This window comes from Trichormus sp. NMC-1 (assembly GCF_001858025.1).
GTDB lineage: Bacteria > Cyanobacteriota > Cyanobacteriia > Cyanobacteriales > Nostocaceae > Anabaena.
Window position 1 is genome coordinate 1,498,494 of sequence record NZ_LZQD01000001.1, and the last position, 82,097, is coordinate 1,580,590.

The following is an 82,097-nucleotide window of genomic DNA, read 5'->3' on the forward strand; positions in this document are numbered from 1 at the left end:
TGTGTTGTTGCAAAAATTTGCACATTTAATTCACTAGCTAATCTGTAAAGAATACTCCAAAAAGCAGCTTGGTTAGAGTGATGAATACCATTTTCTATTTCATCAATTAGCAAAATACTATTTTCATTATTCACAATTCTTAAAATGATATCGGCGATGCGATTAATTGCATCACCAAACAAGGACAAAGGTAATCTACTTTCACCTTCTCTCTTAACATAAAGATTTGGTTCACCGATACTAAAGCTCTCTACACCAATAATGGAAGAATCAATAGCCTGAAAAGCTCTTAGAAGCTCATTGTCTCTCTCATTCAAACGAGCTTTGTCAAACTCTTCGGTCAATTCTCGACTAGAAACTCTCAAAAAAGAGGGGATAAAAAAAGCATTTTTTATATCAGGAACTTTGATATCTCTGGCTATTACACCCTTAGCACTGGAAATGATTAATGTTTCAAAATCATCTCCATTATTAATCCTGGTTTTCAGGTGCATCACAGATAATACAGACTCACTTCCTGAAAAAAGACTGATTATTTTCTCGTTATCATTATCATCATCCTGTTGATAGGTATCTTCTAAATCTTTCACAGATTCATCAACAAATACTTCAACTTTTTTAGAAGAACCACTTTCAAGAGTAGCGTCAATCTCTAGTGTACTATTCTTATTTTGTTGAAAAAAGAAGTTGTTCCAGGTTCTTTCAGGCAAAGCTCTACTTAACTTTGATGATTCTCTTCTTACTTGTCGCAACAAAAAAATAGTATCTGGTCTTGGTGTACTATTGAGGAATAATGCTTCTAATAATGCAGTTTTACCAACATTATTTTTTCCGCTAATTAAATTAATTTTCTCAAAACCTAATACTTTTAAATTCTGGAAACATCTAAAATTTTTAATCTCAATATTCTTAATCACTGTCACCTCCAGATACAAACTTACTCACTTACATTACCTTATATCTTTCACCACCCAGATAGTTATCAACAAAATGGACGTATCAAGAAAAGCTTTTCGGTAATTTATTGCTTTCTGAAGAGTTTGTTGCCAGAGTTGTACCGTAATCGACTCTTCCTCTGGCGTAAATTGGTTTATAAAAATTAGGTATTGATCCAAATGCTGTTTAGAGGATGTTTTAAAAGTATTTTTGGTAACATCAAAAGTCTCAGAACCTAACCCCCAACCCCTTCCCTACCAGGGAAGGGGAGTAAGAATCAAAGCCTCTCTCCCTGTGGGGGAGAGGTTTGGAGAGGGGTTTAGAGTATAATTTGCAACTTTTCAAACATCCTCTTAAGGATCTTCTGGAAATACCCATTTTGGTGGTTCTGTCATTTTTTTCCGCAGTCGTTCTTCAGCCATTTCTAGCATTTTGTCTAAAGAAGTCTCTTCGATAAATTTTGAAGTTGCTTCTCTAAACTCAGTATTAGGACATTTATCGCCTAAAACGCACCCGTTGACGCAGGCTTCAGCGCAGTTAATTGTCTGCTCCACAGTGAACTCCTCTCTACATTCGGGCGTTTTACCCTTCAAATAAATTTTACTATTATTGGTAATAGGTTATTAACTAAACCTAGTCCAAGTTGAGAACTGTAGTTTTTTAAAAGGGAACAGGGAACAGGGAACAGGGAAGAGGGAAGAGTATAGAATTTGAGAATAAAACCCGATTAAAAAAACTATGGGTTTCAAAATAGACGCGGTTTAATATTACTATCTAACTGCTATGGGGGTTTAGTATTGTGTTTTCCCCATACTTCTGAACCCTCAAAACTCCTATGTCAGAATTGTTGGCTAATACTGGAACGATCGCTGCTATAGCTACTGCTGTTGTCCCTCAACAAGGTAGTGTGGGGATTGTGCGGGTTTCTGGTGATCATGCGATAGCGATCGCACAAACTCTATTTTCTGCACCTGGAAAACAAGTTTGGTCAAGTCACCGCATTCTCTATGGTTACATCCGTCAACCCCAAACTAAGCAAGTTGTTGATGAAGCTTTATTGCTGATTATGAAAGCACCCCGTTCTTTTACTCGTGAAGATGTGGTGGAATTTCATTGTCACGGGGGAATTATGGCGGTACAACAAGTATTGCAACTATGTTTAGAAAATGGTGCAAGATTAGCGCAACCGGGAGAATTTACATTAAGAGCGTTTTTAAATGGACGTTTAGATTTAACCCAAGCTGAAAGTATTGCAGATTTAGTTGGTGCGAAATCTCCCCAAGCAGCACAAACGGCTTTAGCTGGTTTACAGGGAAAATTAGCTCAACCAATTAGAAATTTACGCGCTCAATGTTTGGATATTTTAGCGGAAATTGAAGCGCGGATTGATTTTGAGGAGGATTTACCACCTTTAGATGAGCAAAGAATTATTTCCGAGATTGATCAAGTTACGTTGGAAATTACCAAGTTATTAGCGACAAAAGATAAAGGTGAATTATTGCGAACTGGGTTAAAAGTAGCGATAGTTGGTCGTCCCAATGTGGGAAAATCGAGTTTATTGAATGCATGGAGTCAGAGCGATCGCGCTATCGTCACAGATTTACCCGGTACAACCCGTGATGTGGTGGAATCTCAGCTAGTTGTGGGGGGGATTCCTATCCAGGTTTTAGATACAGCAGGGATTCGGGAGACAGTAGATCAGGTAGAAAAAATAGGAGTAGAGCGATCGCGTCGTGCTGCGAGTGCTGCTGATTTAGTATTATTGACTATAGATGCTTCCGCAGGTTGGACAGATGCAGATCAAGAAATTTATGAACAAGTAAAACACCGTCCGGTGATTTTGGTAATTAATAAAATTGATCTTTTAGGAAACAATCATGTAGAGACGTTGCATGCAACGTCTCTACAATTGAAATATCCCCAAATAATTAACCAAGTTGTAAAAACAGCAGCAGCGCAAAATCAAGGAATTGATGGTTTAGAAATAGCGATTTTAGAAATAGTTCAAGCAGGAAAAGTGCAAGCTGCTGATATGGATTTAGCGATTAATCAAAGACAAGCCGCAGCTTTAACAAAAGCGAAAATTGATTTAGAACAAGTGCAAAGAACAATTATCGAACAGTTACCTTTAGATTTTTGGACAATTGATTTAAGAGGAGCGATTTATGCGTTGGGAGAAATTACTGGGGAAGAGGTGACAGAATCAGTTTTAGATCGGATTTTTAGTAGGTTCTGTATTGGGAAATAAGTCAACGATTTGAGTTTCCATCCCCTTGCGGGGAAGTGGTTTTGGAAAGCGGTTTTTCTTTTTTGCTAGATGTTGAAGAACAAAAAGTTTCCATCCCCTTGCGGGGGAGGGGGTTGGGGGTGGGGTTCTTGTATCTCACTCAACCGAGAACCGCTATATAACTGGTGATCAAATCCCAGTTTTTATCCTGTAAATCCTTTAATCCTGGAAATCCTGATTCAGACAATTAAACCTTATCCTTTACTGGTGTGGCAATACCACGCTTTAGCAAACCCGCTTCTAGTTCCTGAATAAATCGCAAATCTTCCACTAATAAAGGTTTTTCATCTTTCAATAATGGTTTTTTTTCTAAAAAAGTAAACGCTTGACGGAATTGAATAGGACTAGCTTTAATTGGTGAATCAAAATGACAAGAAATAATTTGCTCAAAATCCCAACTTGCAACTTTATCAGCCCAGTCTAATACTTGTTTTGGTGCTTGGGGAAGAATGAGAATTTGTAAAATCGGTGCTACAAAAGGGCGACCATTTCCCGACAACGCATCAAAAGACTGTTGCCAGTTATTTTGCCAGCGAAAAGGAAATAAACCAAAGTAAGCTTTAGGAGAATGATCTGGAGCTTTTTTAGCATCTTTCCATATTTCTCTGATTCCCATAATTTCTAAAGCACTGGGACGAAAATAAATTGCAAACAAAGATATTTTCTGCCATCCTTGACGACGATTTTTTTGATTATCTTCTATAATTTCTTGTCCATGTTCTCTAGCGTGAAATAATAAAGGATATGGTTCTAATTGTAAGATTTCTGGTGGTTCTTCTTTGACTGAAATTATAGTATCTGTTAATAAAAGAGTGCGCGATGGTTTGTGAAATAATGCCACTTCCACAAAAGCGCCTTTTCCTAAATTTATATCTAAAATTTTATATTCAAATTCATCACCAAAAGGATTTTGATGAATATTTTCCGTTAGTTCTAAAGTTCGTTTTTGGGGAAAGCCAAGCCAACTCAGTGGTAAATTAAATGGGAAACTCCACTGGTGAGGTGCAACATAAACTACAGCTTGGGGAAATTTTCTCGCAAAGGGGCCAACAAAGATTTTATGCTCTAAACCAGAACTGGTAGGCAAAATGATATATTTAACTTCACCGTGCTTTGCTACCAACTCTTGAATCAAACGAATACATTCTCCTGTGGGTGCGACAGGTGCATAAACTAAAAGACCACCTGCTTGCAGCTTGATGACGGTCATCCGAATTGGTACAATGGTGTACAGAATGCCTTGTAACTGGTCAAATGTCCAAACGCTATCCTTGACTATTTCCCGTCGAACTGTTCGTCGCTTACCGTAGGGATAAAGTGGTAGTGCAGGCCAAAAAGGCCATGACCAATCTTGCTGATTTATGCTTTCCTGGGCGTTCATTGTTTTTTAATCAAATGTGTCTTTCCCATTTCTACAGAAATCCTAAATCATTTCTGAAAAATTTTCAGTTGTCTAAGAGGATGTTTGAAAAGTTGCAAATTATACTCTAAACCCCTCTCCAAACCTCTCCCCCACAGGGAGAGAGGCTTTGATTCTTACTCCCCTTCCCTGGTAGGGAAGGGGTTGGGGGTTAGGTTCTGAGACTTTTGATGTTACCAAAAATACTTTTAAAACATCCTCTTACACTGGCAAGGGAGTAGTAACGCTGATTTAGTGCAGAAGGCTAAGTTTTTAATTTTTAATTTCATTCTGCGGTACTAGCATCTAGTATCTATGTAGTGTAAAAATATTCCTACCTCAATAGGCTCAAAACAAGAATTATGACTATGCATTCTAATTTGCAACGTGCGTTTGCTAACCGCAGTGTTCTGAAAGTGATTAGCGGTTTGAATAATTTCAACGCCCAAAGTGTTGCTGCTACTGTGAAAGCGGCTGAATTTGGTGGTGCAACTTTTGTTGATATTGCTGCTGATGCAGCTTTGGTGAAATTAGCTAAAAGTTTAACAAGTTTACCAGTTTGTGTTTCAGCAGTTGAACCTGAAAAATTTGTTCAAGCAGTAGCTGCTGGTGCTGATTTGATTGAAATCGGTAATTTCGATTCTTTTTACGCTCAAGGTCGTAGATTTGAAGCTGAGGAAGTTTTAGCCCTAACTCGCCAAACCCGCGCCTTGTTACCCGAAATTACCCTATCTGTTACCGTTCCTCACATCCTGGAATTAGACCAACAGGTACAACTAGCTGAGGAATTGGTAAAAGCTGGTGCTGATATCATCCAAACCGAAGGCGGTACTAGCAGTCAACCCTCTCACGGTGGTACTTTGGGATTAATTGAAAAAGCTGCTCCTACTTTGGCGGCAGCTTATGAAATTTCCCGTGTAGTTTCTGTTCCTGTATTGTGTGCTTCTGGCATTTCTAATGTGACTGCACCTTTAGCGATCGCATCTGGTGCGGCTGGTGTTGGTGTCGGTTCTGCTATTAACCAACTCAATAGCGATATTGCTATGATTGCCGCAGTTCGTGGCTTGGTGGAAGCTCTAGCAACCGCAAACGTTCGTACATTTGCATAGATTTTTATAGGAGTCAGGAGTCAGGAGTCAGGAGTCAGGAGTCAGGAGAAAGAATTAATTGGTTTCACCCTGCTCCCTGCTCCCTGCTCCCTGCTCCCTGCCTCCTTTCCTTCTAGCTTAAACAATCTTTCAAAGCATAAATCACCTGATCTTGCTGTTCTTGTCTCAGTTCTGGGAACATGGGCAGAGAGATGACTTCATGACAGGCTTGCTCAGATATTGGCAATTGTCCGGGCTGATAGCCTAAATTTTGATAAACTGGCTGTAAATGTAAAGGACGGGGATAGTAAAGCATGGAGCTTACTCCTTTATCTTGTAATTGACTCCGTACCCAGTCCCGATATTTCGCACTTGCACCATTTCTTCCCTCACCAGAAATACGAATGGTGTATTGATTCCAGACTCCTACTCCTCCTAGTAATTCTTGGGGTGCGACGATACCGGGAATCTGACTGAGGAATTGATAATAATAAGCTGCGATTTGTTGTCGTTGTTTGTTCCAAGTATCTAAATAGCGCAGTTTGATTTGCAGAATTACAGCTTGGATAGAGTCTAATCGGCTATTCACACCGATTTCTTCGTGAATATATCTTTCTTTACTGCCATGTTCCCGTAATACTCTCAACTTGGCTGCGATCGCACTATCATTAGTTGTAATTGCGCCACCATCACCACAACCACCCAGATTCTTGGTTGGGTAGAAACTAAAACAGCCAATGTGTCCAATGCTGCCAACTTTTTGTTCATCCCAAGTTGCACCTGTGGCTTGCGCGCAATCTTCAATTACTGCTAAATTGTGAGCTTGTGCGATCGCCATTAATCCTGTCATATCCACAGGTAGTCCGAACAAGTGAACCGGCAGAATAGCCTTGGTTTTGGGTGTAATTGCGGCTGCAACTTGTTCTACATCTAAATTAAACGTAGTTGCATCAATATCCACAAACACCGGTTTTGCACCCACAGCACTGATGACTTCCGTCGTCGCAAAAAAGGTGAAAGGTGTGGTAATAACTTCATCACCTGCACCAATTTCTAGAACCCGTAGCGCCAGATAAAGCGCATCAGTACCAGAATTACAAGCTACACATTCACTTACACCATGATAAGCAGCAAACTGGCGCTCAAAGCCTTCAACTACTGGCCCACCAATATAACGCCCAGAAGTCAGAACTTCTAACACAGCAGTACTCACTTCTGCCTGAATGGTGGCATATTGCTGCTTGATATCAAAGGCAGGGATGGAATTTACACTTTGGATCATAAGTTTTTATTTTAATGCAGATACAAAAGATACACTTTTACGGGCGCTGTTAGCTAATTAAATTTTTCCCAAAAATCTGAAAAGCGCGATCGCTCAAAATACTCATTTGTTCAGGGTTTTTACGGAATTTACCGGAAGATTAAGTGATAGAACCTCTCAAATTTGTTCAATATTCAAAATAACTGCTATAGCAGGTGACAGGGAACAGGTGACAGGTGACAGTGCTAGAAGCCTTTTAGTGTCTAAGTTTTAGGATTAGTTGATGTCCTAACCGCCTTGTCCGTTGCTATAACTGCCATGATAAATACAGACGATTTAGAATTTTGAATAGTTCTTGTGTAGGCTGTTGTAAGCAAACAATCCCCGGAAGTAGAGAAACCATGCCGGATTTGATCAAATTGGATATTGTGGATTTAGCTTTAGCTGTAGCATTAATAGCGATCGCTATTGGTTTATCTGCCTGGGAAAAGTTAGGACTAGAGTTAAACTTAGCTTTAGCCACCGGTAGAACCATCCTACAACTCATCGTTTTAGGATACGTTTTAGACTTCATCTTTGCTATTAACAACGTTTGGGCTGTTTTGGGGATTTTAACAATCATGCTGACAATTACGGCGATTGTCGCACGAAATCGCATCAGCCAAAAAATTCCTCTGGTACTCCCTTTAGTCTGGGGAGCAATTTTCGTCAGCACAGCCTTAACATTGCTTTACACAAACTTTTTGATTATCCAACCAGACAGATGGTACGAGCCACGTTATATCATTCCCTTAGCAGGTATTTTGCTTGGTAATGGTATGAATGCCGCAGCAGTAGCAGGGGAAAGGCTTGTGAGTGCTATTAACCAATTTCCCACGGAAATAGAAACACATTTAAGTTTAGGCGCTACTCCCCAGCAAGCAATTAGTCTTTACCGCAAAGATGCAATTAGAGCCGCATTGCTTCCTACCTTGAATCAAATGATGCTCATAGGTATGGTAACAATACCAACTTTCACCAGTGGACAATTATTAGCTGGAGTCACAGCTTTGGAGGCTGTATCTTATGAAATTGTGATTATGTTTATGGTTATTGTCGCAAATTTACTGACGACAATTTTAGTGACTAAAGGTTTATGTCGTCAATTTTTTAATGATGCTATGCAGTTGGTGAGGTAATACCAAGTTGCGTTCAAACATCAAAAATTCCCTTGAAAATTTGATTAGATGTAAATTAGACATCGGGTATTGGGTAGACTAAATAATAATAAGCACGTTGTACGCACTCGTAACGTGATTTATATCAACTAGTTGTCTTTAACCTCTACCTAATCGCATGGACTCTGATAAAAAATCCCTCAGTGAACGTGACATTTGTACCAAATACATCACCCCTGCCATAGTCCAAACAGCCGGCTGGGATTTACACACCCAAATCCGTGAAGAAGTCACCTTTACCGCAGGACGGGTTTATGTAAGAGGTAAATTAGTCACAAGAGGAGAAAGTAAACGCGCTGATTATATTCTTTCTTACAAACCTAATCTAAAAATTGCTGTTATTGAAGCCAAAGATAATAACCACAGTGTAGGAAGTGGAATGCAGCAAGCACTCAAATATGCAGAAATGTTAGATATACCTTTTGTTTATAGTTCCAATGGTGACGCATTTTTGGAACATGATAACACTGTGACATCAGGAATGATAACAAGAGAAATTCCTTTAGATAAATTTCCCACACCGGCAGAATTATGGCAACGTTACTGTAAATGGCGAAATATTGATGATGAATTACAGCCCATTGTGACTCAAAGTTATTATGATGATGGCAGTGGTAAATCACCCCGTTATTATCAACAGATTGCCATTAATAGAACTGTAGAAGCCATTGCTAAAGGTGAAAACAGGATATTATTAGTTATGGCTACTGGCACGGGTAAAACCTTCACAGCCTTTCAAATTATTTGGCGGTTATGGAAATCTAAAACCAAGACGAGAATCTTATTTTTAGCAGATAGAAATATTCTCATAGACCAAACTAAAACCAACGACTTTAAACCTTTTGGTTCTGCTATGACGAAAATAACTAAACGTCAAGTAGATAAATCCTATGAAATTTATTTAGCCCTATATCAAGGTGTATCAGGAACAGAAGAAGCGAAAAATATTTATAAACAATTCTCTAGGGGATTTTTTGATTTAATTGTCATTGATGAATGTCATCGCGGTAGCGCGGCTGATGATTCCGCATGGCGAGAAATTTTAGAATACTTTTCTGCGGCTACTCAAATCGGTTTAACAGCTACACCCAAGGAAACTAAAGAGGTTTCTAACATAGATTATTTTGGCGAACCAATTTATATTTATTCTCTCAAACAAGGGATAGAAGATGGATTTTTAGCTCCTTATAAAGTTGTCAGAATTGATATTGATAAAGATTTAGAAGGCTGGCAACCAGCACCAGGAGAATTAGATAAATATTATCAATTAATTGAAGATAAACTTTACACCCACAAAGATATTAACCGCACATTGGTATTAGAAAATCGAGATATCTTAGTTGCTAAAAAGATTACCGAATTTCTCAAAGCTACCAACCGATTTGATAAAACTATTGTTTTCTGTGAAGATATAGATCACGCCGAAAGAATGCGCTGTGCCTTAATTAATGAAAATAGTGATTTAGTTTCCCAAAATCGTAAATATATTATGCGAATTACGGGAGATGATGAACAGGGAAAAGCGGAATTAGATAATTTTATTTTACCAGAAAGTTCCTATCCAGTCATTGTGACAACTTCTAAATTAATGACTACAGGAATAGATGCCCAAACCTGTAAATTAATTGTTTTAGATAAAAACATTGGTTCAATGACAGAGTTTAAACAAATTATTGGGAGAGGGACAAGAATTAATGAAGAATTTGATAAAACATATTTCACAATTATAGATTTTAAAAAGGCGACTAAAAAGTTTGATGACCCAGATTTTGATGGTGAACCTGTACAAATATATGAACCAAAAACAGGGGAGTCTCCCGTACCTCCAGATGATGATGATGGTAGTACAGATAATGGAAATAATATTGATGATTTACCTGAAAAATCAGGACAAAAGCGAGTTAAATTTGTACCTGTAGATGTGGATGTTAATATAATTTCTGAAAGGACACTTTATCGTAGTAAAGATGGTAAATTAATCACCGAATCTATTAAAGACTATACTCGGAAAACTGTCCAACAAGAATTTACGACTTTAGATAAATTTCTGCGTCGTTGGAATGCAGCAGAACAGAAACAAGCTATTATTCAAGAATTGAATGAACAGGGAATTTTATTAGAAGCATTAGCACAGGAAGTTGGCAAAGATTTTGACCCTTTTGATTTAATTTGTCATGTAGCTTTTGACCAACCTGCATTAAGTCGTAAAGAACGGGCTAAAAAGGTACGTCAGCGTGATTATTTTCATAAATATAGTGAAAAAGCCCGTGCGGTTATAGATGGACTTTTAGATAAATATGCAGATGAGGGGATTGAAAATATTGAAAATATAAATGATTTAAGAGTGCAACCGTTTGATAAGATAGGTACGCCTATAGAAATTGTCAATTTATTTGGTAATAAACAAAAGTATTTAGAAGCATTACAGGAGTTAAAAAATCAACTTTATATGGCATCATAATTCTGTCAGAATCAGGATGTCCAGGATTTCAGGATTTACAGGATAAAACAGGAATTTTATCTTCCATACTCTGTATTTCTCGTTTCCATACTCTGTATGGGAATGAATTTTAAAGGCTCTGCCTTTAATTGTATCAGAGGTAGAACCTTTTGATAGCATTCCCAGTCTCTAACTGGGAACGAGATATAACGAACCACAGAGGCACAGAGTTCACAGAGAAATAAGAGTTCCTTGTTCCCATACTCTGTATGGGAATGAATTTTAAAGGCTCTGCCTTCAATGATACTAGAGGTAGAACCTCTTGATAGCATTCCCAGTCTCTGACTGGGAACGAGATAACGAGATAACTGGGAACGAGATAATAAATAAAACAAAAAAATAGTCGGTTTTAACCGACTTTAGCTTTGAGACAGGGAATTTATTCCCTGGCTGTCTGGGAACGAAACCCAACATAAACAACCTGTTGAAATGTTGGGTTTCACTTCGTTCTACCCAACCTACGTGTATAATACAAAAACTCTATCTTTATCAACAAATGTCAATCAGTACCACAATTAAAACTATTCAAGATATTATGCGTAAAGACGCGGGTGTGGATGGTGATGCCCAGCGTATTAGTCAATTAGTATGGATGATTTTTCTGAAGATTTTTGACGACAGAGAAGCCGAATATGAACTGTTAGATGATAATTACCATTCTCCCATTCCAGAGGCTTTAAGGTGGCGCAATTGGGCTACAGACTCCGAAGGAATGACGGGGGATACTTTACTTGATTTTGTGGATAATGTTTTATTCAAAACTTTAAAAGACGAGAATACCTATCAAGATAAAAACCCTCGCGGGTTTGTGATTAAGGCTGTGTTTGAGGATGCCTATAATTATATGAAAAATGGCACTCTTATCCGGCAAGTAATTAATAAATTAAACGAAATTGATTTTAATAGTTCTCAAGATAGGCATTTATTTGGCGATATTTATGAACAAATTCTCCGGGATTTACAAAGCGCGGGTAATGCGGGGGAATATTACACTCCCCGCGCTGTAACTCAGTTTATGGTGGATATGATAGATCCTAAATTGGGTGAAAGAATTTTAGACCCGGCTTGCGGTACGGGAGGTTTTTTAACTTGCGCTTTGGAACATATTAAAAATAAATATGTAAAAACTTCAGATGATAGCGAAAAATTACATAAATTAATTAGAGGTGTGGAGAAAAAACCCCTGCCTCATTTATTATGTATGACTAATATGTTATTGCATGGTGTGGAAGTGCCGGCGATAAGTCATGATAATACTTTATCTCGACCTTTGCGAGATTATAAACCTAGTGATAGGGTAAACGTAATTATTACTAATCCGCCTTTTGGTGGTATGGAAGAAGATGGAATTGAGTCTGGTTTTCCGGCTACTTTCCGCACTAAAGAAACGGCTGATTTATTTTTATTATTGATTAGTCATTTATTGCAAGATGGGGGACGGGGTGGTATTGTTTTACCAGATGGAACTTTATTTGGTGAAGGTGTGAAAACCCGCATTAAAGAAAAGTTGTTAGAGGAGTGTAATTTACATACTATTGTCCGTTTACCGAATGGGGTTTTTAGTCCTTATACTGGCATTAAAACTAATTTATTATTCTTTACTAAAGGTCAACCAACTCAAGAGATTTGGTATTATGAACACCCCTATCCACCGGGTTATAAGTCCTACTCGAAAACTAAGCCGATTAGAATTGAAGAATTTGCACCGGAGAAGGCTTGGTGGGAGAATAGAGAAGAATCTGAATTTGCTTGGAAAGTTCCTATCCAGGTGATTAAGGATAATGGATATAATTTAGATATTAAAAATCCGCACACGGTTGATTTTGAACATCGAGATGTAGCGGAAATGTTGGAAGAATATGCGAGTCTTTTAGATGATTTGGGTGAAACTCGCAATAGTTTAAAACAGGAATTGATGACGGCTTTAGGGGGTGAATTTGTATGAAGTTAGAAACGTTTTTTGAGCATTTTGATTTGTTGGCTGAAGCGCCTAATGGTGTGCAGAAGTTACGAGAATTGATTTTAGATTTAGCGGTGAGGGGTAAGTTAGTTTCGCAAGATGCAAATGATGAACCTGCGGCGGTTTTGTTGGAAAGGATTAAGAAAGAAAAGGAAAAGTTAGTTAAGGAAGGAAAATTTCAAATAACGAAGAATACTTTAACTAAAGTTGATTATGATCATTTACCATTTTCAATACCAGATAACTGGGAATGGTCTTATTTAGATGATATTGCTATTATTGCAAGAGGCGGTTCTCCTAGACCAATAAAGTTATTTTTAACAGAAGATTCATCAGGAATAAATTGGATAAAAATAGGTGACACAGATAAAAAATCTATGTTTATTACTCATACAAAAGAGAAGATTATTAGGGAAGGACTAACGAAAACTCGAATGGTATTTCCTAACGATTTAATCCTTTCTAATTCAATGAGTTATGGTCATCCCTTTATCCTAAAAATACAAGGATGTATTCATGACGGATGGTTACTGATTCGTACACCTGAAAATCTTGTTTATAAAGAGTTTCTTTATTATATGTTTTTATCGGATTATACCAAAAAAGTATTTAGTGAAGCAGCCGCCGGTGGAGTCGTTCAAAATCTTAATGCAGACAAAGTGAGGTCTTTATTATTTCCATTTCCCCCACTTAATGAACAAAAACGCATAGTTACCAAAGTAGATGAATTAATGAAACTATGCGACGAATTAGAAGCACGTCAAAAAAAGAAACGGGAAACCCGCATATTAATAAATAATGCAGCATTAAACAAACTCCTCACTGCTGACACACCAGAGACTTTCACCAAAAATTGGCAACGCATTGGCGATAATTTTGACATTCTCTACAGTGCGCCAGAAAATATTGGTAAATTGCGTCAAGCTATTCTCCAACTCGCTGTTATGGGTAAGCTAGTACCGCAAGATGCAAATGATGAACCTGCGGCGGTTTTGTTGGAGAGAATTAAGAAAGAAAAGGAACGATTAATTAAGGAAGGGAAGATTAAAAAAGAGAAATCATTAACTGAAATTAAAAATGATGAAATACCTTATGATTTACCTAAAGGGTGGGAGTGGGAAAGGGTAACTAATCTTTGTAAATATATAGTAGATTGTTTACATAGCACTCCTGAATTTATTACTGATGGTAAACTTTGTATTGATACAACCTGTTTAAACCAGGGCGAAATTCTATTTCATAAAATTAGAAAAGTTTCTGAAGAAACATTTTTGGAAAGAATTAGAAGGCTTCAACCCCTAGCTGGCGATATCTTATTTTCAAGAGAAGGAACTATAGGATTATCTATAATTGTTCCAGAGGGATTAGAAATATGTTTAGGCCAAAGAATGATGATGTTTAGAACTTTCCGTTGGCTTATACCTGAATATTTTAGATATGTTTTAATTTCCAAAATGTTTGTTAATCAATGGGAAAAAAAATTGATAGGGACAGCAGCCCGTCATATAAATATTGGTGATATCAAGAAAATGATAATACCTTTTCCACCTGTTAATGAACAAAAACGCATTGTTTCCAAAGTAGATAAATTAATGAAACTATGTGATGAACTAGAAACCAAACTAACACAAACTCAAACAGAGAGCGAAAAAATCATCAATGCTGCTGTCAAACAATTATTAACGGTGTAGTTTGTCTGAATCAGGATATCCAGGATTTAAGGATTTACAGGATAAAAATAGGAGTTTCATTACAATTAACTGTTATCTGAGATTCAGAATAGAATAAGATATATACAGCAAATTCTCATCCTCCCACCCCAGAAACCACCATGACACAAATTACCCTTTCCGAACTCCCCCAAACCGTGCAAACCTTAATTAACCAAGCTAAAAAAACAGGTGAACCCCTAACCATCACAGAAAATGGTATTCCCTTGGCTATCATTTCTCCTATTAAGAAAAAATCCCTTCTGCAAACACTTTCCACCCTTGAACCACTAGACGAAGATTTTGCAGATGTAGATGCAGAACTATTACCTTTAGATGATATCGAGTTTTAACCATGAGTTATTTATATTTATTAGATACAAACATCCTTTCTGAACTCATCAAAAATCCCAGAGGTGTAATATTTTCCAAAATTCAAGAAGTAGGAGAAGATAAAATTTGTACAAGTATTATTGTAGCTTGTGAGTCAAGATTTGGAGCGCGAAAGAAAAATTCCCCAAAACTGATAGAAAAACTAGAAGTAATTTTGGATAGCATAGAAATACTACCCCTTATTCATCCTATTGAGGAATATTACGCAGAAATTCGTACTTATTTAGAACAACAAGGAACACCCATAGGTAGTAATGATTTATTAATTGCTGCCCATGCAATAAGTTTAAATCTAACCGTAATTACAAACAATGTCCGTGAGTTTTCCCGTGTTCCTAATTTGAAGGTTGAAAACTGGCTAAACACCAATTAAAAAAGATACTGAGTTATTTGATCAACTGCTAAAAGTAGAGACTAAAAATCACCACATATGCTCTACTTCTGCGGCCAACGCCAGTTATACCGATTCCATTCATAGATACCTTGAATCTCATACTCAGTGCCATTAAAAAACCGAATCAGACAACTAGTAAAGACTTCATCACCATCGCTAATTTCATCAACCTTAATCACCATACAGGGAAACCATTCCCGCTCATAGGAATCATCCTCTGGTATCCATTCCCACAGTGCATTAGACACTTCAATGCGATCGCCTATTCTTAACTGTAGCGCTTCTTCAAAATAGGAATATTTATCAAAATGGTATGATTCCACCCGATTCAACCACTGTAAACCATAGCGATCGCGGATAAATTGCACTTTTCCCGAATCTTGTCCCAAAAGCCAGTCGTTCAGCAATTGCACCTTCCAAGTGCGGTTTTGTTTTTCCTCTGCTTTGACAAACTGTAAAAACGCTTCTAACTCCTCTGATGTCAGTTCGTCCAAAGGATTGGCAGCATCTGATACCCTAGAAGTTGAATCTCTCTGAATTTGCTCAACTAGTTGTAGTAATATTTGTTTTTGTATATCAGTGAGAGGACAGCGGGCTGCATCACAACGGCTAAAAGCTGTTTGCAAGGCTGCTTCAATCTCATCTGGATTCATAGGGCAATAAGTCTCAGAACCTAACCCCCAACCCCTTCCCTACCAGGGAAGGGGAGTAAGAATCAAAGCCTCGCAATAGCCAAGTTTCTTCATGCCCTACCTATCTATACCTATCTATTGAGATAAAGAGTATAATTTGCAACTTTTCAAACATCCTCTTAAATTCAACTCTTCAATTCTCTAGCAGTAGAATTTAGGGCAAGCCAGGTTAATTAAAAGTTGCGTATAATTTTAATAAAATTACGGTGTCTTCTATGCGATCGCGCTCACTCACGCTTATCTTGATTTCTGCCGTTATCGGGTTCCTTTCGTGGGTGTTTACTCCTCCGGCTGTAGCACTTACACAGATTAGACTATTTGATATTTCCTCTCATGATTGTCCCCCAGAACTAGCAAAAGGTGCTGTTATTAGTAGCGGTTCAGCAGCAGCTAATTGCTTTCTCGTCACTGGTAAAGCGGAAAATGGCACTTATAAAACAGTTTACGATGCAGATATCTTTGGACGCATTTATGATGCCAACAACGACCCCATATTACAAAATCGTACCCGTTTAGGTTCTATTCCCGAAGTACCTCCAGGCATCAGTGATTTTGAATTAAGAATTTCTGTACCTGCAAATCAGCCCACTCCATTGAAGTTGAAGCAGTTTAAAGCCACTGGTTTTAGCGGACAAGTTAGGCGTTAATAATTAGATAAAAGAAATCTGGGCTAGTTAACCCAGACTTAAAAGCTTTTTAATGTAGAATCAACTGCAAATTTTAGGTTAGAGTATTCCAAGTAAAAAAATGCTCAATTTGTAGACAACCTGTTTAAACCAGGGCGAAATTCTATTTCATAAAATTAGAAAAGTTTCTGAAGAAACATTTTTGGAAAGAATTAGAAGGCTTCAACCCCTAGCTGGCGATATCTTATTTTCAAGAGATACGATCGCTTGCAATCCACTACCTAAAACTTGCAGCAGTAGGATTGCTACCATTGGAGAAAAATCCATCCCACCCAAAGGGGGAATAACTGAACGGAACAGATTTAGATAAGGATCAGTAATTTGGCTCAAAGCTGCAAATGGTTGGTTATACCAATTGATTTGCGGGAACCAAGTTAATAAAACTCGAATAATTAGCAAAGAGCTATAAAAGGTAACGAAGGTTGCCAGCGTGTTAAATAGTAAATACATAGATTCGTTGGTTTCCTGCGAATTGTCAAATGAGGTCTTATGATTGATTTTAATTGAGTCGATGTCGTAGTAACACTTTACAGAATTCAAAATCCAAGATTCAAAATCCAAAAAGCTGATTTAACAAGCGTTTCCAGGATTCAAAATAGTTATTTGATTTCCGCCATACTGTCTTAGAGGATGTTTGAAAAGTTTTTAATGTATAAATCAACCCCTCTCCAAACCTCTCCCCGACACGGGAAGAGGCTTTGAAATCCCCATTCCAGTAACAAAAGTTTTTCCTTTTCCCTCTCCTTGTAGGAGAGGGTTAGGGAGAGGTAGGGAAGGGGGGTTAGGTTTCTCTTGATTATCGGTTTCATCTAATACTTTTCAAACAACCTCTTAATCGTTGAAAATCACAGCCACATCTAGCATAGCTGATGCGTTCACTACGTAACAAAAGTTGTTCAAGAGTCTTGGGAAAGACTACGCGGATTTACTGCTTGCCCTGAACTACCATTGACATTTCCTAACTGGTTACGTACATCATCAATTGTGGCATTGAGTTGGGCAATTTTATCTTCTAGCGATCGCCGTGCTGTTTCCATTTCTAAACCTTCATTGGCTGCGGCTCTCATCTGCCGTCTTTTGGCTGTGACTTTATTTCCTTCGATGGTGCCATCCGAGAGTCCTATCTCGTCTTCTGCTGCCAACTGAGCTTCCCTTCGAGATGCCAGCACTGCACCCAGAATCCCACCCACTACGCCACCAACTAAAGTCCCAACTAAAAAACCACTAGCAAAACCATCTCGCTGACTCATATCTTTACCGCCTTCAAGAAACCTGCAACTTCCAAAGTATTTAAGCTATTGTCTGCCTCTAGCCGCATCCTACTAGCTGTTAGTCCCAAAAATGCGATCGCCTGCATCTCCCAATCCTGGTACGATATACCCTTTCTCATTCACTAGTTCATCAATAGTAGCGCTGTAAACGGTTAAGCCAGGATAAGCACCACTTAATTGTCGCAAAGCTGGTGGTGCAGCTACCACACATACAATCCGCGTCAATGCTGGATCAACTCCTCTCTGTGTTAATTCTGCCATTGCCGTCATTATAGACGCTCCCGTTGCCAACATGGGATCGGTAATTAACACCCTTGTTTCGGGGTCGAATTTCTCTGGCAATTTATTCAGATAACAAGAAACTTCTAGTGTTTCCTCATTTCGCACCAAACCCAAATGGTAAATTTTTGCCAAAGGCAGTAACGTCTGCGCTCCCTCCAGTAAGCCTAACCCAGCCCGGAGAATCGGCACAACAGCCACAGGTACTAAAGGATCAATTAAAGTTGCTGGACAAGGAGCCAACGGACTCTCCACAGTTGTTTCTAGCGTCGGTAACCAATCTCGCGCCGCTTCATAAGTTAGCCATCTTCCTAACTCAGTAATCGCAGAACGAAATAATACTGAAGGCGTAGCCGCATCACGGGCAACTGCCAGCCAGTGCTTGATTAAAGGATGGGGTGGGACATAAACAAGCAATTGTTGCGTCATAGCCAGAAATAGGCAGCCTGTCATTATATAGGAACTGAAACATCATCATCATACTCTTTACCGTGTGTGGCTGATCCCAAATTAGGATTGGCAATAGCCAAGTTTCTTCATGCCCTACCTATCTATACCTATCTATTGAGATAATTTTTCATTAATAGTTGACATATATTCTCAATCAAGGCTACACTATTGGAAAGTGTTCTCCTCTCTTTAAAGGATCGGCAGACGGGATAGCCAGCAGCAGCAGGTTTGTCCCTCTTTTTTTTGATTATTTTTAGGCAGTAAAATTTTTATTGCGTATTATCTAATAAGCGGATTCCTTTGTTATAAGCTACATCATAGCCCCCTCATCGCTTGCTCTTAGGGGGTTGGGGGTGGGGTTCTTGTAACTCATGACACTGAGAAGTGCTGTATTACGAATTATGAATTACGAATTATTTGATGTTATTGTCATTGGTGCTGGTATTGGGGGTTTAGTAACAGCCACCCAGTTAGCCTCCAAAGGAGCAAAAGTCTTAGTCCTAGAAAGTTATCTGATACCTGGTGGTAGCGCTGGCTATTTTCAACGTCAAGAATACACATTTGATGTGGGCGCATCAATGATTTTTGGTTTGGGAGATAAAGGTACAACTAACCTACTTACCCGCGCCTTAGCAGCTGTGAATGTCAGCATAGAATCAATAGCAGATCCTGTGCAGATTCATTATCATCTACCTAACGGGTTAGATATTAAAGTTGATAAAAATTATGAAAAATTTTTGCAAAATCTGACTGCTTATTTTCCTCATGAAGAAAAAGGAATTCGTGGTTTCTATAAGGAATGTCAAAAAGTCTTTAATTACCTAAATAGCTTTGAATTGCTTTCATTAGAAGAACCAGGTTATCTACTGCGGGTATTTTTCCAACAGCCTTTAGCTTGTCTGGGCTTGGCTAAGTATTTACCCCGAAATGTCGGAGATATTGCCAAACGCTACATTAAAGATCCGCTGTTATTGAAATTTATTGATATTGAGTGTTATTGCTGGTCAGTAGTTCCAGCCGCAATGACACCTATGATTAATGCAGGAATGGTTTTTTCTGACAGGCACTATGGTGGAGTGAACTATCCTCAAGGTGGAGTAGGAAAAATTGCCCAAAAATTGGTTGAAGGTTTAGAAAAATCTGGAGGTAAAATTCAATACCAAGCCAGAGTGACAAAAATCCTGACTGAACAGGGAAAAGCTGTAGGTGTCCAATTAGCTAATGGTAAAGTTTATCATGCTAAAAAAATAGTATCTAATACTACGCGCTGGGACACTTTTGAAAAACTACTGCCCGCAGATAAAATGCCAAATAATGAGAAAAGTTGGCAACAAAGATATCAAAAATCTCCAAGTTTTTTAAGTTTGCATATAGGGGTAAAAGCGTCTGTTTTACCTGCCAGAACCGAGTGTCATCATATTTTGCTGGAAAATTGGGAGAAAATGGAGTTAGCGGGAGGGACTATTTTCGTTTCTATTCCCACCTTGCTTGATCCAAATTTAGCGCCAAGAGGATACCACATTATCCATGCTTTTACACCACACTGGATTGCCGATTGGCAGGGACTCTCACCAAGTGAGTATGAAGAAAAGAAAGAACAAGCAGCAGGAGCAATTATTGAACGACTAGAAAAGATTTTTCCCGGATTAGATGCTGGATTAGATTATTTAGAAGTAGGAACACCGCTGACTCATCGTCGCTTTTTAGGCCGCACAGATGGTACTTATGGCCCCATACCTAAACGTAAATTGTGGGGGTTGTTGGGAATGCCTTTTAATCGTACCGCTATTCCTGGTCTGTATTGTGTGGGGGATAGCACCTTTCCTGGACAGGGTTTAAATGCAGTGGCTTTTTCTGGGTTTGCTTGCGCTCATCGCATTGCTGTTGATTTGGGTCTGTAATCAAAATATAGCAAATATTTGATTTTTGAAATATACGTAGGGTGGACATTGCCAGCCCTACTCTATTACAAATTACGAATTACGTATCCCTAGCGGGACCGAAGGAAATATTACGAATTATTTTAACTTTACTAGCTGCCTTTGTGGCTTTTTCCCTCGCTTCTTTTTCATCAACACCTTTTGCTAAAGCCACGCCCATACGTCGATAAGGATGAGCAGAGGGTTTACCAAATAGTTTAATATCTACATCTTTTTCTGCTAAAGCATCAGCCACACCAGTAAAAGCAATAGAATCAGATTTTTCGGAAGCTAAAATTACTGCACTTGCCGAAAATCCTAACTGCTCAATGTGGGGAATTGGTAAACCTAAAATTGCCCGCAGATGTAATTCAAATTCATTCAAATTTTGGGAAATTAATGTCACCATACCTGTATCATGGGGTCTGGGGGAAAGTTCAGAAAAAATTACTTCATCTTTAGTGATAAAAAATTCAACACCAAAAATTCCTGCACCTCCCAAAGCATCAGTAACTTTTTTAGCGATTTCTTGAGATGCTAATATTTTATCTTCAGAAATATTTGCTGGTTGCCAAGATTCTTGATAATCCCCTCTTTCTTGGCGGTGTCCAATGGGAGAACAGAAAATTGTCGGTGCTTCCCATTGTTTAATTGTTAGTAAAGTAATCTCAATTTCAAAGTTGATAAATTCTTCGACAATCACTTTTTGGCTGTCACCACGAGAATTATAAATAGCATAATTCCAAGCTTTCTCAACTTCTGTTTGATCCTGTACTACAGATTGACCTTTTCCAGATGATGACATCACAGGTTTGACAACATTGGGAAAGCCAATTTCTTCAGAAATAGCAACTAATTCTTCTAAAGTTACGGCATAACCATATTTAGCAGTTCTAATTCCTAGTTTTTGATGTGCCAATTCCCTAATTCGATCACGATTCATTGTGTAATTAGTTGCCGCTGCTGTAGGAATAACCGTAATTCCTCTTTGCTCAAATTCCTGTAATTTTTCAGTTCTAATTGCTTCGATTTCGGGAATAATAAAATCCGGCTGATGTTTACTAACCACCGCTTCTAAATCATCCGCATTGAGCATAGAAATAACTTCTGCACAGTCTGCAACTTGCATAGCAGGAGCATTTGCATAACGGTCAACTGCAATTACATAATTACCCAAGCGTTGAGCAGCAATTACAAATTCTTTGCCTAGTTCTCCTGAACCTAGCAGCATCAATTTTTGGGGAAGCTTTAGTGAAGGTGTCATGAATTTCTCTGTGTGATTTCCATCTATAATCTTAATTATCATTATTTGATAGTACAGCAGTCTTATTTGATTAGCAAACACCTAGAGACTCAGATCCCCGACTTCTTCAAGAAGTCGGGGATCTTGATCTTTATTTTCATTGTTCATAACTCGTTTAGGATTGCTATATGTTAGCTTTTTTATTACAAATTATAACCGCCGATAAACACTTGTACCGACGTTTATAATTTGCTAATATTTGATTTTTAATCTTGCATCATTACCTTCCTGCTAATAATGCTTTTGTCGCTGACTCACCTAACACTCTAACTTTTCTTGTTAATTGGAAGTTTAACAACGCTAGAACGGTAAAATCAGCTAGTAATGCCATGAAAATTGTTCCTGTTCCAGCGTATTCTATAGCTGACCAAGGAAAGGTAGAAAACAGCCACAGAGTAGGACTATCGGAAGCATATATACTTAGAGATTGGAGAATTATAGGTGGTAAAAACATCACCACAGCTACAGTACCAATTGCCCAAATATGACGCTTGGAATTTTTCATCAACAACATTAATTGAGCAATGGTAGCGCAAATCATCATTAAACTAATAGACAAAGCTAAAGCTAATAATGCTTTAAGTTTTCCAAAATCGCTATTGTTAAAATCTTCCGGTGCGAGTGAAATCCAAACTATTAAAGGTATGGCAGCAATGGCTAAATTAATTGCTATTGCCATTATTGCCGGGCTTTTTTCACCAGAAAACAAATCTTGCCATAAAGATTCGTTTTTATGATCTTGGTGTCGATATCTTGCCCAATCTTGTACAGTTTGGCGATGAGGTGAAAGAATGGCAATGAAAACTACAACTATTGCTAGATTGAGAAATGCCACTAAACCGATAAAATCTCTATCTCGGTTACTTGTAATGTCTTGCATGGATAACCCTACAAACATTAACTGAGAAAAAGCAATAAACAAATAACTTTGTCCCTTGCTTAAGATAGTAGTATTTGGGTTTCTAAAGCAACGTTTCATTGCTTGCCAAATACCGTAAGTGCAAATTCCGTAATTGAGTAAATGAATGCCAACTAAGCTAACTACATTTTCACCTATTGGAAAATAGAAAAATTGTAGGTTTTCTAGGAGTGGAATTCCCTTGAAACGGAATAAATTAGGAAACAAATAATTGGTAATATCCCAAGGGCTGAAAAATCTTAACCAAGCAAGAGGATTATTGATATCTCTGTAAGATGATGCTATCCCCATTGTCATAAATAAGAACAGGAGAACTGCACCGCTACCTAACCAAGGTTGAAAGCTGCTAAACCAGCGACTAACTAACCCAAACAAGAGTGCAGCACTGTAAAAGAAAATGCCACTACCAGCAAGAATGGCATAGTAACTGAAAATATAACTTGAGGCAATCTGAGCAGAATGTCCAGCCCAGAAGTGTAGAGGAATTGCTGTCAGAATAAACAGATAAATTAAACTTGGAACTCCTAGCATTTTTCCAGTCAAAATACTTGTTTCTGACTGCGGACTAAGGCGAATAAAGTTCAGTGTACCACGTTGTTCTTCTTTGGCTAAGTCGTTAATGAGTAGATAGGTTCCAGCGACTAATAAGGTAAAAACAAAAATCACACTAAATGTTAGAAAGAAGTATTCCCAATGATCTCTCCACCACAATTGCCAGTCAATTTGATCTGGAGGACAAAAATTCTTAGATAATTGACTGTGCAAGTTATTTAGCTCTGTTTGAACTTTCTGAATCTGTGTTTCTAATTTGGGAATTATGCTATTGTCTGATAGTGTGATTTGTCGATAGTTATCTATTTTTTGTTGAAGTAAGTTTTGTTGATTATAAAGTTGTTGTTCTTGGTTTTGATATCCTTGTCTCAAAGTACAATAATTCTCCCTGAGAGAGTATTTATCATCGGGGATTTCTCGTAACTGAAACAAAAAAACTACTAATTGCAATAGTAAAGATGAGGCAACAGTGATGATCACATTAAAAGGCTTTAGTCGTCCTTTCAGTTCTCGGAATAGTTGCGGATTCCATTCACCAACTCTGTCTATGAAATTTAGTAACATAATCAAAATCTCTAAGCATTGTGAATTTTGAATTGCCTATGATGCTTGTTTATGACCTAATTTAAGGAAAATAGTTTCTAGGTCTTCTTGAGTGCAGTGAAAATCAGTTAAGGGAATGCCTGTACTCACAAGCGATCGCAATAAATCAGCGCAATCTTCTTCTTTACCAGAAAAATTCACCCGCACACTATTTTTGCTAGGTATCACCTCCCACTCTTCCACCAAAGGATGATTTTTGAGTTCACGCACCAATATATCTATGTTGCCCAAAGTTGAGACTAAAATCTGCTGTCGAGCCAGACGTTGATAAAGTTGTTGCAGTGAGGCACTTTCTACTAGAAAGCCTAGTTCCATGATGCCCACGGAGGTACACAACTCAGCCAAGTCGCTAAGAACATGGGAAGAAATTAAGATTGTCATTCCCGCTTCTCGCAAAGCTTTGATAATTTCCCGAAACTGCATTCTCGCAATGGGATCAAGTCCAGAAACAGGCTCATCTAGCAGTAATAAAATCGGTTCGTGAATAATAGTGCGGGCTAAACTTAAGCGCTGCTTCATCCCCCGTGAGAGGGTAGAAATCAGGCTGTGACGTTTATTGCCGAGTTGGATAAGTTCTAAAACTTCGTGTAAGCGTTGTGTGCGTCGCGGTTCTCGCAAACGATACAAACGGGCAAAATAATCTAGGTAGTCCCAAACTGTCAAATCATCATAGAGTGGATAATCATCGGGTAAGTAACCCAGGTGACGCTTGAGGGTGGGATTGCTGTGGTCTCGCAATAAGCGATTGCCATTAATATAAATCTCACCTGTAGTCGGTTCCTCCGCAGCAGCTAACATCCGCATCAGAGTTGTTTTACCCGCGCCATTGGGGCCAATTAATCCGTAAACTTCTCCCATCTGGATTTCTAAGTCAACGTCGTTCACAGCAATGTGCCGTTCAAATTGCTTAGTGAGTCCACGGGTGCTAATTGCTAATTCTTTTGCCATAGCTGCTGAAATGCGGCTTGTGATTATCAGTTAAGCTAACCTTTTTCTACAGCGGTTGTCACTCTTGTTTCGGAAATGGAAACAGATTTTATCTTCTGTGCTGTCGCGAAAACTGGTGCAAATCAGTTGGCCAATTGAAAAAAATACCACCCCTTCATTTGTTAAAGAGGTGGATTCTCACAGCATTAATTTAATTTATTTTGCTTTGCGTCAGTGTTATAAAGTCTGGACAATGGGATGCGATGTCAAATTAGGCAATTACACGGAAATTCGCGTCGGTAAGAGCTAGTCCTGTAGATAACTTAGCGAATTGTGTCTGAGCGCCGCCACCATTTCCATCTGCGTCAAAGAATAGTCCGCCTGTAGCGCTGTTATAGATAAATCGCTGATCGCCGGTTGTCGCAGCTGAACCTATGGTAAATTGACCAGGATCGAATGAACCTGCGGTTAAACCACCGCCGAAACCAGCAGCGGATACTTGAATCAAGTCGTTACAAAAGCAGAAGTCAGTAATGGTATCAACGCCTTCACCGAGATTATTGAAGCCAAAAATATCAGAGCCAACACCACCAGTCAAGCGATCGTTACCAGCACCACCATAGAGGGTGTCGTTGCCCTCGTTACCTTCAAGGGTGTCATTACCAGCCTCACCAAAGAGGATATTATCGGCACTATTGCCTTTAATGATATTGTTCAGCGCGTTACCAGTACCATTAATGCTATCTGTGGCAGTGAGGACAAGGTATTCAAAATTATCACTTAAAGTCCAACTCACAGAAGACCTGACGGTATCAATACCGCCAGCATCTCCACCAGAGCCATTATCCTCACTGACAACATCGCCAAGGCTATCAACGATATAAGTATCGTCACCTGCGCCACCATAGAGTGTGTCGTTGCCTGTGCCACCATTTAAGACATCGCGTCCATCACCACCGTAGAGGGTATCGTTGCCAGCGCCACCTTCAAGGGTATCGTTACCAGCCCCACCATCGAGCGTATTATCGGCACTATTGCCTTTGATAATATTGTTCAATTCATTGCCAGTACCATTAAGGGCATCTGTGCCGAGGAGGACAAGGTTTTCCAAATAATTACCTAAAGCCCAATTCACAGAAGACCTGACTGTATCAAAACCGCCAGCGTCGCCACCAGAGCCATTATCCTCACTGACAACATCTCCAAGGCTATCAACGTAGTAAATATCTCTACCTGCTCCACCATAAAGGCTATCGTTGCCTGTGCCACCTTTTAGGGTATCGTTGCCCTCACCGGCATAGATTGTGTCGTTGCCATCATCACCATAGATTATGTCGTCGTCATTGCCACCGAATAGCACGTCGTTGCCAGGGCCACCTTTTATGGTGTCACGACCCTCACGACCATCTAGGTTGTCGTCTCCCTCTCCACCGAGGAATTGATCATCATCATTTGTTCCAACCAAAATATCTTGATTGTTAGTGCCAACGTAACGTGCCATAATTTTCTCCGAATTTTAATGAAGCTGTTCGGAAACTTGGTCTTGCTAATTTAAAACTCGAAAAAATACCCAAAATCCCTTTTTGATAGACGAAGGCTGCATCCAATTTGTCAATTACTAATGTTAATCAAAAATGTTATTGCAACCTGGTATAAGAAATACGTATTGACGTGGATTTGTTTGTAGCTTAATATCGCGCGAACTGCTTTATTCCCTGAAATTATATTTAAAGTTCGCTTTATGCCTTGTCTTTCTGAAAGCTTAAAGCAGATTCTTTTATTCACAAAAGCAAGGGTATTTTTCACCTATCACTAATGCAATAAATTTTGTTGTTTTGGTGTATTTTATCTTGCTATTTAGCAATACTAAGTTTATTCGTTCAAATATATAGTAATTTATTTTTTGTAATTGTCTAGATTTAATATCTATTTTTTACATACTCTTCATATTAGATAATATTTGCTTTATTTAATGTTTATCGAGATATAAATAATACATTTTTTATGTATAAATATAAGCTTTATAAATATTGATTCACATGATTGAAAAAATACTCATGCTAAAAAAATCACCGCTTTAATGTATTTTTTTTGTATAAAAAATCATCATATTATTGGTTTTGAATAATACTTTAAATTACTAAGAGTTAATTTCTGGCTTCGGGTTATTTTGCCGATATATCTCAAATTAGCGCCTAAATTGCGCCATTACAAAAATATGTATGGCATTAATTAACACTTCTATTGCCAATGTTCTAATTTGCGTTGGAGTCAATTTAATCACATCATTTATCTGTTCTCCCAAATTTAAAACTCCATAGGTACATTTTGCTCGGTATGATAATAAATCTGCCTAAACTTTTACATCATCACAACTAGTTATGACTCAAAACTATCGCATTACCCTACTTCCTGGCGATGGCATTGGCCCCGAAATTATGAATGTCGCGGTGGACGTGTTAAAACTTGTAGGGAAGCGCTTTGATATTGAATTTGAATTCCAAACAGCCCTAATTGGCGGTGCAGCAATTGACGAAACAGGTGAACCCCTACCCTCAGCTACCTTGGATATGTGTCGCAATAGCGATGCAGTATTACTCGCTGCGATTGGTGGTTACAAATGGGATTCTCTGCCTTCACATCAGCGTCCTGAAGCGGGTTTATTAGGACTTCGTGCGGGTTTGGAACTATTTGCCAATTTGCGTCCAGCAAAAATTTTGCCCCAGTTAATTGACGCTTCTACTTTAAAACGAGAAGTAGTCGAAGGTGTAGATATTATGGTGGTGCGTGAACTCACGGGCGGGATTTATTTCGGTAAACCAAAAGGCATTTTTGCCACTGAAACTGGAGAAAGACGTGGTGTAAATACAATGGTTTACACAGAATCAGAAATTGACCGCATTGGGCGAGTAGCTTTTGAAACAGCGCGAAAACGGGGCGGAAAACTCTGTTCTGTGGATAAAGCTAATGTGTTAGAAGTATCTCAACTGTGGCGAGAAGGAATAAATAAGCTGGCTTCAGAATATCCAGATATTGAACTATCTCATTTATATGTAGATAATGCGGCTATGCAGTTAGTACGCGCTCCTAAACAATTCGATACTATCGTTACAGGTAATTTGTTTGGTGATATTCTATCTGATGCGGCTGCGATGCTGACTGGTAGTATTGGGATGTTACCTTCTGCGAGTTTGGGAGCTTCTGGCCCTGGTGTATATGAACCTGTTCACGGTTCCGCTCCAGATATTGCCGGACTTGATAAAGCCAATCCTTTGGCACAAATTTTGAGTGCAGCGATGATGTTACGCTATGGTTTAAACCAGCCAGAAGCGGCGGACTTGATTGAAAATGGAGTGTTACAAGTTTTACAACAAGGCGATCGCACTGGGGATATCATGTCTGTAGGAATGAATCTGTTGGGTTGTCGCGCTATGGGCGATGCCCTGATTCAAATCCTGGAAGCAAAATAATTCCCTGATTATGGCTTGAGGATTTTAACATTTTTTGCTAAAAGTTTCGGATAAACTAGAAGCAAATCTATAAATCACATAAACACCAATAGTGTACGCTGCACAACAAGGACAGGCGAATTTTTCCGCCCCAAAAAACCATCCGCCTTTGGTTGATCCCACTGTCATCAAAGCGGCAGGTCACATTTACTATACATACTGTGAGGTACATCCCGAAATCGTTGGACAACCTTCAGGAGTAGCAATTAGTCGCGTAACTTATCGGGGTAAGGTGATTTTCACTCAACACCCAGTGTTGTTACCGCAAGAATGTTTTGTGCCGTTAAATCAAATTGAATCCTATATGTATTAGTGACAGGGAACAGGGAACTCTTAACAGGGAACAGGGGAGAAATGAATTCAAAATTCAAGAATTTCTGCCTATTGCCTATTGCCTATTGCCTATTGCCTATTGCCTTTTTCCACTGATAACTGGTAACTAATTATATGGACATTTTGATTGTCGTCCCTGCGAGTATCATTGTCTTTGCTTTGGGTACATCTATTGGTAGCTTTATCAATGTTGTGGTTTATCGACTACCTTCTGGATTATCGGTGCTTTGGCCGCCTTCTCGTTGTCCTCAATGCTTAAATAGACTCAAAGCTCACGATAATGTACCAGTGTTGGGCTGGTTGTGGTTAAAAGGGCGATGTCGTTATTGTAAAAACAAGATTTCTCCCCGTTATCCTGTGGTAGAAGCATTAACAGGCATAATCTTTTTGATAACATTTTGGGTTTTTCAATTTTCGATTTGGACAATAGGTTATTGGGCTTTTTGTAGTTGGTTATTAGCCCTATCGCTTATAGATTTAGATACGATGACTTTGCCAAATCCACTTACTCAGTCAGGTTTGATTTTGGGAATAGTTTTTCAAATGGCTGTTGGTTTGTTATCAGCAGCTAACTGGGTGGGACTGGTAAATCACTTGATAGCAGCCGTAGCTGGTGCGGTAATTGGCTTATGGCTATTTGATGGAATTTCAATTTTGGGTTCTCTAGCTTTTGGTAAAGCTGTTATGGGTGCAGGTGATGCTAAATTAGCAGCGATGATGGGAGCTTGGTTAGGTTGGAGATATTTACTGATAGCGAGTTTCATGGCTTGCACCTTGGGAGTATTGATAGGTGGAGGGGCAATTATGCTGTCACGTCATAAAATGGGACAAAAGATGCCTTTTGGACCTTTCTTAGCTTTGGGTGCTGTCATGACTGTGTTTAGCGGCCAAGCAATTTTGTCTAACTATCTACGGTTATTTGTGCCTGGATATTAAAATGTAGGAAAGAAAGTTAAAATTCAAAATTCAAAATTCAACCTATTGCTGACAGCAGGCTACCGCAAACAAAATTCAATAACAAAATTTAAATGTCTTTTTTTCTCTTTCTTTACCTATTAACCCATGACCAGATGATCAGACACCTATATCCTCCATGAATGTCACCTCCATTACTCACTTGGCACTTGATATTTTGGTACAATTAGTCTGTGACTTGCATTAACCTCAAATAAAAAGATGCAGTTGGCAAATTACAAACTACGCTGACATTTAAGTATTCTCTGACAGCAGGAACAGACTGGTATTGGCATCATTATTTTTGTTAAGCTGGCAACCAAAAGACTCTGACATCAGGTTTAAATTGCTGAGAATCTTAATTAGATGATTTACTCAAGCCAAAAAATCATCAATCTAAAAATCTACAAATTTTCAATCCTACTCTACTAGTGGGAATGGTCAATTCAAATCAAAAAAATAGATTGACCTGTTTTTGACCTCATACACAGTTAGCATAAAATAAAAATGGCAAACAACGAAGAATCACGCGGTTTAAAGTCTCTATTTGATTGGTTTGCTAATCGCCGTAAACCTGGCTCTAGCAGTCTAGAACGCCAAGAACGAGAAATTGCAGATGGGCTATGGCATAAATGCCCTAAATGTGGTGTTTTAACTTATGCCAAAGACTTAAAAGCCAATCAAATGGTCTGTGTGGAATGTGGTCATCATAATCGGGTAGATAGCGATGAGCGTATCCGTCAATTGATAGATGCAAATACATGGAAACCACTAGATGAGCATTTACGCCCTACTGATCCTTTACAATTTAAAGATCGTAAACCCTACAGCGATCGCTTGCGGGAAACTCAAGAAAAAATCGGTTTAATAGATGCAGTCAAAACCGGCTTAGGCCAAATCAACGGTTTACCCCTTGCTTTAGGAGTCATGGACTTCCGGTTTATGGGTGGTAGCATGGGTTCTGTTGTCGGGGAAAAACTCACCCGCTTAATCGAACAAGCCACTCAACGCCGTTATCCTGTAGTTATCATCTGCACTTCCGGGGGTGCGAGAATGCAAGAAGGAATGCTTTCCTTAATGCAAATGGCGAAAATCTCCGCAGCATTACAACGCCATCAAGATGCCCGTTTATTATACATTCCCGTTTTAGCAAATCCCACCACAGGCGGCGTGACGGCTAGTTTTGCTATGTTAGGTGATCTAATTATCGCCGAACCAAAAGCTACTATTGGTTTTGCGGGAAGACGAGTAATTGAGCAAACCTTACGGGAAAAACTACCCGAAGATTTCCAAACTGCTGAAGATTTGCTCAAGCATGGTTTTGTTGATGATATCGTCCCCCGTACTCAGTTAAAAAATACATTGGCACAGCTAATTGCTTTGCACCAACCTCTACCAACTGCACCCAATATGGTTTTGTGGGAAAGTATGAGTTTGAGTTCTACCAGTGTCGAGTAAGGGATTGGGGGATGGGGAAGAAGAGGACGCGGTGACGCGGAGATGGGGAAGAAGAGGACGCGGAGACACGGGGACGCGGGGACGCGGGGACGCGGAGATGGGGAAAAATAATATCTACTGTACCCTGCACCCTGCCCCCTGCCTATTTATTCCCTATTCCCTATTCCCTGTCACCTGTCACCTGTCACCTGTCACCTGTCACCTCTTCCCTGTTCTTTGACAAAAATCAGCGGTATCAATGCTGCTAGTCGGCAAATACTAGAAAGGGCAAATAACCCTAGTAAACCGCCAAAGTGGGGAGATTGGGCGATAAAACCGCCAATGGTTGTCCCTAATGCACCAGTTACTCCAGCAATAGCAGCTGCGATCGCAAAATAAATAGACTGATTTCTGACTGGGGTAATACCAATCTGCATATTGTTATTACATAAATCAACCGCTGTCCCAGTACCACCGATAAAAATATATAACAGTGGTAGCCACAGCCAAACATCTAAATTACTATTACCAATTCCAAACCATAGCAAAGGCGTAACAGCAACAATAATCCCTACAAATATCAAAATTGGGCGATTTCCCACTTTATCTGCTAACTTACCCCACAGCACAACCATTAGCAAATTTGCCCCGGCTTGCAGACTGCTGTAAATCGTCACCCAACCTACATCTATATTCAAAGTTTCTAGCAGATAGAGATTAACAAAAGGAGCGCAGAGATTAAAAGCCAGCATCCATAAACTGAAATACAGTATAAAAATCCAAAAATTAGAGTTTTTACCGATATTGTAGGGGTTGAGCATCGCTAAACCCTTACCCGCTTGGTTTTGGGAAATTGATACTGAATCACTTATTTCGCCCAATTCATTCTTGCTGCTTACAGAAGCATCAACTATATAGGTATTTTGTAATTGAGGATTAACATCAATTTTGAAATACTGACATCCTAAACTAACTAACCCAAACAAAATTCCTACAAACAACACTACTCCATAACCTTTAAGAGTTCCCCCATACCAATGGGATACAGCAAAACCTGCTAAAGGTACAGACAACAAATTAGTTAAGCTGGTAGCACTATTGCGGATGCCAAAATACCTACCGCGCAACCGTCGAGGAACAATTATTGCTAACCAACTCATCCAAGATGCACTTCCCAATCCGCCGCAAAGATGACTAAAAAAAACTATAAATAGAGTTAATATCACCAACTGAGAGGAATTGATAACTCCCCAACCTGCACCGATAATACCAATTACCAGAATTAGCCACAATAGCCGAGAAATCCCATAAACGAGCATGGAATACTGAAAGCGGCTAGTAGTCCGTTCTGAGATATAAGCACCTAACGGCTGAATCAGATTCACCAGCATGGGAATTGAGGAAAGCATCCCAAAAACTACTGGACTAGCATCCAATTCCACCAAAAATTTACTAAGTAAAATTCCTCCAGTAGTAATAGAAAAAATTGTTGCGAAAATAGCATCTAAAGTAGATGCTTTTAAACTGGTACGAATCGCATTCTTAGGAAAACGAGAGCTAGATGGAGATTGAGAAGATAGGACTGTTGTTAATGAATCAATCGGAGCAATTTCCAGATTTAAAGATGCAATTGTTTCAACTTGAACAGAGTCCATAAGTAATCGTCTATCAGTGACGAAATTAGAAAAATTTCAGTTCATCATAATTGTTTGTTATTCTATCTACCATTTCTCAACAAAACTTTATCTTACTTAAATATCTATCCCTAGTTACAGAAGCTATAAGTAAGGTGATAAAGACTTTTATTTATTTGTGAACAAAAGCAAGTGGTTATATTTTTGGGGTTGGGTAATAGCTGTGAATATCATCATTCTTAGCTGCCACAATTTACCACCCAGTACATCATCAGTCAGTATTAAACTCAGTGGTTGGGGAGGTTCTCCTATAGAGCAAAAACTTCTCAAACAGGTATTAAAAGACTTTGAAGCAAAACATCCAACTATCAAAGTTAAATATGAGGTAATTTCTGATCAATACATGGATGTAATTAAAACCCGCTTAATTGGAGAAGCAGCACCAGATGTATTTTATCTTGATGCCTTGGAAGCTCCTTTTTTAATGAGTCAGAATGTTTTAGAACCTCTAGATAGTTACATCCAACCAGAATTTGATTTAGCAGATTTTGAAGACAATTTACTTAATAGTTTTAAATACCAAAACCATATTTATGGATTTCCGAAAGATTATTCTACTTTGGTTTTATTTTATAACAAAAAATCATTCAATAACGTAGGTTTTAAAAGTCCCCCAACTACTTGGGATGAATTACGCCGCTATTCTCGAAAATTAACAGGTAAAGTTAATAAATATGGCTTTGGTGAAAGTCCAGAATTAGCACGCCAGGCTTATAAAATTCCAGCTTATGGTGGTAAAATAGTTGATAAAAACGGTTATGCTGCTTTTGCAAGTGAAGCCGGTTTAAAAGGTTTAAATTTGGTGATTGACCAATATCAAAAAGACATAACTTCAGCCCTTAAATCTGATGTTGGTGCTAGTTCTGGTAGTGATATGTTTGGTCAAGGTAAAGTGTCAATGGTAATAGAAGGAAATTGGGCAATTCCTTATCTTCAAGAAACCTTCCCGCAGATAGATTTTGCTACCGCAGAAGTTCCTAAAATTAATAACAAAAAAGGCACTATGGTTTTTACTGTTGCCTATGTGATGAATAAGCAAACAAAGCATAAACAAGCCGCTTGGGAATTAATTTCTTACCTCACCGGTAAAGAAGGGATGAAAAAATGGACAGGTACAGGTTTCGCTTTACCAACTCGTAAATCTGTAGCGGAGAGTTTGGGTTATGATAAAGATCCTTTAAGGTCTGCTTTAGTAGCGGGTGTTGATTATGCTACACCTTGGCAAGTAGGGAAATATCCAGCAGCAATTGTTAATAATTTTGATAATCAGTTTATTAGTGCTTTGTTGGGGGAACAATCATTAAATCAGGCGCTGTTAAAGGCGCAAAATAACGCTAATCAGCAGATTAAAATGATGGAGTAGTAGGTTGGGTTGTTCGCGTTAGCGTTGCGAAGCAATTGAACGAAACCCAACATTTTTAAGAACTCAATCTTGCAAATTCTCACGCTTAATAAGCTTAGGCTTAGGAATCGATTTAGAGATTTCAACATTTTTTGCGGGAATCTTCAAATCTTCAACTGCTTCAGCAATTATCTGTACTTGCATTGGTGTTAAGCAATCAGCAGAACTTACTATCATTTGTAGCAGTGCAGGGATACCTTGCAAAACTGGAACTGAGCAATCATGACATAATACGGTTTTTCTCTCGTTTATCTCGTTCCCAGGTTCTACCTGGGAATGCAATTTAGAAGGCTCTGCCTTCTGTTATTATGTAAAAGAGATGGTTTGGTATTGCGGAGTTAAACCTCAAGAAGTACCGCGACTGGTAGAACAACATTTATTAGGTGGTAAAAAAGTTAAATATATGCTTTATTATCGGTTTCATCCCCAGGGATAAAGCTAACTGAAAATATATAAATTCTGTAATTTGGTGCAAATAAAGCGAGGGAATAAATGGATATTCAACAGCTAGGACTATCAACAATTTCAATCCCCTTTTCTAGTAAAGTTAAAGGATACTCAACAACTGCATAATCAACATCAGGAAATGCTTGTTTTTGTTCCTGTTCTAACTTCTTCGCTTCTGCCGGATCAATGGTATATTTATATTTAAAGGTTTGAAAGTCTAGCTGTTGCGGACTTTTGCCATCATTGAAATGAATAGTAACTTTCTTTTCTGCTCCATAGCGTAAAATTGTTAATACTGCTGTGCAGGGATTTACGTCACTGGGTAATAAATTCTCACCAATTAAAGCATTGAGAAACGTACTTTTACCCCGTTTCATATCGCCTAAAACCAACAGCCGAAAGACACCATTTCTGAGATTTTTACTAGCGGCTGTAATGTCTTCAATATCTCTGATTAAACTTAACTTACCAGAAGAAGTATCTCCAGCTAATTCGGCTTGATTAATAGTATCGGCGATTCTACTTAAACAAATAGAAATCTCAGATCGAACTTGAGAAACCCGTTCTAAATCATTGATAAATTGGTCAGTTCCAACTTGATAATTCATGGTGATCTATTACCATCTAAAACCGCAAATTGTTGTAACACTTCTGTGATACTGAAGACGACTTTTGAACAGGAGGTAGAACCTCGCAGAAGGCATTCCCTGTCAGAGACTGGGAACGAGATAAACGAGATAAATTATCGAGGTTTATTTGTGTTTCCTATCAATAGACAACGCAGAAACCAAAGCTGGAAAATTACAGAAAACCTAACCGGGTATCTTTTCATGATGCCCACAATTCTCGTTTTAGGCACATTTGTAGTTTTACCAATTCTCTATGCTGTCTTTCTTTCTCTCCACAAAGTCCAACTTTTAGGCAATATTGATTATAAATTTATTGGCTTTCGCAATTTCACCCGTTTGAGAGAAGATGAACAGGTTTGGATTGCGTTAAAAAACACAGCAGAATATGTTGCTATTGTTGTCCCCAGTCAAACTATTTTAGCTTTAATTTTAGCTGTAACTTTAAATTCTGGTATTCGTGGTAAAAGCTGGTGGCGTATCCTTTATTTTTTACCCACAGTCACATCTTCTGCGGTGTTAACACTCATCTTCATGTGGATTTATAACACCGATGGTTTACTAAATGATTTTCTTGCTTTTGTTGGACTACCTAAATATAACTGGTTAGGAGATCCAGCAGTGGCTTTAAAAGGCATTATGATTATGAATATTTGGTCAACTGCGCCTTTTTACATGGTGATTTATTTAGCAGCTTTACAAGATATTCCCCAAACACTTTTTGAAGCAGCAGAATTAGATGGCGCGAATTGGTGGGAAAGGTTTGTTTACATTACTCTTCCCTGGCTGCAACCTGTAACTTTTTTTGTGGTGACAGTGGGGATAATTGGCACTTTTCAATTATTTGATCAATCTTACATTTTCTCAGGTGGAACTGGTGGACCGAATAACGCTACATTGACAGTCGTATTGCTAATTTATCAAGCTGTATTTAGAAATTTACAATTAGGATATGCATCTGCGATCGCATTTTTACTCGCAGCAATCATCATTATCATGACTGTGATTCAGCGGAGAGTCTTCGGAGGTGACAGGATTTGACTCATATCTCTCGCTTTCCCTATCTCAAAATCCTCTTATACCTCTTTTTGTCAATTTATGCCCTAATCACCCTGATTCCCTTCCTCTGGGCGCTTTCAGCATCATTTAAGCCGCTGTCAGAAATTATCAGTGGTGAACCAAATTTCATCCCCCAGAATTTTACTCTCGATAACTACAAACAAATCTTTTTCCAAGAACCGCTGTTTGGGCGCTGGTTATTTAATAGTATAGCGATCGCACTCAGTGTCACGCTTTTAAACTTACTCTTAAATTCAATGGCTGGTTACGCCTTAGCTAGACTGCGATTCGTCGGTAAAAGTTTTTGGTTTTTCCTGATTTTGGCAGTTTTAGCAGTACCAGCACAAATTACCCTAATTCCCACATTCTTGATTTTAAAAGCGATAGGTTGGCTCAATTCTTATCAAGGCATGATTGTGCCTAGTATGGTAAACGCCACTTTCATCTTTATGATGCGGCAGTTTTTTGTTAATTTTCCTAAAGATTTAGAAGAAGCAGCACAACTTGATGGCTTAAACACCTGGGAAATTTTCCGAGATATTGTTTTACCTCTGGCAAAACCAGCACTAGCAGCACAAGCAGTTTTTGTGTTTATGGGCAGTTGGAATAATTTTATCCTGCCTCTGGTGATACTCTTTGACCCAGAAATGTTTACTTTACCTCTGGGGCTAAACACCTTTAAAGGGCAATATATCAGCTATTGGAATTACATCATGGCTGCTTCTATGGTTTTTACCCTTCCAGCTTTAGGTATTTACGCCTTTTTCAACCGCTATTTTATTCAAAGTGTGACCTTTACAGGGGGAAAAGGTTAAGTGTAGGTAATTCTTAATTCTTAGAGGATGTTTGTAAAGTCTAAATTAATACTAAAATCGGCGATTATAAATCGCGGCTATACAGACAAAACCTGCCTACGCAGGTTAACAATCCTTGGTTTTTCATTAGTCCACGCATCCTTTATGCCGGGGAACCCGTCCACCGCACTGCCTCCTCCTGTACGGGCTCCCCGGCCGTTCGCCCCTCCTGACTCCTGACTCCTGAATTCTGCTGTAATTAGACATAGAGGTAAAAAGAATCTAGAGACGAGAATCCTTACCGATAGAACGTCTCTGCAAGGGTTCTGGATGACGCATATTTAATTTTGGATATGTTTAGCACTTAATTCTCTCCATTTCCCCATTTCCCCATCTTCCAAATCCCCAAATCAGAGTCCACCATATTTTGGCTGATAAATTGGACTCTTAACATGATATTGGTATTAGAGCGACTCAATCTCTATCTAAATAAAAAGCGTTATGGGTTTTGCAAACCTGTGGAGTGCAGAGATAGCGAAATACCACGGAAACACTGTGGACAAGGAGTTTTCTCTGTTCAACCCAGTCTTAATTGCCTATAAACACCAAAAAACCCGTTTGGCGTTAGAGGATGTTAAGGCAATTATATGCCAAATATTTTCGGCAATCCACTCAGCTGCTAAGTGGGTGATAATTGCTACTAGCAAAGAAAATTTAAAAGTCAGCAAGTAGCAATATGGAGATTGAGGATCGCTGTCTTAGCTGTGTTGAACATCAAAATCTTTAAGGGGAAATATGTTTAGAACAATAATTGGTTTTCTAACTACTGTTTTGCTGACCTTTCAGCTATTTGTCGGTAGCGCAACAGCAGTGCAACTGGATCAAGCCACTCGAACAGTACAGTTGAATGAACAGGGTGATACTGTTGTTATCAGTGTGAAACAACTATCCAAAGGTAAGAAATTATTTAATGACACTTGCGCTCAATGTCATGCTGGAGGCGTAACTAAAACTAACCAAAACGTGGGACTAGAACCCGAAGCTTTGGCACTAGCTACACCCAAGCGTAACAACATTGAAGGGTTGGTGGACTACATGAAAAATCCCACAACTTACGACGGTGAAGAAGAGATTTCTGAAATACATCCCAGCCTCAAGAGTGCGGATATCTTTACAGAAATGAGAAATCTGACCGATGATGACTTAAGTGCGATCGCTGGTCACATTCTCGTACAACCAAAAGTTGTTGGTACTAAATGGGGTGGCGGTAAGATTTATTACTAAACCTCTGCAAGTTAGCCTCGTTTAATAAAACCTGAGTTCCGATTCCTCATACCTGAGAGCATTAAAGCACGATTTTCAACCTTAGTTAAGTATTACTGCTGATTTTGCTTTGCTCTCTGGAATCAGGACAAGGTAGGGGGTTCTTTCCTCTGCCCCCTGCCCTCTTGACTGCTGGTGTGGAATCTTTAGTATTTGCCTCATTTTGTGTGCTTGATAGTCGGCAATTATTGAAAAAAAATTTATCTATGACAGATTGTCATATTTGGCGTTAATTGTATTTAAAATGGGAACAGGAAAATAAAACTATATCTCAGGAGAGAGCTATGAAATTAATTGCAGCAAGTTGGAGACGCTTGACTTTAGCTGTGTTGACTGTTCTTGTAGTTGTGAGCAGCTTTGCTGTTTTTGCTCCCACCGCATCTGCGGAAACATATCAGATCAAGTTGGGTAGTGACAAAGGATTGTTACAATTTCAACCCAGTAAGTTGACAGTTAAACCAGGTGACACAATTGAATGGGTTAACAACAAAGTTCCTCCCCATAATGTTGTGTTTGACAAAGCAAAAAACCCCACTAAAGACGCTGATTTAGCTACATCTCTGTCTTACAAGAAGTTGTTAATGACTCCTGGACAGAAGCAAACAACAACTTTCCCCGCAGATGCACCAGCTGGTGACTATACCTTCTATTGTGAACCTCACCGTGGTGCTGGGATGGTTGGTAAAATCACAGTTGAAGGCTAGAAAACTTTCAATTTTGACCGATTGGATTTTTATAGCCCATTAGGTGGTGCAGCGGTAATCAGTTTTATCCCTATCTAACAGAGTAAACACTCTATGGCAATCAAGGGAGAAACTAGTTACCGCTAATTTTTATGCCATTTGACCAAAAAATCAGTAAATCAGAAAATCCGTATGAGAACTATACATGATATTTTACAGATGTGGATATTCAGTAAATCTATCAGTTCACTCTCCATATAGACATTCTCCCTACCCTGGATCAAAGAATGGAGGATAGTTTCGGCAGATGTAAATAGATTTAGATATATACTTACTAACCACATTTTGAAATGCTGGATGCTTGTTACGAGGAAAATCTCTTGAGAATACTGTTATTAACTCTAGTTTTAGCGATCGCTCTATTTAACTTCACCGGCATTCATCCAGCTTTAGCAGCAGAAACATTCAACGGAGGCAAAATTTTTAATGCTAACTGTTCTGCCTGCCATATAGGAGGTGCTAATATCCTAATTGAGCATAAAACTTTACAAAAAGCAGCATTATCAAAATACTTGGAAAACTACGATCTTGAACCGATCCAGGCTATTCTTGATCAGATACAGAATGGTAAAGGTGCTATGCCCGCTTTTAAGAATAAGTTAAGCTATCAGGAAATTCTAGAGGTAGCCGCTTATGTTTTTCAAAAAGCGGAAAGAAGCTGGTAAAGCGACTGTCCCTATCTCCCTGCTTCCATGTTTATTTTTTAATATTAATTAAATATTTTATTTTTTCCATTCAAAATTTTTGAATTATCTGAAGAAAAGAATTTGAGATTGAATCGGAGCAACGATTTCAATCTCCATTATAGCAGATTGCACATCAATGAGGCTTCGCCGTGAGCGTCAGCCGATAGCTTGCGTGGCGTAGCCATACGGTACAGAATCAAAATTGAAACCTAGACAGACAGCAAGCCAATTTTACTCCTGACTCCTGTACGGGCGTATTGCAATACGTCCCTACTGACCTGATAGCGTAGCTTTTCTGCAAGAGGTATTTTGAATTCCCCGAAAGAAATGACCGGGGATATAACCAACCTAGAATGCTAATCCCCAGGAAATTTTATTGTTCTTGATTAGAGTTTTCTTTTTGGTCTTTGAGTTGACGTAACTGTTGTATTAATTTTTGAGTAGATTCACCAGCAGCAGCAGGCTGAGTGCTACTTACAGTTGCTGTAGGTGAGGCTTTGATAATGACGACACCTGGAGTTGAAGGTTGAATTTTTCTGTTTTGAGGCTCAGGTGCTTTGTCAGAATTGTCAGAATTGTTATTGTTATTTGGTGAGGGCTTTGGCTCAGAAGTCTTTTCAGGAATATTACTATTGTTTTGATTTTTAAACCGCAAGTGGAATGGATAAGAGCTAGTTTGCTTATCACTTTTAGGTGGATTAGCGTTGAAAAATTCCCTGGCTTTTGATTGCAGTTCCGGCGCAATTGACCTATCTTGAAACTTAATATCTAAAACTTTGCCATCAGAATCTACAACTAAGCGACCTAAAACATTACCTTCCAGATTTTGTTTATCTGTAGAAATAGTTTCCCGAATAACGGCTTGTTCTCTAGCGTTAGGGTATTCTTGCTTGATTGTTGTTCTCAGCTTATTGTAAGAAGTTAGATTTGCCAGTAACTGTTGCGTTGTCTTGCCTTGTGAATCTGACTGCTTAAAAGTAGGTAGTTCCGGTGGCTTCTGTGTTGAAGTTTCTGGTAACGGTGGTAAACCTTGTCCAGCTAATGCTAATTGGCCGTTAGCTGGTAGAGATTGTTCTCCAAGAACCTCAGATGGAGAATTTTGAGCTACCTGATCTCCTAACTGCATTTTTTGGGGTTGAGAAACTCCCTGTGCTGTACTAGAGCCAATATCAATTGGATCAGGAGATGGATTATTTAGTGGTTCCCCTGGCACTTTATTGTCTGCTTGTACCTGTGGCAACCTGTTTAAATCAAGTGGTTGGGTTTCTCTAATTTTGCTGTCTATATCATTAACAAAAGGAGAATCTGATGGAGAGATTCTACTTCTGGCTTGAAAATTGGAAACTTGGCGGCTAAAGTCGTTTCTTGTAAATCTCGTCGAACTAGGCTGGCTTCTGGGCAAGTAAGAAAGATTATAGTTACCCGATGATGTAGGGATAGGTGGCAATGCCTGTTGGTTAGGTAGAGGCGCTTCTAAGGGTGGCAATGTTGTTGATTGGCTGTTAAAGCTGGTTAAAGGCAGTTGCTGTTGTAGCGGCAGTTGGGGTTGTTGTAAAGCAATTTGAGATGTGTCAGGAGTTTGTGGCAACCGATTTTGATCAGCCGGACTCAATTCCATTAATCCGACTACTTTTGATGAATCTGTTGTTGAGGATTTACTAGAATCAACAGGCATTAATGGCACAATCAAGGCTATAGCACCGTGGATGCCAAGAGAGGCTATAGCTGCTATCCCAGTGGGTTGGCTTAATATTTCTGGTATATTTTTCAGCAGGGAGACGTAAGACATAGCTTTTATCGTTCACTCGGCTCAGTTGCAGTTGACTAGTACCATAAGGACAGCTATTTCCTTGGGCGGCTTGGCCCAGGGCTATTTCTGACGTGCTGCACTAGCAATTTTATTTTTTAGATTCTATTGCCATTTGAGAGATGGGTTTATCTAACAAATAATAACTTCCTATATTGCCATTCAAAACAGGAATATTCAAGTGATATGAGAGTTTTTATTTTTTTAATGTATCAATTCTAGTTTTATTAGTTTTATCTAGTTTTAAGTTTAATTTTCGCAAAAATGGTTAAAAAAGTTACTATCTAATTCACTAAATTTGGCGATTTGCTGATGTATTACAGCAGATTGCAGATCAATGAGGCTTCGCCGTGAGCGTCAGCCGATAGCTTGCGTGGCGTAGCCATACGGTACAGAATCAAAATTGAAACCTAGACACATTCGCCTGTTTTACTCCTGACTCCTGAACCGATAGCGCAGCGTGGCGTAAGCCATAGGTCTGCGAAGCGTCTCCTGAATTCTGCTGTATCTCCTAGTGTGGCAATACTTCTGACGTTATTTACTTACTCTTAAATATTTTTGAGCAGCTAAAATAGACAATGCCATGATCAATCGTTATTTTACCAGGTTATTGCGAAAGTGCGATCGCTGTGTTCCCGGTAGGCATTGCTTACTGCCCACTAGAAAAAGCCACTTCAATCCCTTAGTTTTAACTATGGCATCACTCAGCACTATCAGCCGAGCCACTCCTGAACAGAAGTTTTACCAGCTGGGATGGAATCTTGGGCGTGGACAAATACAGTATTCCTAAAAATTTGGGTTAAGATTGTAATATAAATATACAAATAATCAAACCAGAGGTTTGTCCATGCAAAGTACCTTAGTTGATCGGTTTTTGCGGCGACTGGCGACGATATTATCCGTTGTGATTCTGACTTTGATCCTCATTTACACCTCTACAGGAGTTTTACTGTCTTTTTACTACGAACCAACAGCAGGTGGTGCTTATAATTCATTGCAGATGATTAATACGCAAGTATCCTACGGCTGGTTATTCTATAGAACTCATGAAATTGCTGGTAACGCCGTCATTGCGATCGCCCTTATTAATCTCATAGTCATGTTTTTAGGTCGGCAATTTCGTCCTAGTTGGCTGGCAGCTTGGATTAGCGGAATTTTGTTGACATTGAGTGCAATGGGATTAAGCTGGACAGCTATGCTACTCGGCTGGAATCAGGAAGGATACTGGCGATTTCAAATTGAACTAGGAACAATTGAAGCCATTCCTTTCATTGGTAGGCAACTACGAGACATTTTAGTTGGTGGGGGAGCTATTAACACTCTGACAGTGCAACATCTTTATAGCCTGCACACCTACGTGATTGGGACTGCTGGCCTGATTCTGGCTATAGTGAATCTGTCAGCTTTGTTATGGCAAGAGTGGGAAATGTCTCACGAACAGGATGTGATTCAATTAGTAGATGCCTCACTAGCAGAAAGTTGAGACAATTTAGCGGCGGGGACTTCTTCCACCTCCGCTAAAGTTTCTAAAGATAGAGGCGTAGACTGACTAGCGCCCGATAAGCGTTTTAACAGATTGGGTCTAGAATCATATAACAAGTAGATAATGCGATCGCCAATTTCCCACTCTTGATTTGCGGACATTACCTGTAGGCGTTCTTCTCGTTCTACCAACAATGGTACTAACAACCCAGTCTGGATTTTTTCTTGGATATGCTCTTGCTGGCTGGCAAATTCCTCATTATTTAAAGTTGTTGTTCCCAACTTCACCCGGCCATCATTCAAGTATTCATTCCAAGTTTTAATCGGTAAATCGGACGCAAAAGCCTGATCAACTTTAGAATTGGTCGAGTTAGAAGCTTGAGGATCACGGGGAAACACGGCTAAAACACGGGGCGGACTAAATTCTTCAGCGGCCCGTTGAGCTAAAACAAAATTGACTTCCCCATTATTCGTCACTGCCAAAAAAGTACCCATAGAGGCAATTCCCGCCTCTTCCAACACTTCAGCATCCAGCGCACTACTAGCAATCACACGGAGATTTTGGGCTTCAGCTTGAGTAAAATATTGTGAGTCAGTATCAATGATCACTACACTTTCTCCCCGTTCTTGAAAAAACCGGGCAATCAACAAACTCAAAGGATTACAACCAACAATTAAAGCTCCAGTTGCATCTTTAGAGGTGATGCGTAGCCATTTAACAATCCAGCCAGCTGTTAACCCTTGACAGAAAACTGTCATGATAATTGTCAGGAACACCAAAGCTTTAATCGCATCACCACCATTAATGCCCCGCTGTGTCAGCGAAATCGCAAATAAAGATGCCACAGAAGCCGAAACTATCCCTCTCGGTGCAACCCAACTCAGAAATAGTTTCTGTCGCCAATTGAGATCACTGTTCCAAGTACACAACAGGATGTTAATCGGGCGAACCACGAACATCAAAACCAAAACAGTAAATAAACTACCCCAACCCAAAGCTAAAACACTGGCAATAGATAAGTCAGCAGCTAGGAGAATAAACAGTACAGAAACGCTGAGAATTGTAAGTTGATTTTTAAAGCTTCGCAACAACCGTTCTTCTGGAACTGATGAGTTAGCAAATACTACTCCAGCTACTACTGTGGTCATAATTCCTGACTCACTGCGAATCGTCTGCGCTAGGGTAAACAAACCCCACAGCACTGCCAGGACTACTAAATTTTTTAGTTCAAAAGAGATGAAATTGGCGCGTTTGAAAATCCAACTCATCAAGTAACCGCCGACAGCACCAATACTGCCTCCCACACCCAAACGCATTAATAAACCGATGATGGCGTTGATTGGGTCTGCATCACCGTTCAAAATCGTATCTAGGACAACGTAGGCGAGGATAGCTCCCACGGGATCGATTAAAACTCCTTCACCTTCCAAAAGTGTTGCCACTTGACGATCTACGTTAATTTGTTTGAGCAGGGGACCAATAACTGTTGGCCCTGTAACAACGACTATGGAAGCATAGAGAAAAGCTATGTTCCAAGGAAATTCTCCCAGCCAATGAGCCGCCATACTGCCGCCCAGCAGGGTTATTAGTGTTCCCAGGGTAACAAGCAGTTGTAAACTGACTGAAACTCTACCCAATTCCCGCAAATCCAATTTGAGTCCGCCTTCAAACAAGATAATTGCTGTGGCTAGGGAGACAATGACTTCTAGTCCAGTTCCTAGCATATGGGGGTGCAGCAATCCTACACCATCAGCACCTAGTAGGATGCCTAACAGGAGTAATAAGACAATGCTGGGTAGTTTGAAGTAGGCAGCCATTACCTGGGCGCTAATGCCTGCAAAAACTGTGATCACCATTTGTAGGGTGATGTCAAAAGATGCTTCCATGTTGTAGATTTTGAGCGATTGATTTCAAAATCCTTTGTAAAGAATTATAAATACTAACTCTACAGGGTACAACAGCACACCCCTTGTTAAGAAATTAAGAGATTTTTTCATGCTTAGTTTCTTATGGTACATCTTTTTGTATCGGATGGCGACAAGGTAAGCGGCGCTGAATTTGCTATGTGGCCAGCAATCTGAGTCCCAAAAGCGCGATCGCTCAATCGAATTTTAGAACTTGTCAAAATTTTTGGAAAACCCTGTTGACATACTCTGAAAAATCCGTTATGTTATTAAAAGTCTGAGTCCAATGCCCCCATCGTCTAGAGGCCTAGGACACCTCCCTTTCACGGAGGTAACGGGGATTCGAATTCCCCTGGGGGTACTTTAAAGGTGTAGATAAATAGAAACCTAGAAAAGATTTATTAGATTTCTTTTCTATCTAATAACTAATTTCTTCTAAGCTGTAGATTTACACAATGCTTAAGTCATTCGCACGTTGACTAATCGCCATTACTATTGAATTGTAAGTCTTTGGTGAGGCAGCGTTCAATGATTTATATTGGCATTGTCAGCGTCATCATTTAGGGGGGGGGTAGAAAAGAAATAGTCAAAAATTACCCTCAAAATCTGATAAATTAAGTGACATGGAACTGGATCGCGTCAATCACTTAAAGCAGATACCCCCAGAAGATTGGGGAAAAACTCCAACTAGCGTCAAGAAACTTGTGGAGGAAATGGCGCAGCAAATAGAAAAACGGGAACAGCAACTAACAAAAGTCCTTAAAGTTCAAGAACAGTTATTAGAAAAAATTAATCACACATCAAAAAACTCATTATCACTCCCCTCAAGCGACCTACCGGGATTTGGAAAAAAGCCGCCCCAACAGAAAAGCCATAAAAAACTAGGGTATCCACTAAGTAATCAAGGAAATAGCCAAAACCTATACCCAATAGAAGAATTTAGCTCCATCATAGACTATTATCCAGAAGAATGTGTAAGTTGTGGAGCTACTCTCGTTTGTTTATATTTATGATAACAAAATCTAAAAAATTTCGTTGGCAAAAACCTAAATATTCTGCTTTATCCCGAAAAATAGATATTTTCATGGCTGCGGGTCAATTTATGTTATTTCTTTGGTGGGATAGTATTTTCCCACAAGATTCTTTAGAACATAAGAAAAATCGCGCTACTTGGTTGGTTAATACTTTAATTGATTTAGGCCCTACTTTTATTAAAATTGGTCAAAGTTTATCAACTCGTGCTGATTTATTACCTTTAGAATATGTGGAAGCTTTGGGAACTTTACAGGATCAAGTTCCGGCTTTTAGTAGTCAAGAAGCTATCGCTATGATTGAATTGGAATTAGGTAAATCTGTGCAATTTATTTATAAAGAATTTGAGTTTAATCCTTTAGCTGCTGCTAGTCTAGGTCAAGTTCATAGAGCGAAATTATACAATAATGAAGAGGTGGTTGTCAAAGTACAACGTCCGGGTTTAGAGGCTTTATTTAATTTAGATTTTAAGATATTATTACAGTTAATTAAGTTTTGTAATCAATATTTTCTTTGGGTGAAAAAATATAATTTACAAGCAATTTATGATGAGTTTTTTGATTTGTTATTTCAAGAAATTGATTATATTCAAGAGGGTAAAAATTCTGATAAATTTAGGGAGAATTTTCATGGATATCCGCATATTATTGTGCCTAAAGTATATTGGCAATATACCACAACTAAGATATTAACCTTAGAATATAAACCGGGAATTAAAATTAATGATAAAGCGGCTTTAGAAGCTTGTGGAATCAATATCAATAAAGTAAATGAAACGGGTATTTGTTGTTATTTAAAGCAACTATTACAAGATGGTTTTTTCCAAGTTGATCCTCATCCGGGGAATATGGCTGTCAATCCAGATGGTAGTATTATATTCTATGATTTTGGCATGATGGCAGAAATCAGAACTTTGGATAAAGAGCAGATGATTAAAACTTTTTTTGCTGTGTTAAAAAAGGATAGTAATGAAGTAGTAACTACTCTCATGAGTATGGGATTACTTGAACCTATCCCAGATATGACTCCAGTGAAAAGATTAGTCACATTTTTATTAGATAAGTTCACCGATAAACCCTTAGATATTAAAGCATTAAGTGAGTTGAAAAGCGAACTGTATGAAATGTTTGAACAGCAACCATTTCGTCTACCTGCTCAAATGACATTTATATTAAAAGCCTTAACCACATTAGATGGTATTGCGAGAACTTTAGATCCTAAATATAATCCTACAGCATCATCCCAAGCATTTATAAAAAGTCTGGCAATGACAAAAGGTAGAGGAAATGCGCTTGCCCAATTAAGCAAACAAGCAAGGGATTTTCTCCAATATCAACTGACAAAACCGAATAAAACAGAAGTTTTAGTTAAAAAATTAGAAGAAAGAGTTGAAAGGGGAGAGTTACAATTAAGAGTTAAAAATGTTGAAAGCGATCGCATATTAAGACGAATTTATCTAGCAGTCAAAACATTAATTTATGCTTGTTTAACAGGCTTTAGTATGTTGACGGGATTAATTTTGACGATCATTAAGTATAATAATTGGGCAATAGCGATTTTTTGTGTAGGTGGTTTTTGTCTATATTTATTAGTTAAATCTTTAATGAAATTAGGAGTGATGGAGAAAATAGAAAAAATGGGCAAAAATTAGGGCTGTCAGGATTCGTCTTTTAAAAATAGCAATACAATCAAGGGCGGGGAAATTCCGCCCCTAGCATTAATGAATCTATTACGAATTACGAATTATTTAATATGTGTTATTGGCGACAGAAAACTGAGGTAAAGTTAAGGTGAAACAAATTTCGCTCAAGTCAGAATTGGCAATTGGAGTACTCTCAATAGCGATCGCACCATTTAAATGCAGGACTAGAGACTTGACTAAAGCCAATCCCAAGCCAGTACCTGGAGTCCAGCGTCCTTTGCCACGACGGAACTTATCAAAGATATAGGCTGCTTCCTCTTGGGAGATGCCACGTCCTGTATTAGTCACTTTAATAATAACTTGATCAAGTTGTTGTTCAACTCTATGAGTAGCTTGTAAGTGGACAACAGTATCACGCTCCGAGTATTTACTGGCATTGGTTAACAGTTCTTGCAAAATCCGATCAAAACTCTCAATTTCGGTTTGAAGTTTTAACGGCTCTTTGGGTAAATCTACGGAAACAACTAATCCCTTATCTGTGAATAGCTTTTCCGCAGAGCCGACAATGTGATTAATTGTGGTGTTTAGGTCTATGGTTTCAAATTGTGGTGCTTCTTGATGAGATTCTAGTTTCTGGAGTGTGAGCAGATCATTAATTAAATTAATTTCTTTAGTACATTCTGACTCGAGAATATCTAGGTATCGAGTTTGACGCTCTGGTGAAATTCCTGGTAAACGTAAGTTACGGATTGACATCCGCATATTGGTGAGGGGATAACGCAAGCGATCGCTAATGTTGCTGACAAATTCATCTTTGAGTTCGTTGAGTTGTTGTAGTTGCTCAACATACTGCTTTGTTCTTTCGTACAATTTTGCCTGTACTTCTAAACTGCGTTTGAGTTGTTCTGTGCGTTCATCTACCAAATTTTGGACTTGCCGCAGTGTTTGTGACTGAATGATGGCGTTACTCAATTGAGCGCAAACCATTTCCACAAGATTTAATTCTGCGGGTTGCCAACTGCGAGCCACAGTTTGCTGTAACACCACAAATCCTAACACTTTGCCTTGACTTTCCAATGGCATTAACAATGTAGCAGGAAACTCCTCTATGGCAAATAAAGGATTGGTTTGCCCATTATCTTTTTGCTCTGTCGAGTTATCAATCATGATCGGTTTCCCCGACTCTGTAAATACAAGCTGGCATAAACCACATTCTGACAATAAAAAAGAATGTTCTAACTTATCTGTCTGGGTGTTGGCGGTATGTTGATTCTTATTCCATTCTCCAACTACTACAGCTTTAGCAGTGGGAATTTGTTTTTTTGGACGAGTTCTAAACAGTGGATCTGTATATTTCAATAAAATCAGTAACCCTCGATCTGCTTCTAAAGATTCCGCCGTCGAGGAAATAACTAACTGGAGCATTTGATTCAACTCCAAGTTACTAAGACTTAGTATAGTTAATTGCTTAATTAAACTTTGGTGTTGGCTGCTTTTATGCAGATACTGCTGTTGAGTAGTGATAATCTCTGTTTGTGCTACTTGAGCAAATGCGATCGCACAAGATGACTCTACTGCTTTGAGTAATTTTTTCTCTGATTCATCCCAATCATAGGGTTTAAATTTGATCAGGCTAATTACACCATTATTTTTGCCACCAAATCGCGTGGGAATTGCTAAAACTGATTTAATTGGTATTTGCAAAGACTGACAGCTAATTACCAGAGTTTTTTGAATAGTGGAAATATCATCAATAGTCAATGGTTCGGCCGCACATTGCACCACTGGCGAACTCATCTGCAACTCTTCCATTGGTAATATCTCGTTGGGGTGTGGTAAGCCCTGATATTTTTTACTACACCAATTAGCCGTTGCTGCTTCACTAGATCCATCACTTGTCACTTTGACTAAGCAACAGCAATCTACTTTAAATGTGTTTCCTAGTAAATGAGCAATTTCTTGCAGCATCGAGGCTGCTGCCGTACTTTTGGCGATGATAAAGTTTATGCTCTGTGCCAACGCATGGGCAGTTTTTTCCTGTTTCTGCATTAGCTTAACTTGGTATGCTGGTAGTGGTTCTACGTCATTTATGTATTGAGGCGGTGATAATAAATGTTTTTTCATTACAGTTACGCCTGTGGATAATAATAATCCATTTTTTTCCTTTGCACCCAACTTTTTGGCATCGATTTAACCTTTAGTTTTATTTCAGAAAGCGGATGAGTCAAGATTATTTTATGAAAACTGGGGCTACTTATTACCTTTGCATATTTTAATTAACTTTATTTACCTGCTTTGTGAATTAATTTCAAGTACCCGCCGTATTATTATATTTTCTATGCCAACACCTTTTTTCAAAGATTTTTGATAGCAGTTTAATCTGGAGTTAATTTACTGTGTCCATACCAGGATATCTTGTCTTTTACTTTACACAAACCGTAATTTCTCTAGAGTTAAATAAAAACTATTTTGAAGATCAGCCGCATTAATGCTGAGTATAGAAGTACTGAATAACTATGTAAGTACTGAATCAAGTTGATTGCTTCAAGAGGAAGCAGCGGGTTTAATATCGTCATCGTTTAAACACTGAGACAACAAGGGAAAAGAGGTTTTTTTGCTGTCTGCACAGATGGTGGAATCATAACTACTCTAGCAAACATGATATCAGATGTCTATTTATACGTCACCTGATACCGTTTCACTTTAAGGTTGATACAAATGAACACACACGGAGATTTATTTGTAGCTTTAATTACCAGCAGCAATAAAGTGTCTGAGTTTCTCAAATCTCGTGAGGTGCTATGAAAAAATCTCCCGGTTAGAGACCGAGAGATTGTCAACATACTGCGGGGAACAGGAAATAAAAGCAGCTAATTTTAAAATTTCCTTATTCCCTCCTAAGTAGGAAAATCCGTGGGTTTTTTGTCCCTAGTTGCTCGTGAAGAGTTCCCTTTTACCGAAAAATAAGACTAATGCACTAGTACCGCAGGGCGGAAGTCAAAAGTCACAAGTCAAAAGTATAATCCTACAGCATCATCCCAAGCATTTATAAAAAGTCTGGCAATGACAAAAGGTAGAGGAAATGCGCTTGCCCAATTAAGCAAACAAGCAAGGGATTTTCTCCAATATCAACTGACAAAACCGAATAAAACAGAAGTTTTAGTTAAAAAATTAGAAGAAAGAGTTGAAAGGGGAGAGTTACAATTAAGAGTTAAAAATGTTGAAAGCGATCGCATATTAAGACGAATTTATCTAGCAGTCAAAACATTAATTTATGCTTGTTTAACAGGCTTTAGTATGTTGACGGGATTAATTTTGACGATCATTAAGTATAATAATTGGGCAATAGCGATTTTTTGTGTAGGTGGTTTTTGTCTATATTTATTAGTTAAATCTTTAATGAAATTAGGAGTGATGGAGAAAATAGAAAAAATGGGCAAAAATTAGGGCTGTCAGGATTCGTCTTTTAAAAATAGCAATACAATCAAGGGCGGGGAAATTCCGCCCCTAGCATTAATGAATCTATTACGAATTACGAATTATTTAATATGTGTTATTGATTGCTAGACTCTCGACACTCAGAGGAACCATATCGCCATTCCTTGTTAATCCCAATAACATCGGCTGTTGAGGTTGAATTGATGTACCTGTAAGTACACATCGCTCTTCTTGCTGTGCGGTAGCTGGAATACTGGCTCGAATATCTGCGCGTGAAAATCGCGGTTTCCACTCACCTGATTTTTGCTGTACATAATTCCAGAGGACATCTCGAATCAAAGCTTGATATCCCTGATTGCCAGCTATCTCTTTGAGTTTATCTTTAAGTTCCCGCTCCAAGCGGATGCTGGTGACTTCCATATCGGTGGTTGAGGTACGTGCGATGGTCTGCATGATTTTTTCTCCTTATAACTATAGACAGGATAGTAATACAAGTGTAGTATGTTTAAAGAAATGTTCAATAGGTGAAATTTTCCGTGAAATCCATTTACCCTATCTCTACTTCTTCGCGTGTCGCCCAATTCCCTGGCAGTTGGGAATTTGGTGCTGCGGAAGTGGAGTATTTATCTATAAACGCCGATAGCCAGCATCAAGGGCAAAACACAGAGGGTAATGATGATTTTTATTATGATCCTAGATATATCAGCCTAAATTTGCTGAATAGCAAACCAGAACTAGATGTAAGAAGCGGGAGGTACAAGCGAAGAAATGCTTGACCACAATAAGACCAGAAAGCCATCAGGTCAATTTCTAACCCCCGCTTCATCTAAATCAGAAGTGGGGGTTTTTTAATAAGGAGTCAGGCTGTGACGAGCGCAATGCGAATGTTAGAGCAATCCGTAGTGGTGTTTTCTCAAAATTACTTGCCACTGTGTCGGGTAAATATCAAGCGAGCGATTGTGTTGTTAGTGACCAATAAGGCAGAACCGGTGGATTTTTCCACAGAAGACGGCTGGTTAATTCACTCACCTAGCTTGGTAATTTCTGTACCCAAGCACATCCGCCTAAAAATTGCTGCTGCTGAACGGATGTGGAAAGTTCCCCCAGTCAATCGGCGGGAAGTGCTGCGACGAGATCACCATAATTGTCAATATTGCGGTAGCAAGAAACATCTAACGCTAGATCATGTGATTCCGCGCTCTAAAGGCGGTCTACATACCTGGGATAACGTAGTCACAGCTTGTGAAAGATGTAACTCTCGTAAAGGCGATAAGACTCCAGCTGAAGTTGGTATGCTACTGCGGAGCAAGCCAAAACCACCAATTCACCCAGCTGTTTCTTTTGCGGAAAAGTTTTGGGTTGATCTACAAGCAAACCTGGAATAACAGGAGAGCATAGGAAATGCTTAAATTAACTTACACCGAAGGGAGCTTTTTTTTAGAGTGTCTTACTCTGTCAATAGAGGAATGGGTAGCGCAAAGAGTGATTTTGGCACTACGGGTTGGTCAACCTCTATGCTGTGAACCTAGTACAGCTTCCTTTTTGCTTCCTGTTGATTTACCGGGAGTAGAAAGGCTGAAGACTGAAGTGCAACGAAATGATGGTGAAATCATAGCGCTGTGTACTGGTGATGCTGAGTATCTGGAAGTAACGCTCCAAGGTTCTTGGTTATCAGATGGTACTGATGATGCTGTAGGTGTATTTGTAACTACGATGAGCTATCAGACTGAGTTCTTTTTACATAAACTTTGGCATGAGTCTCAAGTTGATGCTTCTGTTAAAAGTGCTGAATGTTGATTAACGGTTATTGTTGCATTTTTAACAATTCAGGAAGTGTGACAAATCGGTAGCCTTGCTGTTTGAGTCTGTTGATGATTTCTGGCAAGGCTTTGACTGTTTTGGTGCGATTGCCCCGACCATCATGCATTAAGACAATAGCACCTGGTTTAGCACCTTTGAGAACATTATTAACAATAAATTGTGGGTCAGATGAATTAGTATCACCTGAATTTACAGACCATTTAAAAATTGCATAGTTTTGAGTTTTGGCGTAAGCGGATAATCCGTTATTTAATCTACCACCAGCAGGACGAAATAAGGATGTTTTCACTCCTGTAGTTGTGTAAATAAGTTGAGCGGTACATTCAATTTCGTTTTTAGCTGTGATGGGATTCATGGGTTTAGTGGAATGAGTCCAGGTATGATTACCAATAGCGTGACCTGCGGCTACAACTTGTTTGGCAATTTCAGGATTATTTTTTAAAGAAGTTCCTACCCAAAAAAATGTGGCTTTCACATCATTTTGTTTGAAAATATCTAACATTGCTACGGTGGTTTTTGGCCAGGGACCATCATCAATAGTTAAAGCAATAACTTTTTCATTATTCTTGGGTTTTACTCGACGAAAGATTTTAGATTGAGATTTAGGTGGGATGTTAAAAGTTATATTGACGGTGTTAGGTGGTGGCTGTAATTGTTCATTAAGTTGACATGGTGGGGGAGTTACTGGAATTGCATTGAGATTAGTGAGAGAGATTTCTGGGATTTTCGGAACTATGATTATTCCAGCGATAATCAAGAGAATGATCACGACAGCAGGAATAATATTTTGTATTTTTTTGCGTTTATTTTTAAAGTAAAAATTATCTTTGGGCATAAACTTCTGTGTTGTCTATTGTTCCATTTCTAATAATTCAGGCATTGTAACAAATCTATAACCTTTTTGTTTCAGTCCAGTGATGATTTCTGGTAAAGCTTTGACAGTTCTTTCACGATTTCCTCCACCATCGTGCATTAACACAATTGCGCCGGGTTTAGCATCTCTGAGAACATTTTTAACAAATACTTGATATTTGGCACGAGGATCGGTGTCTGCTGAGGTCACTGACCACATGACAACAGAGTTTTTTTGACTTTTAGCATAAGCAGCTAATCCGTTGTTTAAATAGCCTCCGGGGGGACGGAAAATAGATGTTTTGACACCTGTTGTTTGATAGATTAATTCATTTGTTTTTTCAATTTCATTTTTAGCTGTAGCTGCATCCATGCGTTTATATAAATGATTCCATGTATGATTACCAATAGCGTGACCTTCAGCTACAACTCTTTTGGCTATTTCGGGATGATTTTTTAAGGAACTTCCTACCCAAAAGAATGTGGCTTTCACGTCATTTTGTTTGAGGATATCTAACATTTCTACTGTAGTTTTTGGCCAGGGTCCATCATCAATTGTTAAAGCAATAACTTTCTCGTTGTTTTTGGGTTCAACTTTATAAACTGTCTTTCCTTGAAATTTAGCAGGAACGGTAAAATTCAAGTTTTTGATTTTAGCAGGTGGTTGTGATTTTGTATTTCCTTGATTTTCAGGAATGGCAACTTTTAAGGGTTCGCTATTTGTTTTTAATTGTGGTGTATTTTGGTTATTATTACAAGCAGTTATAGATAATGCTATGGTGGTGACAGCAATTATTTTTATTGTGTGGTTGTGGTTGTTGGTGGAATTAGAATTGTGAGACATAATGTTTTATCTACGATAGATAGATTTCACAGCATGGGAATTTGAACTTTTACAGTTTTAACAGAAAATCTAAATTTGGGGTAGGGGTTTCATTGGTATCAAATGAACCCAAAAATGTCTTATCTGTTTGTTTCCAGACCCGCCCGGAAATCAATTTCCGGTCTAATAGCTAAAGTGCGTTAAAACGCACTCTTTTTAACTAAAAATCAAAATTTATTCTTGAAATAGAATCCATTAAGCCAAAAAAATAGTCGGTTAAAACCGACTTAAGCTATAAGACTCTTAATTTATTCCCTGGCTTCTGGGACTTTACTTTACCTATACTAATTTTAGTCTTCATCCTCCTCAATCATTTCGCATAATTCATCCTTAGCTTGTTTAGCAAGATTCAAGCTGGTCATAGTTGCCAAAGCGCCACCACCTGCGGTTAAACTAGCTTCTGATACTTTGTTGAAATAGATTAAACCTACGCCAAATAATGTCATCATAGCTGAAGCGGCGGAAACACATAAAGCGACATTAAAAGTTAACTTTGCTTGGCGTAGTAATTCTTCCTTAATTTGTTGTTTCATGGTCTTTGCTGCCTTTTGTTTTTGAATTGTTCGGTCATTTACATATTTTTATCTTGTCACCAATTTGAGGAAATGAAGTTGAGTTAATGTATAGAAATAGGTATATTAGAAGTAGATATAAATGAAGTATATGCAAAGTATATTCAAGGTATATTAAAAGTATAGATATTTGATTTTATCTAATCAACCAATCTCAATCATGGCATTTCTAGAGTACAATTTATCCTGAAACCACCGGAACAATCTTTTAGTCCACTTTAGTGGACTTTCGCTATGAGACTGGGAATTAATTCCCAGGCGGTTTATAATGCAAATCGAAAAATGACGGTTAAAAAACATTAACCAGACTATTTTTACCAAAAATCAGTTATAATCCTTACTAAAATCTAAACAACATCCATGACTTGGCAAGATTTTCTTAACAAACAAGCAGATATTCAAGGTTTATCTGTTGAAGAAAAAACAACCTTATTAACTGCACTACCTGACCAAGATACACAAATTAATCAAACACAACTCAGTTTAAAATTAAGCATTACCGAAGCTACTGTTAAAAGTCGTCTAAAAGAGATTTATAAAAACTTCCAGTCTGTCTGTCCCGAACTGGGAATGCAACAAGGAGCAGGTAAATTTGAAATATTACGGAAATATTTAAAACAGAAATATCATCAATCTCAATCAAATGATATAATTAAAAACCCTAATCATGATAAATCTATCTCACCAGAATTTCAATCATTAATTGACGAAAAAATCCAATCCTTCTGCGGTCGCAGATTTGTATTTACTGCCTTTGAAACCTTTATCAACACAAATAAAAAAGGCTATTTTACAGTAATCGGTGATGCGGGGATGGGTAAAAGTACCATCGCTGCAAAATACGTTTCTGAAAATAACGCAATTTGTTATTTTAACGTCTTAGTAGATGGTCGTAATCGTCCAGAATTATTCCTGGAAAGCATTCGTAAACAACTGATTAACCGCCACCAATTAGCAAATGTTGAAAATGCAGATTTATCAACATTACTGGTAAAAGCTACCGAAAAACTCAGCGAGAATGAAAAATTAATCATTGTCGTTGATGCGTTAGATGAAGTAGACCAAGAAGCAGGAGCAGAAAATATTTTATTTTTACCCAAAACCCTACCAGATAATGTTTATTTCTTGCTGACACGACGACGCTATGAACCCAGTAAAAAACGACTTTATACAGAAGGTGTAAAACAAGAAGAATTAGATTTAACTGATAAAAAGTATGATTCAGAAAATGCAAAAGACATTCAAGAGTATATTCGTTTATGTTTAAACAATGATCCAGAACATAAAACCGGATTACAAAATTGGATAGAAAACAAAAATATCACTCCCGACGCTTTTGTAAATGAATTAGCAACCAAGAGCGAAAATAATTTTATGTACCTGCGCTATGTTTTACCAGCAATAGCAGAGGGTAAATATAATGATTTGAATTTAACCAAATTACCCCAAGGTTTGCATGAATATTATGTAAAACATTGGGAACGGATGAAAATGAATGATGAAGCTCAAAAAATGAAAGTCATTGTTCTATATATTTTAGTCGAATTTGCTAAACCGATACCCTGTGAGAAAATTGCTGCTATTGCAGAACAAGATGAATATGAGGTAGAGAAAATTTTAGATGAATGGATTGAATATTTGAGAAAACGGACTGAAGATGGATATGACTGTTACAGCATCTATCATGCCAGCTTTTTAAATTTTTTGAAACCGAAAAAAGAACTGAACCTAGAAAAACGCAAACAACTTCTTCAGGAAGTAAATCAAAAAATTCTTACCTATTACGAAAACATAGAAAATAATCATGGATAAATGGGATTTTCATATTTATTTGAGAAAGCCTTATCACTTTGTTAATTCTGGTAAACCTGAAAATTTAACCATATATTACCAAATCCTCACAGATTATCAATTCATATCTAACAAGATCAATCATCCTGAATTTGGTATCCAAACATTAATTGAAGATTATGATTTATTAGATGATACCCAAACCGCAACCCAACCAGACAAAAGCAAAACCTTAAAATATATTCAAAGTGCTTTGCGACTGTCTGCACATATTGTCACCCAGGATAAACAACAAATAGTAAGTCAATTATGGGGAAGGTTACAAACCATCAAAACCCCAGAAATTCAAACACTATTAACCAAAGCACAAAAAACTCACCCTCTCCCTTGGTTGCGTCCCCTCACCCCCAGTCTCACCCAAGCAGGAGGAAGGTTACTCCGCACCCTTTCAGGTCATAGTAGTTTGGTACTAGCAGTAGCAGTGACAGCAGACGGAACACGGGTGATTTCTGGTTCTTGGGACAAAACTGTGAAGGTGTGGAATTTAGAGACAGGGGAAGAAATAGCTACTTTTACAGGTGAATATCCCATCTATTCCTGTGCAGTTGCACCAGATAAGTTAACAATTGTTGCGGGTAACAGTTCGGGAATGGTACATTTTTTAAAGTTGGAAAATGCGGGAGAGTGAATTTATGAACTCCACACCCAGACCACCAACTGTTAATAATTACCTGGATACTCAGCAACAATTCACGGAAGTTATTAACACCAAAAGCGCGAATTTTATCGGTCGTGATTTCGTTTTCACTGCTATTAATAATTTTCTCCACCGCTATAACCGGGGTTATTTTACGATTATCGGCGCACCGGGTAGCGGTAAAAGTGCGATGATTGCTAAATATATTCAGGAAAATCCTCATGTGATTTATTACAACGCGGAGTTAGAGGGGAAAAATCACGCTGAGGAGTTTTTAAGATTTGTCTGTCAGCAATTATTAGATATCACCCCTCCCCAACCCTCCCCGCAAGCGAGGAGGGAGAAAACATCCACAAACATCCCCCTGTTTATAGGGGAAAGGGGGGTTCTTCCCGATAACGCTACAGAGGGAAGTTGGTTTTTATCGTTGTTGCTGCAACAAATCAGCGACAGTTTACAACTAAATCAAACAAGTCAACCAAATCAAAAATTAATTATTGCTATTGACGGGTTAAATTGCATCAACCGCAATTTACAACCACCAGGAACAAATATTTTTTATCTTCCCCGCTACATTCCCCAAGGGGTTTATTTTCTCCTTTCCCGTCGTCCGTTTTTATCAGATAATTCTGGTTTATTAATTGAAGCGCCGATGCAAAGTTTGAATTTAGCAGATTATCCAGAGGAAAATAAACAAGATATTCAAAATTATATTAGGAGAAACCTAACCCCCCTAACCCCCCTTCCCTACAAGGGAATGGGGGAACAGGACGCTTCTAACTCCCCTCTCCTCGCAGGAGAGGGGTTGGGGGAGAGGTCAATTCTCAAATCTTGGTTAAATACTCACCAAATAAATGAAGCCGAATTTATTTCTAATTTAACCAACCGCAGCGAAAATAATTTCATGTATGTGAGTCAAGTTTTAGCTGCTATTGCTGACGGTTTCTATAGCGAACCTTCCCAGTTAGAAACATCTCTACCTCCTGGTTTAGAATCTTATTACCAACAGCATTTACAAAAAATGCTCCCCTCCACAGGTGAAGATTTCCCCCTAGCGGTGTTGAAAGTTTTAGCGCAGCAAACACAACCTATATCTGTTGCTGCTATAGCGGAAATTCTAGATACAGATGAATATGAAATTGAAGAATTGTTAGAAAATTGGGTAGAGTTTTTAAATCTGCAATCTATCTCAGGGAATATTTTCTACGGCTTTTATCATTCTAGTTTTCGTGATGCTGTCAACAAGATATAGCGGTATGCACTAACCGACAAGTATTGGGTGGATAATGCCCTTTAACAAGAAATTCTCAGGGTTATAAATCATGATTTTGCGGCAAGGATCATGGTGCAATATATGAGCTATCAGTCTTGTTTTATATCTAAAGAGTGATTTTATCCAATTCAAAATTAAAGCAAATTCTCTCTGAAGATTGATTCAAAAAATGTTTAACCTCACTAGGATGAAAGTACAGAATAGAGTGGAAAATTTCAAATGAAGATTCTTGACTTCGCTATATCTAGATTTGAGTTAGCATCTAGATTTATAATTGTGGCTTTTGCTTGTGGCTTCATATTTTTATTTAATGCTTTTCCTGCTTTAGCTATCAGTAGTTATCAAAGTGATACCACAGAAGGTACAACACAATTGCTGGAAACTCAACGCAAAACTGATGAAGCGGCTAAAGCTCCACCAATAGGACTGAAAGAAACTCAAGAAAAAACAAAGAGAGGACTTAACGAAGTTCAGGGAGACGCTGATATTGACAAGATGAAGACTCCCGCAAATTCACAAAGTGCAACTTCAGTAGAACAGGAAGTAAAAGGATTTTTGGAAAAAGTTACAGGCAAGGATTAGTAACAATTATTCATAATTTGGGGCAGGATCAATGAGTAATGTAAGTATTATAAATTGATCCTATTTTGTGTTATTTAGTTTTAGATTTATAGATAATTAATAGTCATTAATTAAAAAAATATCAAGAATGAATATAGCGGTTATCGGTTGAGTGAGATACAAAAACCCCACCCCCAACCCCCTCCCCGCTGTTTCGTGGAGGGGACTATAATTTATATCATTCAAGTGCTATAGTTAATTTCCATAGTTAATTTCCTTTTATTCCTTTAGAGCGATGTGGATTATGTCTATATTTTGTGAACTTATATAAGTAAGTAAAGGTAGGAAAGGAAGACGATGAATAAGATAAATATTGGTTTGACAGATGAACAGCGTCACGGTGTTATGAATTTGCTGAATCAAGATTTAGCAGATTCTTATGTATTGCTAGTAAAAACTAAAAAGTATCATTGGGATGTTGTCGGTCCTCAGTTCCGTACTCTGCACCAGCTTTGGGAAGAACACTATAACGCACTGACCGAAAATATTGATAAATTGGCTGAAAGAATTCGGGCTTTGGGTTGTTATCCCATTGGCACAATGGAGGGATTTCTCAAAGTTGCTACTCTCAAAGAACAGGCTGATAAAATTCCCTTGGCCACGGGGATGGTAGCTCGATTGGTTAAAGATCATGAGCAGATTATTCGCAATTTAAGAGACCATGTGGATCAGTGTAGTGATGAGTTTCATGATCAGGGAACTGCTGACTTTTTGACTAATCTTATGGAAGAACATGAGCAAATGGCTTGGATGTTGCGCTCATTTATTGAAGGAGAGGCGCTGCAACCAGACGGTAAACATCAACCTACAGAAACTAAAAGCCCAGTGGGTGTGTAGTCGAGAATTGTCAACACAAAAAATGAAGGAGTATACAAGTGGCAGAAGGATATAAAGCTGAACGCACTATCTCGGCTGTATTTAAAGAACAAAAGCAAATTGATGATGTAATTCGCCGTTTGCTAGATAGAGGCGTACCCAAGGATTATATTTCGGTGATGGGCAGAAATTTCCAGTCAGAAACAAGAATTTCTGGTTTTCTGACTAAGAAAGATGTGATTCTGGGAGGTTTGAAAACAGGAGCAATTTTTGGTTCTTTGTTTGGTTCTTTCCTGAGTTTATTGACGGGTGTTGGTGTCTTGTTTATTCCCTTTGTGGGACCGGTTGTGGCAGCAGGACCAATTGGTGCAGTGTTGTTGGGGGCTGCTAGTGGTGCGATCGCAGGTAGTGCAGGTGCGGGTTTAGTATCAGTTCTCACTACTTTGGGAATGCCTGAAGACAAAGCTACTATTTATCAAACCCGCTTAGAAGCTGGGGAATTTTTATTGATGGCGGAAATTGCGAGCGATCGCACTGGTGAATATCAATTACTATTTGAAAGCGCTGGTGGTGAAGAAATTCACACTATTGATAAAGCCTTGGATCATCCTTGTCCTGGCCGATGTAACAGCCCAGATGATTTAGCTCCAGAAGTTCGCACTCATCTTTCAAAAGAAGCCCAAGGACTATTTATTGAGCGCTATAACGTCGTACTTAATGAAACAAATGACGAGTTTACCGCTGAACAATCGGCCTGGAGTGCTGTTCGTGAACAATTTGATGAAGATGAGAACGGTGTTTGGTCAAAAGCAAAGGTGATTGCTTAAGTTGTTATTTTTCTTGATGAATAGTAAGATTCCAGGACGATTTTGGACATTACATAAAATCTCAAGAACGTCCTAAATTACATCCCTCTTCTAGTTAAGGAGAGGGTTTGTTTTAATTTCTACGGAGAACAGCTATAATCATCTTTGGGAACGATGAGTTTTCAAATAATCCCAAAAGCAAACCATAAAACCTAACACACAACTTGCTTTCCAGAGGAACAACCACCAAGGTTTCCACCATCCTCCAGTTTGAACTTCAACAATATCAGATAACCCGAACAACAGAAAAATCACCGCAGTAATTTGATTTTTGCGTTTAGCAATGAGGGAATCTCTTTTGTAGCTATATACTATAAATCCCAAGGCAAATAAACCCCATAATACTGCCTCAATGTAATTTCCCTGACGGTAAAGAGTTTCTAAAAGTTGGGCATTTTCCATTGAACCAGACTGATTTAACCACAAAACAAACCCAAGCATTGCCAAAAATAACAGGCTTAAACGCAGAATAGCCCCTTTAGTTAAATGCAAGGGAGATTGTGGATTCATACAGCGGTTTCCGCTCTTATGAGGTACATCTTAGCCCCCTCATCGCTTGCGGGGAGGGGGTTGGGGGTGGGGTTCTTGTACCTTATAACATCGGGAAGTGCTGTAATATTTCGATTGAGATTAAATTGAGATTAAATTGAGAAAATTTGTTTTCCTATTCAGGCTAATGCAACTGTAATCATCACCATTACTGATAACTGATTTTTTAAACAAAACGCTCAGTAAACTCACACATCAAATCTACTCTGCCTTTACGTAACATAGCTGGATCTAATCTTTCCGTGGTGTTACAAGTCATCAATACCACCAAACACTGTTTTATCTGCACTCCAGATTCGTCAATAACACTCTGGTACAAAGTGCCATCTAGCAACGCCAAAATATGTTCAGTTTTGTTATTATATTGTGCTACTTCTGAAGCCCGATCTTGCGCTAAGTTATCAGCTTCATTGATAATAATACAAATTTTTTCTAAGTAAGTTGGCGGAACAAAGTTGGTGATAGCATCATGATCCAAAATAAAAATTACATACCCTAAAGGTACAAGAATTTCCTTGGCTACTGATTGTGTCCATGCCGTTTTACCTGTGCCTGGTTCTCCATGTACTACAACTGCTAATTGGTTTTGATTGAGAATCGCTTGCTGAACTAAATCACTGAAATCTTGAATATTTTTGGGAAATGTCCGAATAGGAAATTGACTGTGAACCTTACCTACACGACTTTGATATCCACTCAACATCACAGCTAAATCATAAGTGGCTTTATTAATTAAAGATGCCAGATTTTGCGACATTAATGTATATTGTCTCCGTCCACGATCATAGGGATCAATTTGCAGCCAAATATCATCTTTAGCCCAATAAGCATAAACAGTATTTAATACATCCAAACGTTCCCAATTCACAAATTTCTCGACTGGAAAATAAAAATCTCTCTCTGAATAATATTGGGTAATAATATCAGGGCGTTCCAATAAGCGCAAAACTCGCAAAACAGTAATTTCTTGCAAAAGATTGAGTACGTAATCAATGGGAATACTGTTACGACTGACAAATTGTACAATAGGCGTTTCTGTACTTAAAACATCTTTATAGCGATAATCTGGTGTTAATGGTTCTGGTGTAATGAAATTCCAATATTTCTGTAATTCACCACGAGTATAGTCAGAAGCTAGATTCAATATATTTGCCCACCAAGCATAATCTTTTCTAGCTAAAGCATCAGCATAATAACTAGCCAGATTAATACTTTTCTGGGTTAATTCCTCAGTATCATGAGAGACTACTTGCCACAGATAGTCCCAATCAAAGTCACGGTGAAATGGCCGCCAACCAGCAGAGAGTAGATTTTGGCGGTTGTTATTCGTAGAATTACCGTCGTTGTTTCGGAAATAATCAAATTCCATATTTTATGTGATTTAGGAAAGTCAAATTATTTGCTGCTGACGCAGGAGATTATACAAAACTTTTCTCGTACTATAAACTACCTGGGCGCAAGTTGCCAGAGCCAAAGAGTTTATTATTTAAAGGAAAGTCATCTGTATCAGCAGAATTCAAGAGCCAGTTCCGGTGGAACGTCTGTAAAGTGAAAGCTGCTTGATCTTTTAATAGCGTAGCGTATACCTGCGGCAGCTACCTTAGAGGCATATTTTGGTTTTCAGTTTATACTTCCTGCAACTGGCAATCTGCTGTAAGTATTACACAAAGGTACGCAAGTGGTAAAATGCAGTAATTTATCTGAACTTCTGAAAAGGGCAATAATAGTAAATAACATAACTTTACATAATTAAGTCACTGTTAACATGAAAATTTTTTTGCATTAATTATCACTACACTTCTATATTACAACGTAATACAAAAATAAGTCCATGTCAAGTATTATGTTTAAAATAGTTAAATTTGAGCAAGTATCAGCTAAGTTATTGATAAATTGACTAATTCAGATAACCTATAAGCAATATTTATCCTTATTCTAATAATTACCATAATTACTCGGATATTACGGAAACAAGGGTGATTTACTTTATGTAAAGTTATCATAAAGTTATGACGAAAATATTCTGTAATTTTGCATATAATCAAGAGGTGTATACTAAATTTATTGAGTTTGAAATTTTCCTGTTTTTTAAGATGGGTAAAACTTTTCCACTGAACTCAAATAGAACACGAGATCAACCAGATTAAACTTTATCTGATGACTCGCGGGATATGTCGTTTATTTATATGAGAAAAATGATGTATTCCAATATAATCTTCTGGATAAGAGATGTATCTGGCAAATTCATTCATGAGTGATGAAAAAAAGCAAACTTCTCAGAAACCTTTGATTTTAGTTGTTGAAGATCATGATGACAGTCTACTGCTACTGAGTTATGCTCTAGAAACACTTGGGTGCAATTTTATCTGTCAATCGGATAGTTCTAGCACTCTACTAGTAGCCAAAAATTATCAGCCAGACTTAATTTTATTAGATATTCTATTACCTGTGCTTAGTGGTCTGGATGTGATGCGATCTTTAAAGCGTGAACCACTAACTTGGGACATTCCAGTAGTTGCAGTCACTGCTTTAGCTGGTAGAGATCAGGAAGAGCGCTTCCTGAAAGCGGGTTTTAATGACTATATTAGTAAACCCTATATGCTGGAAGATTTAGAAGTGATGATTTGTCGTTTGCTACATAAAAAATTGCAGCCACATTCAGTTTTTGAAGTATGTCAAGAATAGTTATTCATGTTGTACAAACCTTTTTGGAGAATTGAATGTTAAACTTTTAACTTTCAAAGTTAACTTTCAAAGTTAACTTTCAAAATTAACTTTCAAAAATGGTCACTACATATCACATAAATCCAGTTTTTTTGGTAGTCGAACTGTGAACACACTACCTTTACCTAATTCTGACGACAGTTCGATGGTTCCACCGTGTGCTTCTATGAGGCAGCGTGATAAATGCAGTCCTAAACCACTACCTGATCTTTTATTTCTCCCTTGACGAAATCTCTCAAAAATAGTTGCTTGATCTTCAGGTGCAATTCCATAACCTGTATCGGCAACTTCAATGATAATTTCAGTTTGATCAGCAGTATTAGGTAAATTTTCAGAAATGCGAATCTCTATGCTGCCTTTATCTGTAAACTTAATCGCATTACCAATTAAGTTATTTAAAACTCTTCTGAGTTCGAGTCTATCACCAATAGTAAAACCAGCATCATCGCTTTTTTGATTTAACTGATGAGTATCTAATTTCAGAGACAAATCTTTCTCCTTAGCAAGAAGATTTAGTTCACTGACTACTTCTTCAGCTATTTCTTTTACGTCACATTTTTGCAAATTTAAAGTCTTTTTTCCGGCCTCAAAGCGATACACTTCTAGTAGAGTATTAACCATCTCCATTAAATTTTGGTTACTGCGAATCATCACAGCGATCGCTTGTTTCATTTCTGGAGAAATCTTGCAGAAAGTTTCTTGTTGAAACAAAGTCAGCATTCGATCAGAAGCTACTAGAGGTGTTCGTAAATCATGAGTTAGACGAGAAACAAAATCTTCTCGTTGGCGTGTCATTTTTTGTTGTTCGTCTATACTGTGCTTGAGACGAAGGAGCGATCGCACTCTAGCTAGTAGTTCCTCTGTATCAAAGGGTTTACGAATAAAATCATCAGCCCCAACATCCAATCCTTCAACAACACTAGATTCGTGAAAGGCTGTGATCAACAAAATCGGAATATAGCCAAAATCAGGATTATTACGAATTTTACGTGTAACTTCATAACCATCCATTCCGGGCATCATTACATCTAGAAGAATCAAATGAGGTGGAGATTGTGCCACTTTTTGTAAAGCAGTTGCACCATCTACTGCTAAATCAATTTTATACCCCTCACTCTCTAAAATGGTTTGTACTAAAATTAGATTATCTCTAGTATCATCAACAGCGAGGATTCGGTCAATTTTATCATTTTTGACAACAGACATGGCTTTTTAACTTCTTGGTAAAGGAACTAAAATATCTAATTTAATTATGGTTTTAGATAAGGATATCCCAGAGAATATTTACTAAAATTAGATGGAAATTGGGGATTATTATTATGAGAAAGATACAAACTATTGCCGCCAAAATTTAAACTCGAACTATCTGCTAACCTCGGCGCTAATATTACTTGACGTGGTAATTCAATTCTGAATATTGAACCTACCTCTAATTGACTTTCGAGAAATATTTCTCCTCCCATCATTTGTACCAATGAATCAGTAATTGCTAAACCCAAACCAGTTCCAGGATATTTGCGGCTGATACCTTGATCTATTTGCCGAAATGCTTCAAAAATATTTTCAAAGTCTCCAGCAGAAATGCCAATTCCTGTATCCCGAATACTAATAGTGACGCTATTGTTAGGAGTTTCTGCGACTTCTACCCAAATACCTCCATTTTCTGTAAACTTAACTGCATTGGATAGTAGATTAATGACAATCTGATGTACTCGTACTGGATCATTAAACACTAACGTATTCTGTAAATCTGTTTTTACTACCAGCGATAATTTTTTGGCTTCAGCTAAAGAACGTATTTCTTCTACCGTCTTATTAACTATTTTGGATAAGTCAAATATTTCCGGTTTTAGATCTAATGTCCCAGACTCTAGTTTGGAAAAGTCCAGCACTTCATTGAGCAACATCAGCAAATGCTTACCATTATTGAGGATACGCTCTACCATATCTGCTTGCTGATTAGTCAGTTGAGCAAATTTGGGACGTAACAACATTTGTGAAAAACCAATAATTGCATTCATTGGTGTTCGCAACTCATGAGATATCGTCGCTAAAAATTGTGACTTTAGCCGCGATGCTTCCAAGAGTTTTAAATTTTGTAGCTGAATTTGTTGTCTTTGTCTCTCCAATTCTTGGTTCTTATGAAGCAGTTGCTCATAACTTTCTTTTAGCTTTTGATTTGCTAAAGCTGCCTCCATTTCAACACGGTATAACCTAATTGCATTCCGCAAAGTTTGTGCCAATATTTCTGAAGATAGTTTAGACTTAAGGATATAGTCTGTAGCACCTGCTTTTATTAACTCCACAGCTATTTGTTCATTTCCTTGATCCAAGAGAATGACTACAGGAACTTTAATTTCTGAAGAACGTAGCTTGTAAATTGAATTTAATCCATCTTGATCTGGTAAATAATTATCAAATAAAACGCAGTCAAATGTAGTATTTTTGAGAACAGTAAGTGCCTTGTTAATTTCACTGACTTTATGCAGTTCTATGTTAATCTCTGCTTTATTCAGAGCTAGACTTACTGCTATGCGATCTACTTCATCATCATTTACAACCAAGATTTTCAGCGTCTCTTCCATTGGTTTTTATTTTCGCTGTCCAATACAGGTTGATGTACAGGATTTATGTTTTCAAGCTATGCAAATACAACATTTACCCCTGTTGATTCTGAGCCTTTAATATCTATAGAAACCCGTTTTGATTACTAATAGCTGGTATGGCGTAGCCTTAGTTACTTATGGATGCTCTTAACTCTTAATTGGTAATCAGGGTACTGAGTCCTTTAACCGCAGAACAGAGGTTAAGCTCATAAAAATCAAATGCGAATCCTATTTCTAGTCAGCAATTCAGTGATTTTATACAATATCTAATTTAGAATTATCACATGAACTTTTTCATCCTTGGTTTATACTATTTTAAACAATTTTACGTTCTTTTACTGGCATTTAAAGAGAATATTTGATATTTTCTTGTAAATCCGTTTATTTAATTCTACTCTTTTCCTTTGTGGTTAAAGTACAATTAATACCATTTGATTACTCATAACTTACGCGCCATAAGTAATGATGCATATCAAAATCATTATCTACTAAATTAAGCAGAATTGATATACAGTAAATCAAGTACTTTACTCATCTCAATATAATTGTAAATGAGTAGGTGATTCGCCGTCCTCAGTCATTAGTGAGAGTTGCATACAAATATTGTGTATCAAGAGCTTGAGCAGTTTTATTGGGAGCATCCCCAATGTGTAAGTTTATTTTTATCTAAGCTTCTAACTCAATACCAGGCATGAAATAAACGAACTGCAAAGACGCGTATCGCTAAAGCGTTCGCAAAGCGTGCCGTAGGCATAAGCTCCGCTAACGCGCAGCTTCTCAGACAGAAGAAGCAAAGAGCGCGTATCCCTTACGGGACAGAAGGAAAGGAAGAAGGCAGAAGAGATTTTTTAGATGATTATTTTGTGTTTTTGCAAAATTGAGATACTCCCGTTTTATTGAGCAGAATTTTGCTAAATGCTGAATAATGAATGTTTGCTCACCCATGATTTTAAAAAATTAATTTTTTAGATTTGTTTTTTTAAAGTTAGAGCAGCAGTATGTCTTGATTTTCTGGTTTTATCTCACTTTTTTAGGTAGAACACAATCATGCTGTTCTTGTTCTACGTGGAAAGAAAGATAATAGCAAAAGATGGAAAACTGCCGAAAAAAAGTTAAATCTAACATCGTTTTGTAAATAACCAATTTTGGGAATCCACACCTATAATCAAAAAGTGAGCGTTGAAAGGAGATGAGTTTTATGAATATGACATATGGCTCCATTAACTTTATGAATTGAACCATCTAGCTCAAGAGGGCTTTTGAAAATTCCTGACTTGTTTATCAAGTCACTTTAGGTTGTGCTAATTTGTAGATTTTTGGCAGCTTTCCCCAATGCTGGCAGGTAATAAAATTCAGGAAGAATGTTGACTGGTAAGACCTGAGTCATTATCAATAGATAATATGATTCAGCATTCTTCTCATCAATACTTCACCTTTTTTTGCCGAATAGCTATATACCCGTAGTTAGATTTTTACTTTCATCTTACATAAAAAAGGTAAATTTATTATCTCTATCGATGGATGCAGGACAGCCAAAATATCATCTACCTTTGGTTTGGGGAAATTAAAGCCAACACTTACACTAAAGTCTTAAACTTTGGAAAAGTAGTCAGATAAAGGGTTGAGTGTAAAAATGAGTGAAATTAGTATTGTTTTAATTGAAGATCATGATTTAACCCGCATGGGACTAAGGGCTGCATTGCAGTCAAACAGCGGCTTAAGAGTTGTTGGTGAAGCGGCAAATGCAACTCAAGGATTAAAACTTTTAGAAACTACTAAGCCAGATGTGGCTGTAGTGGACATTGGGTTGCCAGATATGGATGGTATTGAACTAACCCGCAAGTTTAAACGCTACCAGGCAGAAACTGGACAGACAAACACGAAAATTCTCATTTTGACAATGGATCACACCGAAGACGCTGTACTGGCTGCTTTTGCCGCTGGAGCAGATTCTTATTATATGAAGGAGACAAGCATCAGTAAATTGACTGAGGCGATACAAGCGACTTATGGTGGTAACTCTTGGATCGATCCTGCCATTGCCAATGTGGTGTTACGAAAGATGCGTCAGGGGATACCAGGTGATAGCCAATCATCTGATAAGCCAAAGACTGTAAAAATTGAGGCTCTGGCTACCGAATACGAGCAAGTTTTGGAAACCTACCCCTTGACTCAACGGGAATTGGAAATTTTAGAGTTGATTGTTGCTGGTTGTAGTAATGGACAAATTGCGGAAAAACTCTACATCACAGTAGGTACGGTCAAAACTCATGTTCGTAACATTTTGAATAAACTCTGTGCGGACGATCGCACGCAAGCTGCTGTTAGAGCCTTACGTTCTGGGTTAGTCGGTTAAGATTATTTTTTCCCAATCGATCTTGTAAACATTCGGCAATACGTTTTGCTGCACCTGACCGACCCATTCGCTGAACACCGTTTTCAGCAATTATTTGTAAACTGTCGGGATTTTTGAGCAGGGATTTTACTGCTTGGGCAACTTGTGCTGGTTGGTCTACTAAAATCAAAGAAGCTCCTAAAAGACGACTTTGAGCCTCAGCAAAAGCAGGGTTATATTGTGGACCATTGCCTGGAATGGCGATCGCAGGTTTGCCTAAACCAACAAATTGTTCCGTTGCTGTCCCTGCCATTGCGATCGCTAAATCTCCCAAATGTAAGCAGTCATTATAAGCTTGTTGGCTCAGAACTAAGTACGCATTTCTTTGTTTAAAAGTCAAAATATTAGCATCAGAAAGTTGGACAGGAGATTCGGGACAGGAACGCCAACCTTGGATTTGCAAACTTTGGGATAAAATATGACAATCCAACCCAGGAGCGATCGCACCTAAAAAAATCACAGTCCCAGTAGATGGAAAAATAGAATCTCGCTCTCGAAAACTAGCCACCAACCCAGATACAGCAATCATCATTATTTCCCAGTTACTATAAGCCTCTGGTTCACGGGAACCAGGAAGCAGAGTCACAATCAAAGGACGAACTCGCTCCTCCTCTTCAGCATCAGCCGCATAAAATTTTTGAGTGCTAAAAGTCGGCTCCAAACCGTCCATCATCGGATTACCCAAATCAAAAGCTGGAATTGGCCATTTTTTTAAAATTTCTGTAGTCAGCGCATCTCTAGGAAACACCGCACGACAACGACGACGACTCATCAACCACCTTTCCCAAGGATGGTAAATGGAACCAGAAAAGTTTTCCCAGCGTGCCGATTTTGACTTTCTGGTTAATAAACCCACCTCATCCCTGACATAATATTCAGATTTTGCCGTGCCAATAAAAGCATAATTAGCACCACTTATGGCGGCAAACAACAGCGGTACAATATCTCCCACTGCTAAGATAGCTTTTTTATTACCTAACTTCGTTTGATAACTCACCCAACGGCGAACAGCTAGAATTTGGTTCCAAGTCAGTTGCACTAAACCGCCACGGACATCTCGCATCAATTGGCGACTATCCATATAAATAAAACCACCAGAAGGCATAGTCTGCACCGAACCAATACAAGGAATATTCAACTGTTGGTAAGCACGTCCTTCACCCACTATAGGTAAAGCAAAGATATCTGGTGGGGAAGAGAGTTGTTGCAGTTCCTGCAAAATGCGGACAGCAATAATATCTTCTCCATGACCATTACTTAAAACTAGTAACTGCAAAGGAGACCTAGTAGCTACCGAGTCTGCAACCTGGGTTAATGGGGATAAATCACGCATACAATTGGAAATTTTATTTAAATTTTAGATTTAAATTTTAAACTTTTGTGTCTTGTTTACAGGAATCCATATTTTATGAATTTTGTCAATGAGTAAGTCCTATAAAAGTCTAAAAACCTGATGATTTCGTGTTCAAGGGCATTGTCCACCCAGCCTGATTGAGAAGGTGCAAGATGTGAAATAATAGGTATTGTCCATTACCAAGTAAACCTAAATTTCAGGTAGTAAAAATTCCTAGATATAAATACTCATCAACCATCTTGCACAACAGCTTAGAAATTGACGAGAAACAAAAAATTACAATTAATAGTCTGTTTATTTACAGGTACGGGAACTACATATTATCCCCAGTAGTTGACCGAAGAGGACGCTCCAGACGCGGAGAGTCGCCTGTGTCCGACGTTCGACGCAAATGGTTTCAAGCCCCCGACTACAGTCGTGGAGAAGAAAAAAGACATTCCTTGCTGAAATCCCCTGGCTTTAGAAATGGGGTGTAAGAGCGTCCCCGCGTCCCCGTGTCTTCTTCAATTGACTGCTGACTGAGTTAATTAAGTTAATCAATACTAATTATGCGACTTTCCTCTGCGGCAATTTTTACATTAGCTACTGTAGCAGCTAGTAATGTCACTCAGCAAGCAACTGCTACACCTAAAATCCCCTGGCTTTAGAAATGTATGATGAGAAAGACAAAACCGTTTAGGGGAGTGTCAACTGCTCACTTAGGACTCAAGATTCCCGATGTTAACAGGTACAATTTTGCAAAGTGGAAAATATACCATTATCCAGGAAATAGGGAAAGGGGGATTTGGTATTACTTTTAAAGCTATTCCAGACGCGGAGAGTCGCCTGTGTCCGACGTTCGACGCAAATGGTTTCAAGCCCCCGACTACAGTCGTGGAGAAGAAAAAAGACATTCCTTGCTGAAATCCCCTGGCTTTAGAAATGGGGTGTAAGAGCGTCCCCGCGTCCCCGTGTCTTCTTCAATTGACTGCTGACTGAGTTAATTAAGTTAATCAATACTAATTATGCGACTTTCCTCTGCGGCAATTTTTACATTAGCTACTGTAGCAGCTAGTAATGTCACTCAGCAAGCAACTGCTACACCTACTGCAACCACAAATCAAGAGCAACAAACTCATACAACTACAGATGTGGTAGTAGTACCATTTGTAGAAGCCGAGCCAACACCAGTAGAAACCGTAGCATCTCCAGAAACTACATTTGCTATGGAATTTGCCCCTGAGCGAGTGATTGTGTCAAAAGGTGTCAACAATGATATGCCTACAGACAATAACTTAGTAGTTACTGCTACTAATGTCCAGATAATTGGAGCTACTCCCGAATTAGAGCAGATAATTAGCAAAGTTATTAAAACCCAAATAGGTGGGGATACCAGTCAAAACCAACTCCAAACAGATGTCACAGCAATTTTAGATACTGGTTTATTTGCTAGTGCTACCTTCAACAGCAGCATTACGCCCACAGGCTTGAATGTAGTATATCAAGTCAAACCTATAGTAGTCCAATCTCTGCAACTATCTGGTGCCAAGGTTCTCACCTATAAAGTAGCCTTAGAAAGTTTTCAATCTCAGATTGGTAGAGATATTAGTCCAGCTGGACTGCAACAAACCGTCAAACAAATTAACCAGTGGTATACCGATAATGGTTATACCCTAGCCAGGGTACTATCTATTCAACCCAACCGCCAAGGTATCCTCACCGTGAATGTAGCTGAAGGTTTGGTAAGTGAAATCAAATTTCGCTTTGTGAACGACGAGGGAAAAAACGTTGATAGCAATGGCAACCCAGTCAAGGGACGTACTAAAGCCGATTTTATCAAACAACAACTGAAGTTAAAACCAGGTAAAGTCTTTCAAGACAATTTAGCCCAGCAAGATGTACAAACTTTATATAAATTGGGTTTATTTCAAAGCGTCAATGTTGCTTTTGAAGGAGATGCAACCAAACTAGATTTGATATACGAACTCAAAGAAGTTGGGGCGCGTTCAGTTAACTTGGGCGGCGGTTATAATGCTGATGATGGGCTGTCAGTGATCTTAAGTTATAGAGATCAAAATGTTGGCGGTGTTAATGATACTTTGGCGGCCAATATTGAGGTCGGTAGACAGGATGTACTGTTTAATAGTAATTTAACCAGCCCCTATCGGGCAACTGAACCCAATCGCTTAGGATACAACATCAAGACCTTCCGGCGGCGGGAACTTTCTGATACTTTTGATGATGAAATTAGGCTGGCAAATGATGATAAGGTACGCGAAGGACGAATTGGCGGTGGTGTGAGTATTCAGCAGAAGACTGATGGTTGGGACGCTTCTTTAGGACTTAACTACACTCGTACTACTATTCGCGATCGCCAAGGTAATATTACCCCAACAGATGCCAACAATAACCCTTTATCATTGAGTGGAAGTGGAATTGATGACCTGACTACCGTATCTTTTTCAGCCACTAAAGACGAACGAGATCACCCTGCTAAACCTACTCAAGGTTCTATCCTAACTTTTAGCACCGAACAATCTATTCCCGTTGGTCATGGTCAAATTACCATGAATCGTCTCCGGGGCAATTATAGTCAGTATCTGCCCGTTAAATTATTTAACACCAAACAACCACAAGTATTTGCTTTAAATTTACAAGCTGGTACTGTGGTAGGTGATTTACCACCTTATGAAACCTTCAATTTGGGTGGTTCTAATTCAGTGCGCGGCTATGATTCTGGAAAAGTCGGTAGTGGTCGTAGTTATGTGTTAGCTTCTGCTGAATACCGCTTTCCCATTTTCCCCATTGCTGGAGGCGTACTATTTGCCGACTTTGCTTCCGATTTAGGTTCTGGTGATACAGTTTTAGGAGATCCAGCGGGTGTACGTGGTAAGCCGGGGAATGGTTTTGGTTATGGTGCTGGAGTGCGGGTTGACTCACCTTTGGGCTTAATTCGGGCTGATTATGGCATTAATGACCAAGGAGATAGTCAAGTGCATATTGGCTTAGGTCAAAGGTTTTAAGAACTATGAAAAGTTAACTCTCAACAGGGAATAGACAATTCTCCCCCTCTCCCCAATCTTCTTGAATGTATGATGAGAAAGACAAAACCGTTTAGGGGAGTGTCAACTGCTCACTTAGGACTCAAGATTCCCGATGTTAACAGGTACAATTTTGCAAAGTGGAAAATATACCATTATCCAGGAAATAGGGAAAGGGGGATTTGGTATTACTTTTAAAGCTATGCATCACTATTTGGGTCAAGAAGTAGTGATGAAGACTATTAATGAAGGTTTACGACAACATTCTGATTTTCCCAAATTCGAGCTACAATTCCAAGACGAAGCCAAAAGATTAGCCTCTTGTGTCCATCCCAATATTGTTAGGGTTAGTGACTTTTTTGTTGAGGATGGCCTACCTTACATGGTGATGGAATATATTCCTGGGGAAAATTTAGGTGAAGCGTTTGTTTTACCAGGAATACCGCTTTCAGAAGAAATAGCAATTCATTATATCCGCCAAATTGGCGCAGCGTTAGAAATAGTACATAAAAATGGTTTGCTGCACCGGGATATTAAACCTGATAATATTATCCTCCGCCAAGGAACTCAAGAAGTAGTACTAATTGATTTTGGCATCGCTAGGGAATTTAATAGCGGTGTTAGGCAAACTCATACAGGCTTAGTTAGTGAGGGTTATGCACCCATTGAACAGTATTTAACCCAAGCACCTCGTACACCAGCGACAGATGTTTATGGTTTAGCAGCAACTTTGTATGCACTGTTAACAGGACAAGTTCCTTTACCATCATTATTGCGCGATCGCGAACCAATGCCTTCTCCTCGTGAACTGCAACCTCACTTGAGTGCAGCTGTTAATCAAGCTGTCATGCGTGGAATGGCGGTTGAGTCCCGTTTTCGTCCTCCCACAGTCGCAGAGTGGCTGCAAATATTACCTGGAAGTGGATTAGACATAACACAACAATTACTTACTCAACCCGCACCAACTATAGATTTATCTACCCAACAGTCAGAAAATTTAGTAAATCAACCTGCACCTACTATTCTTTCCACACCATCACCAAACAGGGAAGTCACAGGAATACCAAAAAAAGCAGGAGTATCTAAAGTATTTATCGGGATTGGAGCATTTTTAATCGCTGGAACAGCAGCATTTAGTTTGACGAGAATGTTACCTCAATCGCAGTCACAATTAGCGCCTCAGCCACGGGAGCAACCTACTCAAGAAGCTGAAGTTGCTACACCAAAACCTGTAGTTGAGAATCCACAGTCACCTAAAAGTCAAGATAATCGAACTGATTCTCCACGTGAATCTGCATCTTTGTCTACTTTTGAACGACGTAAGCGCAATCGTCGGGTTTCTCCAGAACTAACTCCTGATAGTAGTAGTGGTTCTTCAAAATCCTCATCTCAACAACCTCAAGATAATTCTTCAGAATCCTCATCTCAACAACCTCAAGATAACTCTTCAGAATCCTCACCTCGTAAAACTAAGCAACGCAGATCTACACCTGTTGTTACTCCCACACCATCCCTAAGTGAGAAACTCAGAGAAGCCAAGTCATCTCCTGAAGTTGTTCCCACAAAAGCCTCAGAAAATATCCCACCAGTTCCTATTCCCCAAAACGACTCACCCCAACCTGCAAAACCAGACAATTCTGTTGTCGTACCACCCGCACCACAACCTAAAAATTCTGTAGTTATACCGGAAAAACCACAGGAATCTCAAAGTTCAGATTCTTCTGCTGTCGTAGTACCAACTCAAGAAACAAATTCAACTCCTTAGGGGAATTAAGAATGGCTTGTGTTTAGTTCTTTTACTGATCATCAACTTCAAAAAATTATAAGTTGGAAAAATCAGCAAATGAGAATAATTAGGTTAATCTTGTTTTTGATTAAACACAACAATTTCTCCCCTTTGATTAATTTCGAGCGTATTATCGGGAAAATCATGATTATTTAAATACCGCAGGAGTCCCACGGTTCTGAAATATTGATCAATTTCCGGGATACCTTGTCGATTTAAATGAACGGGGATAATTTTACTGGATACTAATTTTCCCTCTGAGTTGAGTTTGACTTCTAAAATCATTGAGTAACCTGTTTGGGCATTTGTTGCTAAAGTCCTGTATCCTAAAAAGTTGCCCAAAGAATAAGCAATGATTTTTCCTTTGTAAATTTCCATCGCTCTGGGAACATGAGGCCCATGTCCTAACACCAAATCGGCTCCTGTATCAATCATTGTCCGGGCAAATTTTAAGGAGTTACCTCGGTTTTCCCCATAGAAAAATTCTGTTTTATCCTTTACGTGTAAAGCACCCGTTCCTTCTGCTCCTACTTGCATGGAAACAATGACGATTTTGGCGTTATTTTTGGCTTCTTCTACCAGGGCTTTGGCTGTTTCTAAGTTATGAACGGAATTATATAAGTCATAAGTTGTAAAGCCAATCATCGCAATGGGTATTTGATTCGCTTCTAAATAGAGGATTTGATTTTTATGACCTAATGTTTTTATACCCGCAGTTTCTAAATTTTTGATTGTATCTTGTTGTCCAACTATACCGAAATCCATTGTGTGGTTGTTCGCTATATTGAATACGTTAAACCCCACTTCCGCAAATAATTGAGCATAAGCGGGTGGTGAACGAAAGGCAAAAGTCTGTCCGCGACTGATATCTTTAGAACTGTAAGGATAGTTAGTTAAGCTACTTTCAAAGTTACCAAATAAAATATCCGCTCCTTGTAATTGAGTTCTGACGGACTGTGGTAATAATTGATTGCGATTGCTTGGTAATCTATAGTTAGGAAAATTTGTACCGGGAATAATATCCCCAACGGCTTTTATAGTGATTGTTTGTTGTTCTTCACTTACACCTGATGGGAAATCGGGGGAAAATAAGGGAATTTCTGTCGCAGCAGCGTCTGATTGCTGTATTTTTCCAAACTTGATTGTTACTCCTAAACTAATACCTAGACAAAAACAGACACTCAGAAAACTCAAAGCAAATACTTGCGTCTGGTTGCGATTTGGCATTTTTCACTGCTCACACACTGGGATTAGTTTAACCCAAAATTGATTCAGTAGTGCTGAGTTTTTAGTCCTGAGTTCTGACTTCCTAGCTTGAGCTACCAAAGTCAAGCTTTTTTATTTTTAATCTCCTACTAGATATAGGAATGGATGCAAAATCATGCTCCATTAGCTAGAAGTAGGGACATATCTGGATTTCTATAATCTGATCTGATACTAGTTTTTGAGATTCAAAACAGAATTTACAGTATTGCGCTGAAGAGAAAACAGCCGATGAAAACCCCTGATTTTTGGTAATAATCGGGTTTCTAGGCGGACTTATTTCAGCATATCGACAGAAACAGGAGTAAAAATTATGACGATGACAGGATTAGATACCTTTGATGCTACTGTACAGAAAACAATTCCTTGGATTAATGAGTTAGGAAAAGAATTGGGTTGGGAAAATAAACACCAAGTTTTCCAAGGGTTACGAGCTACATTACACGCATTACGCGATAGCTACGCTGACCAAAGGTACGCTTAACAGTAGAAGAAGCTGCTCATTTAGGAGCGCAGTTACCTATCTTACTAGCAGGATTTTACTACGAAAATTGGCGACCAGGCGCAAAACAAACTAAGGATCGGACACAGGAAGAATTTTTGAACCATATCCGTGATTACTTCCGCAACATTAATCCTGATGTTGATGCTGAGTCTTTGGTGCGTGCGGTATTCAAAATTATGGCTCAACGGGTTTCCCTAGGAGAGATAGAAGATGTTATTAACATGATGCCACCCGCATTGCGAGAACTTTGGCCAGCAACAGTTCGTAGTTAGGGCTTGCTGTATCCCTTACGGGAGCCGTAGGCATAAAAGTCTTTTCGTGAGGGCTAGGAGTCAGGAGTCAGGAGTCAGGAGTCAGGAGTCAGGAGTCAGGACGAAGAATTAGAAGGAGGTAAGAATAGTCTCGAATCTGTAAAAGTGATAGGTAAATGAATGGTTTCAACGCCTATTCCTTGCACCTGATTCATCATTTTCAACCCTGAAAGTGTTAATATATCAAGGTTTTAGGTTTATTCAACAAGCCCTAGTTAAGAAAATCAACGGAGAGGGGGGGATTCGAACCCCCGTTGAGTTACCCCAAAACGCATTTCGAGTGCGTCACCATCAACCACTCGGACACCTCTCCAATTTTTCATTCACCAAATATTTAGTGAACAAAGGAAATACTAGTTTACGCCATTATATCATAATAGCATCTGGATTCAGGATATTATGGCTACGCTGCTATCCCCCAACTTCTTACAAACCTGAAGATTTGTTTTCTTGTACTTGAACAAACCCTTCAAAGTCACCATTGGGTGTCCATTGAATAGCTCCATCTTTGCCTGTGAAGAACAATTTTGTGTTTCCCGTATTTAATGCAGACATAGTTTTGCTATCCAGGTTATTAGAAGTAGCGATCGCAACTTGTGGTTTTAGTGCTAGAACTAAATCCTTCAAAGATTCTGATGGACACCACAGCACTTGCGGACGAGATAAACCCCCTGTTTTGACTAGTTCTGCTATTTGTTGAGACTTGACACTGCCTACTAATAACCAATTTTGTCCAAAAATCTGCAATCGTAAAATAGGTAATTTCTCATTGACAAATTGAGCAAGAGTCGAACCAGTATTCACAGTTTGTCCTAATGTTAAAGGTTGATAAAATCCTTGATGCTTTTGCAGTTTTTGTTGAATTGCTTGAGATTCAAGATTATTTTCTAGACCAGAAGAATAGGCGTAAAACTTTTTAATTGGTAAATTTTGTAGAACTTCTAACCAAGCATCACTTTCATTAGGTAAGAATTTACTAGCGATCGCCCAATCTATGCGATTAATACCCTGTTGCTGTAGAAACGGTAAAATCGTGAATCTTCCTGTACCTTCATCCCCGCTATTAATTAGAGTAACTTGGCCTCGGTCTTGAATGATCAAAACTGGTTCGGTATCAGTTGTTAATAATGTGATTCGTAATAAATTACTCGCAGAATGCCAAACGGGAATGAGTACTAAAGCCACAGAAATTAAACAAGCAAACCACCATCTTTTTTGCCACCACCGCACCAACCAAGTAGATATAATTAATCCGTAAACCATCAGCATTTGCCAAGTAGATATACTACCAACTGCAATTGAGCTTCCAGGTAGATTTGCAAAAAATTCAGCTAGTTGAATTAACCAATGAGTTGGGTAATATAAAAAACTGGCTAAACTACTTCCTAAATCTGGCAAGATTAAACTTGTTAAACCGCTAATCATGCCACCGATACTAATCACAGAAATTAACGGGGTAGTGATGATATTCAATGGCACACTGTAAACTCCTACTACACTAAAAACCTGTAACAGTAGTGGTAAAGTCCAAATGGTAGCGGCTAAAGGCACAGAAATTAAAGATGCGATCGCAGGTGGTAACCAATCCAATCGTTTAGTGATTGATGACGCGGTGACAATTAATCCCAATGTCGCTAAAAAACTGAGTTGAAAGCCTAAATCCCAAATCCAGAGAGGATTAAATAACAATAATAGTGTAGCTGCCAGTAGCAATGACCCTAGTTGCTGAACTTTCCTCTCTAAGGCCAAACCAATCAAAGCTGCAAAACCCATAATTACGGCTCTCAGTACCGCAGCCTGAAACCCTACTAAAAAGAGGAAAGTAATTAAACCTAATGAGCCGAGAATAATCTGTGTTCTCTTTTTTGCACGTCTTGTCAGTTGTAGAATTACACCCAAAATCAAGGAAGTTTGAAACCCAGAAGCTGCTAAAGCATGAGCTAATCCCACCTTCACAAATAAATCACGGATATCGTAGGGTAAATCAACAGCTTTATTACCCAAAACCATAGCACTGACAAGTGGTCCTTCGGGAACACCCAACCAACGAACTTGCGATCGCACAATTTGCTCCCTTAAGAGCCACCAGCCCCATTTTCTCTCTTCATCAATGAAATTTATCTGTTTACCAATCAAACCCGCAAAAATACCTTCCTGTTTTAAATATTTCTGAAAGTCAAAAGCACCTGGGTTTAATGCTGCTCGTGGTTTATACAAAATCCCAGTCACAGCAATTTGTTGAGCAGGGTATAAACCCGTAACCTGAAGTATGGGTACTGTCACATATAATTTACCTGTTACGCCTTTTGTCGCCTCTGCTGGTCTTGTGGCATTTTTTACTTCATCCATCTGTGTCACTTCCAGCAAAAACTGTCCCCGCTGACTACGAGTCAAACGGGGATTACTAGCAACTTTGCCACGTACAATCACCAATTGTTCTTGATTACTATTATTTTCCCCAGAAACAAACTGACTAATATCCTTATTCCCTGGTTGTGGTATCCGCAATTGAAAATATAAAGTTGCCAAAACCCCAACTAAGCCAGCTATTAGCCATACATTAGGATGAGGAACATTTGTCCAACCGTTAGTTACTGACTTGCTTTTGGTAAAAGCATTTTCTTGTTTAAGGGTAAATTTCCTGCGATTAGCATATATTCTCTGAACTAGAATCGCTCCTACTACACCCATAACCAAAATCCATACACCACCCCAAGGAATTGCTGTAAACAGCAAACCCAAAATATAACTAAGACAAATAATTATTCCACTCGTCTGCATCATAAAATTTTATTGCCAAAGCACACAGCATTGAAAATACTCCATCAACTTTCCTATAGGGAAGTTTATAAATGAAGTTTATAAATTAGGACTTACGCAAAACAGAACCAAAGTAGCAGTAATTCATGAATTACCGCTACACAGGAATAAGGTTTTCAGTCACATCTTGCGTAAGTCCTATAAATATTTAATCTGCTTTTCACACAAATAATTCATCTTTGGTGGCTTTGGCAATAACAACATCACAAAGATATACCCAAATTTAACCCTAATACAGCATGAAGAAACATAATTCCCAGTGCTGTAGTCCCTAAATAAGCATGAACCACACGTAATCCAGCTTTATTTCCAAAAAATCCACTCAGAGAAATTACACCATTAATGAATAGCAGTATCAAAACCAGCGAACCAGTCCAAAAGTGAGGACTTTCTAATAGTGGTTTTCGCTGCATCACCAATGACAAAACCCCACCAATATATCCACCTGCCAAGAATACAAACAACCAAGGAGCTAACTGACGATGGGCGTTACGGCTTTTAATGGCTGCATCTTTATCCTTACCTTCCAGTAACTTACCACGCCAACCTGCCACTCCCACAAAAGTCCCTACCACAAAAATCACAATTCCCATCATCACTGGATGTCCCCAATGCACAATCACTTCAGGAACACTCAGAGAACGAAACCAAGCTGCAATTGGTTCTAATATTTCATTGATAATCATCATCTAACACACACCACTATTTGTACTATCAACCATTACCGATACAAAAAAGCTAACAAATGCTAACAATTACCAGCTTTTTCTTCCTGCTTCATCCTATTCGTGTCGGCACTATCTAGTCCACAGGCTAACACGGTCAATCTGACCGCTTCTTGACTCAAATTACGAGCTGCATTTAAATCTCTATCACAATCAAAACCGCATATCTCACAGGTAAAGACTCGTTGAGACAGTGACAGAGATGATTTTTTCTCACCACAATGAGAACAAGTCTTACTACTGGGATAAAATCTATCTACAATGACTAACTTACTACCATAAAGTTGAGTCTTGTATTCTAATTGACGACGGAACTCATAAAATCCCATGTCAGCTATCGCTTTAGACAACTTACCATTTGCTAACATCCCTGATACATTTAAATCTTCTATTCCTATAACCGCGTGGTTTTTGCTAATATAGGTGGTGATTTTATGTAATGTATCTTTCCTGATATTGGCTATTTTTTGATGTAGTCTCGCTATTTTGAAAGAGGCTTTTCTATAATTATGAGAACCGACTTGTTTATGACGGTTCAAATATTGCATTCTTGCTAGTAAGGATTCATACTTTTTATAACTTTTCGCTCCATTAAATACTTCTCCTGTTGACAACACTGCTAGATGATTTATTCCTAAGTCAACTCCAACAAACTCTTGTTTTTTAGGAGTTTCACTAGTTTCTACTGCTATTTTCCAGGAGATAAACCACTTATCAGCTTGTTTACTAATTGTGATTGATTTGGGTTTATATCCTGTAGGTAGAAGTTCATAAGTCTTTATCCATCCA

General features: G+C 38.6%; 71 protein-coding genes, 2 tRNA genes and 2 pseudogenes (1 of these 75 only partly in view). 43 read left to right on the forward strand and 32 right to left on the reverse strand.

All coding sequences use genetic code 11. From position 1 onward, the window contains the following. Both A9Y75_RS06595 and A9Y75_RS06600 read right to left on the reverse strand, forming a co-directional pair. Window positions 1-917, reverse strand: partial view of an AAA family ATPase gene (locus tag A9Y75_RS06595; protein ID WP_071188703.1) — the 5' portion only. 172 nt of this gene lie to the left of the window's left edge; only the first 917 of its 1,089 coding nucleotides appear in the window; the start codon lies at window positions 915-917; its stop codon lies beyond the left edge, outside the window. Window positions 918-1,289: 372 nt separating this feature from the next. Continuing rightward, the gene (locus tag A9Y75_RS06600; RefSeq protein WP_071188704.1) at window positions 1,290-1,490 is read right to left on the reverse strand and encodes a hypothetical protein; all 201 of its coding nucleotides are present in this window, start codon (window positions 1,488-1,490) and stop codon (window positions 1,290-1,292) included. 281 nt (window positions 1,491-1,771) lie between these two features. On the opposite strand from A9Y75_RS06600, the gene mnmE reads away from it, so the two are divergent. Further along, window positions 1,772-3,184, forward strand: a complete 1,413-nt coding sequence (gene mnmE / locus A9Y75_RS06605; protein ID WP_071188705.1) for a tRNA uridine-5-carboxymethylaminomethyl(34) synthesis GTPase MnmE — start codon at window positions 1,772-1,774, stop codon at window positions 3,182-3,184. A 226-nt stretch (window positions 3,185-3,410) separates the two neighbouring features. Here the strand turns inward: mnmE and A9Y75_RS06610 are convergent, their stop codons facing one another. Then, complete coding sequence (locus tag A9Y75_RS06610) at window positions 3,411-4,604, reverse strand: DUF4336 domain-containing protein (RefSeq protein ID WP_071188706.1); 1,194 nt, start codon at window positions 4,602-4,604, stop codon at window positions 3,411-3,413. 380 nt (window positions 4,605-4,984) lie between these two features. Here A9Y75_RS06610 and A9Y75_RS06615 point away from each other — a divergent pair, with 380 nt between their 5' ends. Continuing rightward, window positions 4,985-5,731 (forward strand): DUF561 domain-containing protein, encoded by a 747-nt coding sequence (locus A9Y75_RS06615; RefSeq protein ID WP_071188707.1) that lies wholly within the window; start codon window positions 4,985-4,987, stop codon window positions 5,729-5,731. A gap of 112 nt (window positions 5,732-5,843) precedes the next feature. Here the strand turns inward: A9Y75_RS06615 and A9Y75_RS06620 are convergent, their stop codons facing one another. After that, window positions 5,844-6,992, reverse strand: coding sequence for a DegT/DnrJ/EryC1/StrS family aminotransferase (locus A9Y75_RS06620; protein ID WP_071188708.1), 1,149 nt, complete (start codon window positions 6,990-6,992; stop codon window positions 5,844-5,846). Window positions 6,993-7,372: 380 nt separating this feature from the next. Between A9Y75_RS06620 and fetB the strand changes: the two genes are divergently transcribed. The 6 genes from fetB to A9Y75_RS06650 all read left to right on the forward strand — a co-directional run bounded on the left by fetB (window position 7,373) and on the right by A9Y75_RS06650 (window position 15,123). Further along, window positions 7,373-8,149, forward strand: a complete 777-nt coding sequence (fetB, locus tag A9Y75_RS06625; protein ID WP_071188709.1) for an iron export ABC transporter permease subunit FetB — start codon at window positions 7,373-7,375, stop codon at window positions 8,147-8,149. Window positions 8,150-8,306: 157 nt separating this feature from the next. Continuing rightward, a complete protein-coding gene (locus A9Y75_RS06630) occupies window positions 8,307-10,649 on the forward strand; it encodes a DEAD/DEAH box helicase family protein (protein ID WP_071188710.1) in 2,343 nt (780 codons plus the stop codon). Window positions 10,650-11,184: 535 nt separating this feature from the next. Beyond that, window positions 11,185-12,633 carry a class I SAM-dependent DNA methyltransferase gene (locus A9Y75_RS06635; RefSeq protein WP_071188711.1) on the forward strand — a complete coding sequence of 483 codons (1,449 nt, stop codon included), beginning with the start codon at window positions 11,185-11,187 and terminating at the stop codon, window positions 12,631-12,633. Then, the gene (locus A9Y75_RS06640; RefSeq protein WP_071188712.1) at window positions 12,630-14,339 is read left to right on the forward strand and encodes a restriction endonuclease subunit S; all 1,710 of its coding nucleotides are present in this window, start codon (window positions 12,630-12,632) and stop codon (window positions 14,337-14,339) included. Before A9Y75_RS06635 ends, A9Y75_RS06640 begins: the two co-directional genes overlap by 4 nt. 140 nt (window positions 14,340-14,479) lie before the next feature. After that, the gene (locus A9Y75_RS06645; protein ID WP_071188713.1) at window positions 14,480-14,710 is read left to right on the forward strand and encodes a type II toxin-antitoxin system prevent-host-death family antitoxin; all 231 of its coding nucleotides are present in this window, start codon (window positions 14,480-14,482) and stop codon (window positions 14,708-14,710) included. Window positions 14,711-14,712: 2 nt separating this feature from the next. Then, window positions 14,713-15,123 (forward strand): type II toxin-antitoxin system VapC family toxin, encoded by a 411-nt coding sequence (locus tag A9Y75_RS06650; protein WP_071188714.1) that lies wholly within the window; start codon window positions 14,713-14,715, stop codon window positions 15,121-15,123. 62 nt (window positions 15,124-15,185) lie between these two features. On the opposite strand, the gene A9Y75_RS06655 is transcribed toward A9Y75_RS06650, so the two are convergent. Continuing rightward, window positions 15,186-15,797 carry a hypothetical protein gene (locus tag A9Y75_RS06655; protein ID WP_071188715.1) on the reverse strand — a complete coding sequence of 204 codons (612 nt, stop codon included), beginning with the start codon at window positions 15,795-15,797 and terminating at the stop codon, window positions 15,186-15,188. Between the two features lie 254 nt (window positions 15,798-16,051). Between A9Y75_RS06655 and A9Y75_RS06660 the strand changes: the two genes are divergently transcribed. After that, window positions 16,052-16,483 (forward strand): hypothetical protein, encoded by a 432-nt coding sequence (locus A9Y75_RS06660; RefSeq protein WP_071188716.1) that lies wholly within the window; start codon window positions 16,052-16,054, stop codon window positions 16,481-16,483. A gap of 201 nt (window positions 16,484-16,684) precedes the next feature. Here A9Y75_RS06660 and A9Y75_RS06665 read toward each other — a convergent pair whose 3' ends face one another. From A9Y75_RS06665 to upp, 3 genes are all read right to left on the reverse strand, one after another. After that, window positions 16,685-16,972 (reverse strand): YggT family protein, encoded by a 288-nt coding sequence (locus tag A9Y75_RS06665; RefSeq protein WP_071188717.1) that lies wholly within the window; start codon window positions 16,970-16,972, stop codon window positions 16,685-16,687. 446 nt (window positions 16,973-17,418) lie between these two features. Further along, window positions 17,419-17,772, reverse strand: a complete 354-nt coding sequence (locus A9Y75_RS06670; RefSeq protein ID WP_071188718.1) for a hypothetical protein — start codon at window positions 17,770-17,772, stop codon at window positions 17,419-17,421. A gap of 72 nt (window positions 17,773-17,844) precedes the next feature. Further along, window positions 17,845-18,501: a uracil phosphoribosyltransferase gene (gene upp, locus A9Y75_RS06675; RefSeq protein WP_071188719.1), complete on the reverse strand. Its 657-nt coding sequence runs from the start codon at window positions 18,499-18,501 to the stop codon at window positions 17,845-17,847. Window positions 18,502-18,893: 392 nt separating this feature from the next. Here upp and crtH point away from each other — a divergent pair, with 392 nt between their 5' ends. Continuing rightward, on the forward strand, window positions 18,894-20,423 hold the full coding sequence (crtH, locus tag A9Y75_RS06680; protein WP_269086267.1) for a carotenoid isomerase: 1,530 nt from the start codon (window positions 18,894-18,896) through the stop codon (window positions 20,421-20,423). Window positions 20,424-20,502: 79 nt separating this feature from the next. Here the strand turns inward: crtH and purT are convergent, their stop codons facing one another. The 4 genes from purT to A9Y75_RS30335 all read right to left on the reverse strand — a co-directional run bounded on the left by purT (window position 20,503) and on the right by A9Y75_RS30335 (window position 26,246). After that, window positions 20,503-21,705 carry a formate-dependent phosphoribosylglycinamide formyltransferase gene (purT, locus tag A9Y75_RS06685; protein WP_071188721.1) on the reverse strand — a complete coding sequence of 401 codons (1,203 nt, stop codon included), beginning with the start codon at window positions 21,703-21,705 and terminating at the stop codon, window positions 20,503-20,505. A gap of 259 nt (window positions 21,706-21,964) precedes the next feature. Continuing rightward, complete coding sequence (locus A9Y75_RS06690; RefSeq protein WP_071188722.1) at window positions 21,965-23,779, reverse strand: ABC transporter permease subunit; 1,815 nt, start codon at window positions 23,777-23,779, stop codon at window positions 21,965-21,967. 36 nt (window positions 23,780-23,815) lie between these two features. Then, window positions 23,816-24,766 carry an ABC transporter ATP-binding protein gene (locus A9Y75_RS06695; protein WP_071188723.1) on the reverse strand — a complete coding sequence of 317 codons (951 nt, stop codon included), beginning with the start codon at window positions 24,764-24,766 and terminating at the stop codon, window positions 23,816-23,818. A gap of 250 nt (window positions 24,767-25,016) precedes the next feature. Further along, window positions 25,017-26,246 carry a calcium-binding protein gene (locus A9Y75_RS30335; RefSeq protein WP_083389502.1) on the reverse strand — a complete coding sequence of 410 codons (1,230 nt, stop codon included), beginning with the start codon at window positions 26,244-26,246 and terminating at the stop codon, window positions 25,017-25,019. 880 nt (window positions 26,247-27,126) lie between these two features. Between A9Y75_RS30335 and leuB the strand changes: the two genes are divergently transcribed. From leuB to A9Y75_RS27355, 5 genes are all read left to right on the forward strand, one after another. After that, complete coding sequence (leuB, locus tag A9Y75_RS06705) at window positions 27,127-28,215, forward strand: 3-isopropylmalate dehydrogenase (protein WP_071188724.1); 1,089 nt, start codon at window positions 27,127-27,129, stop codon at window positions 28,213-28,215. 91 nt (window positions 28,216-28,306) lie between these two features. Then, entirely contained in the window at window positions 28,307-28,567 is a 261-nt protein-coding gene (locus A9Y75_RS06710) for a hypothetical protein (protein ID WP_016950857.1), read from the forward strand. Between the two features lie 134 nt (window positions 28,568-28,701). Then, window positions 28,702-29,523, forward strand: a complete 822-nt coding sequence (locus tag A9Y75_RS06715; RefSeq protein ID WP_071188725.1) for an A24 family peptidase — start codon at window positions 28,702-28,704, stop codon at window positions 29,521-29,523. 525 nt (window positions 29,524-30,048) lie between these two features. Further along, window positions 30,049-30,999 carry an acetyl-CoA carboxylase, carboxyltransferase subunit beta gene (gene accD, locus A9Y75_RS06720; RefSeq protein ID WP_071188726.1) on the forward strand — a complete coding sequence of 317 codons (951 nt, stop codon included), beginning with the start codon at window positions 30,049-30,051 and terminating at the stop codon, window positions 30,997-30,999. After that, window positions 30,989-31,219, forward strand: a complete 231-nt coding sequence (locus A9Y75_RS27355) for a hypothetical protein (RefSeq protein WP_143046369.1) — start codon at window positions 30,989-30,991, stop codon at window positions 31,217-31,219. The genes accD and A9Y75_RS27355 overlap by 11 nt, the downstream gene beginning before the upstream one ends. On the opposite strand, the gene A9Y75_RS06725 is transcribed toward A9Y75_RS27355, so the two are convergent. Further along, complete coding sequence (locus A9Y75_RS06725; protein ID WP_071188727.1) at window positions 31,191-32,633, reverse strand: MFS transporter; 1,443 nt, start codon at window positions 32,631-32,633, stop codon at window positions 31,191-31,193. The two genes, A9Y75_RS27355 and A9Y75_RS06725, sit on opposite strands and share 29 nt — an antisense overlap. A 157-nt stretch (window positions 32,634-32,790) precedes the next feature. On the opposite strand from A9Y75_RS06725, the gene A9Y75_RS06730 reads away from it, so the two are divergent. Then, on the forward strand, window positions 32,791-34,035 hold the full coding sequence (locus A9Y75_RS06730; protein WP_071188728.1) for an ABC transporter substrate-binding protein: 1,245 nt from the start codon (window positions 32,791-32,793) through the stop codon (window positions 34,033-34,035). 63 nt (window positions 34,036-34,098) lie between these two features. Here A9Y75_RS06730 and A9Y75_RS29010 read toward each other — a convergent pair whose 3' ends face one another. Next, window positions 34,099-34,278 (reverse strand): hypothetical protein, encoded by a 180-nt coding sequence (locus A9Y75_RS29010; protein ID WP_201788387.1) that lies wholly within the window; start codon window positions 34,276-34,278, stop codon window positions 34,099-34,101. A 106-nt stretch (window positions 34,279-34,384) separates the two neighbouring features. Here A9Y75_RS29010 and A9Y75_RS26250 point away from each other — a divergent pair. Continuing rightward, window positions 34,385-34,510, forward strand: a pseudogene (locus tag A9Y75_RS26250) ((2Fe-2S) ferredoxin domain-containing protein); the annotation flags it as partial. Between the two features lie 73 nt (window positions 34,511-34,583). Here A9Y75_RS26250 and A9Y75_RS06740 read toward each other — a convergent pair. Then, window positions 34,584-35,129, reverse strand: a pseudogene (locus A9Y75_RS06740) (dynamin family protein); the annotation flags it as partial. Between the two features lie 150 nt (window positions 35,130-35,279). Between A9Y75_RS06740 and A9Y75_RS06745 the strand changes: the two are divergent. The 6 genes from A9Y75_RS06745 to A9Y75_RS06770 all read left to right on the forward strand — a co-directional run bounded on the left by A9Y75_RS06745 (window position 35,280) and on the right by A9Y75_RS06770 (window position 39,731). Next, complete coding sequence (locus A9Y75_RS06745; protein ID WP_071188731.1) at window positions 35,280-36,188, forward strand: sugar ABC transporter permease; 909 nt, start codon at window positions 35,280-35,282, stop codon at window positions 36,186-36,188. Beyond that, complete coding sequence (locus A9Y75_RS06750; protein ID WP_071188732.1) at window positions 36,185-37,021, forward strand: carbohydrate ABC transporter permease; 837 nt, start codon at window positions 36,185-36,187, stop codon at window positions 37,019-37,021. Before A9Y75_RS06745 ends, A9Y75_RS06750 begins: the two co-directional genes overlap by 4 nt. Before the next feature lie 480 nt (window positions 37,022-37,501). After that, window positions 37,502-37,732 carry a hypothetical protein gene (locus A9Y75_RS06755; protein WP_071188733.1) on the forward strand — a complete coding sequence of 77 codons (231 nt, stop codon included), beginning with the start codon at window positions 37,502-37,504 and terminating at the stop codon, window positions 37,730-37,732. 63 nt (window positions 37,733-37,795) lie between these two features. After that, the gene (psbV, locus tag A9Y75_RS06760; RefSeq protein WP_071188734.1) at window positions 37,796-38,284 is read left to right on the forward strand and encodes a photosystem II cytochrome c-550; all 489 of its coding nucleotides are present in this window, start codon (window positions 37,796-37,798) and stop codon (window positions 38,282-38,284) included. Between the two features lie 323 nt (window positions 38,285-38,607). Continuing rightward, the gene (gene petE, locus A9Y75_RS06765) at window positions 38,608-39,027 is read left to right on the forward strand and encodes a plastocyanin (protein WP_071188735.1); all 420 of its coding nucleotides are present in this window, start codon (window positions 38,608-38,610) and stop codon (window positions 39,025-39,027) included. 329 nt (window positions 39,028-39,356) lie between these two features. After that, window positions 39,357-39,731, forward strand: coding sequence for a c-type cytochrome (locus A9Y75_RS06770; protein ID WP_177176122.1), 375 nt, complete (start codon window positions 39,357-39,359; stop codon window positions 39,729-39,731). A 394-nt stretch (window positions 39,732-40,125) separates the two neighbouring features. Here A9Y75_RS06770 and A9Y75_RS06775 read toward each other — a convergent pair whose 3' ends face one another. Further along, entirely contained in the window at window positions 40,126-41,541 is a 1,416-nt protein-coding gene (locus tag A9Y75_RS06775; RefSeq protein WP_071188736.1) for a hypothetical protein, read from the reverse strand. A gap of 865 nt (window positions 41,542-42,406) precedes the next feature. Between A9Y75_RS06775 and A9Y75_RS06780 the strand changes: the two genes are divergently transcribed. Beyond that, window positions 42,407-43,042 carry a cytochrome b N-terminal domain-containing protein gene (locus tag A9Y75_RS06780; RefSeq protein ID WP_071188737.1) on the forward strand — a complete coding sequence of 212 codons (636 nt, stop codon included), beginning with the start codon at window positions 42,407-42,409 and terminating at the stop codon, window positions 43,040-43,042. Here A9Y75_RS06780 and A9Y75_RS06785 read toward each other — a convergent pair. After that, window positions 43,009-44,928, reverse strand: a complete 1,920-nt coding sequence (locus A9Y75_RS06785) for a cation:proton antiporter (protein WP_071188738.1) — start codon at window positions 44,926-44,928, stop codon at window positions 43,009-43,011. The two genes, A9Y75_RS06780 and A9Y75_RS06785, sit on opposite strands and share 34 nt — an antisense overlap. A gap of 306 nt (window positions 44,929-45,234) precedes the next feature. Between A9Y75_RS06785 and A9Y75_RS06790 the strand changes: the two genes are divergently transcribed. The 3 genes from A9Y75_RS06790 to A9Y75_RS06800 all read left to right on the forward strand — a co-directional run bounded on the left by A9Y75_RS06790 (window position 45,235) and on the right by A9Y75_RS06800 (window position 47,629). Continuing rightward, window positions 45,235-45,307: transfer RNA gene (locus A9Y75_RS06790), tRNA-Glu, on the forward strand. Window positions 45,308-45,569: 262 nt separating this feature from the next. Beyond that, window positions 45,570-45,959, forward strand: a complete 390-nt coding sequence (locus A9Y75_RS06795) for a hypothetical protein (protein ID WP_071188739.1) — start codon at window positions 45,570-45,572, stop codon at window positions 45,957-45,959. Next, window positions 45,956-47,629, forward strand: a complete 1,674-nt coding sequence (locus A9Y75_RS06800; RefSeq protein ID WP_071188740.1) for an AarF/ABC1/UbiB kinase family protein — start codon at window positions 45,956-45,958, stop codon at window positions 47,627-47,629. Before A9Y75_RS06795 ends, A9Y75_RS06800 begins: the two co-directional genes overlap by 4 nt. Window positions 47,630-47,725: 96 nt before the next feature. On the opposite strand, the gene A9Y75_RS06805 is transcribed toward A9Y75_RS06800, so the two are convergent. Further along, window positions 47,726-49,744 carry a GAF domain-containing sensor histidine kinase gene (locus A9Y75_RS06805; protein WP_071188851.1) on the reverse strand — a complete coding sequence of 673 codons (2,019 nt, stop codon included), beginning with the start codon at window positions 49,742-49,744 and terminating at the stop codon, window positions 47,726-47,728. A 939-nt stretch (window positions 49,745-50,683) separates the two neighbouring features. Between A9Y75_RS06805 and A9Y75_RS06810 the strand changes: the two genes are divergently transcribed. Continuing rightward, on the forward strand, window positions 50,684-51,067 hold the full coding sequence (locus A9Y75_RS06810; RefSeq protein ID WP_071188741.1) for a hypothetical protein: 384 nt from the start codon (window positions 50,684-50,686) through the stop codon (window positions 51,065-51,067). A gap of 96 nt (window positions 51,068-51,163) precedes the next feature. Here A9Y75_RS06810 and A9Y75_RS06815 read toward each other — a convergent pair whose 3' ends face one another. Further along, complete coding sequence (locus A9Y75_RS06815; RefSeq protein WP_071188742.1) at window positions 51,164-51,511, reverse strand: hypothetical protein; 348 nt, start codon at window positions 51,509-51,511, stop codon at window positions 51,164-51,166. A gap of 83 nt (window positions 51,512-51,594) precedes the next feature. Here A9Y75_RS06815 and A9Y75_RS06820 point away from each other — a divergent pair, with 83 nt between their 5' ends. The 3 genes from A9Y75_RS06820 (at window position 51,595) to A9Y75_RS06830 (ending at window position 52,855) form a co-directional block, all read left to right on the forward strand. After that, window positions 51,595-51,834 (forward strand): hypothetical protein, encoded by a 240-nt coding sequence (locus tag A9Y75_RS06820; protein WP_236721343.1) that lies wholly within the window; start codon window positions 51,595-51,597, stop codon window positions 51,832-51,834. Between the two features lie 90 nt (window positions 51,835-51,924). Next, window positions 51,925-52,443, forward strand: coding sequence for an HNH endonuclease (locus A9Y75_RS06825; protein ID WP_177176123.1), 519 nt, complete (start codon window positions 51,925-51,927; stop codon window positions 52,441-52,443). Window positions 52,444-52,459: 16 nt separating this feature from the next. Continuing rightward, window positions 52,460-52,855: an alr0857 family protein gene (locus A9Y75_RS06830; RefSeq protein ID WP_071188745.1), complete on the forward strand. Its 396-nt coding sequence runs from the start codon at window positions 52,460-52,462 to the stop codon at window positions 52,853-52,855. A gap of 7 nt (window positions 52,856-52,862) precedes the next feature. Here the strand turns inward: A9Y75_RS06830 and A9Y75_RS06835 are convergent, their stop codons facing one another. The 3 genes from A9Y75_RS06835 to A9Y75_RS06845 form a co-directional block, all read right to left on the reverse strand. Next, on the reverse strand, window positions 52,863-53,714 hold the full coding sequence (locus A9Y75_RS06835) for a polysaccharide deacetylase family protein (RefSeq protein WP_071188746.1): 852 nt from the start codon (window positions 53,712-53,714) through the stop codon (window positions 52,863-52,865). 15 nt (window positions 53,715-53,729) lie between these two features. Further along, the gene (locus tag A9Y75_RS06840; protein ID WP_071188747.1) at window positions 53,730-54,575 is read right to left on the reverse strand and encodes a polysaccharide deacetylase family protein; all 846 of its coding nucleotides are present in this window, start codon (window positions 54,573-54,575) and stop codon (window positions 53,730-53,732) included. Between the two features lie 329 nt (window positions 54,576-54,904). Beyond that, window positions 54,905-55,147 (reverse strand): hypothetical protein, encoded by a 243-nt coding sequence (locus A9Y75_RS06845; RefSeq protein ID WP_071188748.1) that lies wholly within the window; start codon window positions 55,145-55,147, stop codon window positions 54,905-54,907. Window positions 55,148-55,546: 399 nt separating this feature from the next. Between A9Y75_RS06845 and A9Y75_RS06850 the strand changes: the two genes are divergently transcribed. The 6 genes from A9Y75_RS06850 to A9Y75_RS06875 all read left to right on the forward strand — a co-directional run bounded on the left by A9Y75_RS06850 (window position 55,547) and on the right by A9Y75_RS06875 (window position 61,211). Further along, window positions 55,547-56,998 (forward strand): ATP-binding protein, encoded by a 1,452-nt coding sequence (locus A9Y75_RS06850; protein WP_236721344.1) that lies wholly within the window; start codon window positions 55,547-55,549, stop codon window positions 56,996-56,998. Beyond that, window positions 56,991-57,665, forward strand: coding sequence for a hypothetical protein (locus tag A9Y75_RS06855; RefSeq protein ID WP_071188749.1), 675 nt, complete (start codon window positions 56,991-56,993; stop codon window positions 57,663-57,665). The genes A9Y75_RS06850 and A9Y75_RS06855 overlap by 8 nt, the downstream gene beginning before the upstream one ends. A 4-nt stretch (window positions 57,666-57,669) precedes the next feature. Continuing rightward, entirely contained in the window at window positions 57,670-58,926 is a 1,257-nt protein-coding gene (locus tag A9Y75_RS06860; protein ID WP_071188750.1) for an ATP-binding protein, read from the forward strand. 240 nt (window positions 58,927-59,166) lie between these two features. After that, window positions 59,167-59,529 (forward strand): hypothetical protein, encoded by a 363-nt coding sequence (locus A9Y75_RS06865; protein ID WP_071188751.1) that lies wholly within the window; start codon window positions 59,167-59,169, stop codon window positions 59,527-59,529. A gap of 336 nt (window positions 59,530-59,865) precedes the next feature. After that, the gene (locus A9Y75_RS06870; RefSeq protein ID WP_071188752.1) at window positions 59,866-60,405 is read left to right on the forward strand and encodes a Dps family protein; all 540 of its coding nucleotides are present in this window, start codon (window positions 59,866-59,868) and stop codon (window positions 60,403-60,405) included. A 38-nt stretch (window positions 60,406-60,443) separates the two neighbouring features. Continuing rightward, window positions 60,444-61,211, forward strand: coding sequence for a ChaB family protein (locus A9Y75_RS06875; RefSeq protein WP_071188753.1), 768 nt, complete (start codon window positions 60,444-60,446; stop codon window positions 61,209-61,211). A 138-nt stretch (window positions 61,212-61,349) separates the two neighbouring features. Here A9Y75_RS06875 and A9Y75_RS06880 read toward each other — a convergent pair whose 3' ends face one another. Continuing rightward, window positions 61,350-61,760 carry a hypothetical protein gene (locus A9Y75_RS06880; protein WP_071188754.1) on the reverse strand — a complete coding sequence of 137 codons (411 nt, stop codon included), beginning with the start codon at window positions 61,758-61,760 and terminating at the stop codon, window positions 61,350-61,352. A 205-nt stretch (window positions 61,761-61,965) separates the two neighbouring features. Beyond that, a complete protein-coding gene (locus tag A9Y75_RS06885; RefSeq protein ID WP_071188755.1) occupies window positions 61,966-63,168 on the reverse strand; it encodes an AAA family ATPase in 1,203 nt (400 codons plus the stop codon). Window positions 63,169-64,028: 860 nt separating this feature from the next. Here A9Y75_RS06885 and A9Y75_RS06890 point away from each other — a divergent pair. Next, entirely contained in the window at window positions 64,029-64,484 is a 456-nt protein-coding gene (locus tag A9Y75_RS06890) for a response regulator (RefSeq protein WP_071188756.1), read from the forward strand. Between the two features lie 105 nt (window positions 64,485-64,589). Here the strand turns inward: A9Y75_RS06890 and A9Y75_RS06895 are convergent, their stop codons facing one another. Both A9Y75_RS06895 and A9Y75_RS06900 read right to left on the reverse strand, forming a co-directional pair. After that, window positions 64,590-65,729: a hybrid sensor histidine kinase/response regulator gene (locus A9Y75_RS06895; RefSeq protein WP_071188757.1), complete on the reverse strand. Its 1,140-nt coding sequence runs from the start codon at window positions 65,727-65,729 to the stop codon at window positions 64,590-64,592. Between the two features lie 44 nt (window positions 65,730-65,773). Continuing rightward, window positions 65,774-67,108, reverse strand: coding sequence for an ATP-binding protein (locus A9Y75_RS06900; RefSeq protein ID WP_071188758.1), 1,335 nt, complete (start codon window positions 67,106-67,108; stop codon window positions 65,774-65,776). Between the two features lie 1,654 nt (window positions 67,109-68,762). Here A9Y75_RS06900 and A9Y75_RS06905 point away from each other — a divergent pair. After that, window positions 68,763-69,485: a response regulator transcription factor gene (locus tag A9Y75_RS06905; protein WP_071188759.1), complete on the forward strand. Its 723-nt coding sequence runs from the start codon at window positions 68,763-68,765 to the stop codon at window positions 69,483-69,485. On the opposite strand, the gene A9Y75_RS06910 is transcribed toward A9Y75_RS06905, so the two are convergent. Then, complete coding sequence (locus A9Y75_RS06910) at window positions 69,454-70,857, reverse strand: lipid-A-disaccharide synthase-related protein (RefSeq protein WP_071188760.1); 1,404 nt, start codon at window positions 70,855-70,857, stop codon at window positions 69,454-69,456. The two genes, A9Y75_RS06905 and A9Y75_RS06910, sit on opposite strands and share 32 nt — an antisense overlap. A gap of 1,025 nt (window positions 70,858-71,882) precedes the next feature. On the opposite strand from A9Y75_RS06910, the gene A9Y75_RS06920 reads away from it, so the two are divergent. Together A9Y75_RS06920 and A9Y75_RS06925 are read left to right on the forward strand one after the other, a co-directional pair. Next, entirely contained in the window at window positions 71,883-73,880 is a 1,998-nt protein-coding gene (locus A9Y75_RS06920; RefSeq protein ID WP_071188762.1) for a BamA/TamA family outer membrane protein, read from the forward strand. Window positions 73,881-74,013: 133 nt separating this feature from the next. Next, window positions 74,014-75,663, forward strand: a complete 1,650-nt coding sequence (locus A9Y75_RS06925) for a serine/threonine-protein kinase (RefSeq protein ID WP_071188763.1) — start codon at window positions 74,014-74,016, stop codon at window positions 75,661-75,663. Between the two features lie 93 nt (window positions 75,664-75,756). Here A9Y75_RS06925 and A9Y75_RS06930 read toward each other — a convergent pair whose 3' ends face one another. After that, window positions 75,757-76,911 carry a CapA family protein gene (locus A9Y75_RS06930; RefSeq protein ID WP_071188764.1) on the reverse strand — a complete coding sequence of 385 codons (1,155 nt, stop codon included), beginning with the start codon at window positions 76,909-76,911 and terminating at the stop codon, window positions 75,757-75,759. Between the two features lie 349 nt (window positions 76,912-77,260). On the opposite strand from A9Y75_RS06930, the gene A9Y75_RS29430 reads away from it, so the two are divergent. Next, on the forward strand, window positions 77,261-77,431 hold the full coding sequence (locus A9Y75_RS29430) for a hypothetical protein (protein WP_236721345.1): 171 nt from the start codon (window positions 77,261-77,263) through the stop codon (window positions 77,429-77,431). Window positions 77,432-77,469: 38 nt separating this feature from the next. Continuing rightward, window positions 77,470-77,724, forward strand: a complete 255-nt coding sequence (locus A9Y75_RS29435) for a DUF2267 domain-containing protein (protein WP_236721354.1) — start codon at window positions 77,470-77,472, stop codon at window positions 77,722-77,724. 267 nt (window positions 77,725-77,991) lie between these two features. Here the strand turns inward: A9Y75_RS29435 and A9Y75_RS06940 are convergent. From A9Y75_RS06940 to A9Y75_RS06955, 4 genes are all read right to left on the reverse strand, one after another. Continuing rightward, window positions 77,992-78,076: transfer RNA gene (locus tag A9Y75_RS06940), tRNA-Ser, on the reverse strand. A 113-nt stretch (window positions 78,077-78,189) separates the two neighbouring features. Next, window positions 78,190-80,547 (reverse strand): ComEC/Rec2 family competence protein, encoded by a 2,358-nt coding sequence (locus A9Y75_RS06945; RefSeq protein ID WP_071188765.1) that lies wholly within the window; start codon window positions 80,545-80,547, stop codon window positions 78,190-78,192. A 239-nt stretch (window positions 80,548-80,786) separates the two neighbouring features. Next, window positions 80,787-81,272, reverse strand: coding sequence for a DUF4079 domain-containing protein (locus A9Y75_RS06950; RefSeq protein ID WP_071188766.1), 486 nt, complete (start codon window positions 81,270-81,272; stop codon window positions 80,787-80,789). Between the two features lie 59 nt (window positions 81,273-81,331). Next, a partial coding sequence (locus A9Y75_RS06955) for an RNA-guided endonuclease TnpB family protein (RefSeq protein WP_143046370.1) occupies window positions 81,332-82,097 on the reverse strand: 766 nt, incomplete at its 5' end.

Coding starts and splice junctions, on each gene's coding strand:
- mnmE (WP_071188705.1), top strand. CDS start 1,772: ATGTCAGAATTGTTGGCTAATACTGGAACGATCGCTGCTATAGCTACT.
- A9Y75_RS06610 (WP_071188706.1), bottom strand. CDS start 4,604: ATGAACGCCCAGGAAAGCATAAATCAGCAAGATTGGTCATGGCCTTTT.
- A9Y75_RS06615 (WP_071188707.1), top strand. CDS start 4,985: ATGACTATGCATTCTAATTTGCAACGTGCGTTTGCTAACCGCAGTGTT.
- A9Y75_RS06620 (WP_071188708.1), bottom strand. CDS start 6,992: ATGATCCAAAGTGTAAATTCCATCCCTGCCTTTGATATCAAGCAGCAA.
- fetB (WP_071188709.1), top strand. CDS start 7,373: ATGCCGGATTTGATCAAATTGGATATTGTGGATTTAGCTTTAGCTGTA.
- A9Y75_RS06630 (WP_071188710.1), top strand. CDS start 8,307: ATGGACTCTGATAAAAAATCCCTCAGTGAACGTGACATTTGTACCAAA.
- A9Y75_RS06635 (WP_071188711.1), top strand. CDS start 11,185: ATGTCAATCAGTACCACAATTAAAACTATTCAAGATATTATGCGTAAA.
- A9Y75_RS06640 (WP_071188712.1), top strand. CDS start 12,630: ATGAAGTTAGAAACGTTTTTTGAGCATTTTGATTTGTTGGCTGAAGCG.
- A9Y75_RS06645 (WP_071188713.1), top strand. CDS start 14,480: ATGACACAAATTACCCTTTCCGAACTCCCCCAAACCGTGCAAACCTTA.
- A9Y75_RS06650 (WP_071188714.1), top strand. CDS start 14,713: ATGAGTTATTTATATTTATTAGATACAAACATCCTTTCTGAACTCATC.
- A9Y75_RS06655 (WP_071188715.1), bottom strand. CDS start 15,797: ATGAATCCAGATGAGATTGAAGCAGCCTTGCAAACAGCTTTTAGCCGT.
- A9Y75_RS06660 (WP_071188716.1), top strand. CDS start 16,052: ATGCGATCGCGCTCACTCACGCTTATCTTGATTTCTGCCGTTATCGGG.
- A9Y75_RS06665 (WP_071188717.1), bottom strand. CDS start 16,972: ATGTATTTACTATTTAACACGCTGGCAACCTTCGTTACCTTTTATAGC.
- A9Y75_RS06670 (WP_071188718.1), bottom strand. CDS start 17,772: ATGAGTCAGCGAGATGGTTTTGCTAGTGGTTTTTTAGTTGGGACTTTA.
- upp (WP_071188719.1), bottom strand. CDS start 18,501: ATGACGCAACAATTGCTTGTTTATGTCCCACCCCATCCTTTAATCAAG.
- crtH (WP_269086267.1), top strand. CDS start 18,894: ATGACACTGAGAAGTGCTGTATTACGAATTATGAATTACGAATTATTT.
- purT (WP_071188721.1), bottom strand. CDS start 21,705: ATGACACCTTCACTAAAGCTTCCCCAAAAATTGATGCTGCTAGGTTCA.
- A9Y75_RS06690 (WP_071188722.1), bottom strand. CDS start 23,779: ATGTTACTAAATTTCATAGACAGAGTTGGTGAATGGAATCCGCAACTA.
- A9Y75_RS06695 (WP_071188723.1), bottom strand. CDS start 24,766: ATGGCAAAAGAATTAGCAATTAGCACCCGTGGACTCACTAAGCAATTT.
- A9Y75_RS30335 (WP_083389502.1), bottom strand. CDS start 26,246: ATGGCACGTTACGTTGGCACTAACAATCAAGATATTTTGGTTGGAACA.
- leuB (WP_071188724.1), top strand. CDS start 27,127: ATGACTCAAAACTATCGCATTACCCTACTTCCTGGCGATGGCATTGGC.
- A9Y75_RS06715 (WP_071188725.1), top strand. CDS start 28,702: ATGGACATTTTGATTGTCGTCCCTGCGAGTATCATTGTCTTTGCTTTG.
- accD (WP_071188726.1), top strand. CDS start 30,049: ATGGCAAACAACGAAGAATCACGCGGTTTAAAGTCTCTATTTGATTGG.
- A9Y75_RS06725 (WP_071188727.1), bottom strand. CDS start 32,633: ATGGACTCTGTTCAAGTTGAAACAATTGCATCTTTAAATCTGGAAATT.
- A9Y75_RS06755 (WP_071188733.1), top strand. CDS start 37,502: ATGGGTTTTGCAAACCTGTGGAGTGCAGAGATAGCGAAATACCACGGA.
- psbV (WP_071188734.1), top strand. CDS start 37,796: ATGTTTAGAACAATAATTGGTTTTCTAACTACTGTTTTGCTGACCTTT.
- petE (WP_071188735.1), top strand. CDS start 38,608: ATGAAATTAATTGCAGCAAGTTGGAGACGCTTGACTTTAGCTGTGTTG.
- A9Y75_RS06770 (WP_177176122.1), top strand. CDS start 39,357: ATGCTGGATGCTTGTTACGAGGAAAATCTCTTGAGAATACTGTTATTA.
- A9Y75_RS06775 (WP_071188736.1), bottom strand. CDS start 41,541: ATGTCTTACGTCTCCCTGCTGAAAAATATACCAGAAATATTAAGCCAA.
- A9Y75_RS06780 (WP_071188737.1), top strand. CDS start 42,407: ATGCAAAGTACCTTAGTTGATCGGTTTTTGCGGCGACTGGCGACGATA.
- A9Y75_RS06785 (WP_071188738.1), bottom strand. CDS start 44,928: ATGGAAGCATCTTTTGACATCACCCTACAAATGGTGATCACAGTTTTT.
- A9Y75_RS06795 (WP_071188739.1), top strand. CDS start 45,570: ATGGAACTGGATCGCGTCAATCACTTAAAGCAGATACCCCCAGAAGAT.
- A9Y75_RS06800 (WP_071188740.1), top strand. CDS start 45,956: ATGATAACAAAATCTAAAAAATTTCGTTGGCAAAAACCTAAATATTCT.
- A9Y75_RS06805 (WP_071188851.1), bottom strand. CDS start 49,744: ATGAAAAAACATTTATTATCACCGCCTCAATACATAAATGACGTAGAA.
- A9Y75_RS06810 (WP_071188741.1), top strand. CDS start 50,684: ATGACAAAAGGTAGAGGAAATGCGCTTGCCCAATTAAGCAAACAAGCA.
- A9Y75_RS06815 (WP_071188742.1), bottom strand. CDS start 51,511: ATGCAGACCATCGCACGTACCTCAACCACCGATATGGAAGTCACCAGC.
- A9Y75_RS06830 (WP_071188745.1), top strand. CDS start 52,460: ATGCTTAAATTAACTTACACCGAAGGGAGCTTTTTTTTAGAGTGTCTT.
- A9Y75_RS06835 (WP_071188746.1), bottom strand. CDS start 53,714: ATGCCCAAAGATAATTTTTACTTTAAAAATAAACGCAAAAAAATACAA.
- A9Y75_RS06840 (WP_071188747.1), bottom strand. CDS start 54,575: ATGTCTCACAATTCTAATTCCACCAACAACCACAACCACACAATAAAA.
- A9Y75_RS06845 (WP_071188748.1), bottom strand. CDS start 55,147: ATGAAACAACAAATTAAGGAAGAATTACTACGCCAAGCAAAGTTAACT.
- A9Y75_RS06850 (WP_236721344.1), top strand. CDS start 55,547: ATGACTTGGCAAGATTTTCTTAACAAACAAGCAGATATTCAAGGTTTA.
- A9Y75_RS06855 (WP_071188749.1), top strand. CDS start 56,991: ATGGATAAATGGGATTTTCATATTTATTTGAGAAAGCCTTATCACTTT.
- A9Y75_RS06860 (WP_071188750.1), top strand. CDS start 57,670: ATGAACTCCACACCCAGACCACCAACTGTTAATAATTACCTGGATACT.
- A9Y75_RS06865 (WP_071188751.1), top strand. CDS start 59,167: ATGAAGATTCTTGACTTCGCTATATCTAGATTTGAGTTAGCATCTAGA.
- A9Y75_RS06870 (WP_071188752.1), top strand. CDS start 59,866: ATGAATAAGATAAATATTGGTTTGACAGATGAACAGCGTCACGGTGTT.
- A9Y75_RS06880 (WP_071188754.1), bottom strand. CDS start 61,760: ATGAATCCACAATCTCCCTTGCATTTAACTAAAGGGGCTATTCTGCGT.
- A9Y75_RS06885 (WP_071188755.1), bottom strand. CDS start 63,168: ATGGAATTTGATTATTTCCGAAACAACGACGGTAATTCTACGAATAAC.
- A9Y75_RS06890 (WP_071188756.1), top strand. CDS start 64,029: ATGTATCTGGCAAATTCATTCATGAGTGATGAAAAAAAGCAAACTTCT.
- A9Y75_RS06895 (WP_071188757.1), bottom strand. CDS start 65,729: ATGTCTGTTGTCAAAAATGATAAAATTGACCGAATCCTCGCTGTTGAT.
- A9Y75_RS06900 (WP_071188758.1), bottom strand. CDS start 67,108: ATGGAAGAGACGCTGAAAATCTTGGTTGTAAATGATGATGAAGTAGAT.
- A9Y75_RS06905 (WP_071188759.1), top strand. CDS start 68,763: ATGAGTGAAATTAGTATTGTTTTAATTGAAGATCATGATTTAACCCGC.
- A9Y75_RS06910 (WP_071188760.1), bottom strand. CDS start 70,857: ATGCGTGATTTATCCCCATTAACCCAGGTTGCAGACTCGGTAGCTACT.
- A9Y75_RS06920 (WP_071188762.1), top strand. CDS start 71,883: ATGCGACTTTCCTCTGCGGCAATTTTTACATTAGCTACTGTAGCAGCT.
- A9Y75_RS06925 (WP_071188763.1), top strand. CDS start 74,014: ATGTTAACAGGTACAATTTTGCAAAGTGGAAAATATACCATTATCCAG.
- A9Y75_RS06930 (WP_071188764.1), bottom strand. CDS start 76,911: ATGCCAAATCGCAACCAGACGCAAGTATTTGCTTTGAGTTTTCTGAGT.
- A9Y75_RS29430 (WP_236721345.1), top strand. CDS start 77,261: ATGACGATGACAGGATTAGATACCTTTGATGCTACTGTACAGAAAACA.
- A9Y75_RS06945 (WP_071188765.1), bottom strand. CDS start 80,547: ATGATGCAGACGAGTGGAATAATTATTTGTCTTAGTTATATTTTGGGT.
- A9Y75_RS06950 (WP_071188766.1), bottom strand. CDS start 81,272: ATGATGATTATCAATGAAATATTAGAACCAATTGCAGCTTGGTTTCGT.